Origin of the sequence: Leifsonia sp. EB34, assembly GCF_041260585.1 — a bacterium.
Lineage (GTDB): Bacteria > Actinomycetota > Actinomycetes > Actinomycetales > Microbacteriaceae > Leifsonia.
In genome coordinates this window covers 893,967-1,007,619 of record NZ_JBGCCV010000002.1, presented here as the reverse complement: position 1 = coordinate 1,007,619, position 113,653 = coordinate 893,967, and the positions used below count along the sequence as shown (strand labels likewise).

At 70.6% G+C, this 113,653-nt stretch carries 103 protein-coding genes and 4 tRNA genes (2 of these 107 only partly in view); 41 read left to right on the top strand and 66 right to left on the bottom strand.

What is annotated here, in order from left to right; genetic code table 11:
• The 12 genes from ABIA36_RS14295 to ABIA36_RS14240 all read right to left on the bottom strand — a co-directional run.
• A protein-coding gene (locus tag ABIA36_RS14295) for a type II 3-dehydroquinate dehydratase (protein WP_369963161.1) crosses the window boundary here: on the bottom strand, nt 1–223 show its 5' portion. It extends 215 nt beyond the left edge of the window; only the first 223 of its 438 coding nucleotides appear in the window; its start codon is at nt 221–223; its stop codon lies beyond the left edge, outside the window.
• Nucleotides 224–302: 79 nt separating this feature from the next.
• Complete coding sequence (gene aroB / locus ABIA36_RS14290; protein WP_369963160.1) at nt 303–1,382, bottom strand: 3-dehydroquinate synthase; 1,080 nt, start codon at nt 1,380–1,382, stop codon at nt 303–305.
• Nucleotides 1,379–1,894 (bottom strand): shikimate kinase, encoded by a 516-nt coding sequence (locus tag ABIA36_RS14285; RefSeq protein WP_369963158.1) that lies wholly within the window; start codon nt 1,892–1,894, stop codon nt 1,379–1,381. The genes aroB and ABIA36_RS14285 overlap by 4 nt, the downstream gene beginning before the upstream one ends.
• Before the next feature lie 5 nt (nt 1,895–1,899).
• Complete coding sequence (gene aroC, locus ABIA36_RS14280) at nt 1,900–3,108, bottom strand: chorismate synthase (protein WP_369963157.1); 1,209 nt, start codon at nt 3,106–3,108, stop codon at nt 1,900–1,902.
• A 63-nt stretch (nt 3,109–3,171) separates the two neighbouring features.
• A complete protein-coding gene (locus ABIA36_RS14275; RefSeq protein ID WP_369963156.1) occupies nt 3,172–4,311 on the bottom strand; it encodes a shikimate dehydrogenase in 1,140 nt (379 codons plus the stop codon).
• Complete coding sequence (gene mltG, locus ABIA36_RS14270) at nt 4,304–5,911, bottom strand: endolytic transglycosylase MltG (protein WP_369963155.1); 1,608 nt, start codon at nt 5,909–5,911, stop codon at nt 4,304–4,306. The genes ABIA36_RS14275 and mltG overlap by 8 nt, the downstream gene beginning before the upstream one ends.
• Nucleotide 5,912: 1 nt before the next feature.
• Nucleotides 5,913–6,380, bottom strand: a complete 468-nt coding sequence (ruvX, locus tag ABIA36_RS14265) for a Holliday junction resolvase RuvX (RefSeq protein WP_369963154.1) — start codon at nt 6,378–6,380, stop codon at nt 5,913–5,915.
• Between the two features lie 4 nt (nt 6,381–6,384).
• Entirely contained in the window at nt 6,385–9,042 is a 2,658-nt protein-coding gene (gene alaS, locus ABIA36_RS14260; protein WP_369963153.1) for an alanine--tRNA ligase, read from the bottom strand.
• A gap of 57 nt (nt 9,043–9,099) precedes the next feature.
• On the bottom strand, nt 9,100–9,291 hold the full coding sequence (locus ABIA36_RS14255) for a hypothetical protein (RefSeq protein ID WP_369963152.1): 192 nt from the start codon (nt 9,289–9,291) through the stop codon (nt 9,100–9,102).
• Nucleotides 9,292–9,356: 65 nt separating this feature from the next.
• Nucleotides 9,357–9,734 carry a DUF948 domain-containing protein gene (locus ABIA36_RS14250; protein ID WP_369963151.1) on the bottom strand — a complete coding sequence of 126 codons (378 nt, stop codon included), beginning with the start codon at nt 9,732–9,734 and terminating at the stop codon, nt 9,357–9,359.
• A gap of 144 nt (nt 9,735–9,878) precedes the next feature.
• Nucleotides 9,879–10,505, bottom strand: coding sequence for a 30S ribosomal protein S4 (gene rpsD / locus ABIA36_RS14245; RefSeq protein ID WP_369963762.1), 627 nt, complete (start codon nt 10,503–10,505; stop codon nt 9,879–9,881).
• A gap of 192 nt (nt 10,506–10,697) precedes the next feature.
• Nucleotides 10,698–12,038: a replication-associated recombination protein A gene (locus ABIA36_RS14240; RefSeq protein WP_369963150.1), complete on the bottom strand. Its 1,341-nt coding sequence runs from the start codon at nt 12,036–12,038 to the stop codon at nt 10,698–10,700.
• A 194-nt stretch (nt 12,039–12,232) separates the two neighbouring features.
• Here ABIA36_RS14240 and ABIA36_RS14235 point away from each other — a divergent pair, with 194 nt between their 5' ends.
• The 3 genes from ABIA36_RS14235 (at nt 12,233) to ABIA36_RS14225 (ending at nt 14,982) form a co-directional block, all read left to right on the top strand.
• Nucleotides 12,233–13,015, top strand: coding sequence for a peptidylprolyl isomerase (locus ABIA36_RS14235; protein WP_369963149.1), 783 nt, complete (start codon nt 12,233–12,235; stop codon nt 13,013–13,015).
• 57 nt (nt 13,016–13,072) lie between these two features.
• A complete protein-coding gene (locus ABIA36_RS14230) occupies nt 13,073–14,302 on the top strand; it encodes a DUF349 domain-containing protein (protein WP_369963148.1) in 1,230 nt (409 codons plus the stop codon).
• 110 nt (nt 14,303–14,412) lie between these two features.
• Entirely contained in the window at nt 14,413–14,982 is a 570-nt protein-coding gene (locus ABIA36_RS14225) for a hypothetical protein (RefSeq protein ID WP_369963147.1), read from the top strand.
• Here ABIA36_RS14225 and ABIA36_RS14220 read toward each other — a convergent pair.
• From ABIA36_RS14220 to pdxS, 11 genes are all read right to left on the bottom strand, one after another.
• Entirely contained in the window at nt 14,969–17,218 is a 2,250-nt protein-coding gene (locus ABIA36_RS14220) for a bifunctional (p)ppGpp synthetase/guanosine-3',5'-bis(diphosphate) 3'-pyrophosphohydrolase (protein WP_369963145.1), read from the bottom strand. The two genes, ABIA36_RS14225 and ABIA36_RS14220, sit on opposite strands and share 14 nt — an antisense overlap.
• 72 nt (nt 17,219–17,290) lie before the next feature.
• Nucleotides 17,291–17,698, bottom strand: a complete 408-nt coding sequence (locus tag ABIA36_RS14215) for a rhodanese-like domain-containing protein (RefSeq protein WP_369963143.1) — start codon at nt 17,696–17,698, stop codon at nt 17,291–17,293.
• Nucleotides 17,699–17,707: 9 nt separating this feature from the next.
• Nucleotides 17,708–18,724 (bottom strand): protein translocase subunit SecF, encoded by a 1,017-nt coding sequence (gene secF / locus ABIA36_RS14210; protein WP_369963142.1) that lies wholly within the window; start codon nt 18,722–18,724, stop codon nt 17,708–17,710.
• Nucleotides 18,724–20,466, bottom strand: a complete 1,743-nt coding sequence (gene secD / locus ABIA36_RS14205; RefSeq protein ID WP_369963140.1) for a protein translocase subunit SecD — start codon at nt 20,464–20,466, stop codon at nt 18,724–18,726. The genes secF and secD overlap by 1 nt, the downstream gene beginning before the upstream one ends.
• Nucleotides 20,467–20,531: 65 nt before the next feature.
• Nucleotides 20,532–20,933, bottom strand: a complete 402-nt coding sequence (yajC, locus tag ABIA36_RS14200; protein WP_369963139.1) for a preprotein translocase subunit YajC — start codon at nt 20,931–20,933, stop codon at nt 20,532–20,534.
• A gap of 57 nt (nt 20,934–20,990) precedes the next feature.
• A complete protein-coding gene (gene ruvB / locus ABIA36_RS14195; RefSeq protein ID WP_369963137.1) occupies nt 20,991–22,043 on the bottom strand; it encodes a Holliday junction branch migration DNA helicase RuvB in 1,053 nt (350 codons plus the stop codon).
• Entirely contained in the window at nt 22,040–22,672 is a 633-nt protein-coding gene (gene ruvA / locus ABIA36_RS14190; RefSeq protein WP_369963136.1) for a Holliday junction branch migration protein RuvA, read from the bottom strand. The genes ruvB and ruvA overlap by 4 nt, the downstream gene beginning before the upstream one ends.
• Nucleotides 22,669–23,280, bottom strand: coding sequence for a crossover junction endodeoxyribonuclease RuvC (gene ruvC, locus ABIA36_RS14185; RefSeq protein WP_369963761.1), 612 nt, complete (start codon nt 23,278–23,280; stop codon nt 22,669–22,671). Before ruvC ends, ruvA begins: the two co-directional genes overlap by 4 nt.
• Before the next feature lie 18 nt (nt 23,281–23,298).
• Nucleotides 23,299–24,060 (bottom strand): YebC/PmpR family DNA-binding transcriptional regulator, encoded by a 762-nt coding sequence (locus tag ABIA36_RS14180; protein ID WP_369963135.1) that lies wholly within the window; start codon nt 24,058–24,060, stop codon nt 23,299–23,301.
• Nucleotides 24,061–24,181: 121 nt separating this feature from the next.
• Nucleotides 24,182–24,832, bottom strand: a complete 651-nt coding sequence (pdxT, locus tag ABIA36_RS14175) for a pyridoxal 5'-phosphate synthase glutaminase subunit PdxT (RefSeq protein ID WP_369963134.1) — start codon at nt 24,830–24,832, stop codon at nt 24,182–24,184.
• On the bottom strand, nt 24,822–25,724 hold the full coding sequence (pdxS, locus tag ABIA36_RS14170; protein WP_369963133.1) for a pyridoxal 5'-phosphate synthase lyase subunit PdxS: 903 nt from the start codon (nt 25,722–25,724) through the stop codon (nt 24,822–24,824). Before pdxS ends, pdxT begins: the two co-directional genes overlap by 11 nt.
• Nucleotides 25,725–25,836: 112 nt before the next feature.
• Here pdxS and ABIA36_RS14165 point away from each other — a divergent pair, with 112 nt between their 5' ends.
• Together ABIA36_RS14165 and pdxY are read left to right on the top strand one after the other, a co-directional pair.
• Nucleotides 25,837–27,165, top strand: a complete 1,329-nt coding sequence (locus ABIA36_RS14165) for an aminotransferase class I/II-fold pyridoxal phosphate-dependent enzyme (protein WP_369963132.1) — start codon at nt 25,837–25,839, stop codon at nt 27,163–27,165.
• Between the two features lie 68 nt (nt 27,166–27,233).
• A complete protein-coding gene (pdxY, locus tag ABIA36_RS14160) occupies nt 27,234–28,085 on the top strand; it encodes a pyridoxal kinase PdxY (RefSeq protein ID WP_369963130.1) in 852 nt (283 codons plus the stop codon).
• A 7-nt stretch (nt 28,086–28,092) separates the two neighbouring features.
• On the opposite strand, the gene ABIA36_RS14155 is transcribed toward pdxY, so the two are convergent.
• The 3 genes from ABIA36_RS14155 to ABIA36_RS14145 form a co-directional block, all read right to left on the bottom strand.
• Nucleotides 28,093–28,716: an HIT domain-containing protein gene (locus tag ABIA36_RS14155; RefSeq protein WP_369963129.1), complete on the bottom strand. Its 624-nt coding sequence runs from the start codon at nt 28,714–28,716 to the stop codon at nt 28,093–28,095.
• A complete protein-coding gene (gene thrS / locus ABIA36_RS14150; RefSeq protein WP_369963127.1) occupies nt 28,704–30,692 on the bottom strand; it encodes a threonine--tRNA ligase in 1,989 nt (662 codons plus the stop codon). Before thrS ends, ABIA36_RS14155 begins: the two co-directional genes overlap by 13 nt.
• A 103-nt stretch (nt 30,693–30,795) precedes the next feature.
• Nucleotides 30,796–32,853 (bottom strand): protease pro-enzyme activation domain-containing protein, encoded by a 2,058-nt coding sequence (locus tag ABIA36_RS14145; protein WP_369963126.1) that lies wholly within the window; start codon nt 32,851–32,853, stop codon nt 30,796–30,798.
• A gap of 172 nt (nt 32,854–33,025) precedes the next feature.
• On the opposite strand from ABIA36_RS14145, the gene ABIA36_RS14140 reads away from it, so the two are divergent.
• Genes ABIA36_RS14140 through ABIA36_RS14120 form a run of 5 tightly spaced genes read left to right on the top strand, consistent with a single transcriptional unit; the run spans nt 33,026 to nt 35,519 of the window.
• Nucleotides 33,026–33,466 carry an N-acetyltransferase family protein gene (locus ABIA36_RS14140; RefSeq protein WP_369963125.1) on the top strand — a complete coding sequence of 147 codons (441 nt, stop codon included), beginning with the start codon at nt 33,026–33,028 and terminating at the stop codon, nt 33,464–33,466.
• 46 nt (nt 33,467–33,512) lie between these two features.
• Nucleotides 33,513–33,812, top strand: coding sequence for a hypothetical protein (locus tag ABIA36_RS14135; protein WP_369963124.1), 300 nt, complete (start codon nt 33,513–33,515; stop codon nt 33,810–33,812).
• A gap of 9 nt (nt 33,813–33,821) precedes the next feature.
• A complete protein-coding gene (locus ABIA36_RS14130) occupies nt 33,822–34,268 on the top strand; it encodes an NUDIX domain-containing protein (protein WP_369963123.1) in 447 nt (148 codons plus the stop codon).
• Nucleotides 34,269–34,293: 25 nt separating this feature from the next.
• Nucleotides 34,294–35,049, top strand: a complete 756-nt coding sequence (locus tag ABIA36_RS14125) for a class I SAM-dependent methyltransferase (protein WP_369963122.1) — start codon at nt 34,294–34,296, stop codon at nt 35,047–35,049.
• On the top strand, nt 35,046–35,519 hold the full coding sequence (locus ABIA36_RS14120; RefSeq protein ID WP_369963121.1) for a 2'-5' RNA ligase family protein: 474 nt from the start codon (nt 35,046–35,048) through the stop codon (nt 35,517–35,519). Before ABIA36_RS14125 ends, ABIA36_RS14120 begins: the two co-directional genes overlap by 4 nt.
• Nucleotides 35,520–35,558: 39 nt before the next feature.
• Here ABIA36_RS14120 and ABIA36_RS14115 read toward each other — a convergent pair whose 3' ends face one another.
• From ABIA36_RS14115 to ABIA36_RS14105, 3 genes are read right to left on the bottom strand one after another with little or no spacing between them, the layout of a single operon-like run.
• Nucleotides 35,559–35,963 (bottom strand): hypothetical protein, encoded by a 405-nt coding sequence (locus tag ABIA36_RS14115; protein ID WP_369963120.1) that lies wholly within the window; start codon nt 35,961–35,963, stop codon nt 35,559–35,561.
• Between the two features lie 26 nt (nt 35,964–35,989).
• Entirely contained in the window at nt 35,990–36,508 is a 519-nt protein-coding gene (locus tag ABIA36_RS14110) for an AAA family ATPase (protein WP_369963118.1), read from the bottom strand.
• Nucleotides 36,505–37,020 (bottom strand): AAA family ATPase, encoded by a 516-nt coding sequence (locus tag ABIA36_RS14105; protein WP_369963117.1) that lies wholly within the window; start codon nt 37,018–37,020, stop codon nt 36,505–36,507. Before ABIA36_RS14105 ends, ABIA36_RS14110 begins: the two co-directional genes overlap by 4 nt.
• A 123-nt stretch (nt 37,021–37,143) precedes the next feature.
• On the opposite strand from ABIA36_RS14105, the gene ABIA36_RS14100 reads away from it, so the two are divergent.
• Entirely contained in the window at nt 37,144–37,797 is a 654-nt protein-coding gene (locus ABIA36_RS14100) for a GNAT family N-acetyltransferase (protein WP_369963116.1), read from the top strand.
• Nucleotides 37,798–37,827: 30 nt separating this feature from the next.
• On the opposite strand, the gene ABIA36_RS14095 is transcribed toward ABIA36_RS14100, so the two are convergent.
• From ABIA36_RS14095 to ABIA36_RS14080, 4 genes are all read right to left on the bottom strand, one after another.
• Nucleotides 37,828–39,339: a condensation domain-containing protein gene (locus tag ABIA36_RS14095; RefSeq protein ID WP_369963115.1), complete on the bottom strand. Its 1,512-nt coding sequence runs from the start codon at nt 39,337–39,339 to the stop codon at nt 37,828–37,830.
• A gap of 206 nt (nt 39,340–39,545) precedes the next feature.
• Nucleotides 39,546–39,617, bottom strand: a tRNA-Val gene (locus ABIA36_RS14090).
• 20 nt (nt 39,618–39,637) lie between these two features.
• Nucleotides 39,638–39,711 (bottom strand) — tRNA-Cys (locus ABIA36_RS14085).
• 69 nt (nt 39,712–39,780) lie between these two features.
• Nucleotides 39,781–39,853: transfer RNA gene (locus ABIA36_RS14080), tRNA-Gly, on the bottom strand.
• 188 nt (nt 39,854–40,041) lie between these two features.
• Between ABIA36_RS14080 and ABIA36_RS14075 the strand changes: the two genes are divergently transcribed.
• Nucleotides 40,042–40,114, top strand: a tRNA-Val gene (locus ABIA36_RS14075).
• Between the two features lie 310 nt (nt 40,115–40,424).
• Nucleotides 40,425–41,600 (top strand): MalY/PatB family protein, encoded by a 1,176-nt coding sequence (locus ABIA36_RS14070; RefSeq protein ID WP_369963114.1) that lies wholly within the window; start codon nt 40,425–40,427, stop codon nt 41,598–41,600.
• A gap of 132 nt (nt 41,601–41,732) precedes the next feature.
• Here ABIA36_RS14070 and ABIA36_RS14065 read toward each other — a convergent pair whose 3' ends face one another.
• The 5 genes from ABIA36_RS14065 to zapE all read right to left on the bottom strand — a co-directional run bounded on the left by ABIA36_RS14065 (nt 41,733) and on the right by zapE (nt 47,446).
• Nucleotides 41,733–43,025 carry an O-acetylhomoserine aminocarboxypropyltransferase/cysteine synthase family protein gene (locus ABIA36_RS14065; RefSeq protein ID WP_369963113.1) on the bottom strand — a complete coding sequence of 431 codons (1,293 nt, stop codon included), beginning with the start codon at nt 43,023–43,025 and terminating at the stop codon, nt 41,733–41,735.
• A gap of 66 nt (nt 43,026–43,091) precedes the next feature.
• Entirely contained in the window at nt 43,092–43,625 is a 534-nt protein-coding gene (locus tag ABIA36_RS14060; RefSeq protein WP_369963111.1) for a type II toxin-antitoxin system PemK/MazF family toxin, read from the bottom strand.
• Entirely contained in the window at nt 43,567–44,784 is a 1,218-nt protein-coding gene (locus ABIA36_RS14055; RefSeq protein WP_369963110.1) for an ammonium transporter, read from the bottom strand. The genes ABIA36_RS14060 and ABIA36_RS14055 overlap by 59 nt, the downstream gene beginning before the upstream one ends.
• A gap of 111 nt (nt 44,785–44,895) precedes the next feature.
• A complete protein-coding gene (locus ABIA36_RS14050) occupies nt 44,896–46,170 on the bottom strand; it encodes an ammonium transporter (RefSeq protein ID WP_369963109.1) in 1,275 nt (424 codons plus the stop codon).
• Nucleotides 46,171–46,390: 220 nt separating this feature from the next.
• Entirely contained in the window at nt 46,391–47,446 is a 1,056-nt protein-coding gene (gene zapE, locus ABIA36_RS14045; RefSeq protein WP_369963107.1) for a cell division protein ZapE, read from the bottom strand.
• Between the two features lie 127 nt (nt 47,447–47,573).
• Between zapE and ABIA36_RS14040 the strand changes: the two genes are divergently transcribed.
• Both ABIA36_RS14040 and ABIA36_RS14035 read left to right on the top strand, forming a co-directional pair.
• On the top strand, nt 47,574–48,491 hold the full coding sequence (locus tag ABIA36_RS14040) for a sulfurtransferase (RefSeq protein WP_369963106.1): 918 nt from the start codon (nt 47,574–47,576) through the stop codon (nt 48,489–48,491).
• Nucleotides 48,492–48,525: 34 nt separating this feature from the next.
• Nucleotides 48,526–48,963 (top strand): SufE family protein, encoded by a 438-nt coding sequence (locus ABIA36_RS14035; protein ID WP_369963105.1) that lies wholly within the window; start codon nt 48,526–48,528, stop codon nt 48,961–48,963.
• A gap of 1 nt (nt 48,964) precedes the next feature.
• Here ABIA36_RS14035 and ABIA36_RS14030 read toward each other — a convergent pair whose 3' ends face one another.
• Together ABIA36_RS14030 and ABIA36_RS14025 are read right to left on the bottom strand one after the other, a co-directional pair.
• A complete protein-coding gene (locus tag ABIA36_RS14030; RefSeq protein WP_369963104.1) occupies nt 48,965–50,026 on the bottom strand; it encodes a S66 peptidase family protein in 1,062 nt (353 codons plus the stop codon).
• Nucleotides 50,023–51,216 (bottom strand): alpha/beta hydrolase family protein, encoded by a 1,194-nt coding sequence (locus ABIA36_RS14025; protein WP_369963103.1) that lies wholly within the window; start codon nt 51,214–51,216, stop codon nt 50,023–50,025. Before ABIA36_RS14025 ends, ABIA36_RS14030 begins: the two co-directional genes overlap by 4 nt.
• A gap of 131 nt (nt 51,217–51,347) precedes the next feature.
• Here ABIA36_RS14025 and ABIA36_RS14020 point away from each other — a divergent pair, with 131 nt between their 5' ends.
• The 6 genes from ABIA36_RS14020 (at nt 51,348) to ABIA36_RS13995 (ending at nt 59,500) form a co-directional block, all read left to right on the top strand.
• Nucleotides 51,348–51,953, top strand: coding sequence for a DUF3000 domain-containing protein (locus ABIA36_RS14020; protein WP_369963760.1), 606 nt, complete (start codon nt 51,348–51,350; stop codon nt 51,951–51,953).
• Nucleotides 51,946–53,142, top strand: a complete 1,197-nt coding sequence (locus tag ABIA36_RS14015; protein WP_369963102.1) for an HRDC domain-containing protein — start codon at nt 51,946–51,948, stop codon at nt 53,140–53,142. Before ABIA36_RS14020 ends, ABIA36_RS14015 begins: the two co-directional genes overlap by 8 nt.
• 71 nt (nt 53,143–53,213) lie before the next feature.
• Nucleotides 53,214–54,422 (top strand): acetyl-CoA C-acyltransferase, encoded by a 1,209-nt coding sequence (locus tag ABIA36_RS14010; RefSeq protein WP_369963101.1) that lies wholly within the window; start codon nt 53,214–53,216, stop codon nt 54,420–54,422.
• A 6-nt stretch (nt 54,423–54,428) separates the two neighbouring features.
• Nucleotides 54,429–56,588 carry a 3-hydroxyacyl-CoA dehydrogenase NAD-binding domain-containing protein gene (locus ABIA36_RS14005; protein WP_369963100.1) on the top strand — a complete coding sequence of 720 codons (2,160 nt, stop codon included), beginning with the start codon at nt 54,429–54,431 and terminating at the stop codon, nt 56,586–56,588.
• Between the two features lie 190 nt (nt 56,589–56,778).
• Nucleotides 56,779–58,197: a basic amino acid/polyamine antiporter gene (locus tag ABIA36_RS14000; RefSeq protein WP_369963759.1), complete on the top strand. Its 1,419-nt coding sequence runs from the start codon at nt 56,779–56,781 to the stop codon at nt 58,195–58,197.
• A gap of 58 nt (nt 58,198–58,255) precedes the next feature.
• Complete coding sequence (locus ABIA36_RS13995; protein WP_369963099.1) at nt 58,256–59,500, top strand: arginine deiminase; 1,245 nt, start codon at nt 58,256–58,258, stop codon at nt 59,498–59,500.
• A gap of 42 nt (nt 59,501–59,542) precedes the next feature.
• Here ABIA36_RS13995 and ABIA36_RS13990 read toward each other — a convergent pair whose 3' ends face one another.
• The gene (locus ABIA36_RS13990) at nt 59,543–60,439 is read right to left on the bottom strand and encodes a formylglycine-generating enzyme family protein (protein WP_369963758.1); all 897 of its coding nucleotides are present in this window, start codon (nt 60,437–60,439) and stop codon (nt 59,543–59,545) included.
• Nucleotides 60,440–60,457: 18 nt separating this feature from the next.
• The gene (locus ABIA36_RS13985; protein ID WP_369963098.1) at nt 60,458–61,069 is read right to left on the bottom strand and encodes a TetR/AcrR family transcriptional regulator; all 612 of its coding nucleotides are present in this window, start codon (nt 61,067–61,069) and stop codon (nt 60,458–60,460) included.
• Nucleotides 61,070–61,168: 99 nt separating this feature from the next.
• Between ABIA36_RS13985 and ABIA36_RS13980 the strand changes: the two genes are divergently transcribed.
• On the top strand, nt 61,169–64,123 hold the full coding sequence (locus tag ABIA36_RS13980) for a glycoside hydrolase family 2 TIM barrel-domain containing protein (protein WP_369963096.1): 2,955 nt from the start codon (nt 61,169–61,171) through the stop codon (nt 64,121–64,123).
• Nucleotides 64,124–64,204: 81 nt separating this feature from the next.
• On the opposite strand, the gene ABIA36_RS13975 is transcribed toward ABIA36_RS13980, so the two are convergent.
• The gene (locus ABIA36_RS13975; protein ID WP_369963757.1) at nt 64,205–65,185 is read right to left on the bottom strand and encodes an aldo/keto reductase; all 981 of its coding nucleotides are present in this window, start codon (nt 65,183–65,185) and stop codon (nt 64,205–64,207) included.
• Nucleotides 65,186–65,237: 52 nt separating this feature from the next.
• Between ABIA36_RS13975 and ABIA36_RS13970 the strand changes: the two genes are divergently transcribed.
• Nucleotides 65,238–65,771 carry a dihydrofolate reductase family protein gene (locus ABIA36_RS13970; protein ID WP_369963094.1) on the top strand — a complete coding sequence of 178 codons (534 nt, stop codon included), beginning with the start codon at nt 65,238–65,240 and terminating at the stop codon, nt 65,769–65,771.
• Nucleotides 65,772–65,805: 34 nt separating this feature from the next.
• Here ABIA36_RS13970 and dxs read toward each other — a convergent pair whose 3' ends face one another.
• The 6 genes from dxs to dut all read right to left on the bottom strand — a co-directional run bounded on the left by dxs (nt 65,806) and on the right by dut (nt 75,106).
• Nucleotides 65,806–67,755 carry a 1-deoxy-D-xylulose-5-phosphate synthase gene (dxs, locus tag ABIA36_RS13965; RefSeq protein ID WP_369963093.1) on the bottom strand — a complete coding sequence of 650 codons (1,950 nt, stop codon included), beginning with the start codon at nt 67,753–67,755 and terminating at the stop codon, nt 65,806–65,808.
• Nucleotides 67,756–67,834: 79 nt separating this feature from the next.
• On the bottom strand, nt 67,835–70,708 hold the full coding sequence (gene acnA / locus ABIA36_RS13960; RefSeq protein WP_369963091.1) for an aconitate hydratase AcnA: 2,874 nt from the start codon (nt 70,706–70,708) through the stop codon (nt 67,835–67,837).
• A gap of 92 nt (nt 70,709–70,800) precedes the next feature.
• Nucleotides 70,801–73,173, bottom strand: coding sequence for an HAD-IC family P-type ATPase (locus ABIA36_RS13955; RefSeq protein WP_369963090.1), 2,373 nt, complete (start codon nt 73,171–73,173; stop codon nt 70,801–70,803).
• A gap of 27 nt (nt 73,174–73,200) precedes the next feature.
• The gene (locus tag ABIA36_RS13950; RefSeq protein WP_369963089.1) at nt 73,201–73,995 is read right to left on the bottom strand and encodes a DUF3159 domain-containing protein; all 795 of its coding nucleotides are present in this window, start codon (nt 73,993–73,995) and stop codon (nt 73,201–73,203) included.
• A gap of 14 nt (nt 73,996–74,009) precedes the next feature.
• A complete protein-coding gene (locus tag ABIA36_RS13945) occupies nt 74,010–74,651 on the bottom strand; it encodes a DUF3710 domain-containing protein (RefSeq protein ID WP_369963087.1) in 642 nt (213 codons plus the stop codon).
• Entirely contained in the window at nt 74,648–75,106 is a 459-nt protein-coding gene (dut, locus tag ABIA36_RS13940; RefSeq protein WP_369963086.1) for a dUTP diphosphatase, read from the bottom strand. The genes ABIA36_RS13945 and dut overlap by 4 nt, the downstream gene beginning before the upstream one ends.
• A 39-nt stretch (nt 75,107–75,145) precedes the next feature.
• Here dut and ABIA36_RS13935 point away from each other — a divergent pair, with 39 nt between their 5' ends.
• Nucleotides 75,146–75,592: a DUF3093 domain-containing protein gene (locus ABIA36_RS13935; RefSeq protein WP_369963085.1), complete on the top strand. Its 447-nt coding sequence runs from the start codon at nt 75,146–75,148 to the stop codon at nt 75,590–75,592.
• Nucleotides 75,593–75,636: 44 nt separating this feature from the next.
• On the opposite strand, the gene ABIA36_RS13930 is transcribed toward ABIA36_RS13935, so the two are convergent.
• On the bottom strand, nt 75,637–75,930 hold the full coding sequence (locus ABIA36_RS13930; RefSeq protein WP_369963084.1) for a DUF4193 domain-containing protein: 294 nt from the start codon (nt 75,928–75,930) through the stop codon (nt 75,637–75,639).
• Between the two features lie 204 nt (nt 75,931–76,134).
• On the opposite strand from ABIA36_RS13930, the gene sepH reads away from it, so the two are divergent.
• Complete coding sequence (sepH, locus tag ABIA36_RS13925) at nt 76,135–77,301, top strand: septation protein SepH (protein WP_369963083.1); 1,167 nt, start codon at nt 76,135–76,137, stop codon at nt 77,299–77,301.
• Between the two features lie 18 nt (nt 77,302–77,319).
• On the opposite strand, the gene ABIA36_RS13920 is transcribed toward sepH, so the two are convergent.
• The gene (locus ABIA36_RS13920; protein WP_369963756.1) at nt 77,320–78,444 is read right to left on the bottom strand and encodes an alkaline phosphatase family protein; all 1,125 of its coding nucleotides are present in this window, start codon (nt 78,442–78,444) and stop codon (nt 77,320–77,322) included.
• 90 nt (nt 78,445–78,534) lie between these two features.
• Here ABIA36_RS13920 and ABIA36_RS13915 point away from each other — a divergent pair, with 90 nt between their 5' ends.
• A complete protein-coding gene (locus ABIA36_RS13915; RefSeq protein WP_369963082.1) occupies nt 78,535–81,009 on the top strand; it encodes a DNA topoisomerase (ATP-hydrolyzing) subunit A in 2,475 nt (824 codons plus the stop codon).
• 201 nt (nt 81,010–81,210) lie between these two features.
• On the opposite strand, the gene ABIA36_RS13910 is transcribed toward ABIA36_RS13915, so the two are convergent.
• Entirely contained in the window at nt 81,211–83,295 is a 2,085-nt protein-coding gene (locus ABIA36_RS13910) for a type IIA DNA topoisomerase subunit B (RefSeq protein ID WP_369963081.1), read from the bottom strand.
• 243 nt (nt 83,296–83,538) lie between these two features.
• Between ABIA36_RS13910 and ABIA36_RS13905 the strand changes: the two genes are divergently transcribed.
• The 3 genes from ABIA36_RS13905 to ABIA36_RS13895 are packed head-to-tail and all read left to right on the top strand — an operon-like array spanning nt 83,539 to nt 85,651.
• Nucleotides 83,539–83,775, top strand: coding sequence for a hypothetical protein (locus tag ABIA36_RS13905; RefSeq protein ID WP_055915732.1), 237 nt, complete (start codon nt 83,539–83,541; stop codon nt 83,773–83,775).
• 53 nt (nt 83,776–83,828) lie between these two features.
• The gene (locus ABIA36_RS13900; protein WP_369963080.1) at nt 83,829–84,578 is read left to right on the top strand and encodes an alanine racemase; all 750 of its coding nucleotides are present in this window, start codon (nt 83,829–83,831) and stop codon (nt 84,576–84,578) included.
• Entirely contained in the window at nt 84,575–85,651 is a 1,077-nt protein-coding gene (locus ABIA36_RS13895) for an alanine racemase (RefSeq protein ID WP_369963079.1), read from the top strand. Before ABIA36_RS13900 ends, ABIA36_RS13895 begins: the two co-directional genes overlap by 4 nt.
• Nucleotides 85,652–85,669: 18 nt before the next feature.
• Here ABIA36_RS13895 and ABIA36_RS13890 read toward each other — a convergent pair whose 3' ends face one another.
• The 5 genes from ABIA36_RS13890 to ABIA36_RS13870 form a co-directional block, all read right to left on the bottom strand.
• On the bottom strand, nt 85,670–86,398 hold the full coding sequence (locus tag ABIA36_RS13890) for a type 1 glutamine amidotransferase (protein WP_369963078.1): 729 nt from the start codon (nt 86,396–86,398) through the stop codon (nt 85,670–85,672).
• Entirely contained in the window at nt 86,395–87,669 is a 1,275-nt protein-coding gene (locus ABIA36_RS13885) for a MurT ligase domain-containing protein (protein WP_369963077.1), read from the bottom strand. Before ABIA36_RS13885 ends, ABIA36_RS13890 begins: the two co-directional genes overlap by 4 nt.
• Nucleotide 87,670: 1 nt before the next feature.
• Nucleotides 87,671–89,008 (bottom strand): RNA polymerase sigma factor, encoded by a 1,338-nt coding sequence (locus ABIA36_RS13880; protein WP_369963076.1) that lies wholly within the window; start codon nt 89,006–89,008, stop codon nt 87,671–87,673.
• Nucleotides 89,009–89,191: 183 nt separating this feature from the next.
• Complete coding sequence (locus tag ABIA36_RS13875) at nt 89,192–90,532, bottom strand: nitrate/nitrite transporter (RefSeq protein ID WP_369963075.1); 1,341 nt, start codon at nt 90,530–90,532, stop codon at nt 89,192–89,194.
• A gap of 78 nt (nt 90,533–90,610) precedes the next feature.
• On the bottom strand, nt 90,611–91,567 hold the full coding sequence (locus ABIA36_RS13870; protein ID WP_369963074.1) for a proteasome assembly chaperone family protein: 957 nt from the start codon (nt 91,565–91,567) through the stop codon (nt 90,611–90,613).
• 118 nt (nt 91,568–91,685) lie between these two features.
• On the opposite strand from ABIA36_RS13870, the gene ABIA36_RS13865 reads away from it, so the two are divergent.
• From ABIA36_RS13865 to sucB, 3 genes are all read left to right on the top strand, one after another.
• Nucleotides 91,686–93,167, top strand: a complete 1,482-nt coding sequence (locus tag ABIA36_RS13865) for a leucyl aminopeptidase (RefSeq protein WP_369963072.1) — start codon at nt 91,686–91,688, stop codon at nt 93,165–93,167.
• Nucleotides 93,168–93,270: 103 nt separating this feature from the next.
• Nucleotides 93,271–94,644, top strand: a complete 1,374-nt coding sequence (lpdA, locus tag ABIA36_RS13860; protein ID WP_369963071.1) for a dihydrolipoyl dehydrogenase — start codon at nt 93,271–93,273, stop codon at nt 94,642–94,644.
• Nucleotides 94,645–94,709: 65 nt separating this feature from the next.
• On the top strand, nt 94,710–96,221 hold the full coding sequence (gene sucB / locus ABIA36_RS13855) for a 2-oxoglutarate dehydrogenase, E2 component, dihydrolipoamide succinyltransferase (protein ID WP_369963070.1): 1,512 nt from the start codon (nt 94,710–94,712) through the stop codon (nt 96,219–96,221).
• 68 nt (nt 96,222–96,289) lie between these two features.
• Here sucB and ABIA36_RS13850 read toward each other — a convergent pair whose 3' ends face one another.
• Entirely contained in the window at nt 96,290–97,213 is a 924-nt protein-coding gene (locus ABIA36_RS13850; protein WP_369963069.1) for a hypothetical protein, read from the bottom strand.
• 220 nt (nt 97,214–97,433) lie between these two features.
• On the opposite strand from ABIA36_RS13850, the gene lipB reads away from it, so the two are divergent.
• The 3 genes from lipB (at nt 97,434) to ABIA36_RS13835 (ending at nt 100,000) form a co-directional block, all read left to right on the top strand.
• Nucleotides 97,434–98,150, top strand: a complete 717-nt coding sequence (gene lipB, locus ABIA36_RS13845; RefSeq protein WP_369963068.1) for a lipoyl(octanoyl) transferase LipB — start codon at nt 97,434–97,436, stop codon at nt 98,148–98,150.
• Nucleotides 98,147–99,181: a lipoyl synthase gene (lipA, locus tag ABIA36_RS13840; RefSeq protein WP_369963067.1), complete on the top strand. Its 1,035-nt coding sequence runs from the start codon at nt 98,147–98,149 to the stop codon at nt 99,179–99,181. Before lipB ends, lipA begins: the two co-directional genes overlap by 4 nt.
• A gap of 120 nt (nt 99,182–99,301) precedes the next feature.
• Entirely contained in the window at nt 99,302–100,000 is a 699-nt protein-coding gene (locus ABIA36_RS13835; protein WP_369963066.1) for a DUF4191 domain-containing protein, read from the top strand.
• 38 nt (nt 100,001–100,038) lie between these two features.
• Here the strand turns inward: ABIA36_RS13835 and ABIA36_RS13830 are convergent, their stop codons facing one another.
• Complete coding sequence (locus ABIA36_RS13830) at nt 100,039–100,464, bottom strand: RDD family protein (RefSeq protein ID WP_369963065.1); 426 nt, start codon at nt 100,462–100,464, stop codon at nt 100,039–100,041.
• A gap of 167 nt (nt 100,465–100,631) precedes the next feature.
• On the opposite strand from ABIA36_RS13830, the gene glnA (ABIA36_RS13825) reads away from it, so the two are divergent.
• The 3 genes from glnA (ABIA36_RS13825) (at nt 100,632) to ABIA36_RS13815 (ending at nt 102,988) form a co-directional block, all read left to right on the top strand.
• Complete coding sequence (gene glnA / locus ABIA36_RS13825) at nt 100,632–102,056, top strand: type I glutamate--ammonia ligase (protein WP_369963064.1); 1,425 nt, start codon at nt 100,632–100,634, stop codon at nt 102,054–102,056.
• Between the two features lie 91 nt (nt 102,057–102,147).
• Nucleotides 102,148–102,357 (top strand): hypothetical protein, encoded by a 210-nt coding sequence (locus ABIA36_RS13820; RefSeq protein ID WP_369963063.1) that lies wholly within the window; start codon nt 102,148–102,150, stop codon nt 102,355–102,357.
• 121 nt (nt 102,358–102,478) lie between these two features.
• Nucleotides 102,479–102,988 carry a hypothetical protein gene (locus tag ABIA36_RS13815; RefSeq protein WP_369963062.1) on the top strand — a complete coding sequence of 170 codons (510 nt, stop codon included), beginning with the start codon at nt 102,479–102,481 and terminating at the stop codon, nt 102,986–102,988.
• 3 nt (nt 102,989–102,991) lie between these two features.
• Here the strand turns inward: ABIA36_RS13815 and ABIA36_RS13810 are convergent, their stop codons facing one another.
• Complete coding sequence (locus ABIA36_RS13810; protein WP_369963061.1) at nt 102,992–104,329, bottom strand: LCP family protein; 1,338 nt, start codon at nt 104,327–104,329, stop codon at nt 102,992–102,994.
• 297 nt (nt 104,330–104,626) lie between these two features.
• Here ABIA36_RS13810 and ABIA36_RS13805 point away from each other — a divergent pair, with 297 nt between their 5' ends.
• The gene (locus ABIA36_RS13805; protein WP_369963060.1) at nt 104,627–104,938 is read left to right on the top strand and encodes a hypothetical protein; all 312 of its coding nucleotides are present in this window, start codon (nt 104,627–104,629) and stop codon (nt 104,936–104,938) included.
• Nucleotides 104,939–104,999: 61 nt separating this feature from the next.
• Here ABIA36_RS13805 and ABIA36_RS13800 read toward each other — a convergent pair whose 3' ends face one another.
• Genes ABIA36_RS13800 through glnA (ABIA36_RS13785) form a run of 4 tightly spaced genes read right to left on the bottom strand, consistent with a single transcriptional unit; the run spans nt 105,000 to nt 110,032 of the window.
• Nucleotides 105,000–105,296, bottom strand: a complete 297-nt coding sequence (locus tag ABIA36_RS13800) for a HigA family addiction module antitoxin (RefSeq protein ID WP_369963059.1) — start codon at nt 105,294–105,296, stop codon at nt 105,000–105,002.
• A gap of 25 nt (nt 105,297–105,321) precedes the next feature.
• Nucleotides 105,322–105,603: a type II toxin-antitoxin system RelE/ParE family toxin gene (locus tag ABIA36_RS13795; RefSeq protein ID WP_369963058.1), complete on the bottom strand. Its 282-nt coding sequence runs from the start codon at nt 105,601–105,603 to the stop codon at nt 105,322–105,324.
• 60 nt (nt 105,604–105,663) lie between these two features.
• The gene (locus ABIA36_RS13790) at nt 105,664–108,687 is read right to left on the bottom strand and encodes a bifunctional [glutamine synthetase] adenylyltransferase/[glutamine synthetase]-adenylyl-L-tyrosine phosphorylase (RefSeq protein WP_369963057.1); all 3,024 of its coding nucleotides are present in this window, start codon (nt 108,685–108,687) and stop codon (nt 105,664–105,666) included.
• A gap of 7 nt (nt 108,688–108,694) precedes the next feature.
• On the bottom strand, nt 108,695–110,032 hold the full coding sequence (glnA, locus tag ABIA36_RS13785) for a type I glutamate--ammonia ligase (RefSeq protein ID WP_369963056.1): 1,338 nt from the start codon (nt 110,030–110,032) through the stop codon (nt 108,695–108,697).
• Between the two features lie 103 nt (nt 110,033–110,135).
• On the opposite strand from glnA (ABIA36_RS13785), the gene panB reads away from it, so the two are divergent.
• Nucleotides 110,136–110,987 carry a 3-methyl-2-oxobutanoate hydroxymethyltransferase gene (panB, locus tag ABIA36_RS13780; protein ID WP_369963055.1) on the top strand — a complete coding sequence of 284 codons (852 nt, stop codon included), beginning with the start codon at nt 110,136–110,138 and terminating at the stop codon, nt 110,985–110,987.
• 435 nt (nt 110,988–111,422) lie between these two features.
• Here the strand turns inward: panB and ABIA36_RS13775 are convergent, their stop codons facing one another.
• Together ABIA36_RS13775 and ABIA36_RS13770 are read right to left on the bottom strand one after the other, a co-directional pair.
• Nucleotides 111,423–112,289 carry a hypothetical protein gene (locus ABIA36_RS13775; RefSeq protein WP_369963054.1) on the bottom strand — a complete coding sequence of 289 codons (867 nt, stop codon included), beginning with the start codon at nt 112,287–112,289 and terminating at the stop codon, nt 111,423–111,425.
• A 471-nt stretch (nt 112,290–112,760) separates the two neighbouring features.
• Nucleotides 112,761–112,973 carry an SPOR domain-containing protein gene (locus tag ABIA36_RS13770; RefSeq protein ID WP_369963053.1) on the bottom strand — a complete coding sequence of 71 codons (213 nt, stop codon included), beginning with the start codon at nt 112,971–112,973 and terminating at the stop codon, nt 112,761–112,763.
• A 12-nt stretch (nt 112,974–112,985) separates the two neighbouring features.
• On the opposite strand from ABIA36_RS13770, the gene map reads away from it, so the two are divergent.
• Nucleotides 112,986–113,653, top strand: the 5' portion of a protein-coding gene (gene map / locus ABIA36_RS13765; protein ID WP_369963052.1) for a type I methionyl aminopeptidase. The gene runs 199 nt beyond the window's last position; only the first 668 of its 867 coding nucleotides appear in the window; it begins with the start codon at nt 112,986–112,988; the stop codon falls past the right edge of the window.

Genomic DNA, 113,653 nt, shown 5'->3' with positions numbered 1-113,653 from the left:
CGCCGGCGTTCAGGATGACCGGGCTGCCGGAGTCGGCGGCTTCGTGCAGCCAGCGCAGCAGCTCGCCCTCGACGTCCGTCTGGCGCAGGTCGATGTCCAGCTCCGGTGCGTCCGCGACGAGCTGGGCGCGGAGGTCCTCCAGCGTGCCCGCGCCGTACACGTCCGGCTCGCGGGTGCCGAGCCTGCCGAGGTTGGGGCCGTTCAGGACGAGGACGGAAGTCATGCCGCTCACCCTACCGGCGCCTCGCCGTCGGCGAGCGGACGGACGCGCACCGCGGACCAGACGTCGTCCGTCTTCGCCATCAGGACCCGATCTCCTGGTACGCCGCGAACAGCAGGCTCTGGTCCGGCCCGGCGAGCACGGTCGGCCGGCCGATGTCGTCCAGCACGATGAAGCGCAGCAGGCTGCCGCGCGCCTTCTTGTCGCGCTGCATCGTCGCCAGCAGCGTCTGCCAGCGGCCGGCCGGGTAGCTGACCGGCAGGGTCAGCGACTCCAGGATGCGGCGGTGCCGCTCCACCGCCTCGTCGCTCAGGCGCCCGCTCAGCCGGCCGAGCTCGGCGGCGTAGACCATCCCGACGGAGACCGCAGCGCCGTGCCGCCACTGGTAGCGCTCGGCGTGCTCGATCGCGTGGCCGAGGGTGTGGCCGTAGTTGAGGATCTCGCGGAGGCCCTGCTCGGTGAAGTCCTCGCCCACCACGCGCGCCTTGATGCCGACGGACAGCTCCACCAGCCGGCGGAACTCCGCGGACTCCGGGTCGGTGGCGACGTCGACGTCGCGCTCGATGATGTCGAGGATCTCCGGCTCGGCGATGAACCCGTACTTGACGACCTCGGCGAAGCCCGCGAGCAGCTCGTTGCGGCCGAGGGAGGTCAGCGTGTCGAGGTCGCAGACAACGGCGGCCGGTGCGTAGAAGGCGCCGACCAGGTTCTTGCCCTCGGCGGTGTTGATGCCGGTCTTGCCGCCGACCGCGGCGTCCACCATGCCGAGAACGGTGGTCGGGACCTGCACCAGCCGCACGCCGCGCAGCCAGGTCGCGGCGACGAAGCCGGCCAGGTCGGTGACGGCGCCGCCGCCGAAGCCGACGACCGCGTCCGAGCGGGTGAAGTCGGCCTGGCCCATGATGCCCCACAGGAACGAGGCCACCTCGACGCGCTTGGCGGCCTCCGCGTCCGGGACCTCGGCGAGCAGCACCTCGTAGTGCTCGAGTAGGGACTCACGCAGCTCGGCCGCCGCGGCGCCGAGCGTCGGCGGGTGCACGACGAGCACCTTCTTCACCCCGGCGCCGAGGTACGCGGCGAGGTCGAACCGGAGTCCGCGACCGATGACCACCGGGTACGGGTTCGCCCCGGGGACGAGAATCTCGGCGGGCTGGTCGGTCATGACTCTCCTTGTTCGTGTTCGCTGCTTTGGCCTTCTTCCACCCAGCGCGCGATCTCCTCCACGATGGTCTCGATCGGCCGGGTCGAGGTGTCCGCGGTGTAGTCGGCGAGCGATCGGTAGAGCGGGGTGCGTGCTGCGACGAGCCGTTTCCAGGACTCCAGGTCGGTGACCAGCGGCCGCTTGCGGTTGGTGATCCGGGCGGCGATCGCCTCCGGCCGGACTTCCAGCAGCACGACCCGGGTCGCGGCGAGGTCGGCCTGCGTGTCCGGGTCGAGCACCGCTCCGCCGCCCAGCGACACGACGCCCGGCCGCGCGACGGCCTCCGCGACCGCGGCACGTTCCAGCGCACGGAAATAGGGCTCGCCGTGCTCGGCGAAGATCTCCGCGATGGCTCCGTGGCCGGCGACCACGACCGCGTCGGTGTCCACGAACGGGAGGCCGAGCCGCTTGGCCAGGCGCTTGCCCAGCCGCGTCTTGCCCGCCGCCGGCGGGCCGATCAGGACGATCGTCACGGGGCTCAGGCGTAGGGCGCGCTGACGCGCTCTGTCGCCAGGTTCTGCGGGATGGCGTCGAGGTAGCCGTGGAGGTTGCGCGCCGTCTCGGTGACCGAGTCGCCGCCGAACTTCTCCAGCATCGCGTTCGCGAGCACCAGCGCGACCATCGCCTCCGCGACCACCCCGGCCGCGGGGACGGCGCAGACGTCGGAGCGCTGGTGGTGGGCAGGCGCGGCCTCACTCGTGGCGATGTCGATGGTGCGCAGCGCGTGCGGGACGGTGGCGATCGGCTTCATGCCGGCACGGACGCGCAGCACGCTGCCGGTGCTCATCCCGCCCTCGGTGCCGCCCGCCTTGTCGCTGGTGCGCTGGATGGCGCCCTCCTCGGCCACGAGCTCGTCGTGCGCCTGCGAGCCCCGGCGGGTGGTGGTCAGGAAGCCGTCGCCGACCTCCACGCCCTTGATCGCCTGGATGCCCATCAGGGCGGCGGCGAGCTGCGCATCGAGGCGACGGTCCCAGTGCACGTGCGAGCCGAGCCCCGGCGGGAGGCCGTACGCGAGCACCTCCACGACCCCGCCGAGGGTGTCGCCCTCCTTGTGGGCGTCGTCGACCTCGGCCACCATCCGCTCGGAGGTGGCCGGGTCGAAGCAGCGCAGCGGGTCGGCGTCGAGGGTGGCCACGTCGGCGGGCGTCGGCAGCGGCGCGTCCTCGGGGACACGGACCGGGCCGATGGAAAGCGTGTGGCTGACCAGCGTGACGCCCAGCTCGGCGAGGAACGAGCGGGCGACGGCGCCGAGCGCGACGCGGGCCGCGGTCTCCCGGGCGCTAGCCCGCTCCAGGATCGGGCGGGCCTCGTTGAAGCCGTACTTCTGCATCCCGACCAGGTCGGCGTGGCCGGGACGCGGACGCGTCAGCGCTGCGCCGCGGCCGGTGGCGAGCTTCTCGGGGTCGACCGGCTCTGGGCTCATCACGTCGACCCACTTGGGCCACTCGGTGTTGCCGATGCGCAGCGCGATCGGGCTGCCGAGGCTCAGCCCGTGGCGGACACCGCCGGAGACCTCCAGCGCGTCCTGCTCGAACTTCATCCGCGCGCCGCGGCCGTAGCCCAGCTTGCGGCGGGCGAGATCGGCGCGGACGGCGTCCAGCGAGACGGGCACCCCGGCGGGGAGTCCCTCCAGGACGGCGATGAGTTCGGGGCCGTGGGATTCCCCGGCCGTGAGCCAACGAAGCATGCTTCGATTCTGGCACAGCGGGAGGGGGCCGCCTCCCGGCGTTACGGCCGGCGGGTGGTCCGGCTACTCCGCTTCACCCTCCACGGAGCCGTCGCCCACCGGAGCGCCCTCTGCGTCGATGCCGACCGCGGCGAGCATGGCCTCCAGCACTCCCTCTTCGTCCGGCAGCGGCTGCAGCACGTCGCCGGACACGAAGATGCGCACCTGAAGCAGCGCCTGCTGGGCCAGCATCGCAAGCCCCGAGACGACGCGGCCGCCGACGGCCTGCCAGGACGAGGCGAGCACGCTCGGCCACGGGTCGTACGCGACGTCGAGCAGCACGGCCTTGCGCCGGGTCGAGTCGGTGTAGAGCGCCTCGGTGGAGGCGCCCCCCGGCAGTGTGCTGATCACGAGCTGCGGCACATCCAGCGACCGGTCGGCCTGCGCGAACGAGCGGAGGCGGATCATCAGCCCGAGCCGGTGGGCCAGCGGCTCCAGCCAGACGCTCTTCTGCAGGTCGCGCACGTGCACGTCGACCCGTTCGGCGCCGAGCTCTGCGGCGGCGACCAGCGCGGACGCGGCGGTCGCTCCCCCGCCCAGGACGTGCACGTAGCGCGCCTGCTCCAGGCCGGCGGCGGACAGCGCACGCACGATCCCCGCGACGTCGGTGTTGAACCCGCTGATGTCGTCGCCGTCGAGCAGCACGGTGTTCGCGACGCCGGTCTGCTCCGCGACCCGGTCGGTCTCGGTGAGCAGCGGGATGACGGTCTGCTTCAGCGGCATCGTCAGCGACAGTCCGCGCCACTCCTCGCCCAGGCCGTCGAGGAAGGCGGACAGGCCGTCCTCGCTGACGTCGAGCTGGTCGTACGACCAGTCCAGTCCGAGCGCGGCGTAAGCAGCGCGGTGCAGGGCGGGAGACTTCGAGTGGCCGATCGGCGAGCCGAGGACGGCGAGGCGACGGGATGCGGTGGATGCGGGCGTCGGCTCCTCGTCCTCCAGCGGCTCCTCCTCGTCGGCGGCCTCGGCGGCCTCCGCGATCGCCTCCTCCTCGGCCTCGCGCGCGCGCTCAGCCTCCACCAGGTCGGCGATCAGCTCCTCGGCCGACGCCTCGGAGACCCCGTTCTCGACGGCGTCGAGCGACTCCTCGGCCGGCTCGGCCTTCGCGGGCTTCGGTCGAGGGGCGCGCGCATTCGCGGCGGCCGCGGACGTCGGTTCGTCACTCATAGCCGGGGTTGTCCTTCATCCATTGCTGCCACTTCGCGACTGCCGCGTCGTGCTCCGCCTGCGTGGTCGAGAAGATCGTCTCGCCGGTCTTGAGGTTCCAGGTCACGAAGTACATCCAGGTGCCGTCCGCGGGGTGCGTCACCGCGTTGAGCGCGAGGTCGCCCGGGTTGGAGATCGGACCGACCGGGAGGCCGGGGTGCGCGTATGTGTTGTAGGGGTTGGATGCGTCGGCGCGCTCGGCGTCGGTGGTCGTGACCCGGTCGGTGTGACCGGTTCCGTACGCCACGGTCGCGTCGGACTGGAGGTCCCAGCCCTGCGCCAGCCGGTTGAGGAACACGCGGGCGACCTTCGGGTAGTCGTCCTTCAGCCCTGCCTCGCGCTGCACGACGGAGGCGAGGATCACATCGTTCCAGCGGTCCGCGACCGGCACGCCCGCCTGGTCCATCGCCTGGAACGACCGGTCCACCATGGTCTTGATCGCGTCGTGCGGTGTGATGCCGGGGGCGAAGGTGTAGGTCGCCGGGAACAGGAAGCCCTCCAGCGTCTTGGCCTGGGCCGGCAGCCCGAAGTCGGCCGGGTTGGCGGCGGCCTGCTGCAGCTCGGCGAGCGGGATCTTCGTGGCGGTCGCCACGGTCTGCAGCGCGTCCTTCTCGGCTGTGCCCTCGGGGATCACCGCCGTGTTCTGTAGTCTGCTGGCCGGGTCCTGCAGCGCCGCGAGGGCGGCCTTGGCGCTCATGTGCTTCGCCAGCTTGAAGACACCCGGCTGCCAGACGACCTGCGGCTGCTGGTGCAGCACGAGCGTGTAGAACGCCTGGTAGCTCTTGGTCACGCCCGCCTTCTGCAGGTTGGTGGCGATCGAACTCCCGTCGTCGCCCGACTTGATCGTGAACGTCACCGAGCCGGTGCCGTTGCCCGTGTAGTCGTCGTTCTGCGGCATGACCTTCGCGACGAGGGCGGCGACCTGCGGCTGGAACGCCATGAAGCCGCCGGCCGCGAGGCCGCCGAGGACCAGGATGATGACGAGGGTGATGACGAGCCGCTTCAGCCAGCGCCGCTTGCGGCGGGGCTGCTCATGCGACAGGTAGTTCTGCTGACGCCATGCGAGCGGCGACTCCCCCCGGCCGCCGCCGGACGCGTCGGTGTCGCCGTCCGCGTTCCCAGCGAGCGACGCGAAGATCGCGTGAGCCGAATCGTCGAACCGGCCGTGATCGTGGGCTGCCGCACCGTGGACGGCCTCGTGGCGCGCCGAGGCGCCGACCGACTCGCGCTCGGAGCCGCGGGCGGCGTCGACCGCCACGGGCCCGGTCACCACGGAGTCGAAGTCCAGGCCATCCAGGGTCTCGCGGTTCGCCGGCGTCTCGGCGGGCGGAGGCGTCCACGGGCCCGGGGTCTGCGGGTTGCGGGCGTCGGTGTCCCGGGCCGGCTGGTCCGGAGCGGCCTCCTGTGGAGCAGCTTCCTGAGGGGCTGCTTCCTGACCCCGGCCCCGCTGAGCCTCCTCGGCCTCCCTCGCCTGGCGCGCCTCGCGCCTGGTCATCGGCTGCTGCCGGTTGACGGCCGGGAAGACGGGCGGTTCCGGCTTCTCCTGCGGGTTCTGCGACAAACTAGGGTCCAATGCTCGGTTCGACGGGTTGGCCCGGCGGACGGCCTGAAGCGCGCTCCGCGTCGAGGGCGTGCTGCAAAATTATCGTGGCGGCCACCTGATCCACCACCGGACGCGCGCTTTTCGCGTTCTTGCCCGACGCCCGGAGCGCCGAGTGGGCCGACACGGTCGAGAGCCGTTCGTCCACCAGTCGCACCGGGACATCCACCTCGGCGTCGAGCGCTTCCGCGAAGGCGACGGCGTCCGCCGTCGACGCGGTGTGCGCACCCGAGAGCGCCAGAGGCAACCCGACGATAATCTCGAAAACTCCGAGTTCGGTCACAATTTCCGCGATCCTGCGCCGATCCGCAGCATCCTCGGAGCGTGCGACCGTCTCCACCGGAGTCGCCAGCATCCCGTGGAGGTCGGACCGGCTCACGCCGATCCGCACCTTCCCGACGTCGATGCCGAGCCGCACTCCGGTCCTCACCCGGTCAGCCGATCGCCGAGACCACCGCGGACAGCGCGGCCGGGATCGCCTCGGCGTCCGTGCCTCCGCCCTGCGCCAGGTCGGCCTTGCCGCCGCCGCCGCCGCCCAGCACACCGGAGGCCGTCTTGGCGAGCGCGCCCGCGTTGACGCCGGCGTCGCGCGCGGCCTGGTTGGTCGCGACGATCACGACGGGCTTGCCCGCCGCGCGCGCCGCGAGGGCGACCGTCGCCGCGTCCGAGCCGAGGCGCTCACGGACGGTCGTCGCCAGCAGGCGCAGGTCGTCGGCCGAGTTGAGCGTGCCGGCGTCCTCCGCCACCACGGTGACGGCGCCGCGACGGGTGGCCGACTGCAACAGCGCAGGCACCTTGTCGAGGACCGCGCGGGCCTCGAACGCCTGGATGCGCTTCTCGGCGGCCTTCAGGTTCGCCATCAGGTCCGCGATCTTCTCGGGGAGCTGCTCGCGCGGCGTCTTGAGCGCGCCGGAGAGCTGCGACACGATCGTGCGCTCCACGGCGAGGTCCTGGAACGCCTCCAGGCCGACCAGCGACTCCACGCGGCGGTTCGTCGAGCCGACCGACGACTCGCTGACCAGGTTGATCATGCCGATCTCGGCGCTGGAGGACACATGCGTGCCCGCGCACAGCTCGCGCGACCACGGGCCGCCGATGTCGACCACCCGGACGACGTCGCCGTACTTCTCGCCGAACAGCGCCATCGCGCCGAGCGCCTTGGCCTCCGCCAGCGGCAGCTCGCGCGTCGTCACCTGCAGGTTGTCGCGGATCGCGTTGTTGGAGATCTCCTCGATCTCGCTGCGGGTCTCCGGCGACAGCGCCTGGTTCCAGGAGAAGTCGAGGCGCAGGTAGCCGGCCTTGTTGAACGAGCCGGACTGGTGCGCGTTGGGGCCGAGCACCTGGCGCAGCGCCGCGTGGATGATGTGCGTGCCGGAGTGCGCCTGCTTGGCGCCGCGACGGTACTCCGCGTCCACGAGGCTGGTCGCCGGAGCGCCGACGCCGACCTCGCCGCTGCGGACCAGCACCTTGTGGCTGATCAGACCCTTCACCGGCTTCTGCACGTCGAGGACGTCGAGCTCGTAGCCCGGGCCCACGATGGCGCCGGCGTCGGCGTCCTGACCGCCGGATTCCGCGTAGAGGGAGGTCGCGCCCAGGATGATCTCGGCGACCTGGCCTTCGCGCGCGACGTTCACGGACTGGCCGTCGACGATCAGGCCGAGCACGCTCGACTCCGTCTCGAGGTCGGTGTAGCCGGTGAACACCGTCTCGCCCTGCGCGCGGAACGCGCTGTAGACGGACAGGTCGGCGAGGGCGGTCTTCTTCGCCTTGGCGTCCGCCTTCGCGCGGGCGCGCTGGTCGGCCATCAGCGTGTCGAACGCGGCGCGGTCGACGCTGAGGCCGGCCTCCTCCGCCATCTCGAGGGTGAGGTCGATCGGGAAGCCGTAGGTGTCGTGGAGCAGGAACGCGGTGTCGCCGGCGAGCTCGTCCTTGCCCGCGCCCTTCGTGTTCGCGACGGCCGTGTCGAGGATGGTCGTGCCGGACGCGAGCGTGCGCAGGAAGGTCTCCTCCTCCGCGTAGGCGAGCTGCGACGTGCGCGCGAACTCCGCCTCCACCTCGGGGTAGGCCGCCTTCATGGCGTCGCGGGAGGCCGGGAAGAGCTCAGGGAAGGTCGCCGTCTCGACGCCCAGCAGCCGCATCGCGCGCACCGTGCGGCGCAGCAGGCGGCGCAGCACGTAGCCGCGGCCCTCGTTGGACGGCGTCACGCCGTCGGTCATCAGCATGAGCGCGCTGCGGACGTGGTCGGCCACGACGCGCAGGCGCACGTCGTCCTCGTGCGCCTCGTTGCCGTAGGGCTTGCCGGCCAGCGCCGCGGCGCGGTCGAGCACTGGGCGCACCTGGTCGATCTCGTACATGTTGTCGACGCCCTGCTTGATGAACGCGACGCGCTCCAGGCCGAGGCCGGTGTCGATGTTCTTCTTCGGCAGGTCGCCGAGGATCTCGAAGTCCTTCTTGCCGGTGCCCTCGCCGCGCAGGTACTGCATGAAGACGAGGTTCCAGATCTCGACGTAGCGGTCGTCGTCCGTCGCCGGGCCGCCGTCGATCCCGTAGGCGGGGCCGCGGTCGAAGAAGATCTCCGAGCAGGGGCCGGCCGGGCCGGGCTGGCCGGTCGACCAGTAGTTGGTGTCCTTGCCGAGGCCCTGGATGCGCTCGGCCGGCAGGCCCGCGACGCGCGTCCAGATCTCCCGGGCCTCGTCGTCCTCCTCGTAGACCGTGACCCAGAGGTCCTTCGGGTCGAAGCCGAGGCCGCCCTCGTCCTCGGGGAGGGTGAGGAGGTCCCAGGCGAACGTGATCGCCTGCTCCTTGAAGTAGTCGCCGAACGAGAAGTTGCCGCACATCTGGAAGAACGTGCCGTGACGAGGGGTCTTGCCGACCTCCTCGATGTCCAGGGTGCGGATGCACTTCTGGACGCTGGTCGCGCGCGGGAACGGCGCGGGGACCACGCCCGTCAGATACGGGACAAACGGCACCATCCCGGCCACCGTGAACAGCAGCGACGGGTCGTCGCTGACCAGCGAGGCGGACGGGACGACGGTGTGCCCGCGCGTGGCGAAGAAGTCGAGCCAGCGGCGGTGGATTTCAGCAGTCTGCATGGTTTCCGGTCGATCGAGGGGTGGAGCGGGGAGACGAGAGGCGGAAAAGGCGGGAGGTCAGTCGCCGTCGATGGCCGAGCGGAGCTCGGCCTCGCGCTGACGGTAGCCGTCGGAGACGGCCTCCCCGAAGTCGCGCGCCTTCTTGTCGAGCGTGCCGAAGAACTCGCGACCCCTGGGGGTCTCGTTGACCTTGTGGGCGACGACGAAGCCGAGAGCCACGCCGATCAGGAGCCACAGGAAACTCTTCATTGCCGGATCTTCCCTCCCTGGATGCGCAGTGAGCGCAGCTGCGCGTTCAGCGCACTCGCGCAAGTCTAGTCCGCCTGGCGGCGGGAACGCCGGGAGGCCCCGGGCACCCGGAGGGCGGCGCGGACGGCGGCGCTGAAGCCCGCCAGCTTGATCAGCGGACCGCCGACGGTGGCGGCGAACAGCGCCACCAGCGCGGACACATTGCCGGTCACGTCCGCCACGTTCCGGGTGATCGTGTCGACCCGGGCCAGCTGCTTGTTGGTCTCCTGGATCGTGGTCGCCGTCTCCTCCAGGATCGGCGTGATGCCGTCGCTGGCCTCCTTGATGGCGTCGCGCGTGGAGTCGAGCACGCGGCCGAGCTTCAGCAGCGGAACGGCGATGAATCCGACCAGGACGGCGAACACGGCCGCCGCGATCAGTCCTGCGATGTCGCCTCCGGACATGTCGGCCTCCTCCATTCCGTCACGGGCATACGACCCCCAGCGTACGGGAAACCGGTCCGGGTTGGACCCGGCAAACGAGGGAGAACGAGAAACGGGGCCGCGGCCGAAGCCACGACCCCGTTCTGCGGGAGTCTCTCGCTCGCCTTAGCGGGCGGCGTAGTACTCGACGACGAGCTGGACGTCGCAGGTGACGGGCACCTCGGCGCGCTTCGGGCGACGCACGAGGCGGGCCTGGAGCTTGTCGATCTCGACGTCGAGGTAGGCCGGGACCTTGGGCAGGACGTCGACGTGACCGCCGGCGGCCGCGACCTGGAAGGGCTCGGTGCCCTCGGAGCGGGCCTTGACGTGGATGAGCTGACCCGGCTTCACGCGGAAGGACGGGCGGTCGACGATCTTGCCGTCGACGAGGATGTGGCGGTGCACCACGAACTGGCGGGCCTGCGAGATGGTGCGGGCGAAGCCGGCGCGGAGGACCAGGGCGTCGAGGCGCATCTCGAGGAGCTCGACCAGGTTCTCACCGGTCAGGCCCTGCGTGCGGCGGGCCTCTTCGAACGCGATGCGGATCTGCTTCTCGAGGATGCCGTACTGGGCGCGCAGACGCTGCTTCTCGCGCAGACGGACGGCGTAGTCGGAGTCCTGCTTGCGCTTGGTGCGGCCGTGCTCACCGGGAGCGTAGGGGCGCTTCTCCATGTAGCGGGCCGCCTTCGGGGTGAGGGCGATGCCCAGGGCGCGCGACTCGCGGGTCTTGCTGCGGGAACGTGAAGACACGATTTCCTTTCGGTTTTCTCTCTACGAATGTTGGTCGCAGACACACAGGGGTGCGCTGCGCAGGGTCTTTCACCTGCAAGAGAGAGGGATTGACGCCAGGGACGCCCGGCTACAGGGCCTGTCCCGTCGAGAGCGTGTTCCGGGCAGCCGCACCCTGAACGCGCTTCTAGGCCCGTCGATTCTAGCAGACCCGAGTCAGCGTCCGCGCACGATCCGGCGCAGCTTCGCCAGGCGTGCGGCGACATCGCGCTCGTTGCCGTGCTCGGTCGGCGCGTAGTACGTCGTGTCGGCCAGCTCGTCGGGCAGGTACTGCTGCTGGAGCACCCCGAGGGCGTCGTCGTGCGGGTACTTGTAGCCCTTGCCGTGGCCGAGCCGCTTGGCCCCGGGATAGTGCGCGTCGCGCAGGTGCTTGGGCACCCGGCCGATCTTCCCTGCACGTACGTCGGCGATCGCGGCGTCGAGCGCCATGTACGCCGCATTCGACTTCGGAGCGGTGGCGAGGTGGACGACCGCCTGCGCGAGCGGGATGCGCCCCTCGGGCATCCCGATGTACTGCACCGCGTCGGCGGCGGCGATGGCGACGACGAGGGCCTGCGGGTCGGCCATCCCGATGTCCTCGGACGCCGAGACGATGATTCTGCGGGCGATGAACCGGGGGTCCTCCCCCGCCTCGATCATCCGTGCCAGGTAGTGCAGCGCGGCGTCGACGTCCGAGCCGCGGACCGACTTGATGAAGGCGCTGATGACGTCGTAGTGCTCGTCGCCGTTGCGGTCGTAGCGCAGCAGGGCGCGGTCGACCGCCTGCGCCACCAGCTCGGCGGTGATGACCGGCTTCTTCTTGGAGGTCGCGGGGGTCGCCGAGGCGGCGGAGACGGACGCGGCCTCCAGAGCCGTGAGCGCGCGGCGGGCGTCGCCGGACGCCAGCCGGATGAGCACGGCGCGCGCCTCGTCCTCCACCGTGTACTGGCCGCCCAGCCCGCGGTCGTCGGCGACGGCGCGGTCGATGACCACCCCGAGGTCCTCGTCGCTCAGCGTCTCCAGCGTGAGCAGGAGCGAGCGCGACAGCAGCGGGGAGATGACCGAGAACGACGGGTTCTCCGTGGTGGCGGCGACCAGGATGACCCAGCCGTTCTCGACGCCGGGCAGCAGCGCGTCCTGCTGCGCCTTGGTGAAGCGGTGGATCTCGTCGAGGAAGAGGACGGTCGAGACGCCGTACAGGTCACGGGTCGAGAGCGCCTCGTCCATCACCAGCCGGACGTCCTTCACACCGGCGGTGACGGCCGACAGCTCCACGAACCGCCGACCCGACGAGTGCGCGATGGCCTGCGCCAACGTGGTCTTGCCCGTGCCGGGCGGGCCCCACAGGATCACCGACACGGAGCCGGTCTGGCCCTCCTTGTCGGAGGCCAGCGCGACCAGCGGCGAACCGGGCCGCAGCAGATGGCGCTGCCCGGCCACCTCGTCCAGCGACTTCGGCCGCATGCGCACGGCGAGAGGCGTCGCTCCCGTCTGGAGCCCAGGCTGCACATCGACCACCCGTCAAGAGTAGTCGGCGCCACTGACATCGGGGTCCGTGCGCATCGGGGTCCGTGCGCGCTCCGCCCGCGCCTGGGTTTGGGCGCTCATAGCCGCGCCGGATAGGGTTCGTGCAGCATCCATCCCGTCGTGCGGACCTCCGTCGGCGGCGATGGCTTCCATCCCCCGCTCGACGGCGCCCCCGGAGGACAGACGTGGCACCCAGCAAGCAGAACGACCGCGAAGCGCGACAGGCTCGCGAGCGCCTCCGGGCCTACCAGGCGCGGCAGACGGTGCACGAGGAGAAGGTCAAGCGCCGCAAGCGGGACAACTGGGTCGCCGGGATCGCCGTGCTCGTCATCGTCCTGCTGGCGGTCGGCACGCAGCTCCTGTTCTTCGCCAAGCCGGGCGCCACCAGCGCGTCCGCCTCGCCGTCGGCCTCGCCCTCGCCCACGTCGTCCGCCGCCGCGGGCGTGCCCTCCAAGAGCATCGCCGAGGGCCGCACCTGGACGGGCGACCTCACCATCAACGGCATCAAGCTCGGGGTCTCGCTGGACGGCAAGGCTGCGCCGCAGGCGGTGTCCTCCACCATCTCGCTGACGCAGAAGAAGTTCTACGACGGGCTCACCTGCCACCGCCTCACCAACGGCGGCTTCTACGTGCTGCAGTGCGGCGACCCGAACGGCGACGGCAGCGGCGGCCCCGGCTACTCCTACGGCCCGATCGAGAACGCGCCGAAAGATGACAAGTACCCGGCCGGGACCATCGCCATGGCCCGCCAGAGCGGCAACGCGAGCAGCCAGGGCAGCCAGTTCTTCATCGTCTACAAGGACACCACCATCCCGTCCGACTCCGCCGGCGGCTACACGGTCATCGGAAAGATCACCAGCGGCCTCCCCACCCTCATCTCCGACGTCACGGATAAGGGCGTCCAGGGCGGCAGCACCGACGGCAAGCCGGCCGTGACGACGAAGATCGACAGCTTCACGCTGCAGTGATCCCGGCGTGTGCAATAGGCTGATTCCCAACGTGGCACCGCAAGCAAGGTGAGGCTCTTGGCTACTTCTGAACAGCACCCCTGGGGTCGCGTCGACGAGACCGGCACCGTGTACGTCCGAGACGGCGATGGCGAGCGCGCCGTCGGCGAGTACCCGGACGGCACTCCGGAGGAGGCGATCGCCTACTTCGAGCGCAAGTACACCGACCTCGCCGGCCAGGTCGGCCTCCTGGAGCAGCGCGCCCGCCGCGGCGCCCCGGCGGCCGACGTCGCGAAGTCCGTCGCGAGTCTGCGCGCCTCGGTCGAGGGCGCGAACGCCGTCGGCGACCTGGCGTCGCTCATCACGCGGCTGGACGCCCTCGGCGGAACCGTCGAGGAGCTCACCGAGCAGCAGAGCGCCGAGGCGAAGGCCGCGCTGGAGCAGGCCGTCGCCGAGCGCACCGCGATCGTGGAGCAGGCGGAGGCCCTCGCCGCGCAGGACCCGGCTCGCACGCAGTGGAAGCAGACCACCGCCGAGCTGGACGCCCTCTTCGCGAGCTGGCAGGCCCATCAGCACGACGGTCCGCGCCTGCCCAAGAACGAGGCCAACGAGCTGTGGAAGCGGTTCCGCGCCGCGCGCTCGACCATCGAGCACAACCGCAAGGCCTTCTTCGCGGAGCTGGACAACCAGCACCGCGACGTGCGCGCCCGCAAGAACGCCCTCATCGAGCAGGCCGAGCGCCTCGTGCCGCAGGGCGCGGACGGCGTGCCGGAGTACCGCCGCCTGCTCGATCAGTGGAAGCTGGCCGGCCGCGCGGGCAAGAAGAACGACGACGCGCTGTGGGCGCGGTTCAAGGCGGCGGGCGACGCCATCTACTCGGCCAAGGCCGAGGTCGACGCGCGCGACAACGTCGAGTACGAGGAGAACCTCACGCTCAAGCTCGCGCTGCTCGAGGAGGCGGAGCCGCTCCTGAAGGAGAAGGACCGCGAGACCGCGCGCACCAAGCTGCTCTCCATCCAGGAGCGCTGGGACGCCATCGGCCGCGTGCCGCGCGACCAGGTGCGCCCCATCGAGGACCGCCTGCGCAAGGTCGAGGCGGCCGTGCGCCGGCTGGACGAGGAGCACTGGGAGCGCAACAACCCCGAGAAGAAGGCGCGCTCCGAAGGGCTGGCCAGCCAGCTCAACGCGGCGATCGCCAAGCTGGAGCAGGAGCTCGAGGAGGCCAAGGCGAGCGGCGACTCTGCGAAGGTCAAGGCGGCCCAGGAGGCCCTCGACGCCCGCAAGGTGTGGCTGGACGCGCTCGGCTGACCCGTTCGGCGGCTGCGGGTTTGTTCTCCACAGCCCGCATGATCGGGTGAGTACTCCACGGATTCGCTGACGGCCGTCTCCGGCGGCTGCGACCGGCCCAGGCTGGACGCATGACAACAGCGCTCCCCCTCCTCCTCGACCGAAACGTCCTCCCGCTCGCCGAGCTCCTCTCGCTCGTGCTCGACGGCCAGCTCTACCGGGTCGGCGACGCGTTCGCCGTCACGGACACCCCCGACACCCCGTCACTGCGCGCGCAGGCGTTCGCGGCGCTGCGCCCGGCAAGCACGGTCGCCGATCGCGGCACCGCCGCCTGGATCCACGGCACCCGTTCGGCGCCGCCGGTGCGGCCTCAGGTGTGCGTCGACCGCCGGCGCCGCGGGCGCGTGCCTCCCGAGTTCGACGCACAGCAGCACGCCCTGGGCGCGGGCGACGTGGTCGAGCTGAGCGGCGTCCGGGTGACGGCGCCGCTGCGCACGGCTGCGGACCTGATGCTGACGCTCCCCCGGTTCGGCCCGGCGGAAGCCCTCGAGGTGCGCCACCTGCTCGCGTTGGGGCGCGTGCCACCGGACCGGCTCGGCGCCCAGCTCTCCCGGTCGCGCCGGCACGGAGCGACCAGGGCGCTCACCCGGATGTCCGTCGTCGAGCGGACGGAGCTGCCGGCTCCGGTCAGCCGGCGCTGACCCGATACACGTCGTAGACGCCGTCGATCCGGCGCACGGCGTTGAGCACGCGGTCGAGGTGAGTGGTATCGCCCATCTCGAACACGAAGCGGCTCAGCGCCAGCCGGTTGCTCGACGTCGTCACCGTCGCAGAAAGGATGTTGACATGGTGCTCGGACAGCACGCGCGTGACGTCGGAGAGCAGCCCGGAGCGGTCCAGGGCCTCCACCTGGATCTGCACCAGGAAGACGCTCTTCGAGCTCGGCGCCCACTCGACGTCGATCATCCGGTCGGGCTCCTGCAGCAGCGACTGCACGTTGTGGCAGTTCGCCTGGTGCACGGAGACGCCCTGGCCGCGCGTCACGAAGCCGACGATCGGGTCGCCCGGCACCGGCGTGCAGCACTTGGCGAGCTTCACCAGGATGTCGGGCGCGCCGCGCACGAGCACCCCGGAGTCGCTGTTGCGGAGCTGCTTGGGCCGGCCCTTGACCGGGATGTCCAGCTCGCCGTCGGACTCGACCTCGCTCTGCAGCGAGGCGACGATCTTCTCGATCACCGACTGCGTCGAGATGTGGCCCTCGCCGACGGACGCGTACAGCGACGAGACGTCGGGGTGCTTCAGCGACGACGCGACCTCCACCAGGGCGTCCTGCGTCATCAGCTTCTGCAGCGGCAGGTTCTGCTTGCGCATCGCGCGGGCGATGGCGTCCTTGCCCTGCTCGATCGCCTCGTCGCGGCGCTCTTTGGTGAACCACTGGCGGATCTTGTTGCGGGCGCGCGGGCTCTTGACGAAGTTCAGCCAGTCCTGGCTGGGGCCGGAGTCCGGGTTCTTCGAGGTGAAGATCTCCACCACGTCACCGGTCGAGAGCGTGCTCTCCAACGGCACCAGGCGGCCGTTCACCTTGGCGCCCATCGTGCGGTGGCCGACCTCGGTGTGCACGGCGTACGCGAAGTCGACCGGAGTCGCGCCCGCGGGCAGGCCGATCACGCGACCCTTCGGTGTGAAGACGTAGACCTCCTTCGCGCCGATCTCGAACCGGAGCGAGTCGAGGAACTCCGACGGGTCGGCCGTCTCGGCCTGCCAGTCGGAGATGTGCGCGAGCCAGGCCAGGTCGGTGTCCACCTTGCCCGGGCCGCCTGCGCTCTTGCCGGTGGTCTGCTCCTTGTACTTCCAGTGCGCCGCGACACCGAACTCGGCGCGCTGGTGCATCTCCTCGGTGCGGATCTGGATCTCGACCGGGCGGCCCTGCGGACCGATCACCGTGGTGTGCAGCGACTGGTACAGGTTGAACTTCGGGGTCGCGATGTAGTCCTTGAAGCGGCCGGGCATCGGCGTCCAGCGCGCGTGGATCGAGCCGAGCACGGCGTAGCAGTCGCGCACCGTGTTGACGAGCACGCGGATGCCGACCAGGTCGTAGATGTCGTCGAACTCGCGGCCGCGCACCACCATCTTCTGGTAGATCGAGTAGTACTGCTTCGGCCGGCCGACGACCTTGCCGCGGATCTTCGCGGTCTTGAGGTCGTCGTTGATCGCGTCGATCACCTGCTGCACGAGGCGCTCGCGCTCGGGCGTGCGCTGCTTCACCAGGCTCTCGATCTCGGCGTAGAGCTTGGGATAGAGCACGGCGAACGAGAGGTCTTCGAGCTCCCACTTGATCGTCTGGATACCGAGCCGGTGTGCGAGCGGCGCGTAGATCTCGAGCGTCTCGGTGGCTTTGCGCGTGGCGTTGGCCGCGGGGACGAAGCCCCAGGTTCGCGCGTTGTGCAGGCGGTCCGCCAGCTTGATGATCAGCACGCGGATGTCCTTCGACATCGCGACGATCATCTTGCGGACCGTCTCGGCCTGCGCGCTGTCGCCGTACTTGACCTTGTCGAGCTTCGTGACGCCGTCGACCAGCATCGCGATCTCGTCGCCGAACTGGTCACGCAGCTCGTCCAGCGTGTAGGCGGTGTCCTCCACTGTGTCGTGCAGCAGCGCGGCGGCGATGGTCTTGGCGCCGATCCCGAGGTCCGCGATGATCTGGGCCACCGCGACCGGGTGCGTGATGTACGGCTCGCCGGAGCGGCGCTTCTGCCCGTCGTGGGCGCGCTCCGCCACGGCGTAGGCGCGCTCGATCAGCGAGAGGTCAGCCTTCGGGTGGTGCATGCGCACCGTGCGGATCAGCGTGTCCACGGCGCCGGCGGGCTGCGCGCGGGAGAAGATCCGCGGCACGAGACGGCGCAGCGAGGCGGACTGCGGTGTCGTCGTGTCAACCATCTGCTCGCCTCCTGTCCTCCATTATCGCCGCTGTTCGCGCGCTCCCGTTCACGGGGGCGGCGCGACCGGCGCTCAGGCGGACGCTCCCGGGGGCCGACCGTGGTCCGAGGGCGCTGCGGAGGGCGCTTCCGCGGGCGCCTCCGGCGGTTCGACCGGCTCGGTGACGGGGCCTCCCGCGGCCTGCCAGGCCAGCATCCCGCCCGCGACGTTCGCGGCGGGGTAGTCGGCCTGCAGCAGCGCGTCGGTCACCATCCGCGACCGCCCTCCGCTGTGGCAGATCACCAGGATCTGGGCGTCCTCCGGCAGCTCGTGCTGACGTTCCCCGAGCTCGCCGAGCGGGATGTGGTGCGCGGCCGGCGCGTGGCCGGACTCCCACTCGTAGGCCTCGCGGACGTCGAGCAGCCAGGCGGCGCCGGCGTCGACCAGCTCGCGCGCACGCGCGGCACTCACCTCATCCTCCGACAGGTAGCGACCGCTCATGCGCCGACGCTACTCCGCCGGGACCGGCTCGGTCGCGGCGACCGTGGCCTTGGGCCGGATCGAGCGGACCTTCTGGTCGTGCTTCTTGATCGCGGCCTCGCCCTCGCGGAACTGCGAGTACATCGGTGCGGCCAGGAAGATCGTCGAGTACGTGCCCACGATGATGCCGATCAGCAGCGCGAGCGAGATGTCCCGCAGCGTGGCGGCGCCGAACGCGTAGGCGCCGATGAAGAGGATCGACGCGACCGGCAGCACGGCGACCACGGCCGTGTTGATCGAGCGGACGAGGGTCTGATTCACCGCCAGGTTCACCGCCTCCGGGAAGGTGCGCCGGGTGAGCTCCAGCTCCTCGCGGGTGTTCTCGCGGATCTTGTCGAACACCACGACCGTGTCGTACAGCGAGTAGCCGAGGATCGTCAGGAAGCCGATCATCGTCGCGGGCGACACCTCGAAGCCGACGAGGGCGTAGATCCCCGCGGTGATGATGAGGTCGTGGAAGAGCGAGATGATCGCCGACGCCGACATCTTCCAGGTGCGGAAGTACAGCGCCATCGCGATGAAGGCCAGCAGCAGGAACACAACCAGGCCCTGGATGGACTGCTGCGTCACGTCCGCGCCCCACGAGGGGCCGATGAAGGTCGAGGAGACCTCCGACGACGGGACGCCATAGGCCGAGGCCAGCGCGTCGGCGACGGCCTTGGTCTGGGTGTCGGAGAGCTGGTCGGTCTGCACCTGGATGGCGTTGTTGCCGACGACGCTGACGTGCGAGATCGCGTTGGGCACGACGCTCGCGACGGCGTTCTGCGCCTTGGTGGTGTCGGTGCTCTGCACCTGGCTGATCTGGAACTGCGATCCGCCGCGGAACTCGATCGAGAAGTTGAACCCGCCCTTGACGATCGGGATCAGGATCGAGAGCGCGACCATCACGATCGCGATGGCGTACCAGATCTTGCGCTTGCCGACGAAGTCGAACGAGCGCGCGCCCGTGTAGAGGTCGTTGCCGAACTTGGTGAGGCGGCTGGCCATCAGTTGTCCTTCCCCTCGGACGATCGATCGGAGGACGACGAGGAGGTCGAGGCGGAGGCGAGCTCCGCCGCCTTGCGCTCGGCGATCGTCTGGCGGCGGGCCGCCTCGCCGCTGCTGCGCGCGGCCTTGGCGGTGCCCACCAGCTCGGGCTTCGGCGCGCGGAACCGGGCGGCGCCGCGGTACACCGCGCCCAGCGCGTCCGGGTCGAGGCCGGAGAGCTTGTGGCCGCTGCTGAAGAAGCGCGTCGTGGCCAGGAGCTGGAGCGTCGGGTGAGTGAACAGCAGCACCACGATCACGTCGATGATGGTCGTCAGCCCCAGCGTAAACGCGAAGCCGCGCACGTTGGCCGCGGCCAGCACGTACAGCACGACGGCCGCGAGGAGGTTGGTCGCCTTGGACGCGTAGATCGTGCGGCGCGCACGGCCCCAGCCGGCCTCCACGGCGGATTCGAGACTGCGCCCGTCGCGCAGCTCGTCTCGTATTCGCTCGAAGTAGACGATGAACGAGTCCGCTGTGAAGCCGATCGCGACGATCAGACCTGCGACGCCCGCGAGGGAGAGCCGGTAGTCGTAGTGCCACGACATCAGCGAGATGGTGAGCCAGGTGAGCGTGCCGGCCACGACGAGCGAGACGATCGTCACCAGGCCGAGCAGACGGTACTGGAAGAAGGTGTAGATCGCGACCAGGATCAGGCCGATCAGACCGGCGATCAGGCCGCTGACGAGCTGCGAAGTTCCGAGCGTGGCCGAGATGTCGTCCTGGCTCTGCACCTTGAAGCTGAACGGCAGCGCGCCGAACTTGAGCTGGTCGGCGAGCGTCTTGGCGCTCTGCTCGGTGAAGTTGCCCGAGATCTGCGGCTTGCCGTCCGTGATGACCGCGTTCGTGGTCGGCGCCGAGATGACCCGGCCGTCGAGGACGATCGCGAACTGGTTCTGCGCGCCCTGGAGGGCGTTCAGCCGGGTCGTGACCGCGGCGAACTGCTTGGTGCCGGTCGAATCGAAGACGATGTTGACCGCCCACTGGCCGGTCGTCACGCCCTGCGAGCTCTGCATCAGGCCGGCGCTGGCGTCGGAGATGTTCTGGCCCTTCACCTCGACCGGGCCGAGCAGATACTTGACCGTGTTGTTGTCGTCGCAGGTGATCAGCGGCTTGTCGGTCGGCGCCGAGCTGAGGTCCTTGTTCTTGTTCGCGTCGCACGAGAAGGCGTTGAACTCCGCCTGCAGCGCGGGCGTCACCCAGGCCAGGTCACTGCCGTTCGTCGGCTTGGTCGACGGCGTGGACTGCAGACCGGGCGCCGGGCTCGGCGCCGGGGTCGACTTGCCGTCGGCGCCCACGACCTGGTTGGTCGGGCCGCTGGTCAGCAGCACGGGGCGGAAGTCGAGCCGCGCGCTGGCCTTGACGCGGTCGAGCGTCTGCTGGTCGGGCTTGCCCGGCAGCGACACCACGATGTTGCGCGAGCCCTCGGTGGAGATCTGCGCCTCGGAGACACCCGACGCGTCGATGCGCTGCCGGATGATCGAGACCGCCTGGTCGAGCTGCTGCTGCTGCACCGACTGACCGTTCTCGACCTGCGGGGCGAGGATGATCTGGGTGCCGCCCTCGAGGTCGAGGGCGAGCTTGGGCAGCCACGTCGCATTGCTGAACAGGACCCCGGCCGTGAGGGTCCCGAGCAGGACCACCACGAGTACTCCGAGCCACGTCAACGAACGCCAGGCTTTTTTGACCGGGGTCGACTTTGCCACCTAGGAACTCAGCTTTCTACGAGCGATCCGCGCACCCTCTCGGCGCGCGGAGCACAGGGATGCTATCAGTCGTCGCTCTTCGCGCCGGGCTTCTTCGGCGCGTCGTCGATCCGCTCACCGAACTCCGGAGCGGAGGACTCGGCCGGGATGGCGTGGTCCGTGTTGAGCTCCGGGGTCGCGACAGCCGTGTCGTCGAGCTCGGGGGTCTTCGGCTCCACCACGCGGGCGAGCACCTGGCGGTGCACCTTCACGACGTGGCCGGGGCTGGTCTCGATGACGGCGGTGTTGTCGTCCTCGTCGACGGACAGCAGGGTGCCGTACAGGCCGAAGTTGGTCATGACCTCGGCTCCTGGCACCATCTTCGAACGCGTCTCATCCTGCTCCTTGCGCCGCTTGCGGCTGTTGCGGAACATGAAGAAGACGAGGGCCGCCAAAATGACGACCATCACAATGGTCAACGGATCCATGGAGAAAGCCGAACCTTCCGGTGAAGTCAAGGGGGTGTGGCGAGTGGCCAGCTTGAATTATAGGTCATCCATCAGGGACGGTTGCTGTGAGTGCCCTAGTCGTTCGCCGCCAAGTCCAGGCCCGGACAGGCCGAAGTGCCGCCACGCCGCCGGCGTGGCGACCCGTCCGCGGGGCGTTCTGGACAGCAGTCCGATGCGGACCAGGAACGGCTCGACCACCGACTCGATGGTCTCCGCCTCCTCGCCGACCGACACCGCAAGCGTGTTGAGGCCGACCGGGCCGCCCTCGAACCGTTCCAGGATCGCGTGCAGCACGGCGCGGTCGAGGCGGTCGAGGCCGAGCGCGTCGACGTCGTAGAGCTCGAGGGCGGCGCGCACCGCCTCCAGGTCGGCACGGCGGCCGTGGACGAGCGCGTAGTCCCGCACCCGGCGCAGCAGCCGGTTCGCGATGCGCGGGGTCCCTCGGCAGCGCCCGGCGATCTCCGCCAGAGCGGAACGGTCGATCTCGAAGTCGAGCATCACGGCCGCGCGGGACAGCACCTGCGTCAGCTCGGTCTCGTCGTAGAACTCCAGGTGAGCGGTGAATCCGAAGCGGTCGCGCAGCGGGTTCGGAAGCAGGCCGGAGCGGGTGGTCGCCCCGACGAGCGTGAACGGCGCGAGGTCGAGCGGGATGGACGTGGCGCCCGCGCCTTTGCCGACCATGATGTCGATGCGGAAGTCCTCCATGGCGAGGTACAGCATCTCCTCCGCGGAACGCGCCATGCGGTGGATCTCGTCGATGAAGAGCACCTCCCCCGGCGTCAGCGACGACAGCAGCGCGGCGAGGTCGCCGGCGTGCTGGATGGCGGGGCCGCTGGAGAGCCGGAGCGGCCGCTCGCTCTCGTGGGCGACGATCATCGCGAGCGTGGTCTTGCCGAGCCCGGGAGGACCGGCCAGAAGGATGTGGTCAGCAGTGCGCTCCTGCATCTTCGCGGCCGTCAGCAGGAGCTGGAGCTGGCCGCGGACCTTCGCCTGCCCGACGAACTCGGACAGCGTGCGCGGTCGCAGCGCGCCCTCGAAGGCGAGCTCCGACTCCGACTCGAGCTCCGGCGCGGTGAGGTCGTCGCTCATCGCGCCGCCCCGCTCGCCGCACCGGCCGGACCGAGGCGCGCGAGGGAGAGCCGCAGCAGCGCCTGGACGGAGTCGCGCGCGCTCTCGTCCGTCTCGGCCACGACGTCGGACACCGCCTCCGCCGCGATCTTCTCCGGCCAGCCCAGGCCGACCAGCGCCACGATCACGCTGTCCGGGACGGCGGAAGGCGCTCCCGTGGCCTTCACCGCGCGGGCGGGTGCGCGCCGCGCGGCGGCGAGCTTGCCGGTCAGCGAGACGACGATGAGCTTGGCGGTCTTGGGACCGATTCCCGAGACCTTGCGGAACGGCGCGTCGTCGTCGGCCGCGACGGCGTCGGCGACCTGGTCGGGGCTGAGCACCGACAGCACCCCGATCGCGGACTTGGGGCCGACTCCGGACACGCCGGTGAGCAGCTCGAAGACCTGGAGTTGCTCGAGGTCGGCGAAGCCGAAGAGCTGCAGGGCGTCCTCCCGGACGATGAGCGACGTGAACACGAACGCCTCGTCGCCCACGCGCAGCGAGAGCACATGGTCGGGGGTGAGCTGCACGGCGAAGCCGACGCCGCCCACCTCGATCACGGCGTTGCCGCCGCTGGCAGAGAGGACGGTGCCGCGGAGGGAGGAGATCACCTGGCCAGCCTACGGGGAACGCCTGACGTCCGGGCGGACCGCTCGGCGGCGAGCCACGCGGCCTGCGCCGGGGTCTGCGCGGTGGTCTGGGCACCGGTCGGCGACACCGAGCCTGCGGCTCCGCTGTCCGCCGCGGGCGCCCCGCGCCACGCATGGCAGATCGCGATGGCGAGGGCGTCGGCGGCGTCCGCCGGCTTCGGCGCCTCGGCGAGCCCGAGGATGCGCGCGACCATGGCCTGGACCTGCTTCTTGTCCGCAGAGCCGTACCCGGTGATCGCCGCCTTGACCTCGCTCGGTGTGTGCAGGGCGACGCGGAGGCCGCGGCGCGCGGCCGCGTGCAGGGCGACTCCGCTCACCTGGGCGACGCCCATCACCGTGCGGAGGTTGTGCTGCGCGAACACGCGCTCGATCGCCACGACGTCCGGACGGTGGGCGTCCAGCAGCTCGTCGATCCCGGTGCCGACCGCCAGCAGCCGCTGCTCCAACGGCAGGTCCGGCGGCGTGCGGATGACCGTGACCTCCACGAGGGCGGCCTTCCGGTCGGGACGGACGTCGACGACGCCGACGCCGCAGCGCGTGAGACCCGGGTCGATGCCGAGCACCCGGATCGTCATGCGGCGCGCGCCTTACTCGTCGTCTTCGAGCTGCGCCTGCACCTCGGGGGTGAGGTCGAGGTTCGTGTAGACGTTCTGCACGTCGTCCGAGTCCTCCAGGGCGTCGATGAGGCGGAAGACCTTGCGCGCCAGCTCGGCGTCGGCCTCCACGTTGACCGTCGCGACGAACTCGGCGTCGGCCGAGTCGTAGTCGATGCCGGCCTCCTGCAGCGCGGTGCGCGCGGCGACCAGGTCGGTGGCCTCGGTCAGGACCTCGAAGCTCTCGCCGCGGTCGGTGACCTCCTCAGCGCCCGCGTCGAGCACGGCGGTGAGGACCGTGTCCTCGTCCACGCCGTCGGCGTGCGGGACCACGATGACGCCCTTGCGGTGGAAGTTGTACGCCACGCTGCCCGGGTCGGCCATCGTGCCGCCGTTGCGGGTCATCGCGGTGCGCACCTCGGCGGCCGCGCGGTTCCTGTTCTCGGTGAGGCACTCGATCAGGAGGGCGACGCCGCCGGGGCCGTAGCCCTCGTACATGATCGTCGCGTAGTCGACGGTCTCACCGGTGAGGCCCGCGCCGCGCTTGATCGCGCGGTCGATGTTGTCGTTGGGGACCGAGGTCTTCTTGGCCTTCTGGACCGCGTCGACCAGGGTCGGGTTGCCGGACATGTCCGCGCCGCCGGTCTTCGCCGCGACCTCGATGTTCTTGATGAGCTTGGCGAACGACTTGGCGCGACGGGCGTCGATGACGGCCTTCTTGTGCTTGGTCGTTGCCCACTTGGAATGCCCGGACACTGGTGCTCCCTCGAATTGCGGTTGAACCTGTCCATAATAATGCCTCGGCCGGGAGCGGCCCGAAGGCACGGCAGACGACCACGCCGCGATCGCAGGCGACCGCGGCGTGACCGCTCCGTCGTCAGACCGCGGCGTCCACCCGCGCGCCCACCCGGGCGCGCACCTTGTCCAGGAAGTACTCGTGGAACCGAGTGTCCCCGGTGATCTCCGGGTGGAACGACGTGCCGAGGAGGTCGCCCTGCTCGACGGCCACCACGCGGCCGTCCGGCACGCGGGCGAGCACGGTCGCCTTCTCCCCCACGCTCTCCACGATCGGCGCGCGGATGAACACCGCGTGCACCGGCTCCTCGCCGAGCTGCGGGATGTCGAGGTCGGTCTCGAACGAGTCCACCTGCGAGCCGAACGCGTTGCGGCGCACCGCGACGTCCAGGCCGCCGAGGCTCTGCTGCCCGGCGATCCCGTCGACGATGGCGTCCGCGAGCATGATCAGCCCCGCGCAGGTGCCGTAGACCGGCAGTCCGGCCGCAATGGCGGCCTTCAGCGGCTCGGCGACACCGAACGCACGCGACAGCTTGTCCATGACGCTGGACTCGCCGCCCGGGATCACCAGGCCGTCGATCCGCTCCAGCTCCTCCGCCCGGCGCACCGGGACCGCGTCGGCGCCGAGGCCCCGGAGGACCGCGAGGTGCTCGCGGAAGTCCCCCTGCAGGGCCAGGACGCCGACGCGCGGGCCGGAGACCGTCGCCGGCGCTGCCGTCGCGTTACCAGCCACGCTCGGCGAGGCGGTGCGGTGCAGCGAGGTCGGAGACGTTGATGCCGACCATCGCCTCGCCCAGGCCACGGGAGACCTCGGCGATGACCTGCGGGTCGTCGTAGAACGTGGTCGCCTTGACGATCGCGGCCGCGCGCTGCTCCGGGTTGCCCGACTTGAAGATGCCGGAGCCGACGAACACGCCGTCCGCGCCGAGCTGCATCATCATCGCCGCGTCGGCCGGGGTGGCCACGCCGCCCGCGGTGAAGAGCACGACGGGGAGCTTGCCGGTCTCGGCGATCTCCGCCACCAGCTCGTACGGAGCCTGGAGGTCCTTGGCCGCGACGTACAGCTCGTCCTTGGTCATCGACTTCAGCGCGTTGATCTCCGAGGTGATCTTGCGGATGTGCTTGGTGGCCTCCGAGACGTCGCCGGTGCCGGCCTCGCCCTTGGAGCGGATCATCGCCGCGCCCTCGTTGATGCGGCGCAGGGCCTCACCGAGGTTGGTGGCGCCGCAGACGAACGGGACGGTGAACTGCCACTTGTCGATGTGGTTGACGTAGTCGGCGGGCGAGAGCACCTCGGACTCGTCGATGTAGTCGACGTCGAGCGCCTGCAGCACCTGGGCCTCGACGAAGTGGCCGATGCGGGCCTTCGCCATGACCGGGATGGACACCTCGGCGATGATCGCCTCGATCAGGTCCGGGTCGCTCATCCGGGCGACGCCGCCCTGCGCGCGGATGTCAGCGGGGACGCGCTCCAGCGCCATGACGGCGACGGCGCCGGCGTCCTCGGCGATGCGGGCCTGCTCCGGCGTGACGACGTCCATGATGACGCCGCCCTTCAGCATCTCGGCCAGGCCGCGCTTGACCCGGCTCGACCCCGTTGCGGTGCCCTGTTCTGTGACTGTCATGATCGCCCTCTCGTGCGGAACAAAAACTGTTTTGGCCTATGCCGAAGATATCATCCTCGCGCGGGCTGGTTAGACTCGACGCCGGGGAGCGGACACGGCCCGGGGAGCGGATATGGACGAACAGGTCATCACGGGCACGACCGCGGCGGAGATCGCGGCGAGCGTGCGCGCGCTGCACGAGCGCGGGGCGCTGAGGCGCGGCGACGCCCTCCCCCCGGTGCGCGAGCTCGCCGCCCAGCTCCAGGTCAACCGCAACACGGCCGTCGCCGCCTACCGGCTGCTCGCGCAGGCCGGCGTGGTCGTCGCGCGCGGACGGGCCGGCACGGTCATCGCGGGTGTGGAGGCCGTGGCGCAGGAGGGCTACGCGGCCGACAGCGTGCTCCGCGACATCGGGACCGGCAACCCGGACCCCGCGCGCATCCCCGACCTGTCCTCGGCCCTGGCGCGCGCGACCGGGCGCCCGGTGCTCTACGGCGAGCCGGTGATCGACCCGGCGCTGGAGGCCATCGCACTTGCCTGGGTGCGGGAGGACCTCCCGGAACCCGACCTCCGGATCACCGTGACGAACGGCGCCGTCGACGCGGTCGAGCGCCTGCTCGCCCAGGCCCTGCTGCGCGACGACGCGGTGGCGCTGGAGGACCCGTGCTTCCTGGCCAGCATCCACACGGTGCGGCACGGCGGCTACCGCGCGGTTCCCGTGCCGGTGGACGCCGAGGGGATGACCGTCGACGGCCTCCGCGCGGCGCTCGACGCCGGCGTGCGCGCGATCATCTGCACGCCGCGTGCGCAGAACCCCACCGGGGCGACCCTCTCCCCCGCGCGCGCCGCCGCCCTGCGCGCGCTGCTGGCCGACCACCCGTACGTGCTCGTCATCGAGGACGACCACTTCTCCATGCTGTCGCAGCGCCCGTACGAGACGCTGATCGGCCCCGGCCACCGCCGCTTCGCGCTGGTCCGCTCGGTCTCGAAGTTCCTCGGGCCGGACATGTGCCTCGCCATCGCCGCGACCGACGCCGAGACCGCCGACCGGCTCGCCTTCCGACTGAGCCCGGGCACCACCTGGGTGAGCCACATCCTCCAGCGGCTCGTGCTCGCGCAGCTCACCGACGACACGGTGCTGCGGGAGGTCGCGGAGGCCGGGCGGCACTACGCCGCACAGAACGCGGCGTTCGCGGCGCGGCTGACGGCGCGGGGCCTGCCTGCCGAGGCCGGCGACGGGCTCAACCTGTGGGTGGAGCTGCCGGTCGAGGCGCGGGTCGTCGCCGAGCGGCTGATGCGGCGCGGCTGGCTGGCGCGCACCGGCGACGAGTTCGTGCTGGGCGGGCGGCCGGCGCCGTCGCACCATCTGCGGTTGACGGTGCACGACCTCGGCGAGGACGAGGCGGCCCGGCTGGTCGACGACCTCGTGGAGGCGGCCGAGCGGTCAGCGCCGCGCCCGTGATCTGCCCGCCCCTCTGATCTGCCCGCCGCTCTGGTCTGCCCGCGTTTCCGGTCTGGCAGGCTCGAAGGATGCGTATCCTCTCCATCCAGTCCGCCGTCGCCTACGGACACGTGGGCAACTCCGCCGCCGTGTTCCCACTTCAGCGCATCGGCGTGGAGGTGCTGCCCGTCTACACGGTGAACTTCTCCAACCACACCGGCTACGGCGCGTGGCGCGGGCCGCTGATCGCGCCTGAGGATGTGCGCGCGGTGATCACCGGGATCGAGGAGCGCGGCGTGCTCGGGACGATCGACGCCGTCCTCTCCGGATATCAGGGCGGCGAGGGCATCGGCGACGTGATCGTGGACGCCGTGGCGCGCGTCAAGGCGGCCAATCCGAACGCCGTGTACGCCTGCGACCCGGTGATGGGCAACGCGAAGTCCGGCTGCTTCGTCGCGCCGGCCATCCCGGAGCTGCTGCGCGACAAGGTCGTGCCGGTGGCCGACATCATCACGCCGAACCAGTTCGAGCTCGGCTACCTCACCGGCACGGAGCCGGGCGACCTGGAGTCCACGCTCGCCTCGGTCGACGCCGCGCGCGCGATGGGGCCGCGCACCGTCCTCGTCACGAGCGTGGAGCGCCCCGACCAGCCGGAGGACACCATCGAGATGCTGGCGGTGGACGACGCCGGCGCGTGGATCGTGCAGACCCCGCGGCTGCCGCTGAAGGCGAACGGCTCGGGCGACGTCACGGCGGCGCTGTTCACGGCGCACTACGTCGCCTCCGGTGACGCCGCGTCCGCGCTCAGCAAGACCGTGTCCAGCGTGTACGACCTGCTCGCGAACACCCTCGCTTCGGGCGAGCGCGAGCTCCAGCTCGTGGAGTCGCAGGAGTCCTACGCCCACCCCCGCGAGCAGTTCACGGTCACGCAGGTGCGCTGACCGCGCGTCAGGCCTTCGGCCAGGCGACTGCGAGGGCCTGCCGCACCTCGCCGAGGAGCTGCGGCAGCGCCTTGGTCTTGGCGATGATCGGGAAGAAGTTCGCGTCCTGCGCCCAGCGCGGCACGATGTGCTGGTGGAGGTGCGCCGCGATCCCGGCGCCGGCGACCACCCCCTGATTCATCCCGATGTTGAAGCCGTCGTTGCGGGAGACCTCGCGGATGACGCGCATCGCCGTCTGGGTGATGCTGCCGATCTCCGCGACCTCCTCCGGCGTCGCCTCGTCGTAGTTCGCGATGTGACGGTACGGGCAGACCAGCAGGTGGCCGCTGTTGTACGGGAAGAGGTTGAGCAGTGCGTAAGCGTGCTCGCCGCGCGCGACGATCAGCGCGTCCTCGTCGCTCAGACTGGGGGCGACGCAGAACGGGCAGTCGTCCTTGCCCGGCTGTTGCCCGTGCTGGATGTAGACCATCCGGTGCGGGGTCCACAGCCGCTGGAACTCGTCCGGCACCCCGGCGAGGTGCGACGGGTCGTCGATGCGGATGCTCTCCGCACCGGCGACCGCGTCGCCGTGCTCGCCACCGTGCTCGCCACCGCCGTGGTCGGCGTAGTCGTCCAGGCTCAGGCGGGCCATGCCGTGTCGACCAGCTCGTGGCTCTCGATGCTCGCGACGATCCGCTCGATCGCCTCGTCCACGGTCACGCCGTTGCGCTGCGTGCCGTCGCGGAAGCGGAAGCTGACCGTGCTCGCCGTGGCGTCCTCCTCGCCCACGATGAGCTGGAAGGGCACCTTGGCCTTGGTGTGCGTGCGGATCTTCTTCTGCATGCGGTCGTCGGAGTGGTCCACCTCGGCGCGCACTCCCCTGGCCTTCAGCCGCGCGATCACGTCGTCGAGGAACGGCGCGTAGTTGTCGGCGACCGGGATGCCCACGACCTGGACCGGCGACAGCCAGACAGGGAAGGCGCCCGCGTAGTGCTCCAGCAGGATCGCGAAGAACCGCTCGATCGAACCGAGCAGGGCCCGGTGGATCATCGCCGGCTGCTTGCGCGTGCCGTCGGCCGCGTTGTACTCCAGCTCGAACAGCTCCGGCTGGTTGAAGTCGAGCTGGACCGTGGAGAGCTGCCAGGTGCGCCCGATCGCGTCGCGCGCCTGCACCGAGATCTTCGGGCCGTAGAAGGCCGCTCCGCCCGGGTCGTCCACGAGCTCAAGCCCGGACTCGATCGCCACCTCGCGGAGGGTGTCGGTCGCGGTCTCCCAGCTCTCGTCGCTGCCGACGTACTTCTCCGGGTCCTTGGTGGAGAGCTCCAGGTAGAAGTCGGTGAGGCCGTAGCCGCGCAGAGTCTCCAGCACGAACTCGAGCTGGCGGGCGACCTCGTCCTTGATCTGGTCGTCGGCCACGTAGATGTGCGCGTCGTCCTGGGTGAGGCCGCGCACGCGGGTGAGGCCCGAGAGCGTGCCGGACTTCTCGTACCGGTAGACGGTGCCGAACTCCGCCAGCCGCAGCGGCAGCTCGCGGTAGCTGCGTCCGCGCGCCCGGAAGATCAGGTTGTGCATCGGGCAGTTCATGGGCTTCAGGTAGTAGTCCTGCCCCTGCCGGGTGATGTTGCCCTCGGCGTCGCGCTCCTCATCCAGGTGCATCGGCGGGAACATGCCGTCCTTGTACCAGTTGAGGTGCTGGCTGGTCTCGAAGAGGTGCGCCTTGGTGATGTGCGGCGTGTTCACGACCTCGTAGCCGTTCGCGATCAGCCGATCGCGCATGTAGTCCTCGATCTCCTTGCGGATGATCCCGCCCTTGGGGTGGAACACCGCCAGGCCCGAGCCGATCTCGTCGGGGAAGCTGAACAGGTCGAGCTCCGCGCCGAGCTTGCGGTGGTCGCGCTTGGCGGCCTCCTCCATGCGGGTCTGGTACGCGCGCAGCTCGTCCTTGCTGGGCCACGCGGTTCCGTAGATGCGCTGGAGCTGCGGGTTCTTCTCCGAGCCGCGCCAGTAGGCGGCCGCGACGCGGGTGAGCGCCCAGCCGTTGCCGATCATGCGCGTGTTCGGGAGGTGCGGGCCGCGGCAGAGGTCCTTCCAGACCGTCTCGCCAGTCTTCGGGTCGACGTTGTCGTAGATGGTCAGCTCGCCGGAGCCGACCTCCACTGCCGCGTCGCCCTCCACTGTCTCGTCTCCGCCGCTCGACTCCGCACCGGAGCCCTTGAGCCCGATCAGTTCGAGCTTGTACGGCTCGCCGGCGAGCTCGGCGCGCGCCTCGTCGTCGGTCACGACGCGGCGCACGAAGCGCTGGCCCGCTCGGACGATGCGCGCCATCTCCTTGTCGAGGGCCTTGAGGTCCTCGGGGGTGAACGGCTCGGCGACGTCGAAGTCGTAGTAGAACCCGTCGGTGATGGGCGGCCCGATGCCGAGCTTGGCCTCCGGGTTGATCGCCTGCACTGCCTGCGCGAGGACGTGCGCCGTGGAGTGGCGGAGGATGTTCAGACCGTCGGGCGAGTCGATGGTGACCGGCTCGACCGTGTCGGTGGTCGTGACGGTCGTCGCGAGGTCCTTCAGCTCACCGTTGACGCGCATCGCGACAACGGAACGGTCGGTGAAGAGCTCGAAGCCGTCGGCCACCTGTCCACTCCTAGAGTCGTATTCCAATGGGATGCGTCAACTCTAGTCGGCGCGAGCGCCCCCTCCATTCCGGGAGGGGGCACTCGGCACTGCGATGGACGCGCTACTTCGTGATCGCCGCGAAGAAGGAGGCGCCGTTCGGCGTCCCCACTCCGGTGGCGGTGTCGTAGCCCTTGGTGCTGTGGAGCGTCTGGTTCGGCGTCTCCTGGGTCCGCAGGCTGTAGCTGAGACCGCCCGCCGCGCTCTCGCTGTCGACGTAGTTGACCCGGAGGACGCTCGGCAGCGCCGAGCCGAACAGGTCGGCCTGGTCGACGTCGTAGTAGGCGGAGCCTCCCGCCGAGTACGCCCCGTAGATGCGCGGGTTCAGGAACCCGAGCGGGGAGCCGGCGACCTGGTTGGCGACGGCGGCGATGCCCGCGGTCAGCGGCGCGGCGACGGAGGTGCCGCCGATGCGGTACTCGTCGTAGTACGTGCCGTTGCTGAACGTCTGCGTCTGCCCGACGAGCAGGCCCGTGTTCGGGTCGGCCAGCGCGCTGATGTCGGGCACCAGCCGCCCTGAGGCCGAGCCGACCGCCGCAGCCTGGTACGACGGCTGCGCGAAGATGGTGCTCACGCCTCCGCCGCCACCGCCGTTGAAGCCGCCCGGCAGGGCCGTCTTGAATGTGCCGTCCAGCTCGTACGGGGCTCCGGACATGTGGTCGGTCGCCGTCGGGGTCACCGCGTCGAGCCCGGTCTGCCAGCCCACCTCGAACGACCGCTTCCAGCCGCTCTTGTTCAGCGCGGAAGTCGGGTCGTCGACCGAGGCGTAGCTCAGACCGGTCGGCGCGGCCGCGGTCGGCACGACCGAGGCCGAGCTGCCGCCGACGGCGGTCACCCACGGGCTGTCCGCGTAGAAGTCGACCGCCGGCTTGCCGAACGTGCCGACCTCGTCGCCGCCGTCACCGCTGGAGACGAACACGCCGATGCCGGTCGCCGCGGCCTGGATGAAGGTGTTGTTGAGGCTGTTGATGAAGCCCTGCGGCAGGGCCTCGCCCTGGAAGCCGTAGCTGATCGACAGGATGCTCGCCAGGTGCTTGTCGACGATGTGGTTGACCGACGCGTCGAAGTCCTGACGCGCGTTCGAGGAGCCGACGTAGAGCAGAGCGGCGTCCGGCGCGGTGGTGTGGATGGCCTCCGCGTCGAGCGTCTCCTCGCCGTAGAAGTCGCCTGGCGTCTGCTTCGGCGTGTCGGGGTGCTTGTACACGCCCGGCGCCACAACCTGCGTGATCTTCGGGGCCGGGAGGCCGTGCAGGCTGCTGTACTTCGTCACGTCCTGCACCAGCGTCGGGCTGGCGGTCGCGCCGACGAAGGCGACCGTCTGGCCGGCTCCCGTCGCGGCCACCGAGTCGAGTCCGTAGAGGCCGCGCACCTGGGCCGGCGTGTACCCGCACGGGGCGATCGGCTTGCTGCTGGTGCCGTACGCCGGTGCGTTGGGCATCGCGACCGTCTTCTCGCCATACCAGAGCGAGCACGGCTGACCGGCGCGGAAGCCCGCGGACGGGGCGCCGTGGACCTGGTTCGGGCCGTTGCCGTTCGTGTTGGTCGGCGCGATGAGGTCGGCTCCCTGGTCGAGGCCCGCCACGCTCTCGACGATGCCGTTGAGGGAGGCCGGGATGGTGACCGCAGACTCCGGAGCGCGCAGCGTGGTGCCGTACGCGTCGTACTCGCCGAGAGTGACGCCGAACGCGCTCTGCGCCTGGGCCACTGTGCCTTCAGCGGAGACGTACCGGTTGTTCGACGGCGTGTCCACGATCGAGAAGCCGGCGTTGCGCAGGAACTGCTGCACCGCGACCACGCTGGACTGCGCCGGCGCGAACTGCTTGCGGAACTGCTGCGGCGTCAGGTACTGCCGGTAGCTCGCCGAGCCGGGCGTGGACACGGCGAGCGCCGTCGCCGCGGCCTGCGCCTGGTTCTGCCACGGCAGGTACACCCGCAGGTCGACCGTGTCGGTCGCGGGGGCCGCGGAGCGGAGTGCCTTGGCGTTCGCCCACGCCGGCTGGCTGCCGGGCAGGGCGCTCCTTCCTGGAGCCGCGACGGCGGGCGACGCCGCCACCGCGGCAAAGAGAAGGGCCGCGCCGGTGGTGACGGCTGCGGCCCTGAGGGTTCTGGTTGTGTTGCGCATGGATGTCCTTTCACCAATGCGATGGATGCGCCGGTAAGCGCACGGCTATCCAACCCCTGTGAACGGGGGTAGACCAAGCATGGATTCCTGAGAAATCTCTCAGGAATAGGGGATGGTATCCGGGATGCTCTCACCCCGGCGCGCGCACAACTCCGTTGTTACGGTGGAACGCATGACCACGATCGAGATCGACATCCCGACCGCCCTCGACAGCACCGACCTGGACGCGATCCGCCGGCTGCTGCCGCAACTCTCCCGCTCGTCCACGTTCGACGAGGAGCGGCTGCTGGCGATGCTGGGCCACCCCGGCACCGACCTGCTCGTCGCCCGCGTGGACGGCGAGGTGGCCGGGATGGCGACTCTGGCGTCGTTCCCGCTCGCGACCGGCTGGCGCGGACACGTGGACGATGTGGTGGTGGACGACGCGCATCGCGGCCAGGGCATCGCCCGCAGGCTGTTGGAGGCGATCATCCAGCTCGCCGAGACGCGCGGCCTCCGGACGCTCGACCTGACCTCGCGCCCCAGCCGCCGGGCCGCGATCGCCCTGTACGAGTCGGTGGGGTTCGTTCGGCGGGAGTCGACGCTGATGCGGTACGCGGAGGTGCAGGACTGAGCCGCGTCTTCCTGCGTGGTTATACTCCTCCGCAAGGAGGGCGGACATGTACTTCACGATCCACACCCTGGACGGGAATCCGGACGAACTGCTCGCCGCCAAGCGGGAGCACTTCGACCCCGTGGTCGCCGAGCATGCCCCGCGTTTCGGCGCGATATCGACGGTGACCCTGCGCACGGACACAGGACTCACCGTCTACAACCTCTGGCTCGACGCGGACGGGGCTCGAAGCTTCACCGCCCTCCCGGAGATCCAGAACGCGCAGCGCGTCTCGCGCCTCCCGGCGCCGAGCAGCTTCGTCCGGCACGACGACGCGGACGGGACGGACTTCTCCGCCGTTCCGTAGGCTGCAGGCATGCCGATGTCCGAGTACGTCCGGTCGATCCGCGAGCGGATCGGCAACGACCTCCTGCTGCTTCCCGCTGTCACGGCGGTGATCCGGGACGGCGAGCGCTTCCTGCTGGCACGTGGCGTGGACTCCGCCGAGTGGAGCCTCATCGGCGGCGGGGTCGAGCCGGGCGAGCAGCCGGCAGAGGCGCTCGCGCGCGAGGTGTACGAGGAGACCGGCGCCGCGCTGCGGATCACGGCGATCGTCGGCGTCTACGGCGGCGAGCCGCTGATGGTCGACTACCCGAACGGCGACCGGGCCGGCTACGTCACGACGGCGTACGAGTGCCACGTCGTCGGACATCCCGAACCGGACGGGCAGGAGATCGCCGAGCTGGGATGGTTCGGCCGTGAGGAGATCGCCGCGTTGCCGCGGCAGGGCTGGATCGACCAGGTGATCGCGGATGCGCGGTGAGCGGTCCGTCTGGAACGATGCCGGTATGACCCGACCACTCCACGCAGGCCGTGACGACACGCAGCGCACGGTTCCCTACGACGCGATCGCCGCAGGCTACACGGAGCTCAACGCGACCAGCCTCCTGAACGAGTACTACAACCGGCCCGCCCTCGTGGAGCTGGCGGGGGATGTCACCGGCCGCCGCATCCTGGACGTCGGGTGCGGTTCGGGTCCGATCCTGGCCGACCTCCGCGACCGCGATGCGACCGTCACCGGTGTCGACTCCAGCGCCGGGATGCTCGAACAGGCCAGAGCCCGGCTCGGGAGCACAGTGGACCTGCGCGTCGTCGACCTGGCGGCGCGGCTGCCGTTCGACGACGACGCCTTCGACGACGTCATCGCCTCCCAGGTCCTGCACTACCTGAAGGACTGGGCGCCGACCCTCGCGGAACTCCATCGCGTCCTCAAGCCCGGCGGCCGGCTGATCGTCTCGGAGGAGCACCCGACCGCCCTCTTCCTGTCGGACCGGCTCTCGGGCGGCGACCGGGAGTATTTCGGGGTCCACGAACGAGTCGAGGAGTGGACGCTGGGCGGCGGGACCGCCGTGCTCACCTTCTGGGACCGGCCGCTGCACGCGATGACCGATGCGTTCGCGGCCGCCGGCTTCCGCATCTCGGCGATCAGCGAGCCCGCCCCCGCCCCGGCGGCGTTCGACCGCTTCCCGGAACTGCGGAGTCGCGAGAGCGGACGGTTCCTCGCGTTCCTGCTCTTCGTGCTGGTGGCGGAGCCCTCCGCGTGACGGCGGTCCGGTTCGCCGTCGTCGCGCTCTTCGCACCGCTGGACGTCGGCACGTCCATCGCGCGTTCGGCGTGGCCCGCGCATCTGACACTGGTCTCGAACTTCACCGCCGAAGCTCCACCGGAACGGGTCGTCGGAGTCGTCCGCGACGCGCTGATCGACCCACCCGTGGCGGCACGGCTGGCCGGGCGGGCGATGTTCGGCCCCCGCGGCGATGTCCCGGTCCAGCTCGTGGAGCCCGGCCCGTTCCCCGGCGTGCACGAAGCGCTCGCGGCCGCCGTCGAGGGCCTCCCCGGCTTCGTCGCCGACGAGCCCGAGTACTGGCACGACGAGTACCGACCGCACATCACCCTCGGTTCCGCCGAGACGCTGCGGGAGGGCGACCTGTGGCCGGTCCGCTGCGTCGCGACGGCGCAGCTCACCGAGGCGCACGGCACGATCATCGACCTCGTGGAGGTGGCGGCGGGGTGAGCGCCGCCGCCGAGGGCACTCTCGCGATCAGGCTGCCCGTCATCCCGCCCGCCCTGGCTCGATGAGGAACGTCCCCCCACCGAGCTCGATCACGACTTCCCGCTCCCGGGACGTTCGCGCCGACCGGACGATGTCACCCTGCAGCGACACGATCGCCTGGCGGAAGCCCGCGTCGCCGTAGCGGAGCACACGGGTCCCCACCACGACGGTCGGCCACTCGGGAATGGTGACGATCGCCTGTCGCTCGCCGACGAACACCAGTTGCGGATCCTCCACGTCGAACGTGACACGTTCGAAGGTCGCGCCGTGCAGTTGCTCGATGAGCCGGGTGCTGCCGACCGACCAGCCTCGCGCGCGTGCATCCTGGACGGCATCGCGTCGATCGAAGCGACGCCCGACCAGCACACGACCGGCGATCAGAGCCGAGCAGGCGAGGAAGATCACCGCGCCCCAGACCCCGTACCCCACGGTCAGAGGCTAGCGCGAATCGCATCCAGCACGAGGTCGGCGGCCGCCCGCGCACTGACCGACGCGTCGAGCCGGGTCTCCGTCACGAAGTCCAGCGGCTGCCAGCCGTGGTACCAGCCGCTCATCTCGTCCGCGGTGAACACCTCGGCCTTCGCCCGCGTCGCGTGCCGTCTGACCGTCTCCTCGAGCGGGAGGTCCCACGCGAAGAACCGCGGACCCGGCGCGGCCGCGGCGAGCCGTTCGAGGGCGCGCTGGTAGCGGCCGGCGTTCAGGATGCCTTCGACCACCACCACGAGTCCTCGGGCGAGCCCCCACGAGGCGATCGTCTCGATCAGGTCGACGTTCGCCGTGTCGGCGCTGTCGGCGTCGTCCAGGAGCTGCCGCCGCACGACGTCCTGAGCCACGACGAGGCACTCGCCGGGCCCGAACTCCCCCTGCACCAGGCGTGCCACGGTGGACTTCCCCGAGCCGGAGTTGCCGCGGAGGACGACGAGCGCCCCCGCGCGACGCTCCCCCGTCATGCGCGCTCCCCGGCCGCGACCACCCGCAGCACACGGTCCGCCACCGCCGCCGCGTCGTCGGCGCTCGTGTCCACCACCTCACCCTCGATGCCGGCGGCGTCGAGGATCGCCGTCAGCTCCGCCGAGCGGGCGAGGTGCCAGGCCAGGCCGTCCGGATCGTCCCGGTGCCGGCCCCGCAGCCGTCGCTCGATGACCGCGGCGTCGGCGACCAGCCGCACCACGGTCGCGGAACCGCCGGCCGCACGCCGGAATCGCTCCGCGTCCGCCCGGGACTCGATCACCCCCGCGACGACCACGAGTTCGGCGCCGGCCGCGGCGAAGTTCGCCGAGAGCGCCGCGACGTTCGCGAGCTGGAGCTCCAGGTTGAACGGGTCGCCGTCCGGGGCGGGACGGAAGCGGCGCACCTCGTCGAGGTCGATGACGGCGTGCGGCCGCGCCTCCAGCTCGCTGATGGCGTCGGCGACGGAGGTCTTGCCGACCCCGACCGTGCCGTTCAGGAACACTGCGTGCATCCCGCGATTCTCGCAGGCCGTTGTGTCGCGCCGTGCACGCATCGCGTTGCGCGAGCCGGCCGACGAACCTACGATCGCTGCGTACCTACACCGACCGAGCGCGCGGACGAGTACTGGTCGGCGGTGTTCCGGGTCGACCAGGAGGCGCTGCGGGCTCCCGGGGTCCACGCCACGTTCGTCGACGATCCGAGTGCGGGCATCTACGTGCTGCGGATCGGGGACACCGTGCGCGTGCGCGCCCGCGTTACGCTTCGGGCCCGGGTCGACAGCCTCCTCCGCGATCTCCGGGTCGACGATGCCCTCGACCCGGCGCCGTGGGGGTCCGCCCTCCAGGACCTCGATCCGGTCATCCTGGGGCCGGCGGCTCATTTCGTGTCGGGGAGCGTTCCGGTCGCGTCGGTCGAGGAGGCGCGGCCGACTCTCGCGGACGTGCGGCGAATGGCCGAGCGGATCCCGGCCGCCGAGGTCGAGGAGTCCGGGGTGCTGGAGGAGGACGTCGAGCGCTTCGGGTCGTGGTCGGACGGCACCCTCGTGGCCGTCTCCGCGCTGAGCCCCTGGGTCGGCGGACACACCGACGTGGGCCTGCTCGTCGCCCCCGCCTTCCGTGGACGCGGCCTCGGCGCACAGGTGGCAGCGGTCGCTGTCGGCGTCGCCACACGGCGCGCCGGGATCGTGCGCTGGCGGTGCCGCGAGGACAACGCCGCCTCGCTGCGGCTCGCGTCGCGTTTCGGGCTGACCCCGTACGGGAGAAATCTCGGCGTCCGCGTCGCCCTCTGACGGTCCGCGCGGTACTGGCGGCGTGGGACGTCAGCGAACGGGTTGGCCAGCCATCTGGTGTTCGGTCTCCACGTCGCGGCGGCTTCCGCACAACGCTGGATGGGAGTGCAGTCTTGTCCAGCCGACAGCGTCGGAGCCCGCGGGCTGGGTGCCGCCGCGCAGTTCGTGCAGCAGAATGTCCGTGATTCGCTGGGTGTAGTCGTCCAGAACCCCAATGGCCGACGGTGTCAGGGGGTGTCGGACGCTGATGTGCACTCCGTCATGCTGCCGCGAAATCCACACGTGGCTGTCGTCTGCTTCGGTTACCCGACCCATGGTGCTTGCGTTCCATTCGGAATGACGGTCACCGCCTGGCATGCTGCGGTAGTCGGTGTAGGACACCATCGAGAAGAAGTCCCGGCGGTTGACGCGGAAGTCCTCCCCGAGCAGTTCCACGATCCGAAGGGCGGGGAAGCTTGCCAGCCGGAGCGCTCTTTGGGTGCTCAGTTGAGCCCGTCGCAGGACGTCGGTGAAGCTGGTGGCGCCGCCGAGTGAGAACTCGACGGGGGTGCACGTGACGAACCAGCCCATTGCGTGCTTCCACGTTGGTCGGCGTCGGGTTTGAGCGGGAGTGATCGTGCGGAACACCTCGTTCCCTGTCATCGAATGAATGGAGATCGCCATCGCGGCGAGGATGCCGGCGAAGATTCCGCCGCTGCCTTCTTCGCACAGCTCCTCGAAAAGGCCGGCTTCGGAAACGGTGAGGATCCTCTGGTTGTAGACGCTCTGGGGCCACGACTGGCCCACAGTGACGCCGAGATCCAAGGGGAAGGCGGGCGCCGTTCCTCCGCTGGCGCGGACGAACTCTCGCCATTCGGCTACGGGCTGATCATCCGCGCTGATCGCTGCACCACGGGTCCTCTCGGCAGCGCAGAGTTCCAGAAAACTTCCCGTCTCCGGCAGAGCCGGCGCGCGGCCGGCCAGGAATGCCTCGTAGCTCGTGGCCAGCTCCCACACGGCAAGGGCAAGCGAGTAGCCATCGCCTGCGGTGTGGTCCAGCCCAACGAACACTGTCGAACTGCTCTCCCGGATGACCACGCCGAGCACCAACGGAGGCCACGAGAACGGGTCGGTCCCGGCAGCGAAGCGTTCGTCGAGGTAGTCGTGCAAAGTGTCCGCAGACTCGAAAAGGACCCCGGGTCCCCTGACGAGTTCTATCGCGTCGGGTGCCAGGGTGAACCGCTCGATGCGCTCGGCCGGGACGTTGAGGCGGAAACCGCTGCGCAGCGCCTCGTGTCGTTCCATCCAGGCCCGGAACGCGTGACCGAGCGCGTCGAGGTCGGCCGCGCCGTCCAGCTCGAACGACGTTCCGATCCACGGATTGCCTGGCAGACCGGTACGCTCGGCCGCCAGCGACGCGTTCAGGTGCAATTCCTGGTTGTACGACAACGGAACAGGGTCGACGGGCGCGAGCTGAACGCTGGCCGCCGTCTCTCGGCCCACCGTCCACTCGAAAACGGTCCCCGGGGCGGGACGAAAATCCAGAAACGAAATCGGCTTCATGCGAGCAACAACCCCCAGCAGTTAGGTAGGACACCTTGTCTACTCAGACGCTATGTTCCACGCGTGAACACGCCGTTACGCTCGCTTGAACCGTGAACCCGCAACACGAGGCGGCTGCCCCAGATCCACCCCACGAGCGCGACATCGAGCGGGAGAGATCTCCCCGGAAACGACGAAACCCCCGGAAATCCGGGGGTCTCTTTCTGTGGGCGATACTGGGATCGAACCAGTGACCTCTTCCGTGTCAGGGAAGCGCGCTACCGCTGCGCCAATCGCCCAGAGCCTGAGTTGTTCAGGATGGAGGTGGATACGGGATTCGAACCCGTGTATACGGCTTTGCAGGCCGCTGCCTCGCCTCTCGGCCAATCCACCGAAGCCACAACACGGAAGAACCGTACCGTATTCGAGAGGCCCGGATTCCGAGGAAACCAGGCCGACTCGAGCGGATGACGAGACTCGAACTCGCGACCCTCACCTTGGCAAGGTGATGCGCTACCAACTGCGCTACATCCGCATTTCGCGCCCCGGTCTCCCGCGGCACTTGAATGACTTTAGCCGATCGGCGGGCCGATGACAAAACCGGACGCGCCGGCCGGGTGTGTCGCACGACGCAACGCCCGGCGCGCGGGGCCGATGTGCATTCCGGGGCCGGCGTCGGATAGTATCGAGTCTCGCAGCCGGAATCCCCGGCCGCGCACGCACGGGCGATTGGCGCAGTTGGTAGCGCGCTTCCTTCACACGGAAGAGGTCATCAGTTCGAGTCTGGTATCGCCCACCGCAACAAGGAACCCCGGTCTGTGGCCGGGGTTCTCGTGTTAACGGGACGACCAGGCCGTCAGGCTCCCTGGCTCGGGTGCGGCAGGTCCCCCACCCGCGCCTGCTCGCTCCGCATCGCCGCCGTCAGCGCATCCCGCACCGCGGCGTACTCCGGACGCGTGGGACGCGTGGTCGTCGGTGAGGATCATCGCGACGTTCGGCCGGCGTTCGCTCATGCTTTCCCCTCCACGGGACCGTTCTACGCCCTTACCTTACGTTCCGTGACACGCCCGGATGCGCTCGGCGCCGCCGTGCCGCATCCTTGCTCAATGAGCTTCGCACCGGCCCGCCCCCTGGAGCAGCTCTTCGCGTCCCGCTCCAGCATCAAGTGGCGCCGCTACCCGGCGGACGTCCTGCCGGTCTTCGTAGCCGAGATGGACTTCGACGTCGAGCCGGCCATCCTCGACCGCGTCGCCGAGACGCTCCGGAACTCGGACACCGGGTACCTCGACTCCGCCGGTCCGCTCGCGCCCGCCTTCGCCGACTTCGCGTGGAGCTCGTGGTCGTGGGGCGTCGACCCGGAGTGGGTGCACCTGGCCACCGACGTGACGGTGGGCGTGGTCGAGACGCTGCGGCTGGTGCTGCCGGAGGCCGGCGGCCGCGTGGTCCTGACGCCCCCGGTCTATCCGCCGTTCTTCGAGATGATCGAGGAGGCCGACGCCGTGGCGATCACGGTTCCGCTGCGCGAGGACGCCGGCTGGACGCTCGACCTCGACGGTCTGGAGGCCGCCTTCGCCGCGGGAGCCGACGCGATGCTGCTCTGCAACCCGCAGAACCCGACCGGGCGATGTCACAGCCGCCGCACCCTGGAGGCGCTCGCCCGCCTCGCCGCACGCTACGGGGTGTTCGTCGTCAGCGACGAGGTGCACGCCCCGCTCGCCCACCCGGGCGCCCGCTTCACGCCGTTCGCGCCCGTCGCCCGCGCGGCCGGCGCCCGTGCCGTCACGGTGACCTCCGCCAGCAAGGCGTGGAACCTCGCCGGGCTCAAGTGCGCGGTCATCGTCGCCGCGGAGCCGACCACCGCCGACCTGCTGACCCGGCTCCCGGAGGAGCTCGCCGCGCGCACCAGCATCCTCGGCCTCCACGCCAACGTCGCTGCGCTCTCGTGCCTGCGCTGGCGGGACGGGCTGCTGGAGCAGCTCGTGACCAACCTCCGGCTGCTGGAGGCCGAGCTCGCCGTGCACGCGCCGACGGTGCGGGTGGTCCGGCCCGACGCCGGCTACCTCGCCTGGCTGGACTTCCGCGGCACCGGGCTCGGGGACGACCCCGCCCGTGTGCTGATCGACACCGGCCGGGTCGCGCTGAACTCCGGTCTCGCGTTCGGAGAGCAGGGCCGCGGCTTCGCCCGCATCAACCTCGCCTGCGACCCGAGCACCGTCGTGGAGGCCGTCCGCCGCATCGCCGCGACCGTCGCCGCGGCGGCCCCCGCGCTCGCCCCCGCGTAGCCCGCGACATTCGTCACGAATCGCGCGAATGGCGCCCACCCCTCGCACGCGATCCGGCACGAATGGCGTGAATGGCGCGGGCATTCGCGACATTCGGCACGAATGTCCGCGAGTCTCGGCCGCGCGAGCGCGCTACGCCTGCAGGGCCTGCCGCAGGTCCGCGATGATGTCGCGCGCGCTCTCGATGCCGATCGACAGCCGCACCAGGCCGGGCGTGATCCCGGCCGCCAGCCGCTCCTCCTCGGTGAGCTTCGCGTGGATGGTGCTGCCCAGATGGATGGCCAGCGTGCGCACGTCGCCGATGTGCGTCATCGGGCTGACCAGCCGCAGCGCGTCGAGGAACCGTCGCGCGGCCTCCCGCCCACCCGCCAGGTCGATCGAGACGATGGAGCCCGCCCCGCGGGGCAGGTAGCGCGCTGCCAGCGCGTGATACGGGTCGTCCGGCAGCCCCGGATAGTACACGCGCGACACCTCCGGCCGACCGGCCAGGAACTCCGCAACCTCCTGCGCGTTGGCGACGTGCCGATCCATCCGCACCGACAGCGTCTCGATGCCGTGCAGGAGCAGGAAGGTGCTGAACGGCGGCACCGTGGGCCCGTACTCCAGCACGATCACCGTGCGCAGGTAGGCGAGGTACGCGCCGGCGCCGAACCGCTCCACGAAGGAGGCCGTGCCCGGCCGGGGCGGCTCGGTGAGCTGCGGGAAGCGGTCCGCATTCGCCGCCCAGTCGAACCTGCCGCCGTCGACCACCGCGCCGCCGATCACCGAGCCGTGCCCGGACAGCCACTTGGAGGTCGAGTGCACGACGATGTCGGCGCCGTCCTCGATGGGCCGCCACAGGTACGGCGTCGGGACGGTGTTGTCCACCACGAGCGGGACGCCGGCCGCGTGCGCGACCCCGGCCAGCCGTGCGATGTCGACCACCTGGCCGAGCGGGTTCGGCAGCGTCTCGGTGTAGACGGCCTTCGTGTTGGGCCGGAACCGCGCCGCCCACTCCGCGTCCGACGCGTCGTCGTCCACGTACTCGAAGGCGATCCCCTGGCGTTTGAGGATGCCGCGGAACATCTCGCGCGTCCCCTCGTACAGCGACCGGGTGGCGAGGATGTGGTCGCCCGCCTCCGCGAGCGCGTTGATCGCGGCGGCGATGGCGGCCTGGCCGCTGGAGACCACGATCCCGTCGACGCCGCCCTCCAGGTCGGCGATGCGCCGCCCGGCGACGGCGTTCGTCGGGTTGTCGTTGCGCGAGTACGCGCGGAACCCGCTGCGACCGGCGAAGCGCTCCTCGCCGTCGTCGAAGTCGTCGAAGACGTAGCCGGCGGTCTGGTAGATCGGGGTGACGCGGGCGCGGGTCTCGGCGTCGACCACCGCTCCGGCGTGGATCTGCCGGGTCTCGAAGTCGAGCGGGCGCGAACAGTCGTCAGGCATGCCGACACTGTAGTGACGTGGGCGGCGAGCCGTGCAATCCCCGTTCACCGTTCGTCACGCACGCCCTCAGCTCCAGCCGTACAGCCCCCGCAGTGCGGTGCGGACCGTCGCGAACCGGCGTGCGTCCAGGGCCGCGGCCTCCCGGCGCATCCCGGTGCGGTGCACGCGGAACACCCGGTCGAGCCGGACGAAGCTCGGCCTCCCCCGCCCGTCCCAGCCGCCCGCGCCGATGGCCAGGTACTCGGGACGCCCGGGGTGCGCCTGGCTGGTCAGTGCGACCGCGATCACGCTCCCGGACCGCTCCACTGCCACCACGAGCACCGGCCGGTCCTTGCCGCGGCCGTCGTTCTCCTCGTAGGGCACCCAGGTCCAGACGATCTCGCCGGGGTCGGGCTCGCCGTCGGTCTTCGGGTTGTACGAGGTGCGGAGGCCCTTCAGCCGCCGCGGGTCGACTTGGACGGTCGCGTCGACGCCCCCGCGCCCGGGCTCGACCCCGGCGACGCGTCCGGTCCGGGCGGCCGCGGATCGGGACGGCTGGCGTTCAGCCTTCCGCGCCGCGGGCCGGAACAGTCGCGCGATCGCGTCGAGGAGTCGGCTCACTCGTGGCACGATAGCGGATCCGGGTGAGGCCCAGCGTCCAGCGCAGCGTGAACGCCACGAGCAGGGACACCAGGAACGAGCCGATCAGCACCGAGAATCCCGCGATCGCCTGGGCGGTGAACAGGTCGAAGTTGCCGCTGTCCACCATCCCGCCGCCCGCCCCGAACAACCCGACGTAGAGCAAGCCGACCATGCTGGCGACCGTCACGATGACGATCAGCGCCATCGAGGCGCCGAACCGCGCCCGGGCGGCCAGGTCGACCATCGTCGCGCACGCGAGCGCGGCGACCGCACCGAGCAGCAGCGCCCAGCCGGGGGTCAGCACCCCGGCCGCGGGGGTGATCGCGACGAGCCCGGAGAAGGCGCCGCACAGCGCGCTCACCGTGGTGGGCCGGCGCAGCAGCACCCGGTCCACGACCAGCCAGGCCAGGCAGCCTCCGGAGGAGGCGACGAACGCGTTGGTCGCGATCAGGCCGGTGTAGGAGTCCACTGCGCCCTCCGACCCGACGACCAGCCCGAGCCAGCCGACCCAGACCAGGGTGCCGCCGATGGCGATGGCCGGGAAGCTGCGCTGCTCGGGAGGCCGGTGCTCTCCGCGGCCGCACGCCAGGATGACCCCGGCGGCCGCCGCTCCTGCCGCCACGCCGATGGGCAGCGCTCCCCCGAAGTCGATCACCCCGAGCACGCCGGTCGCCCAGCCGTCGTCGAGCGCGAACACCGCGTAGCCCGCCGGGTACAGCACGAGCACCGACCAGAGCACCGTGAACACCAGCCAGGCGCGCAGCGTGATCCGCGACGCGACCGCGACGCCCACGATCGCGACCGACACGGTGGCTGCCGCGAGGATCGCCCCCGCCTTGGCCAGGGCGTACAGGTCGGCCCGGTGCGACGCGGCGCCGAAGCCGGTGGCGAGGTCGAACGACGGAGCGCCGACGACGTGCGCCAGCCACGGCCGTCCGGCGAGCATCCCGTAGCCGCCGGCCACGCCGAGCAGGACGGTCGCCGCCGTGCCGGTGAGGGCGAACTTCAGTGCCCGGGAGGTCGTGGATCGGCCTCCGAGGCCGCCGACGAAGAACGCGAGCCCGAACGGGACGAGCAGCGTCAGCGCGGCGCAGACGAACAGCAGCAGGGTGTCGACCTGCTCGCCCGTCGCGGCCATCCCGCTCCCTTCCGCCAAATGCAAGCATTACCCTAGCGGCCACGCGGACGCGGAACGGGGCGCCGCCTGCAGGCGGCACCCCGTTCACGGATGCTCGATGGTGCGTCGGGCTCACACCGGCTCGAGCGAGTAGCCCTCCTCGCCGTGCACCACGGTGTCGACGCCGGCCAGCTCGTCCTCGTTCTTGATCCGGAAGCCCATCGTCTTCTGGATGATCCAGCCGATCGCGTAGGCCAGGACGAAGGAGTAGATCAGGACGCTGAAGGCGCCGATCGCCTGCGCTCCGAGCTGGACCAGGCTGCCGCCGTACCAGAGGCTGGAGAACGGCTTGGTGGCGTCGCCGCCGATGTGGGTGAAGCCGAAAATGCCGATCCACAGCGTTCCGACGAGGCCGCCGATGAGGTGGATGCCGACCACGTCGAGCGAGTCGTCGAAGCCGAGCTTGAACTTCAGGTCGATCGCGACGGCGCAGATGGCGCCGGCGACCAGGCCGAGCAGGATCGCGAAGCCCGGGGTCAGGATGTTACAGGCCGGGGTGATCGCGACCAGGCCGGCCACGGCACCCGACGCCGCACCGATCGAGGTGGGTTTGCCGTCCTTGATCTTCTCGACGATCAGCCAGCCGATGGTCGCGGCGGCCGGGGCGGCGAGGGTGTTGATCCAGGCGATCGCGGCGACGCCGTCGACCGCGGCCTCCGAGCCGGCGTTGAAGCCGAACCAGCCGAACCACAGCAGCGCGGCGCCGAGCAGGGTCAGCGGCACGTTGTGCGGCTTGTTCATGCCCTTCTGGAAGCCGACGCGCTTGCCGAGCACCAGGGCGAGGGCGAGGCCTGCCGCACCGGCGTTGATGTGGACCGCGGTGCCACCGGCGAAGTCGTTCACGTGCAGGATGGAGGAGATCCAGCCGTCCTGCAGGTTGAACACCCAGTAGGCGACCGGGAAGTAGACGACCGTCACCCAGATGCCGGCGAACACCATCCAGGCGCCGAACTTGGCGCGGTCAGCGATAGCGCCCGAGATCAGGGCGACGGTGATGATGGCGAATGTGGCCTGGAAGCCGGCGAACGCGAGGCCGCCGAGGTCGGGCGTCATCCCGTCCTTGCCCATCAGGCTGCTGAGGAACAGGTCGGGCGTGCCGAGCACGTGCGGGATGAGCGGCTTGCCGAACGAGAGCCCGTAGCCGTAGACGACCCAGAGCACGCCGACGATGGCCATCGCGCCGAAGCTCATCATCATCATGGAGACGACGCTCTTCGCGCGGACCATGCCGCCGTAGAAGAAGGCGACGCCGGGCGTCATCAGCAGGACGAGCGCTGCGGCGACGAGCAGCCACAGGGCGTTGACCGTCCCTGTCGTTGCGTAGTCCGCTGCTGTGTGCAAAACCATGCGAGTCTCCACCTCTCTTTGCGACGCCCTGGGGATGGGTTCGGACTCATCGGAGCCGAGCCGGGCGCTTCGGGGTGGAGCCAGTCTTGTCGCGGGAGGTTTCGGCGGCGGGATGCTCGTGTTTCGCGGGTGTTACGTATCCCTGCACTGTGTAAACAGTCTGTTTCGGGGCCGTGCGAATCCCCGGGGCGGGTGCCGAGCGGTCGCCCGGAGACGTCCGCTACTCGTCGTGCGGCGGCAGTTCGCCCGCGGTGAGGGCGATCATGCGGGACATCGAGCGGAGGTACTTCTTGCGGTAGCCACCGCCCAGCATCTCGTCGTCGAACACCTCGCTGAGCGGGGTGCCGGTCTGCACGACCGGGATCTCCGCGTCGTACACGCGGTCGATGAACGCCACCAGCCGGAGGGCCGCCATCTGGTCGTGCAGCACGTGCACGTCGGCCAGGCCGATGACGTCGACGCCCTCCAGCATCTTGATGTAGCGCGAGGGGTGCACCGTCGCGAGGTGGGAGATGAGGCCGTCGAACGTGTCGCTGGTCGCCGTCTCGCCGCGAGCGGTCAGCGCGGCCAGCACCCGGTCGTACTCCCCCGCGTCGACGCTGATCGCGGAGCCGGTGGTGTCGCGGCGGCGGTAGTCGAGGCCGTCGATGCGCAGGGTCTGGAAGTTGGCGGAGAGCGATTGGATCTCGCGCAGGAAGTCGCTGGCGGCGAACCGGCCCTCGCCGAGGGCGTTCGGCGGGGTGTTGCTGGTGGCCGCGATCCGGGTCCCCGAGGCGACGAGCTCGCCCAGCATCCGGGTCATCATCATGGTGTCGCCCGGGTCGTCCAGCTCGAACTCGTCGATGCAGATCAGGGTCGAGCCGCGCAGGAGGTCGACCGCGCCCGCGTAACCGAGCGCGCCGACCAGCGCGGTGTACTCGATGAAGGTGCCGAAGTACTTGGGGCCGGGCGCCTCGTGCCAGAGCGCGGCCAGGAGGTGGGTCTTGCCGACGCCGAAGCCGCCGTCGAGGTAGACGCCCGGCTTCATGGCCTCCACCTTGCGGCGGCTGCGGCTGAACAGGCCGGCGGGGCGCTGCGGCTCCCACGACTTGGCGAACAGCTTCAGCGTGGCGACGGCCTCCGACTGCGACGGGTAGTCGTGGTCGGGCCGGTACGACTCGAAGGTGGCGTGCTCGAACTGCGACGGCGGCACCAGGCTCGCCGCGATCTCGGCGCCGGTGATCGCCGGCGAGCGGTCCGCGAGGCGGGGCAGGGCTCCGGTCGTCTCGATCGTCATGTCTGGATGCGCACCTTTAGTGTGAAGAAGTGTTGACGGAAGCGTCGTCACCCGCTGCGGGCCGCGTAGCCTGGACTCCTGGCCCGCGATTTCGCAGGCTCCCAGCCTAACCCGGAGGATCAGCAGCATGGCCATCGCCCCCGACCCGTCGACCGACTTCGCCGGCTACGCGCACCCCGAACGGCTGGTGAGCACGGGCTGGCTGGCCGAGCACCTGGGTGAGCCCGGGCTGGTCGTGGTGGAGTCCGACGAGGACGTGCTGCTCTACAACACCGGACACATCCCCGGCGCAGTCAAGATCGACTGGCACACCGACCTCAACGACCCGGTCGTGCGCGACTATGTCGGCCCGGAGGCGTTCGCCGAGCTGCTCGGCTCCAAGGGCATCGCCCGCGACACCACCGTCGTCATCTACGGCGACAAGAACAACTGGTGGGCGGCCTACGCGCTCTGGGTGTTCACGCTGTTCGGCCACGAGGACGTCCGCCTGCTGGACGGCGGCCGGGACAAGTGGATCGCGGAGGGCCGTGAGTTCACCCGCGAGGTGCCGACTCCCGCGCCGGTCGAGTACCCGGTGGTGGAGCGCGACGACCACACCATCCGCGCCTTCAAGGACGACGTGCTCGCCCACCTCGGGCTCGTCCGTTCGGGTGAAGGGGCTTTGATCGACGTCCGCTCGCCCGAGGAGTACAGCGGCGAGCGCACCGAGATCCCCGGCTACCCGACCGAGGGCGCCCTGCGCGCCGGCCACATCCCGTCGGCGGCGTCGGTGCCGTGGGCGCGCGCCGCCGCCCCGGACGCGACTTTCAAGCGCCGCGCCGACCTGGAGGCCGTCTACCTCGGCGACGCCGGCCTGAAGCCCGGCGACGACGTGGTGGCGTACTGCCGCATCGGCGAGCGCTCCAGCCACACCTGGTTCGTGCTCACCCACCTGCTCGGCTTCGAGAACGTCCGCAACTACGACGGCTCGTGGACGGAGTGGGGCTCGGCCGTGCGCGTGCCGATCGCGACGGGGGCGGAGCCGGGCGAGGTCCCGGCTCGCTGACCTCCCACACAGCACGCGAAGGTAGCCTTTAAGGATGACCGCCCTCACCGGCACGCTCGCCGAGATCCGCGACGACTTCCAGGCGTTGGAGCAGAACGACCGCCTGCAGTTGCTGCTGGAGTTCTCCGACGAGCTGCCCGACCTCCCGGAGCGCTACCGCGACCACCCCGACCTGCTGGAGCGGGTCGAGGAGTGCCAGGCGCCGGTCTACATCTTCGTGGAGGTGGACGAGCACGACATCGTCCACCTCTACGCCACGGCCCCCCAGGAGGCCCCCACCACCCGCGGCTTCGCGTCGATCCTCGTCCAGGGGCTCGCCGGGCTCACTGCCGACCAGGTGCTGGCCGTGCCGGACGACTTCCCGAACACGCTCGGCCTCACCCAGGCGGTGTCGCCGCTGCGCCTCCGCGGGATGTCGGCGCTGCTCGGCCGCGCGAAGCGCCAGGTGCGGGCGAAGCTGGCGGCGGCGTAGCTCAGCCGCGGCTGTAGTCGGCGAAGACCCGCCGGCTCGCGCCGTCGAGGGTGATCCGCCCGCCGTACGGCACGATCCACTGCGGCGAGGTGTGCCCGAACGGCACGCCCACGCACACCACCGCGTCCGGGTTGTACTCGGCGACCGTCTCGATCACGGCGTCGCGCTGCGCCTGGCGCAGCCGCTGCCGCTCGGCCGCTTCCGGCCGGTGCTCGAACGTGCTCACCGGGGGCCGGGCTGCGAGCACGCCCGCGAGCGGCGCGAGCAGCCCGCGCTCGCCCAGCGCGCGCAGCGTGTAGCGCACCCAGTGCGCCGGCGGCGTCAGCTCGCTGGTCTCCAGCAGCAGCACCGCGCCCTCCAGCGCCGACGGCGGGAACGGGAAGCGGTCGGCGAGCAGGATCCAGTCCACGACCTCGAGGCAGCCGCCCCACGTCGTCCCGGTGACGCTGCGCGCCGGACCTGCCCAGGCGAATCCCTCGGTCGGCTCGCGCTCCCCTGTCTCGCTCAGCGCGCGTGGATCGCCCCAGTCGGTCCCGAAGTCCTCCGACTCCCCCGGGTCGGTCAGCTCGATCGCATCGCCGCCGAGCAGCGCGGCGCGCAGCGACCGCGCGTGGATGTCGTGCACGCGCGGACCGGGCCCCAGGTTCACCTGTGTGCTGCCGCCGTAGAAGCCGGCGACGCCCGCGGTCCAGAGCCAGTTGAGGAGGTTCGTGTTGTCGCTGTAGCCGAGGAACGGCTTCGGGTCGGCGCGTACAGCCTCCCGGGCGAGGTGCGGGATCACCCGGACCTGGTCGTCGCCGCCGATGGTCGCCAGGACCGCTCGGATGCCGGGGTCCGCGAACGCCGCGTTCAGGTCCCGCGCCCGCTCCTCCGGCGTCGCGCCGAGCTGGCGGGTGGTCGGGTACTCGACCGGCACCAAACCGGTCAGCTCCTCCAGCCTCCGCAGCGCCTGTTCGTGCACGGCCGGCCAGCGCGCGGGCGCCGCGAACGACGGCGAGAGCACGGCCACCCGGTCCCCCGGTCGGGCCGCGGGCGGCACGACGGGACGGTGCGCCCCGCTCACGCGCGCTCGTCCAGCCACTCCCGGACGGCCGCCGACCACTTCGCCTCGTCGTAGTTCCAGAGCTTGGTGTGCAGCGCGACCGTGAAGGGCACGAACGTGACGATGTCGCTGCGCGCCGCGGCGAGCGCGCGGGAGGCGGTGTCGGGCACGAAGCCGTCGTCCTGGCTGTGCAGGATGAGCATCGGGAGGCTGAGGTCGGCCGCCCGCGCCACGAAGTCCATGCTGCGCAGGTCGATCGGCGCGCCGAGGCCGGTGATCGGCCCGCTCCACTCGGAGGCGATCAGGCGCATCGCGCCCTGGGCGATCGCGTCGGGCAGACGCAGCATGTTCGCCTGGAACTCGAGCGTGTCGATCCAGTCGACGACCGGCGACTCCAGCACCACGCCTGTCACCAGCTCCAGGTTCTGCGACCGGGTGACCGTCTGCAGCACGACCGCGCCGCCCATCGACCAGCCCATCAGCACGATCGAGCGCGCACCGTGGTCCGCGGCGTACCGGATGGCCGCGTCGATATCCCGCCACTCCGTCCCCCCGAGGCCGTAGCGGCGATCGGCGCTCTCGGGGGCGTCGCCGTCGTTGCGGTACGAGGCGAGGAGGCAGGTGTACCCGGCGGCGTGGAACGTCGGCACCGCACGCAGACCCTCCTGCCGCGTCGCGCCCCAGCCGTGCACCTGGATCACCCAGCGGTCGCCGGAGGCCGCCTCGTCGGCCGGGAACACCCACGCCGGCGCCTGCCCCAGGTCGGTCTCGATCTCCACGCTCTCCACCGGCAGGCCGAGCTCCTCCGGCTCCAGGTAGTAGTACCCGCTGATCCGCGCCCGCCCGGGCCCGAGCTCGCCGAAGTGGATGCGCTCCAGCTCGCGGACGACGCTGCCGTCCGTGGTCTCCAGGAGGCCGCCGAGTTTCGCATAGCCCGACTCCGAGCCGAACCACAGCCCGAACCGGCCGGGCATGGCCGAGTCCGGCGTGCGTTTGAGCGTGATGGTGCCGAGCGCCTCGTCCACGCCGCGCACCAGCTCGCGGTGCGGCCGCCGGCGCACCGGCGTGATCACCGTCCGCGCCACCCGCGCCACCGCATAGGCGGCGGACGCCGCCGCGACCAGCGCGAGCCCCCCGGCCACGGCCGCTCCGACGCCGACCGCCCTCCCGAGTGCCCCGTTCCCGCCCGATCCGCTGCCCGTGCTCGCCATGCCCGACAGCGTAGCCGTGCCAACGGGCCGCCGCCTCCAGGAGTTCGCCAGGCGGCGTGCCTTACTGTCGCCGGCCCCCGAACCCTTCTAGTGTTCGTAGCGTGTCGACACCCACTTCGACCCCGCCGCATCTGCCCGGGGATCCGCACCCGCCAGGGGAGCCCCACCTGCCCCGGGAATTCGCGGCGGCGCTGGAGTCCATCCGCGCTGCGAAGGCACGGCCCGAGCTCGTGATCACGGAGATCCCCGCTCCCGCCCAACTCGCGCCCTACTCCATCGCCCTCGCCGCCGACGTGCGGCCGGCCCGGCACGGCGACGACTCGGACCTCGGCACCGGACGCTTCATCCTGCTCTACGACCCCGACGAGCCGGAGGCCTGGGGCGGCCCGTTCCGCATCGTCTGCTTCGCACAGGCGCCGCTGGAGACCGACATCGGGCTGGACCCGTTCCTCGCCGACGTCGCCTGGTCCTGGCTGGTCGACGCGCTCGACGCGCGCCACGCCAAGTACACCGCGGCCAGCGGCACCGCGACCAAGATCATCTCCACCGGCTTCGGCGAGCTCGCCGCCCAGGGCGACGGCGCCCAGATCGAGCTGCGCGCCTCCTGGAGCCCGCTCGAGACCGACATCGCCGCCCACGTCGAGGGCTGGGGCGAGCTGCTCTGCATGCTGGCCGGCCTGCCGCCGACGGGCGAAGGGGTGAGCCTGCTGAGCACGAGACGGACACCGCGTGGCTGAACACACCGTCATCACCACCCGCGACAGCTACTACCAGGCGCTCGAACAGATCGTGGCGGGCGAGGGCCCCATCGCGGTCGACGCCGAGCGGGCCAGCGGCTTCCGCTACTCCCAGCGCGCGTACCTCATCCAGATGTTCCGGCGCGGCTCCGGCACCTTCCTGTTCGACCCGCCGGCGATCGGCCGGTTCGACGAGCTCAACGAGGCGATCTCCGGGGACGAGTGGGTGCTGCACGCCGCCACGCAGGACCTCACCTGCCTGCGCGAGGTCGGCCTCGACCCGGTCAGCATCTTCGACACCGAGCTGGCCGCGCGCCTGCTCGGGATGCCGCGCGTCGGCCTCGGCACCGTGGTGGAGGAGCTGCTCGGCATCCACCTCGCCAAGGAGCACAGCGCGGCCGACTGGTCGACCCGTCCGCTGCCCGAGCCGTGGCTGGACTACGCCGCCCTCGACGTCGAACTGCTGCCGGACCTCCGCGACGCGATCGACGGGCTGCTCACGGAGGCCGGCAAGAGCGACATCGCCCGGCAGGAGTTCGCCGACGAGCTCACCCGCGAGCTCGTCGTTCCACGGCACGAGCCGTGGCGGCGGCTGTCCGGCATCCACTCGGTGCGGGGACTGCGCAACCTGGCGGTCGCACGCGAGCTGTGGCTGAGCCGCGACGCGCTCGCCCAGCAGCTCGACGTCGCGCCCGGCCGGCTCGTCCCCGACGCCGCCCTGACCGCCGCCGCCAAGGCCATGCCCGATTCCAAGCGCGCCCTCGCCGCCATGCGCGAGTTCACCGGCCGCGCCAGCCGCACCGAGCTCGACCGCTGGTGGGCCGCGATCGAGGCCGGACGGACGACCGACGACCTGCCCGTCCTGCGCGGCACCGGCGACAGCCTCCCGCCGCCCCGGGCCTGGGCCGACCGCAACCCGGACGCCGACGCCCGGCTGAAGGCCGCGCGCGCGGCTCTGACGACCGTCGCCGAGGGGCTCTCGCTGCCGCTGGAGAACCTGCTCACCCCCGACACGCTGCGCCGCGTCGCGTGGGCGCCGCCGGCCGACATCACGCCGTCGACGGTCGCCGACGCGCTCGCGCAGCACGGCGCGCGGCGCTGGCAGATTGAGGCAACCTCACAGCCGATCGCCCAGGCCTTTGTGGAAAGCAGCCAAACGCCCGGCGACGCGTCCGAAGCCGCTTCGTAGAAAGAATCAAACGATTCCACCCCCGGGTTCGACCCTCTTTAGGATCGATGGCGACCTGATTGGGAGGCACTGTGGCCGAAAGAACGGAAGTCGTGTTCGTCGACGGAGTTCGCACTCCGTTTGGACGTGCGGGCGAAAAAGGGCAGTACTGGAACACCCGCGCGGATGACCTGGTCGTCAAGGCCATCATCGGCCTGCTGGAGCGGAATCCGAACGTGCCCAAGGAGCGCATCGACGACGTCGCCATCGCTGCGACGACGCAGCAGGGTGACCAGGGCCTGACCCTGGGCCGCACCGCGGCGCTCCTCGCCGGGCTGCCGAAGTCGGTGCCCGGTTTCGCGATCGACCGGATGTGCGCCGGCGCGATGACCAGCGTCACCACGCTCGGCTCCGGTATCGCGTTCGGCAGCTACGACCTGGTGATCGCCGGCGGCGTGGAGCACATGGGCCGGCACCCGATGGGCTTCGGCGCCGACCCGAACCCGCGTTTCCTGTCGGAGCGCATGGTCGGCGAGGACGCCCTCAACATGGGCATGACCGCCGAGCGCATCCACGACCGGTTCCCCGCGCTCACCAAGGAGCGCTCCGACCGGTTCGCCCTTGCCAGCCAGCAGAAGACCGCCGCCGCGTACGCCGCGGGCAAGCTGCAGCCGGACCTGGTGCCGGTCGCCATCCGCTCCGAGCAGGGCTGGGGCCTCGCCACGCAGGACGAGGGCATGCGCCCGGAGACCACGATGGCGGGCCTGGCCACGCTGAAGACGCCGTTCCGCCCGCACGGCCGGGTGACGGCGGGCAACGCGTCGCCGCTCACCGACGGCGCCACCGCGAGCCTGCTGGCCTCCTCCGACGCGGTCAAGGAATTCGGCCTGACGCCGAAGATGCGCATGGTCAGCTTCGCCTTCGCCGGCGTGGAGCCGGAGATCATGGGCATCGGCCCGGTGCCCTCCACCGAGAAGGCGCTCCGCAAGGCCGGCCTCACGATCGAGGACATCGGCCTGTTCGAGCTGAACGAGGCATTCGCCATCCAGGTGCTGTCGTTCCTCGACCACTTCGGCATCGACGACCAGGACCCGCGGGTCAACAAGTGGGGCGGCGCGATCGCGGTCGGCCACCCGCTCGCCGCGAGCGGCGTCCGCCTGATGATCCAGCTCGCGCGCCAGTTCGAGGAGCACCCGGAGGTCCGCTACGGCCTCACCGCGATGTGCGTCGGCCTCGGCCAGGGCGGGACCGTGATCTGGGAGAACCCCCACTACAGCAAGCGCGCGGCGAAGAAGGGCTGAGCACCAGTGACCGACTACAGCACCATCGACTTCTCCCCCCTCGTCGAACTCACCTCCGACGAGGTCGTCACCCACTCCTACGTGAAGGACGTGCCGCTGCCCAGCGGCAAGACCCTCGCGCTGGTCACCCTCGACAACGGCCGCGACCACACCCGGCCGAACACGATGGGTCCGGCCACGCTCCTGGAGCTCGGGAAGACTTTCGACGCGCTGACCGAGCGGGCCGCCCGCGGCGAGATCGACGCGGTCGCCGTCACCGGCAAGCCGTTCATCCTCGCCGCGGGCGCCGACCTCAGCCGGGTCGGCGACATCCCGAGCGTGGAGGTCGCCAGGCTGCTCCCCCAGCTCGGCCACTACGTGCTCGGCAAGCAGGCGACCTTCGGCGTCCCGTCGTTCGTGTTCACGAACGGCCTCGCGCTGGGCGGCGGCGTGGAGATCGGCCTCAACGCCGACTACCGCACCATCGACCGCAACGCGGCGGCGTTCGCGCTCCCCGAGGTCTTCCTCGGCCTGATCCCGGGCTGGGGCGGCGCGACCATCCTGCCGAACCTGATCGGTATCGAGAACGCCCTCAAGGTCGTCGTCGAGAACCCGCTCAAGCAGAACCGGATGCTGAAGCCGCAGGAGGTCTTCGAACTCGGGATCGCCGACGCGATCTTCGACTCGGCGAACTTCCTCGAGGACTCGCTGCTCTGGGCCGACAAGGTGCTCACCGGCGCCGTCGAGGTCAAGCGCCCGAACGTGCCGGGCAAGGTCGAGCGCCTGGTCAAGTGGGACGCCGCGATCGGCATCGCCCGCAAGATGCTCGAGAGCCGCATCGGCACCGTCCCGAAGTCGCCGTACAAGGCGCTGGAGCTGCTGAAGGCCGCCAAGTCGAACGACCGCGCGGCGGGCTTCGAGCTGGAGGACGAGGCGCTCGCCGAGCTCATCTCCGGCGACCAGTTCCAGGCCAGCATCTACGCCTTCAACCTCGTGCAGAAGCGGGCCAAGCGCCCGGCCGGCGCCCCGGACAAGGCGCTGGCCAAGAAGGTCACCAAGATCGGCGTGATCGGCGCCGGCTACATGGCCAGCCAGTTCGCACTGCTGTTCGTCCGCCGGCTGCGCGTGCCCGTCGTCATCACCGACCTGGACCAGGCGCACGTCGACAAGGGCGTGGCGTACATCCACGACGAGATCGGCAAGCTCCAGGAGAAGGGCCGCATCTCCCCCGACGAGGCGAACCGTCTCCGCGCGCTGGTGACCGGCACGACCGACAAGGCCGACTTCGCCGACTGCGACTGGGTCATCGAGGCCGTCTTCGAGGAGCTGACCGTCAAGCAGGACGTCTTCGCGGAGGTCGAGCAGTACCTCTCCGACGAGGCCGTGCTGGCGACCAACACCTCCTCGCTGTCGGTGGAGCAGATCGGCGCCAAGCTGAAGCGCCCCGAGCGCCTGGTCGGCTTCCACTTCTTCACCCCGGTCGCGGTGATGCCGCTGATCGAGGTCGTGAAGACCCCGCTCACCGACGACGCCACGCTCTCCACCGCGATGGTCACCGCGGCGGCGCTCAAGAAGAACGCGGTCATCACCGCCGACACCCCCGGCTTCGTCGTGAACCGGGTGCTCGCGAAGATCCTCGGCGAGGCGATGCACGCCGTGGACGACGGCACCCCGTTCGAGACCGTGGACAAGGCGTTCGCGCCGCTCGGCCTCCCGATGGCGCCCTCCGTGCTGCTCGACCTGGTCGGCCTCAAGGTCGGCGCGCACGTGCTCGACACGCACCACGCGGCCTTCCCCGACCGGTTCTACCGCAGCGAGAACCTGCACCGCCTGGCGGAGTACGGCACGCTGCTGGAGAAGGACGGCAAGGGCAAGGTGAAGGGCCTCGACAAGGGCGCGGCCAAGATCCTCGCCGGCGGCAAGAACCCGTGGACGGAGCAGGAGATCCTGCGCCGGCTCGAGGACGGCCTCGCCGACGAGATCCACCGCATGCTCGTGGACGACCACGTGGTCGAGGCGCCGGAGGACATCGACCTCTGCATGATCCTTGGCGCAGGCTTCCCGTTCCAGATGGGCGGCATCACGCCGTACCTCGACCGGGTCGGGGCCTCCGAGCGCGTCTTCGGCGACACCTTCCAGCACCCGCCCGTGCGCGGCGTCCTCACCCCCGCGGAGGCTGTCGCCTAACCCGCGAGTACGCGAAAAATACGCCTGAAACCGCCGAGTACGCAGATTTTCTGCGGACTCGGCGGTTTCGGTTTTTCACCCGCGACGGGTCTTGACCGGCGCGAACGGGGCTGGTTAGCGTTCATATATCTCACTGGTGTGCGACGTTGGGGGCTCCGTGACGGATCAGAAGGCAGTGCCGCAGACAGGGATGTCCGCTCCGGTGAAGCTCTCGATGCTCACCATGACCGGCATGGTCGTCGGCAGCATGGTCGGCGCCGGGGTGTTCTCGCTCCCCCGCCGGTTCGCGCAGGAGACCGGCGTCGCGGGCGCGCTCATCGCGTGGACGATCGCGGGCGTCGGCATGCTGATGCTCGCGTTCGTCTTCCAGCTCCTGGCCAACCGCAAGCCGAACCTCGACGCCGGCGTCTACGCGTACGCCAAGGCCGGGTTCGGCGAGTATCTCGGCTTCTTCTCCGCGTTCGGCTACTGGGCAAGCGCCTCCGTCGGCCTGGTCTTCTACTGGGTCTTCATCATGTCCACGATCGGCGCAGCGGTACCGGCGTTCGGCAACGGCGACACGATCCTCGCCATCGGGATCTCCTCGGCGGCGCTGTGGGGCTTCTTCCTCCTCATCCGCCGAGGCATCAAGGAGGCCGCGGCGATCAACCGCATCGTCACGGTCGCCAAGGTCGTGCCGATCATCGTGTTCATCCTGCTGGCGCTCTTCGTGCTCAAGCCCGACGTGTTCGCGGCGAACTGGGGCGGCGCCGACTACGCCGGCTCGCTGTTCAACCAGGTCCGCAACACGATGCTGGTCACCGTCTTCGTGTTCCTGGGCGTGGAGGGCGCGAGCACCTACTCCCGGCACGCGAAACGCCGCCAGGATGTGGGCCGCGCCACCATTCTCGGCTTCGTCAGTGTCTTCGCGGTGTTCGCCTCGGTCACCATCGTCTCCTACGGCGTGCTGCCGATGGGCGAGATCGCGAAGCTCCGGCAGCCGTCGATGGCCGGGGTACTGGAGGCCGCGGTCGGCCCGTGGGGCGCCTGGTTCGTCAGCATCGGCCTCATCGTGTCCGTGCTCGGCGCCTACCTGGCCTGGTCGCTGATGGCGGCCGAGGTGCTGTTCGTAGCCGCCAAGGACCACGACATGCCGCGCTTCCTCGCCCGCTCGAACAGCCAGGACGTGCCCACCGCGGCACTCCTGCTGACGGCGCTGTTCGTGCAGGCCGTGCTGGTCATCATCTACTTCGCCAACGACGCGCTGAACCTGGCCCTCGACCTGACCAGCGCGCTCACCCTCATCCCCTTCTTCCTCGCCGCGCTGTATGCGCTCAAACTCGTGACGACACGGGAGACCTATGTGCAGGAGCCGCACGGCTGGGGCCGCGACCTGGTCGTGACGGTGCTGGCGACGATCTACACCGCCTTCCTGCTCTTCGCCGCCGGCCTCACCTTCGTGCTCCTGTCGTTCATCATCTACGCGCCGGCGACCATCCTGTTCGTCATGGTCCGGCGCGAGCAGGGCAGGAAGGTCTTCAGCGGCCGCGAGCTCATCATCTTCGCCGTCTCGGTGCTCGGGGCGATCCTGGGCATCGTGGCGCTCTCGGTCGGCTGGATCAGCCTGTGACGACGCCCGAACGCTTTCCGTCGAACAACCATCACGCACGACACGTAAGGGGAACACTGTGACCGACACGACATTCGGCGTCCACTCGGAGGTCGGGCAGCTCCGGCGCGTGCTCGTCGCCTCGCCCGGGCTCGCGCACCACCGGCTCACGCCGACGAACGCCGACGACCTCCTCTTCGACGACGTGATGTGGGTCGAGAACGCCAAGCGCGACCACGCCGCATTCGTCGCCGACCTGCGCTCCAACGGGGTCGAGGTGCTCGAACTGCACGCGGTGTTGGCCGAGACGGTCGCGCAGCCGGAGGCTCGGGCCTGGCTGCTCGACCGCAAGGTCGTCCCGAACGAGGTCGGCCTCGGCCTCATGGAGGGCACCCGGGCATTCCTGGAGTCGCTGCCCGCCGACCGGCTGGCCCAGTTCCTCATCGGCGGCCTCGCGACGGCCGACCTCCCCGAGGACTACCGCACCGGCTATATCGCGCTCGCCCGCGAGTCGACCGGCGTCCGCGAGTACCTGATGCCGCCGCTGCCGAACACGCTCTACACGCGCGACACCACGTCGTGGATCTACGGCGGCGTCACCCTCAACCCGCTCTACTGGCCGGCGCGCCACGACGAGACCCTGCTGATGAAGGCGATCTACCTGTTCCACCCGGCGTTCGCGGGCGCGCGCGTCTGGTGGGGCGACCCCGAGCTCGACTGGGGCCAGGCGACCCTGGAGGGCGGCGACGTCATGCCCGCGGGGAACGGGGCGGTGCTCATCGGCATGAGCGAGCGCAGCTCGCGGCAGGCGATCACGCAGACCGCGGCGGCGCTCTTCGAGGCCGGCGCGGCCGAGCAAGTCATCGTCGCCGGAATGCCCAAGCTCCGTTCGGCCATGCACCTCGACACCGTGTTCACCTTCGCCGACCGCGACCTGGTCACGCTGTACCCGGCGATCATGGACCGCGTGCACACGTTCACGCTGCGCCCCGGCAGCGGCACGAACCCCGTCGACGTCATCGACGAGGACGGCCGCGCGTTCGTGGACGTCGTCGCCGGTGCGCTCGGCCTCCCCCGGCTGCGCGTGATCGAGACCGCGGGCGACAACTACGAGACCGAGCGGCAGCAGTGGGACAGCGGCAACAACGCCGTCGCCCTGCGTCCGGGCGTCGTCTACGCCTACGACCGCAACACGGCCACCAACGACGCCCTCCGCCGTGCGGGGGTGGAGGTCATCCCGATCGTCGGAGCGGAGCTCGGCCGAGGACGCGGCGGCGGCCACTGTATGACCTGCCCGCTGCTGCGCGACCCGGTGGACTTCTAGGCGCTGCCTGCTGCGGTGATCCCGCTGGGCCGCCGGCTTCTCTCAGATGTCGGCGGCGCAGCGGAAGCCGATGTGGGTGGTCGCGGTGTCGTCGGCTTGCGGCGAGCGCGCGGCGGGGCGAAAGCGCAGGCAGTAGTCGGGCGAGCACAGGTACGAGCCGCCCTTCAGCACGCGCCGCGGGATGCGCGAGCCGGGCTCGGCACTCGCCGACGCGAGCAGATTAACGCGCGGTCCGGCCTCCACGGACTCCTGCCCGGGCACGACGTGGCGGGGCGCGTAGTAGTCGCTGGTCCACTCCCAGGTGTTGCCGATGAGGTCGTAGAGCCCGTAGCCGTTCGCCGGGTAGGAACCGACCGGCGCCGTGGTCGCGCCGAACCGGCCGCGGTTGTCGTAGGGGAAGCTCCCGATCCAGGTGTTCGCCTGCGCCTCGCCGGCCGGGTAGGGCTCCTCTCCCCAGGCGAAGCGCGCCCCGTCGACGCCGCCCCGCGCCGCGTACTCGTGCTCGGCCTCGGTGGGGAGCCGCTTTCCCGCCCACGCGGCATAGGCGGAGGCGTCCTCGAACGCGACCTGGACGACGGGGTGGTCCATCCGGTCCCCGATACTCGAGTCGGGTCCCTCCGGATGTCTCCACTGGGCGCCCGGCTCCCAGCGCCACCACTGCCGCCAGTCGCGCAGGTCGACCGGCCCGGAGCTCGCGGTGAACACCATCGCCCCCGGCACCAGGTCCGCCGGGGCGACCCCCGGGTAGTCGGCCGGGTCCATCGGCCGCTCGGCCACGGTCACATAGCCGGTCGCCTCAACGAACCGGGCGAAGTCCGCGTTGGTGACCGCATACCGGTCGAGGAGGAAGCCGCCGACGGTGCGCTCGTGGACGGGCTGCTCGTCGGGGTAGAACTCGTCGCTCCCCATCCGGAAGGTCCCGCCGTCGATGCGCACCATGTCGTCCACACGGCCACGCTACCGCTCGGCGGGCGTCCCGCCGATGAGGACCAGGTCCAGGTAGCCGCGCAGGGCCGCGGCCGCGTCGATCCGCTCGGGGGTGTAGAGCCACTGGAGCTGGATGCCCTCCCACAGCGCCACCACCGTGGCCGCGGCGAGCGCGGGGTCGACGCCGTCGCGAAGCCGGCCCGTCGCGGCGAGCGTGGCGAACTCGCGCTCGTAGGACGCCTGCATCCCGGCATACCGGCCGAGGAAGTACTCGTGGCCAGGGTGCTCGGGACTGGTGGCCTCCGCGGCGAGGATGCTGTAGAGCGCGATGAGCCCGGGGATGCCCTCGTTCCGGCGCGCCTGCGCGACGATGGCGTCGGGGAACGGGAGGTCGTCGACCGCTCTCCCTCCCCACTCATCACGGCGCGCGAGCACCGCCAGGAGCAGCTCCTCCTTGCCGCCGAAGTGGTGCTGGAGCGTGCTCAACCCGATGCCGGCCGCCGCGGCGATCTCGCGCAGCGAACTGCCGTGGTAGCCGCGGGTGGCGAACACGCGGTACGCCTCGTCCACGATCTGCTGCCGCCGCTCGGCCGACTTGGCGTACGGCCCACGGCGTCGCGCGGGTTCCTCGGCCTCCGCCACGCCCACCTCCAAATTAGGTCAGCCGAACCATTTTCGGCTACGGTCGATGCTAGCGCCTCCACGCCGCCGTGACGATCCGTGTCGATCCAAGGAGCATCCGTGCCGTCTCCCGCCCTTCTCTCCGACACCGCGCCCTTCGCCGGCGCCCTCCGCACGCCCCGGTCCTGGCTGCACTCCGACGCCCCGTCGCTCTCGCTGAACGGCGACTGGCGGTTCCGGTTCTCCCCCACCGCCGACCTCCCGGAGGACGTCGCGCGCGCCGACCTGGACGACGCCGGCTGGGACACCCTCCCCGTCCCGGCGCACTGGGTCCTGCACGGCGACGGCCGCTACGGCCGCCCGAGCTACACCAACGTGCAGTACCCGTTCCCGATCGAGCCGCCATTCGTGCCCGACGAGAACCCGACCGGCGACTACCGGCGCCGGTTCGACCTCCCGGCCGGGTGGCCCGCCGACGCTCGCGTCGTGCTGCGCTTCGACGGCGTCGAGTCGCTCTACCGGGTGTGGCTGAACGGCGTGGAGGTCGGCTCCGCGAGCGGCAGCCGACTCGCCCACGAGTTCGATGTGACCGAGCAGGTGCGGCCGGAGGGCAACCTGCTCGCCGTGCGCGTGCACCAGTGGTCGGCGGCGAGCTACCTGGAGGACCAGGACCAGTGGTGGCTGCCCGGGATCTTCCGCGACGTGACCCTCGCGGCGCGTCCCGCCGACGGCCTGGAGGACGTGTGGCTGCGCACGGCGTTCGCGAACGGCGCCGGCGAGGTCGTCCCGGAGGTCACGGCCGCCGCGTCCGCCTTCCCCGTCACCCTCCGCATCCCCGAGCTCGATGTGGAGCTGACGTGGCCGGCCCGCGCCGACATCGCCCCGGTCGCTGTCGGCCGCGTCGAGCCGTGGACCGCGGAGACCCCGCGCCTCTACGACGCCACGGTCGCCGCCCACGGCGAGACGGTCGCCCTGCGGCTCGGCTTCCGCACCGTGGAGATCCGGGGCGACCGGTTCCTCGTCAACGGGCGCCGCGTGGTCTTCCACGGCATGAACCGGCACGAGACGCACCCCGAGCGCGGACGCGTGTTCGACGAGGAGCACGCCCGCGCCGACCTGATCCGGATGAAGCAGTTCAACGTCAACGCCATCCGCACCAGCCACTACCCGCCGCACCCGCGCCTGCTCGACCTCGCCGACGAGCTGGGCTTCTGGGTGATCCTGGAGTGCGACCTGGAGACGCACGCTTTCGAGAAAGCCGGCTGGCGGGGCAACCCGAGCGACGACCCGCGCTGGCGCGACGCCTACCTCGACCGCATCCGGCGCACCGTGGAGCGCGACAAGAACCACCCCGCGATCGTGCTGTGGTCGCTCGGCAACGAGTCCGGCACCGGCGCGAACCTGGCGGCGATGTCGGCCTGGGTGCACGACCGCGATCCCGGCCGTCCGGTGCACTACGAGGGCGACTACACGGGCGAGTACACCGACGTCTACTCGCGGATGTACTCCTCCGTCCCGGAGACCGAGCAGATCGGCACGGACGGCTCGCTCGCCCCGCTGCTCGGCTGCACGCCCGCGCAGGGCGCGCGGCAGCGGACCAAGCCGTTCCTCCTGTGCGAGTACGCCCACGCGATGGGAAACGGCCCCGGCGGGCTCGACCACTACGAGGCCCTGGTGGACGCGCACCCGCGCCTGCACGGCGGGTTCGTGTGGGAGTGGCGCGACCACGGCATCCTCACCCGGACCGCCGACGGCACGCCGTACTACGCGTACGGCGGGGACTTCGGGGAGGTCGTCCACGACGGCAACTTCGTGATGGACGGCATGGTGCTGTCGAACGACGTCCCCACACCCGGCCTCCACGAGTTCAAAGCGGTGGCCCAGCCGGTCGCGCTCGTCTTCGACGGCGACGAGTTGGTCGTGACGAACCGGCGGCACAGCGCGAACACGGCCGACCTCGCGCTGCGCTGGACGGTCGAGCACGACGGACGCGAGGCGGCCTCCGGGACGCTCGACCTGCCGACGGTGGAGGCCGGCGACTCGGCCCGGGTGCCGCTGCCCGCCGTCACGGTCGCGGAGGACGCCGAGACCTGGCTCACGGTGACCGCGGTCCTCGCGGACGACACGGCCTGGGCTCCGGCCGGTCACGTCGTCGCCCGTGCGCAGCAGGACCGGTCGGTCCGCCGGCGTCACCGTCCTTCCCGCCGCGCGCTCGAATGGCGGGAGGGCGACGGCACGTTGACCCTCGGCCCCGCGACCTTCGAGCGCGGCCGCCTTATCGCCCTCTTCGGCCGCGCCGTCGCCGGCCCGCGGCCGGAGCTGTTCCGCGCGCCCACAGACAACGACGAGGGCGCCTCGCCCGTCGACCCGGCACACAGCGACGCGAGTCTCCTCGGCGTCTCCACCGCGAGCCGGTGGCGGGAGCAGGGCCTCGACCGGCTGACCCAGCGGCTGGTGGCGGTCCACGAAGCCGAGGACGCCCTCCGCACGATCACGCGGGTGTCCGCGGCGAACTCGGTGCACTCCGTCACCGTAGAGACCGTGTGGACGCTGACCGACGGCGTGCTCGACCTGCGGGTGGAGTTCGAGCCGTCCTCCGGCTGGCCCAGCGTGTGGCCGCGGATCGGCGTGCGGTTCGACCTCCCCGACGGCGACGGCGCCGTGGACGGTGCCGAGTGGTTCGGGACCGGTCCGCTGGAGTCCTACGCCGACAGCACCCGCGCCGCGTACGTCGGCCGGTTCCGCGCCACCGTGGCCGAGCTGAACGTGGAGTACGCCCGACCCCAGGAGACCGGCCACCGCTCGGCGGTGCGGGAGGTCGACCTGGGCGCGTTCGCCTTCACCGCGCTCCCGGACGGCAGAGGCCGCCTGCCGGGCTTCTCGCTCTCCCGGCACACGCCGCAGCAGGTCGCCGCAGCGGCCCACCCGCACGAGCTGCCGCCGTCGGACACCACCTACCTGTTCGTTGACGCCGCTCAGCACGGCCTCGGCTCCCGCGCCTGCGGCCCCGACGTCTGGCCGGAGTTCGCCCTCCGCCCCGAGGCCCGCACCCTCCGCCTCCGCTTCCGCGTCTGACACACCATCGCTTCCTCACTTTCTCCCGCGACACACCGGTCCGGAGCGGGAGAAAGTGAGGAAGCGTTGGCTGCGGGGTGGCTACTTGTTGAGGGGGGTCATGTCGGCGTAGCGGTCGCCGACGGGGGCGGCGACGGCGTCGAGGCGCGCGAGCTGCTCGGGGGTGAGGTCGAGCTCGGCGGCGGCGACGTTCTCCTCCAGGTTCTCGACGCGGCGCGTGCCGGGGATGGGCGCGAGGTCGTCGCCGCGGGAGAGCAGCCAGGCGAGCGCGACCTGGCCGGGCTTGGCGCCCGCTTCGCGCGCGACCTCGTCGACCTGCTCCACGATGCGGATGTTGGCCTCCAGGTTGTCGCCCTCGAAGCGCGGATTGAAGCGGCGGAAGTCGTCCGGGGCGAGCTGGTCGAGCGAGCGGATCGAGCCGGTGAGGAAGCCGCGGCCGAGCGGCGAGTACGGCACGAAGCCGATCCCGAGCTCGCGCACGGTCGGCAGCACCTCCGCCTCGGGGTCGCGCGTCCACAGCGAGTACTCGGTCTGTACCGCGGTCACCGGGTGCACCGCGTTGGCGCGCACGATGGTCTCCGGCGCGGCCTCCGACAGCCCGTAGTGCCGGATCTTGCCCTCCTCGATCAGCTCCTTGAGTGCGCCGACGGTCTCCTCGATCGGCGTGTGCGGGTCCATCCGGTGCTGGTAGTAGAGGTCGATGTGGTCGGTCTGCAGCCGCTTCAGCGACCCCTCGACCGAGAGCCGGACGTTCTCTGGCGACCCGTCGAGGCCGCGCTCGTCCTTCGACCGGTGCAGGATGGTGCCGAACTTGGTGGCGATGACCACCTTGTCGCGGCGGCCGCCGGCAAAGGCGCGGGCCAGCAGCTCCTCGTTCGTGTACGGGCCGTAGATCTCGGCGGTGTCGAAGAAGGTGACCCCGAGGTCCATCGCCCGGTGGATGGTCCGGATCGAACCGGCGTCGTCGTCGCCGGCTCCGGTGTAGAACGCGCTCATGCCCATGCAGCCGAGACCCAGTCGCGAGACCTCGAGCTTCTCCGTACCCAGTGTGATCGTCATCAGTGCCATGCCTTCACGATATCCCCGTGCCCGCGGCTGCTGGTACGGTCGCCGCATGGCCCTCATGAAGTACTACGTCGCCTCCTCCATCGACGGCTTCATCGCCGACCTGCACGACCGCATCGAGTGGCTCATGCAGTTCGGTTTCGAGGAGTTCGACGAGCACTACCAGCAGTTCATCTCCGGCGTCGGCGCACTCGTGATGGGCGCGACGACGTACGAGTTCGTCCTCGGCGAGCAGGGGCCGTGGCCGTACCAGGACCTCCCCACCTGGGTGGTCACCCACCGCACGCTGCCGGTCCCGGAGGGCGCGACCGTCACGTTCTTCTCCGGCGACATCGCCCAGCTCGACACCGAGCTGCGCGACGCCGCCGACGACCGCGACGTGTGGATGGTCGGCGGCGGGGCGCTGGCGGCCCAGTTCGCCGACCGCGGCCTGATCGACGAGCTGCACATCACCTACGTGCCCGTGCTGGTCGGCTCGGGCAAGCCGCTGCTCCCGGTGGCCGAGGCCAGCCGCCCGCTCGTGCTGTCGGGCACCAAGACGTTCCCGTCCGGCGCCGTCGAGCACATCTACCGCTTCGCCTGAGCCTCGCGGTCGCCAGCGCGACGCGGGGAAGAAGTCAGGCGCGGCGCTTCTTGGCGTCGACGTCCTCGGCCGGCTCGTCCGCCGGCAGCGGGCGGGCGATCGGGATGCGGCTGCCCAGCACCTGAGCGACCAGGTCGCGCGCGATCTTCTGCGGGGTGAGGCCCGCGTCATCGAGGATCTGGCTGCGCGTGGCGTGGTCGATGAACGCGTCCGGCAGGCCGAGCTCGTCCACCGCGGTGTCGATCCCGGCCTCGCGGAGGTCCTGGCGCACGCGCGTGCCGATCCCGCCGACCCGGATACCGTCCTCGATCGTCACGACGATGCGGTGCTCGGCGGCCAGGCTCAGGATGCTGCGCGGCACCGGGACGACCCAGCGCGGGTCCACGACGGTCGCGCCGATCCCCTGCGCCGCGAGCCGGTCGGCCACCTTGAGCCCGAGGTCGGCCATCGGGCCGACCGTCACCAGCAGGACGTCCTTGCTGTCCGACTCGCGCAGCACGTCCACGCCGTCGTCCAGGCGCCGCACGGCCGGGATGTCCGCCTGCACGTCGCCCTTCGGGAACCGCAGCACAGTGGGCGCGTCGTCCACGGTCACGGCCTCGGCCAGCTCCTCGCGGAACCGGGAGCCGTCGCGCGGGGCTGCGAGCCGGATGTTCGGGACCACTTGCAGGATCGCCAGATCCCAGATGCCGTGGTGGCTCGGCCCGTCCGGACCGGTGACCCCGGCGCGGTCGAGCACGAACGTGACACCGGCCTTGTGCAGCGCGACGTCCATCAGCACCTGGTCGAACGCCCGGTTGATGAAGGTCGCGTAGATCGCGACCACCGGATGGAGGCCGCCGAACGCGAGCCCGGCGGCACTCGTGGCCGCGTGCTGCTCGGCGATGCCGACGTCGTGCACACGGTCGGGGAACCGCTCGGCGAACGTGTGAAGGCCGGTCGGCCGCAGCATCGCGGCGGTGATGCCGACCAGCTTCGGGTTCTTCTCCGCGAGCTTCACGATCTCGTCGGAGAAGACGCTCGTCCAGCTCTGCCCGGTCGAGCTCTCCAGGGCCTCGCCGGTCTCCGGGTCGATCTGGCCGACCGCGTGGAACTGGTCGGCGGCGTCGCGCAGCGCCGGCTCGTAGCCGCGGCCCTTCTGGGTGATGGCGTGCACGATGACCGGGGCGCCGTAGTTCTTCGCCTGGCGCAGCGCCTCCTCCATCGCCTCGATGTCGTGGCCGTGCACCGGCCCGATGTACTTGATGTCGAGGTTCGAGTACAGCGACTCGTTGTTGGAGAACCGGCTGAGGAAGCCGTGCAGGCCGCCGCGGACGCCGCGGTAGAGCGACTGACCGGGGGCGCCCAGCTTGTCGAACGCCTTGCGACTGGTGAGGTAGAGGTTGCGGTAGCCGCGGCGCGTGCGCACCGTGTTGAGGAACCGCGCCATGCCGCCGATCGTCGGGGCGTACGAGCGCCCGTTGTCGTTGACGATGATGATCAGCCGGCGGTTGTTGTCGTCGGAGATGTTGTTGAGCGCCTCCCACGTCATCCCGCCGGTGAGCGCTCCGTCGCCGACGACGGCGACCACGTGCCGGTCGTTCTGACCCGTCATCTCGAAGGCGCGCGAGATGCCGTCCGCCCAGCTCAGCGACGACGACGCGTGCGAGCTCTCGACGATGTCGTGCTCGGACTCGGAGCGCTGCGGGTAGCCCGCGAGGCCGCCGCGCTGGCGCAGCCGGGAGAAGTCCTGGCGCCCGGTGAGCAGCTTGTGGACGTACGACTGGTGACCGGTGTCGAAGACGATGGCGTCCCGCGGCGAGTCGAACACGCGGTGGATGGCGATCGTCGTCTCGACCACGCCGAGGTTCGGACCCAGGTGCCCGCCGGTCTTGGCGACGTTGGCGACCAGGAAGGCCCGCACTTCGGCAGCGAGCTGATCGAGCTCCCGCTCCGTGAGCCGGTCCAGATCACGCGGCCCGTGGATGGTTTCGAGGATGCTCATGGATTTCAGTGTAGAACCCTGTGAATCGGAGGAGGCTCGGAACCATGCGATCCCGAGCCTCCCCTTGACAACGGTCTGGTTACACCAGGCTCCGCAGCACATACTGCAGGATGCCGCCGTTGCGGTAGTAGTCCGCCTCACCGGGCGTGTCGATCCGCACCACGGCGTCGAACTCGACCGGCTGCTTGCCTTCCGGCGAGTGCTCGGTGGGCTCGGCGACGACGTGCACGGTCTTCGGAGTGCGGCCCTCGTTGAGCTCCTCCAGGCCCGTGATCGAGAAGGACTCCGTGCCGTCCAGCCCCAGCGAGTCGGCGTTCTCGCCGGCCGGGAACTGCAGCGGGACGACGCCCATGCCGATCAGGTTCGAGCGGTGGATGCGCTCGAAGCTCTCGGTGATGACCGCGCGGACGCCGAGGAGGCTGGTGCCCTTCGCCGCCCAGTCGCGCGACGAGCCGGAGCCGTACTCCTTGCCGCCGAGCACGACGAGCGGAGTGCCCTGCGCCTGGTAGTTCTGCGACGCGTCGTAGATGAACGACTGCGGGCCGTCGGCCTGGGTGAAGTCGCGGGTGTAGCCGCCCTCCACACCGTCCAGGAGCTGGTTGCGCAGCCGGATGTTCGCGAACGTGCCGCGGATCATCACCTCGTGGTTGCCGCGGCGCGAGCCGTAGGAGTTGAAGTCCTTGCGGTCGATGCCGTGCTCGTTGAGGTACTTGCCGGCCGGGCTGTCCGCCTTGATGGAGCCGGCGGGCGAGATGTGGTCGGTGGTGACCGAGTCGCCGAGCTTGGCGAGCACGCGGGCGCCGGTGATGTCGGCGACCGGGGTGGTCTCCAGCGTCATGCCCTCGAAGTACGGGGGCTTGCGCACGTAGGTGGACTTCTCGTCCCACTCGAAGACCGAGCCGGTCGGGGTGGCCAGCGACTTCCAGCGCTCGTCGCCCTCGAAGACCGACGCGTACTGGTGGACGAACATGCCCTCGTTGATGGAGGAGTCGATCGTCTGCTGCACCTCGGCGGCGTCCGGCCAGATGTCCTTGAGGAACACGTCGTTGCCGTCGGCGTCGGTGCCCAGCGGGTCCACCTCGAAGTCGAAGTTCATCGACCCGGCGAGCGCGTAGGCGATGACCAGCGGCGGGCTCGCCAGGTAGTTCATCTTGACGTCGGGGTTGATGCGGCCCTCGAAGTTGCGGTTGCCCGAGAGGACGGCCGTCACAGCGAGGTCGCTGTCGTTGACCGCCTGCGAGATCTCGTCGAGCAGCGGGCCCGAGTTGCCGATGCAGGTGGTGCAGCCGTAGCCGACCGTGTAGAAGCCGAGGGCCTCCAGGTCCTTGGTGAGACCGGCCTTCTCGTAGTAGTCGGTGACGACTTTGGAGCCCGGCGCCAGCGTGGTCTTGACCCACGGCTTGGCCTTGAGGCCCTTCGCGGCCGCGTTGCGGGCCAGGAGGCCGGCGGCCAGCATGACCGACGGGTTCGAGGTGTTCGTGCACGAGGTGATCGCCGCGATGGCGACCGCGCCGTGGTCGATCACGAAGTCCGTGCCGTCCTCCAGCTTCACCGGGGTGGGCGCGGAGGCCGTCTTCGGCGCGTGGCTGTGGTGCGTGTGCACGTGGTGGCTGTGGCCGTCCTCCGGCTGCAGCTCGCCCGGGTCGGAGGCCGGGAAGGACTCCGAGATGGTCAGGTCGACCAGGTCGTGCGAGATGTCCGCGTAGTCCACCAGGTCCTTCTCGAACTGGGTCTTCGCGTGGCTCAGCTCGATGCGGTCCTGGGGACGCTTCGGGCCGGCGATGGACGGGACGACCGTCGAGAGGTCGAGCTCGAGGTACTCGGAGAACACCGGCTCGCTGGCCGGGTCGTGCCACAGGCTCTGCGCCTTCGAGTACGCCTCGACCAGGGCGACCTGCTCCTCGCTGCGGCCGGTGAGGCGCAGGTAGTCGAGGGTGACGTCGTCGATCGGGAACATCGCGGCCGTGGAGCCGAACTCCGGGCTCATGTTGCCGATGGTGGCGCGGTTCGCGAGCGGGACCTCCGCGACGCCGGCGCCGTAGAACTCGACGAACTTGCCGACCACGCCGTGCTTGCGCAGCATCTGCGTGATGGTGAGCACGACGTCGGTCGCGGTCACGCCGGTCGGGATCGTGCCGGTGAGCTTGAAGCCGACGACCTTGGGGATGAGCATGGAGACCGGCTGGCCGAGCATGGCCGCCTCCGCCTCGATGCCGCCGACGCCCCAGCCGAGCACGCCGAGGCCGTTGACCATGGTGGTGTGCGAGTCGGTGCCGACGCAGGTGTCCGGGTAGGCCAGCAGCTCGCCGCCGACCTCGCGGGTCATGGTGGCGCGGGCCAGGTACTCGATGTTCACCTGGTGGACGATGCCGGTTCCCGGCGGGACGACCTTGAAGTCGTCGAACGCGGTCTGGCCCCAGCGCAGGAACTGGTAGCGCTCACCGTTGCGCTCGTACTCGATGTCGGTGTTGCGCTCCAGCGCGTCCTCCGTGCCGAACAGGTCGGCAATGACGGAGTGGTCGATGACCATCTCGGCCGGGGCGAGCGGGTTGATCTTGTCCGGGTCGCCGCCGAGCGACGACACGGCCTCGCGCATGGTGGCGAGGTCGACGATGCAGGGGACGCCCGTGAAGTCCTGCATGATGACGCGGGCCGGGGTGAACTGGATCTCGGTGTCCGGCTCCGCCTCCGGGTCCCAGCCGCCGAGGGCCTTGATGTGGTCGGCGGTGATGTTGGCGCCGTCCTCGGTGCGCAGCAGGTTCTCCAGCAGCACCTTGAGGCTGAACGGGAGCTTCTGGTAGCCGTCGACCGTGTCGATCTTGAAGATCGTGTAGTCCTTCGACCCCACGGTCAGGGTGCTTTTCGCACCGAAACTGCCGAACTCTGAATCAGTCGTAGCTGACACTGTGCCTTCTCCTTCGTCGGCAGGCGAGATCCCGCGCGCCGTGTCCATCCTTGTCGTGCGTCGAAGCCTGTTTCCAGCAAGGTAATCCTAAGTGGCCGCACCAGGAAAGTATCTTGACGTCGAGATAAAATCTAGCACGTTCAAACCCGGTCGAACACCAGGCCACGCCGCCGGGCGAACCGGTAGAAGAGCTCGATGCCGGCCGATCCGACGGCGCCTACCGCGATCCCCCAGAGCAGCGCCGTGTCGAGCGACAAATGCATCTCGAAGAAGGTCGCAGTGCCCGGGATGACGCACACAAGCACGAACACCGCCGCCACCCCGATGAGCAGGAACCACCGCCAGGTCGTCAGCGGCCGGGTGAGCACGCACAGGATCCAGAGCGACACGCAGAACAGCGCCAGCGTGGTCACGCTGCGCGCCTCGTGCAACGGGATGGAGCTGTGCAGCGGCGCGTACGCCACGACCGCGGTCAGCCCGGCGATGACGCCGGTCGGGATGGAGTAGCGCAGGATCCGCGACAGCACGCCCGGCGTATAGATGCGCTTGTTCGGCGCGAGCGCCAGGAAGAAGGAGGGGATGCCGATGGCGAGCGTCGAGACCAGGGTGAGCTGGCGCGGCAGGAACGGGAACGGCCAGAGCACCACGGCGCTGAACAGCGCGAGCAGGATGCCGTAGACCGTCTTCGCCAGGAAGATGTTCGAGACCCGTTCTACGTTGGCGATCACCCGGCGGCCGGAGGCCAGCACGTCCGGCAGCCGGTCGAACCGGTTGTCGAGCAGCACCAGCCGGGACACGGCCTTGGTCGCCGCGGTCGCGGTGCCCATCGCGATGCCGAGGTTGGCGTCCTTGATCGCCATCGCGTCGTTGACGCCGTCGCCGGTCATCGCCACGGTGCGGCCTTGGCGCTGCAGGAGGCCGACGGCGGTGCGCTTCTGTTCCGGGCTGACCCGGCCGAAGATGCTGGAGCGCTCCAGCGCGGCGGCCAGGTCGTCGTCGGTGTGCAGGGTGGAGGCGTCGACCGCCGCGCCCTCCATGTTCAGCGCCCGGGCGACGGCCTCCACGGTGACCGGGTTGTCGCCGGACATCACGATCACGCGGACGGCCTGCTCGCCGAAGTAGCCGAGCGTCTCCGGCGCCTCCGGCCGCAGCGTCTCGGTCAGCACGACCAGCGACGCGGGCTCGACCCGCACGTCGTCGAGCGGGACGTGCGTGCCGTGCGGGAGCGGGTCGAGCGCGCGGGCGAGCGCGAGCGTCCTGCGTCCCGTCGACGCGACCGCGGTCGCCCGCCGAAGCGCGGCCTCGTGACCGGCGAGCACCCGCTCGGGAGCCCCGAGCACCCAGGAGCTCTCCTCGCCGTCCACCCGCATCACCAGTCCGCTGTACTTGGTGGCCGAACTGAACGGGATGCGCCGCTCCACGCGGAACCGGTCGCTCTGGAAGCCGGTCGAGAGGATGCCGGAGGTCGCGTTCCCGGTCTCGTCGGCGCCGAACGCGGCGAGCGCGACCTCCGCGAGCTCGGTGGGCACCTCCCCGAGCGGCTCGGCGCCCTCCAGCACCAGCTCACCGCTGGTCAGCGTCCCGGTCTTGTCGAGGCAGAGCACGTCGACGCGCGCGAGCACCTCCACGGCCGCGAGCTCCTGCACGAGCACCTTCCGCGCGGCGAGCTGGATGGCGGCGACGCCGAACGCGAGGCTGGTCAGCAGCACGAGGCCTTCGGGGATCATCCCGACCACGGCCGCCACCGCGTCCAGCAGCGCACGCCGCCAGCGCGAGTCCGTGAAGAGCTCGTTGAAGCCGCCGTACGCGAGCACCCGGCCGATGATCGTCACCAGGATGACCGGGCCGAGGATCCAGGAGAGGTAGACGAGGATGCGGTTGGTCGCGTCCCGCAGCTCGGAGTGCACGAGCGAGTGCCGGCGAATCTCGCTGGTCAGCTTGCTCGCGTAGGAGTCGGCGCCCACCGCCGTGACGACGGCGTAGCCGGTGCCGGTGGCGACGTGCGAGCCGGAGAGGAGTTGGGCGCCCTCGTCCTTGAACACCGGGTCGGACTCCCCCGTCAGCAGCGACTCGTCCAGCGAGAGCCCCGTGCTCTCGGCCACGACCGCGTCGGCCGGGATCTGGTCGCCGGGGCGCAGCACCAGGAGGTCGTCGAGCACGACATCCTCCAGGGCGATCGCGACGACGTGCCCGTCCCGGCGGACCCGGCTCTCCGGCGCCGCCAGCAGCGCCGCGCGGTCGAGCACACGCTTGGCGCGCAGCTCCTGCACGATGCCGATCAGGGCGTTGACGACGACGACGCCGTAGAAGAAGCCGTCCCGCAGGTCGCCGAGCAGCAGCACCGCGATGAAGCAGCCGGTGAGGATGCCGTTGAACAGCGTGAGGATGTTCTCTCGCAGGATGTCGGAGATGGATCGCGAACCGGGCTGACGTTGGATGTTCACCCGGCCGTCCGCCCGGCGCTCCGCGACCTGCGCGGCGCTCAGCCCCTCCCTGGTGCGCGCGTCGAGCATCCTCCCCCTCCTGGCCGGTGTGCGCGCCTAACCGGCGCTGTTGCCTTGCGGCTTCGTGGACGGAGACTGCGGCTTCTGCGGGAACTGCCCCTTCACCACGAACCAGGTGATCAGCAGCAGCGGAGCATAGAGCGGCACGCCCATCAGGAGCTTGGTGAGGGCGAGCGCACTCGTGGCTGCGTCGGTGTGCGCCAGGTAGAGCGGCACCTGCACGAGCAGCCGCGCGGCGAAGAGCAGGAACCAGAGGAAGGTCAGCGCCTGCATCACCCGGAATTTCGACTTCACCGAGCGCCAGGCGAGGCCGTCGCCCATCAGGTAGCCCGCCGCCAGGCCGATCAGCGGCCAGCGGACCAGCACCGAGATCAGGAGGGCGGCGGCATAGGCGGCGTTCGTCCAGATCCCGAGGATGAAGTTGTCCTCGCCGCGGCCGGTGATGAGCGCGAAGATCGCCGAGAGCCCGACGCCGATCAGACCGGCGAGCGCCTGTGTGACCGGCGTCTTGCCGACGATGCGCACCACGGTGAACACGACGGCGACGGCGACCGAGATGCCGATCGAGAGCGGAACGTTCTGGCTGAACGTGAAGACGATGAGGAAGACCAGGCCGGGGAGGATGGTCTCCAGCAGCCCGCGGACACCGCCGAGGGCGGAGAGCAGCGCCGTGCCGGTCGGCGTCTCGCCGTCGACGAGCTGGCCCATGCCCGACTTGCGCGCGGCTTTCGCCAGGCTCTCGCCGAGCGTGGAGGCGACCGGGTCCTGCTCCCGCTCGCCCTGCTGCGCAGCGGCGTCCGCCGGCTCGGGCTCGTGGTGCTGATCGGTCACGTCACGGCCACCGCTCACAGCGAGCTGTATCCACCGTCATTGCCGGTGCTGGGAGCGGCCGGCATGCGCAGCGGGATGAGGTCGCGCGGTGGCATGGGGGTGTTGCCGCGCACGACGACGATGCTGCGGAAGAGGTCCTCGACCAGGGCGGCGGCCTCCGGCTTCACGGCCGCGTCTCCGGCGATCACGCCGCGCAGGAACCAGCGCGGGCCGTCGACGCCGACGAAGCGCGCGACCCGGGTCTCGCCCGGGGCGCCCTGCGGCGGGGCGACCGGGATCTCGGCGACCAGCTCCGGGCCGAAGACACCGTCGCGCTCGCTCACGCGGCCGCCCTGGCGCTGCACCTGCTCGGCGATCTGCACGCGGATCTCGTGCCAGAGGCCGGTGGAACGCGGTGCGGCGAACGGCTGCACCTGCAGCGTCGAGTTGGCGTAGTCGAGGCCGACCGCCACGACGCGCTGCGACTCCTCCTCGACCTCCAGGCGGAGGTGGAGGCCCTCGCGCGGCAGGATCTTCACGCCGCCGAGGTCGACGTAGGGGCGGACCGGGTTCGCCTCGCTGTCGTCGAGGGGACCTTCCGTCTCCCGATCCTCCGGTGCGGACTTCTCCACGTCCTGAGGCTCGGCCTCACCGGGGGTGTCGATGCTGTCGGTCAAGCGTGCTCTCCTGCCTGGGTGACGGTGTAGCCGGACGAGCCGAAGCCCGCGGTGCCGCGGTGGCTGTCCGGGAGGGTGTCGACGAGGACGAACCGGGCCTGTGCGACCGGCATGACGATCAACTGCGCGATCCTGTCGCCGACGGCGATATCGTACGACATCGACCTGTCCGTGTTCAGGACGGTCACCTTGATCTCGCCGCGATAGCCGGCGTCCACCGTGCCCGGCGCGTTGACGATGGTGATGCCGTGGCGCATGGCCAGGCCGCTGCGCGGCACCACGAAGCCGAGGTAGCCCTCCGGCAGCGCGATCGAGACCCCGGTCGGCACGGTGTGCCGCTCCCCCGGGGCCAGCGTGACGGCCTGCGCCGCGCACAGGTCCGCGCCCGCGTCACCGGGGTGGGCGTACACGGGGATGCGGTCGGCGACGATCGGGACGTCCACGGTTTCGGTCACGTGTCGAGGGTAGTGCACGAAGGATGATCGAATAGTCCTATGGACCTCTACCGCGAACGGCTCTGGGCGACCCCCTGGCTCTTCATCTCCACCATCCTGGTCGTGCCGGCTGTGATGCTCGTCTTCGCGCCGATCAACTTCGCCGTCGGCGTCGTGCTCGCGATCGTCTTCTACGCCGCGATCGTGGTCGCGCTGCTCGTCACCGCCCCCGTGATCCGGGTGACCGCGGCCGAGTTCACCGCGGGCAATGCGCGCATCCCGCTGGAGTTCATCGGTGAGCCGCGGTCGTTCACCGGCGAGGAGGCGACCCTGGAGCGCGGCCAGCGTCTCGACGCCCGTGCGTGGCTGCTCATCCGCGGCTGGATCAAGCCGGTCGTCAAAGTGCCGGTGCTCGACGTGGACGACCCGGCGCCCTACTGGCTGATCTCAACAAGAAACCCGGACCAGTTGGTCCGGGTTCTCGATGAGGCCCGACGTCCTCTGTAGTTCCTTTCAGGAGCTACCCGGCGTCGTGCGGTGCGATGCGTCGCTCAGGCGGCGCACTCCATGCAGATCGGTCCGAGCTTGGTCTCGTGGTCGATCTGCGAGCGGTGCTTCACCAGGAAGCAGTTCACGCAGGTGAACTCGTCCGCCTGGGGAGGCAATACCACGACGTCGAGGTCGAGGTCCGACAGGTCGGCACCGGGGAGCTCGTAGCCGCCGGGGTTGTCGGCGTCTTCGACGTCGACGACACCAGACATCTTGTCCGGAACTCGCTCCTTGAGGGCCTCGATCGACTCGGAGTCGTCCTCGGTCTTCCGCGGTGCGTCGTAATCCGTTGCCATGCCCATCCACTTCTCGTCTAACGGCCGATTCTCGCAATCGGCGGCCATAGTTTGCATCAATCCCCTGCGAATAGCAAAAGCGCGCAGGGCCCTCTCAGCGTTTGCTCGGTGTTCAACTTCCGGCACGCCCGCGGTATTCCCCGGAAGTCCCCCATTCCCGTGGCATTCTGAGCCCGAACGAACGCGAGCTCGGAAGGCATCACAATGCAGGATTTGAAGGTCATCGGGGTCGAGAACGGTGCCATCGTCGCCGTCGGCGACGACGGTGAACGCTTCCGCATAGCCGTCGACGACACGCTGCAGTCGAAGATCCGGCAGGTGCGGCAGCAGGTCTCCGCCGAAGTCCCCAAACTGTCGCCACGGGAGATCCAGGCCCACATCCGCTCGGGGATGTCCGCCGACGATGTCGCCTCGGTCACGGGCGCGCCCCTGGACTACGTCCAGCGCTTCGAGGGCCCGATCGTGGCCGAGCGCGAGCACGTCGTGGTGAGCGCCCTCAGCGTCCCCGTGCGCACCGCCGCCGAGGTCGACCCACTGGGCGAGCCCGACACGTTCGGCTCCGTCATCCGCGACCGCCTCGCCTCGCTCGGCGTCGCCGGCGAGCGCTGGGCGAGCTGGAAGGACCCCGAGGCCGGCTGGATCGTGAAGCTCGAGTTCACCGCGGACGAGATCGACCACGACGCCCGCTGGAGCTACGACCTGCGCAAGCACGCCCTGGCCCCGCTGAACTCGGAGGCGACCACGCTCTCCCAGGCCGGCGAGCTGCGCGGCGGCGCGCTCATCCCGCGCCTGCGCGCCGTCCTCCCGCACGAGGGCGAGCCGGACAGCTCCCGCTTCGACAGCGGAGCGTTCACCTTCCCCGCCCCCGGCGTCGACCTGCTCGGCCCCGAGGTGACCCAGCCGCTCGAGCCGCTGGAGCCGCACGCTCCCGGCCGCGCCAGCAACTCCATCGCGATCTCCGCGATCAAGCGCGCCGACGAGACCCCGCGCGACCTGCACCAGACGGCCGACCTCCTGGAGGCGCTGCGCCGCCGCCGCGGGGAGCGCGAGGCCGCGGGCGGCTATGACGAGCCGGCCCCGCGGAACGACCGCACGGACCGCAGCGGCCGCCACGAGCAGGTCGAGCAGCCGACGCTCCTCGACCCGATCACGCCGTTCCGGGTCGTCGAAGAGACCATCACGGTCATCGAAGAGTTCGGTCCGCCGCCGGCGGCCCCCACTGCGAGCACCCCCACTCCTCCTCCGCCCGCACCCCAGTCCTCCACGCAGGAGCAGACGCCGGTCGCGACCGGGCGGCGCAAGGGCCGCGCCGCGATGCCGAGCTGGGACGAGATCGTCTTCGGCGCGCGTACGGACGACGACCTGGCGTAACGGCGCCTTTTCCCTGAGCTAGGTCGCCGCCCCGAACCGCAGCAGCGGCACCCGGGTCTCCTCGGCCGTGAGCGAGCCGTGCTGGCCGATCATGCTGCGCCCGGTGCGCTGCGGGTCGCGGGAGTCGTAGTAGGCGATGCGCTTACGCGCGGCGACGAGCACGTCGCCGATGCGGGGCGCGACCTCCGGCGCCACGACCGGGCCGAACCAGCCCGCCGCGATGGCCTCTTCCCTGGTCGCGATCCAGGACCGGCCGCCCTCCACCTCGCGCCAGCGTCCGGCAACCGCGTCGGCGCTCGAAGCGTCCTCTGTATAGAGGTGCAGCAGCCGCGGCTCGCCGGCGACCTCCGCCACACCCTCCAGCAGCTCGGGCGCCGTGTCGTAGAGCACGTGCCCGCTCTCCGGGATGTCGACGATGCCGTGGTCGGCGGTGAGCAGCACACCCTTGCCGGGGCCCAGGGAGGCCGCGAGCCGCGCCACCAGCGCGTCCAGCGTCTCCAGCTCGGCCGTCCAGCGCGGCGACTCCCAGCCGCGCGCGTGCGCGGCCTGGTCGAGCTCGGCGATATAGAGGTAGGTGAGCGCGGGGCCGGAGGTGCGGAGCACGTCCTGCGCGGCCTCGAAGCGGTCGGCCATGGTGCGGCCGCCGATGAACTGCGCGCCGCGCAGCACCGCGTGGGTGAAGCCGGAGTCCGCGTAGGCGGGGACGCCGAGCGCATACGAGGCGACACCATCGGCCGCCGCGCGCTCGAAGACCGTTTGGGCGCGCTGCCAGGTCGTTGGGTCCATCCGGTCGTCCCAGCCGTTGAGCTGGTTGGTGAGCCGGCCCGCGTCGTCGCGGACGCGGTAGCCCACCAGGCCGTGCTCCCCCGGCGTCGTGCCGGTCGTCAGCGTCGCGAGTGCGGCGGCCGTCGTGGTGGGGAAGCCGGCGTCGATCGTCGTCGTCTTGCCGAGCCGGGAGGCGAGCGTCCTGGCGTGCCCCTCGCGGGCGCGGAGCGCCGCGGCGCCGAGACCGTCGACCACGACGACGACCGCGTGCTCCAGCGGCGGCAGCCCGAGGTCGTTGCCCTCCCCGCGCAGCGCCCCCAGACAACTCGGCATTACCGTGGCGAGGCTCGCTCGGGTCGTGAACGCGGCCGGTAGCATGGGGGGCATCCGGCCCAGTCTTTCACAGGTGGGACGGACGGAAGCCGTCGAACCGGCGCGCCTCCTGCCGCCCCATCACCGAATGCACGAATGACACCAGCAGACGACCAGGCCCCGACCACCGAACGCATCGAAGACGTCGACGTCACGACCGAGATGCAGGGCTCGTTCCTCGAGTACGCGTACTCGGTCATCTACTCCCGGGCGCTCCCCGACGCCCGCGACGGCCTGAAGCCCGTGCAGCGGCGCATCCTCTACATGATGACCGAGATGGGACTGCGGCCGGACCGCGGCCACGTCAAGTCCGCCCGCGTCACCGGCGAGGTGATGGGAAAGCTGCACCCGCACGGCGACAGCGCCATCTACGACGCGCTGGTGCGCATGGCCCAGGACTTCACCCTGCGCGTCCCGCTGGTCGACGGGCACGGCAACTTCGGCTCGCTGGACGACGGTCCCGCCGCAGCCCGCTACACCGAAGCGCGCCTCGCCGCCGCCGCGCTCGCCCTCACCGAGGACCTCGACGAGGACGTCGTCGACTTCGTCCCCAACTACGACAACCAGCTCCTCCAGCCGGACGTGCTGCCCGCCGCGTTCCCGAACCTCCTGGTCAACGGCGCCAGCGGCATCGCGGTCGGCATGGCCACCAACATGGCCCCGCACAACCTGGTGGAGGTCGTCGGCGCCGCCCGCCACCTCCTCGCCAACCCGGACGCCACCCTCGACGAGCTGATGGACTACGTCCCCGGCCCCGACCTCCCGAGCGGCGGCACCATCGCCGGCCTCTCCGGCGTGCGCGACGCCTACGCGACCGGCCGCGGCAGCTTCCGGATGCGCGCCAAGGTCGGCGTCGAGTCGATCACCGCGCGCAAGAGCGGCCTCGTCGTCACCGAGCTGCCCTACGGCGTCGGCCCGGAGCGCGTGATCGAGAAGATCAAGGACGGCGTCAACGCGAAGAAGCTGAACGGCATCTCCGACGTCACCGACCTCTCCGACCGCCAGCACGGCCTCCGCCTCGTCATCGGCATCAAGACCGGGTTCAGCCCGGACGCCGTGCTCGAGCAGCTCTACCGGCACACGCCGCTGGAGGAGGGCTTCTCGATCAACAACGTCGCCCTCGTCGCCGGCGGCCCGCAGACCCTCGGGCTGCGCGAGCTGCTGCGCGTCTACCTCGACCACCGGATCAGCGTCGTCACGCGCCGCTCGCAGTTCCGGCTCGCGCGCCGCAAAGAACGGCTGCACCTGGTCGAGGGCCTCCTCATCGCGATCCTCGACATCGACGAGGTCATCCAGGTCATCCGCACCTCCGACGACACCGACCAGGCGCGCACGCGGCTGCAGCAGGTGTTCGACCTCAGCACGCTGCAGGCCGACTACATCCTCGAGCTGCGGCTGCGCCGGCTCACCAAGTTCTCCCGCATCGAGCTGGAGACCGAGCGCGACCAGCTCCGGGCCGAGATCGCCGAGCTGGAGGAGATCCTCGCCAGCAAGGCACGCATCCACGGGCTCGTCTCGGATGAGCTGGAGCAGGTCGCCCTGAAGTTCGGAACGCCGCGCCGCACGCTCCTCACCGAGGCCAAGCCGTCCATCGCCGGGGCGGGCTCCCGCAGCAAGGCGATGACGGTGCAGCTCGAAGTGGCGGACGTCCCCTGCCGCGTCTACCTGTCGACCACCGGCCGCATCCTGCGCGTCGACGCGGGCGCCGGGGAGGGCGAGGGCCTCGACCGCATCCAGCCGCCGGCGCGCCGCAGCAAGCACGACGCCATCCTGTCGCGGCTCGACACGTCGAGCCGGAGCGAGATCGGCGCGGTCACCGACCGCGGCCGCCTCATCCGGTTCTCCCCCGTCGACCTCCCGGCCGCCCCGCTGAACTCGGTGCAGCTCGGCGCGGGCGTGAAGGTGGGCGACTACCTGGCGCTGGCCGACCGCAAGGAGCGCGTGCTCGCGCTGGTCTCCCTCGACGCCCCGCAGGCGATCGCCCTCGGCACCCGCCAGGGCGTGGTCAAGCGGGTGACGCCGGGCGACTGGGCCAACAAGCCCGAGTTCGAGGTCATCAGCCTGAAGGCCGGCGACGCGGTCGTCGGCGCCGTGCAGTCGGCGGACGACGCCGAGCTCGTCTTCGTCTCCAGCGACTCCCAGCTCCTGCGGTTCTCGGCCGGCTCGGTGCGCCCGCAGGGCCGCGCCGCCGGCGGCATGGCCGGCATCAACCTGGCCGCGGACGCCCGCGTGGTGTTCTTCGGCGCGGTGGAGGCCGCCGAGCGAGAGGAGGCGGTCGTCGTCACCATCGCGGTCAGCGACCAGACCCTCCCCGGCGCCGACCCCGGCAGCGGCAAGGTGAGCGACTTCGCCGAGTTCCCGGCCAAGGGCCGTGCGACCGGCGGCGTCCGCTCGCAGCGCTTCCTCAAGGGCGAGACCGAGCTCGCGCTCGCCTGGGTCGGCCCCGCCCCCGCTCTGGCGGTGGGCCCCGACGGCGCCCACCGCGTCCTCCCCGAGGGCGGCGCCCGCCGCGACGGCTCCGGCACCCCGCTCGACATGGTCGTCACCACCATCGGCCGCCGCCTCGCCTGACGTCGCCAACTCCGGAGTCGCGGAGCGACACGCCGCCGCACACTCCGTAACTCCGGAGACCCCGCCTCGTCCAGTGCGGATCTCCGGAGTTACGCACGCGGTAACCAACTCCGGAGTCCCCGGCCCGACCAGGCCGGATCTCCGGAATTACGGAGACGACACGCAGTGCGTGCGCCGGATCTCCGGAGTTACGGACGGACGCTACGCGTCGATGCGGGCGCGGGACAGGTCGTCGGCCCCCGCGATGATGAACTCCTTGCGGGGCGCCACGTCGTTGCCCATCAGCAGCTCGAACACGCGGTTCGCCGCCTCGGCGTCGGAGACGCGCACGCGGCGCAGGGTCCGGTGGGCGCGGTCCATCGTCGTGGTCGCGAGCTGGTCGGCGTCCATCTCGCCGAGGCCCTTGTAGCGCTGGATGGGCTCCTGGTACTTGCGGCCGCGCTTCTTCAGGTCGGCGAGCACGGCCTGCAGCTCCGCCTCGGAGTACGTGTAGATCGTCTCGTTCGGCTTCGAGCCGGGGTTGATCGCGACCACCCGGTGCAGCGGAGGCACGGCCGCGAACACCCGGCCCTCCTCGATCATCGGTCGCATATAGCGGAAGAACAGCGTGAGCAGCAGGGTGCGGATGTGGGCGCCGTCCACGTCCGCGTCGGACATGATGATGACCTTGCCGTACCGCGCCGAGCCCAGCTCGAACGACCTTCCGGAGCCCGCGCCGATGACCTGGATGATGGCCGCGCACTCCGCGTTGGAGAGCATGTCGGAGACCGACGCCTTCTGCACGTTGAGGATCTTGCCGCGGATCGGCAGCAGCGCCTGGTACTCGCTGTCTCGCGCACGCCGGGCGGTGCCGAGCGCCGAGTCGCCCTCCACGATGAACAGCTCGCTGTTCGCCACGTCGCTCGACCGGCAGTCCACCAGCTTCGCGGGCAGCGAGGAGGTCTCCAGCGCGTTCTTGCGGCGCTGCGTCTCCTTGTGCGCGCGAGCCGAGATGCGGGACTTCATCTCCGCGACGACCTTGTCGAGCACGAGCGCCGACTGCGTCTTGTCGTCGCGTTTGGTCGACGCGAACCGCTCGGCGAGGGTCTTCTGGATGACGTTGGCGACGATCGCGCGCACGGCCGGCGTCCCGAGGACCTCTTTGGTCTGGCCCTCGAACTGCGGCTCGGGGAGACGCACCGTCAGTACGGCCGTGAGCCCGGCCATGACGTCGTCCTTCTCCAGCTTGTCCGTGCCCGCCTTGAGCCGGCGGGCGTTCAACTCCACCTGCTGGCGCAGGAACTTCAGCAGCCCCTGGTCGAAGCCGGCCTGGTGGCTGCCGCCCTTCGGCGTCGCGATGATGTTGACGAACGAGCGCATCACCGTGTCGTAGCCGGTCCCCCAGCGCAGCGCGATGTCGACCTGGCATTCGCGCTTGAGCTCGGTCGGCACCATCGCGCCGCTGTCGGAGAGCACCGGCACCGTCTCGGTGAAGTGGCCCTCCCCGGTGAGCCGCCAGGTCTCGGTGATCGGGCCGTCCGGGGCGAGGAAGTCCACGAACTCCGAGATGCCGCCGTCGTAGCTGAAGGTGGTCCGCTCGCCCTCGGCCGAGCGCTGGTCGTCGATCGTGATCGCGAGGCCAGGGACGAGGAACGCCGTCTGCCGGGCACGCCCGATCAGGTCGTCCACCGAGAACTCGGCGCCAGCGGTGAACACCTGGCGGTCGGCCCAGTACCGGATGCGCGTGCCGGTGACGCCCTTGCGCACCTTGCCGGCGATCCGCAGCTCGCTGCCACTGACGAACGGCGAGAACTTCGCGTCGGGGCTCGGCGCGCCCGCGCCGTCGTCGAACACGCCCGGCTCGCCGCGGTGGAAGGACATCGCCCAGGTCTTGCCGTCGCGGTCGACCTCGACGTCGAGGCGCTCGGAGAGCGCGTTGACGACCGACGCGCCGACGCCGTGCAGGCCGCCGGAGGCCGCGTAGGAGCCGGTGCCGAACTTGCCGCCGGCGTGCAGCTTGGTGAAGACGACCTCCACACCGGTCAGCCCGGTCTTGGGCTCCACGTCGACCGGGATGCCGCGCGCCGTGTCGCGCACCTCCACGCTGTCGTCGGGGTGCAGGATGACCTCGATCGCGGTGCCGTGCCCGGCGAGCGCCTCGTCCACGGAGTTGTCGATGATCTCCCACAGGCAGTGCATGAGGCCGCGGGAGTCGGTGGAGCCGATGTACATGCCGGGGCGCTTGCGCACCGCCTCCAGGCCCTCCAGCACCGAGAGGTGCCTCGCCGAATAGTCCGAGCTCGCCACGAGCGCTCCTTGTGTTCCTGCAGTGTTCCGGGTGTTCCTGCGGTGTTCCGGGTCGCGGCGCGCGAGACCGTGCGCCGTGCATCCTCCAGGTTACGTGCTGCTCAGGGCGATCCCGGCCCCGACACCCACGGGCCGCGAGGCTACGCGTTGAGCGAAATAGCAGCCGATACGCGCCTGGTCTCAGGGATTACGTGGTTCTATAGACGTACCGAGTTCACCGGTTGCGACGGAAAGGAGCATCACATGTCTACTATCACCTCGGAGAATGGTGCGGTTGACGAGCTCGAGTCGGGGCCGCAACTCACGGCCGCGGACCGCTGCGACAGCTGTGGCGCTCAGGCGTACATCCGCGTCGTGGTCAACAACGGCGAACTCCTCTTCTGCGCCCACCACGGCAAGAAGCACCAGGAGAAGCTCTCGCAGATCGCGCACAGCTGGCACGACGAGACGGCTCGTCTCTTCGAAGAGCAGCGCGCCTAGGTCACCGCGACCCACGCGAACGGGCTGACCGAGCGATGGCAGGAGCCACCGGCGTGCGCAGGCGCGCATTCGTCGACCTCGATGTCATCCGCTCGAACGCCACCACCGCGGCCACCGCGTCGCTCCCCGACTGCACCGCCGATCTCCGCGCGGACGCGTACGGGCACGGGCTCATCCCCGTCGCCCGGGCGCTGACCGACGCGGGGGTCGGCGGTCTTCTCGTCTCCCGGGTGGAGGACGCCGCAGACGTCGCGGACGCGGGCATCCCACTGCCGGTGACCGTCGGCTTCCCGGCCGGCCGCCACGCCCGCGGCCCCGCCCATCTGCTCGGCCCCGAACTGTTCGGCCTGACCGACGCGCCCGGCGTCGTCCCCGCGCTGCGCCTCACGGCCGAGATCATCGCCGTCAAACGCGTGGGCGCCGACCGCGGCGTCTCCTACGGCTACACCTACCGCACCGACCGCCCCAGCACGCTCGTACTGGTCGCGCTCGGCTACGCCGACGGCATCCTCCGGGTCGCCTCCAACAAGGCGCCCGTGCTGGTCGGCGAGACCACCGGCCGGATCACCGGCCGCATCGCGATGGACCAGTTCGTCGTCGACATCGGCGACGCGCACGCACAGCCGGGCGACCCGGTGGTGCTGTTCGGCGACCCGGCCCGCGGCGAGCCGTCGGCGCTCGGCTGGGAGGCCGCGCTCGGAGTCGCCGCCCCGGTCATCACGAGCCGGCTGGGCCGCCGCATCGAGCGACTGTACGGGCACTGGACCCGGAAGACACCAGCAGCGGACGGGAGCACACAGTGACCATCGTGGACGCGATCGCGGAGCCGCTCCCCCGCGCGGTCATCGACCTGGCCGCGCTGCGCCGGAACGTCGCGCACCTCACCGAGCTGATCGCCCCCGCCGAGACCATGCTCGCGGTCAAGGCCGACGCCTACGGCCACGGCCTGCTGCCGATCGCGGAGGCCGGGCTGGAGGCGGGCGCGACCTCCCTCGCCGTGCTGGAGGTGCCCGCCGGGCTCGTCCTGCGCTCCGCGGGCATCACCGTCCCACTGCTGGCCTGGCTGCACGGCGAGGACACCGACTGGCGCGAGGCGATCGAGGCCGACATCGAGCTCGGCATCTCGGCGGTCTGGCAGCTCGAGGCCATCGCGGCCGCGGGCGCCGACCGTCCGGCCGTCGTGCATCTCAAGGTCGACACCGGCCTCAGCCGCAACGGCGCCACCCGCGAACAGTGGCCGCACCTCATCGACGCCGCCCTCGAACTGGAGCGGCAGGGCGTCGTCCGCATCCGCGCGGCCTGGTCGCACCTGGCCGACGCCTCGATCGCGGACGACGAGGCCTCGCTCGCGGAGTTCCGCAGCGCGGTCGCCGAGGCCGAGGAGCGCGGCGCCCGGTTCGAGATCCTGCACCTCGCGGCGAGTTCGGCCGGCATCCGGATGCCGGAGGCCCGGTTCGACCTCGTGCGCTTCGGCATCGCCGCTTACGGCTACTCCCCGTTCGACGACTGCACCGGCGCAGACCTGGGGCTGGAGCCCGTGATGCGGCTGGAGGCCCCGGTCGTGGAGATCCACGTCGGCGGCACCACGCGCGCCCGGCTCGGGATCGGCTACGGCGACGGCGTGCCGGTGCTCGGCATCGCCAAGACCTCCGTCCTCCTCGCCGGGCAGCGCTGCCGCGTCCTCGCGGTCGACGTGGACACGATGCTCGTGGACCCCGGCCCGGCGCGCGTCGCCGTCGGCGACACCGCGGTGCTCTTCGGCTCCGGACGCGACGGGACGGTCACCGCCGAGAAGTACGCCGACTGGGCAGAGACCATCGCGGACGAGATGGTCACGGGACTGACCGTCCGCGTGCCCCGCGTCTACGAGAACTAGCCTCCGAGCAGCCCGTCGTCAGAGCGCGACGCCGAGGCGCGATGCGATGGCACGCCGCGCGTTGGTGGCGTAGCGGTCGACGCGCTCGGTCTGCGCGACCGGGGGCACCTCGCCGCGCAGCGCGGTCTGCAGCATCCGGTCGGCCAGCACCGGGTTCATCGGGAGGACCGGTCCGTGCAGGTGGGTGCCGATGGCGCTGCCGAGCACGACGCCCTCCGTCTTGTCGCCGTTGCCGAAGCCGCTCACGACTTCGCCGAGCGGGGTCGCACCTGCTGCGTCCGCGCTGAAGGTCGTGGTGGCCGAGTGGTTCTCGAAGCCCGCGAGCGTGACGCCGTCGGCCATGCGCACGACGACCTCCGCGACGTGCCGCCGCGATCCCAGCACGGCGCGGGTCGGGAACACCCCGGCGCCGGTGAGCGTCTCGCCGTCCGGCGTCACGATCTCCTCGCCGAGAAGCTGCCAGCCGCCCGCGATGGCGAGGATCGGCACTCCGGCGTCGCGCCACTGCCGCAGCCGCGGCGCGATCCGCGCGACGTCGGCGGCGACGGCGCGCTGCGACGACAGCGGGCCGGAGCCGATGTGCACGATGTCGGCGGTTGCGGGCAGCTCGGCGCCCGGTGCGTGCGTCACGACGTCGACGTCCACGCCGCGCCAGTGCGCACGCTCGGTCAGGGCGAGCACGTTGCCGGCGTCGCCGTTGATCCCGAGTTCGCGCGGGTAGAGGTGCAGGATGCGGAGGACGGTCACTTCTCGCCGCCTTCCAGGTCGAGGAACCCGAGCTGCTTGCGGATGGCCATCATCTGCTCGTAGTTGACGATCATCGTCTTGGTGCCCCGCGACGGCTTCGGCAGCGCCAGGAACGCCTGCAGTGCGGGCTTGAGCTCCGGCATCACCTGGTCGACCTCGATACCGGCGTACGCGAACCGCGTCGCGAACTGCCAAGCTTTGGTGCCGGACACGATGTCCACGTGCTCCAGCTTGGAGAGGTCGATGTCGTAGACCCAGGACGGGTCGGGCGTGCCCTCGTCCACCGCGACGAAGACCTGCTCCGGGCTGTGGCTCAGATAGTCGAGGTTGAGCTGGAGACTCGGCGGGTTCTTCATCATGATGATCTCGATGTCCTCGTCGCCGACCTTGAGGGTCTCGCCGCGGCCGTAGACCGTCCGCAGCGAGCTCATCGCCGCGACCACGCGGTCCGCCTGGAACCGGTCGCCCAGCACCCGCCGGGCCATCGCGGTCGCGCCGGCGGCGTCCACCGCGTAGTGCAGGCCGCGCGCGGGCAGCCCGATCCGGATGGACTCGCCGCCCATCGTGAGCTGCGCGCTCTGAGTCTCCAGCTTGCTGACGAACACCGCGGGCACCGGGAGGGCGCCGGCGGCGACGCCGGAGAGGTCCGCGACGTTGGCGAGGCCGTTCGGCGACGACTCGATGATGGCCGGGGCCACCGCGAACGTCGTCACGTCGCGGCCCGCGGCGGCGAGCTCGGCGCCCACGCGGGACAGGCTGTCGTCGTCGGCGTTCACCACGACGAACTCGCTCGAGCGCTCCGCGATGGTGCGCAGCATCCCGATCACGCGGGTGGGCTCGAAGAAGCGGTTGAGCTGGTCGATCTGCACGTTGAGCAGCAGCGAGCCGCGCGGCTTCAGGACGTTCGCCAGGTCGACGCCGTACGCCTCGTCCACCTCGATCACCCCGACGTCGCCGCGCACGTAGCCGTCGAGCGGAACGTCCGCGAGCAGCGCGGAGGCGATGCCCTGCGGCAGGTTGCCGCCGGACGGGTTCGTGAAGACGTTCAGTCCGTGCTCGCGCAGGATCGCGGTGAGCATGTTCGTGGTCGTCGACTTGCCGTTCGATCCGGAGACGAACACCACGCCGAGCGGGAGGCGGCTGACCGCGCGCTCGAGGAACTTCGGCGCGATCGCGAGCGCGACCCGCCCCGGCACCGCGGAGCCGCCTCCCCGCAGGCGCAGAAGCCGGCGGGCGAGGCGGCCGGCGATGACCGCCAGTCGGTAGCGCACCTTACTCGAGGTAGTCGCGCAGCGACTGCGAGCGGGACGGGTGGCGCAGCTTGGCCATCGTCTTCGACTCGATCTGCCGGATGCGCTCTCGCGTCACGCCGAAGGTGTCGCCGATCTGGTCGAGCGTCTTCGGCATGCCGTCGCCCAGGCCGAAGCGCATGCGGATCACGCCCGCCTCGCGCTCGGACAGGGAGTCGAGGAGGCTCTCGAGCTGCTTCTGCAGCATCGTGAAGCCGACCGCGTCGGCCGGCACGACCGCCTCGGTGTCCTCGATCAGGTCGCCGAACTCGCTGTCGCCGTCCTCACCCAGGGGGGTGTGCAGCGAGATGGGCTCGCGACCGTACTTCTGCACCTCGACGACCTTCTCAGGGGTCATGTCGAGCTCCTTGGAGAGCTCTTCCGGGGTGGGCTCGCGGCCGAGGTCCTGCAGCATCTGCCGCTGGACGCGGGCGAGCTTGTTGATGACCTCCACCATGTGCACCGGGATGCGGATGGTGCGGGCCTGGTCGGCCATCGCGCGGGTGATCGCCTGACGGATCCACCAGGTGGCGTAGGTCGAGAACTTGAAGCCCTTGGTGTAGTCGAACTTCTCCACCGCGCGGATCAGACCGAGGTTGCCCTCCTGGATCAGGTCCAGGAACTGCATGCCGCGGCCGGTGTAGCGCTTGGCGAGGCTGACCACGAGGCGCAGGTTGGCGCCGAGCAGGTGGCTCTTCGCGCGCTGGCCGTCGCGGGCGACCCAGCGCAGCTCGCGCTCGAGCTCCTTGGGCATGTTCGGAGTGTTCGCGAGCTTGTCCTCCGCGAACAGGCCGGCCTCGATGCGCATCGCGAGCTCGACCTCCTCCGCGGCGTTCAGCAGCGGGACCTTGCCGATCTGCTTGAGGTAGTCCTTGACGGGGTCGGCGGTCGCGCCGGTGATCGTCGTGGAGTACACGGGGATGTCGTCGTCCTCGTCCACGGCGCGCAGCACGAGGGCGTCGGTCGGCAGCGGAGCGTCCGCGGCGGCCTGCACGGCCGCAGCCTCGCCCTTGGGGCCGGAGCCCTCGACGTCGTCCGCCTCCGCGTCGTCGCCCTCGGTCTCCTCGGCGTCGTCGCCGGCGACGGAGTCGTCGACCACCACGTCGGGCGTGTCATCCTCGTCGATCTCGACCACGGCGTCCTCGTCGACCTCCGCGTCGTCGTCGCCCTTGGCCTTGGTGGCGGCCTTTTTGGGCGCAGCCTTCTTCGCCGGCGCCTTGGCCGTCGTCTTCTTCGCCGCGGGCTTGGTGGCCGCAGCGCTCTCCTCGGTCTCCTCGACCGCCTCGGCCTCGCGGGCCTTGGTTGCTGCACGGGTTGCCATGTGCCTACCTTCCATACAAGCGAGGGCTTTCAAACTGGGCGGGAGGGCGCTGGTGCATCCCCCCGTAGCACCTGCCTGAGGTCGCGTGCGGACATTACTAAGACCCATGTCAAGCCTTGGGCTGTTGCGCCGGGCACCATCAAGTGCTCCGACCCCAAGAACATGAACGGGTCCAGTCATCTATTATTGCACGTTCTCGCCGGGCTCCCGACCATCCCGCCTGCGCCAAACGTCTACCAGTGCAACCCACAATGGGGCCACTTCTATTCCCTCCTCCTCCGCGAGGAGGCGGCGGGTGCGCCTGCGGGCGCGGACGAGGAAGACGACGCCGAGGCCGATGATCACGTACTGGACGCCGAACGCCCAGCGGAAGGAGTCCAGGGCGTAGAGTCCGGCGACCGTGTGCGCGGTGTTCTGGGCGTCCAGGGCGAGCCCGATGAGGAACATCATCACGAAGCTCGCGAGGAAGCCGCCGACGTTGACGATGCCGTTGGCGGAGCCGAGGCTGTGCAGCGGGTTGGAGGTGCGGGCGAAGTCGAACCCGATCAGCGAGCCGGGGCCGCCGATCCCGATGGCCACCAGCACGAGGATCAGCAGCCAGAGCGGCGGCGTCCCCGGCCAGAGCAGCAGCAGCGCCCAGACGATCCCCATCATCCCGACGATCGCGAGCACCAGGTTGCTGCGCCGCAGCGGGAAGCGCGCGGTCAGCAGACCGAGGATCGGGCCGGCGATCAGTCCCGCGACGACGGAGACGATCAGCAGGCCGCTGGCCTCCGCCGGGGCGATCCCGAGAGCGAACACCATGAACGGCAGGCCCCACATCAGGCTGAACACGGTGCCGGAGGACTGCGTGGTGAAGTGCGACCAGAAGCCGAGCTGGGTCCCCGGCCGGGCGAGGCTGATCCGGAGCTGACGCAGCGACTCGCCCCAGGTCGCCGGGCGCGGTCCCTCGCTCGAACCGGCGGGCCGGTCGCGGATCGTGGCGACGATCCCGATCAGCGCGACGACCGACAGCGACGCCGCACTCAGGAACGCGGTCGTCCAGCCGGTCTGGTGGAGCAGCAGGGCGAACGGGATGGCCGAGAGCACCTGGCCGAGCTGGCCGATGTTGCCGATCCACTGCGAGAGCTGCGGCACGATCCGGCCGCGGAACCAGGAGTTGACCAGACGCATGAGCGAGGTGAACACGGTCGCGTCGCCCGCTCCGACGAGGATGCGGCCGACGATGGCCAGCGCGATGGTCGGCGCGAACGCGACCGTCACCTGCCCGACGACCATCAGGGCCGTCCCCGCGATCATCAGCGCCCGCGAGCCGACCCGGTCGATCAGGACGCCGACCGGAACCTGCATCCCCGCGTAGACGATGAGCTGGACGACGGCCATCGAGGAGAGGACGGCGGCCGAGACGTGGAAGCGGTCGGTCGCTGCGACGCCCGCGACGCCGATGCTCGTGCGCTGCATGACGGCGACGAGGTAGGCGAAGACCCCGATCCCGAAGATGACCCAGGACCGACGCGAATTCACCAGACGATCCTACGCCCGGCGCACAGGCCGCCAGGTCACAGCAGCCGCCCCGTCACAGCACGGGGGCCGCGCCCGGGGTCAGCGGTCGGTGCGCGGGTCGTCATCGTCGCCGCGACCGTCGCCACGACGGTCGTCGCCGTGCCGGCGGAAGGCCAGGAAGTTCTCCAGCTCGGCCGCGATCTCGTCGGCGCTGGGCAGTTCGCCGTCGCTGTCGGTCAGCGGCGAACGGAGCTGCGTGTCCTCCATGTATGTGTCGTGCCGCTCCTCCAGCGTGCCGACCAGCTTGCCGAGCTCGACGTTGCCCGCGACCTGCTCGTCGATGTTCGCGACGAACTCGCGGTCCTCCTCGCGCAGGCGGTCGGTCGGGAAGATGAGGCCGGTCGCAGCGCTGATGCTCTCCAGCCCCGCGATGGCGGCGGCCGGGTACTCGGTGTCGGCCAGGTAGTGCGGGATGAGCAGGACGAAGCCGGCGATCGGGTACGAGAGCTGCTGCAGCCGGTACTCGAGCAGGTGCAGGGCGTTGCCGGGCACCTGGGTCTGCGGCTTCCAGATCGACATCCCCTCGATCAGGTCGCGGCGGTTGCCGCTGACCGTGACGCCGATGGGCCGGGTGTGCGGCACCGGCATCGGGATGGAGTGCACCCACGTGACGCTCTTGACGTTGTAGCGCTCGATGAGCCCGAGCACGGCCTCGGTGAAGGCCTCCCAGCGGAAGTCGGGCTCGAACCCGGAGAGGAAGAGGAACGGCTGGCGCAGCTCGTCGTAGACCAGGTGCAGCTTAAGCGTCGACGGCTGGTAGTCGGCCAGGTGGTCCTGGTCGAAGTAGATGATCGGCCGGCGGGCGCGGTAGTCGAGCAGGATGTCGGCGTCGAAGGTCGCGACGACCTCGCTGTCGAGAGTTCCGAGCAAATAGGTGCCGAGCTGGCTGACGCCCGAGCCGGCGTCGGCGAACCCGGTGAGCCCCGCGATCAGCGGCAGGCCCTCCGGCACCGTCAGTGCCGGGTTGAGCTCGTACAGTTCGCCGGGGTCTCGCATAGATCAACTCTAGGCCGCGCACCGGAGTGGGGCGTGGCACGCGAGCCCGCTCGCAGCACGCCCACAGCGAACAGGCGGCCTCCGCTGCCGCAGGTCGTTCAGCGGTTAGGGTCGAGACATGACGCCTCCCGCCCTCAGCCTCTCGCCCGCTCCCTCCTCCTCCGCCGACGTCCTGGTGCTCGCCGCGCGCTCCGGCGCCGACGGCGTCACCGTGCTGTCGGCCTCGGCCCCGGACGGGCTGGACCGGGAGCTCGCGGCGGTCGGCTTCGGCGGCGGCAAGGACGAGCTGGTCCGCCTCCCCGGCGCCGCGGGCGGCCCCGGGCTCGCCGTGGTCGGCCTCCCGGAGCCGGTGGACGAGGACGCGCTGCGGTACGCCGCGGGCACCGCGATCCGGCAGCTCGCCGGGGTCGGCTCCGTCGCGCTCGACCTGCCGGCCGAGGACGACGCCCGTCTCGGCGCGGTGCTCGAAGGAGCGGCGCTCGGCGCGTACGCCTTCACCGACTACCGCTCCGCGAGCCGCGCGGCGGTCAAGGCCCCGGTCGAGACGATCGCGGTCATCGGCGAGTCCGCTGCGGCGGACGCCCTCGTGGCGCGCGCCGCTGCCGTCTCCGCCGCGGCCGCACTGGTCAAGGACCTGGTCAACACTCCCCCGCTCGACCTCTACCCCGCGTCGTTCACCTCGCGGGTCGAGGAGGCCGTCGAGGGCCTGCCCGTCACCGTCGAGGTGTGGGACGAGCGCCGGCTGGAGTCCGAGGGCTTCGGCGGCATCCTCGGCGTCGGGCAGGGCTCGGTGCGCCCGCCGCGGCTGGTGAAGGTCGACTACGCGCCCGCGGGAGCTGCGAAGCACCTCGCCCTGGTCGGCAAGGGCATCACGTTCGACTCCGGCGGCCTCTCGCTCAAGCCGGCCTCCGGAATGGTGGGGATGAAGTACGACATGACCGGCGCGGCGACCGTGCTCGCCGTGGCCCTGGCCGCCGCCCGGCTCGCGCTGCCGGTGCGCGTGACAGCGTGGCTGTGCCTGGCCGAGAACATGCCGTCCGGCTCCGCCATCCGCCCGAACGACGTGCTCCGCATGCGCGGCGGCCGCACGGTGGAGGTGCTCAACACCGACGCCGAGGGCCGGCTCGTGCTCGCGGACGGCCTGGTCGCCGCCGGCGAAGAGCACCCGGACGCCATCGTCGACGTCGCCACGCTGACCGGCGCCGCGATGGTCGCCCTCGGCACCCGCTACGCCGCCGTCATGGGCTCCGACGACCTGGTCGGCGACGTCCTCGCCGCCGCGAAGGCCTCCGGCGAGCTGCTCTGGCCGATGCCGCTGGCGAGCGAGCTGCGCGCGACGATCAACTCCGACGTCGCCGACATCGCCAACGCCAACCCGGGGGTGACCGCGGGCGGGATGCTGCTGGCCGGCGTCTTCCTGCAGGAGTTCATCGGGCGCACCGGCGACGAGGACGATGCACCGCGCATCCCGTGGGCGCACCTCGACATCGCAGGTCCCGCCAAGGGGCCGTCCGCTCCGTACGGCTTCACCGGCAAGGGACCGTCCGCCGTCAGCGTACGGGCGCTTATCCGTTTGGCCGAGGACTTTTCCCAGAGGTAGTAGGGTCGTATGGGCAGGAAAATCCTGCCCATGCAACGCCTGCCCCACGTCATCCCCCGGGGCAGGATCGTGTCACGAATCCTGATGCGCGAGGAGTAGCTGGGTGTCTGAGCAGAACTTTGACATTGTGGTGCTCGGCGGTGGGAGTGGAGGCTACGCAGCAGCGCTGCGTGCGGCCGAGCTCGGTTTCACCGTCGGCATGATCGAGAAGGACAAGGTCGGCGGCACCTGCCTGCACCGCGGCTGTATCCCGACCAAGGCGCTGCTGCACGCGGCCGAGGTCGCGGACTACTCGCGGGAGTCGGCCAAGTACGGCATCGTCACCGAGCTCAAGGGCGTCGACATCAACGGCGTGACCGAGTACCGCCAGAGCATCATCGCCAAGAAGTACAAGGGCCTCCAGGGCCTGGTGAAGGCCCGCGGCATCACCGTGATCGAGGGCGAGGGCAAGCTGACCTCCCCGACGACGGTGCAGGTCGGCGACGACACCATCACCGGCAAGAACGTCATCCTCGCCACCGGCTCCTACTCGCGCAGCCTCCCGGGCCTCGAGATCGGCGGCCGCGTGATCACCAGCGAGCAGGCCCTCGAACTCGACTTCGTCCCGAAGAAGGTCGCGGTCCTCGGCGGCGGCGTCATCGGCGTCGAGTTCGCCAGCGTCTGGAAGTCCTTCGGCGCCGAGGTGACCATCATCGAGGCCCTCCCGCACCTCGTCCCCAACGAGGACGAGTCCATCAGCAAGGGCCTCGAGCGCGCCTTCCGCCGCCGCGGCATCGACTACCGCCTCGGCGTCCGGTTCTCCGGCGTCAGCCAGAACGAGAACGGCGTCGTCGTCTCGCTCGAGGACGGCAGCACGGTCGAGGCGGAGCTGCTGCTCGTCGCGGTCGGCCGCGGCCCGCTCACGGCCGGCATGGGCTACGACGAGGTCGGCATCACGCTCGACCGCGGCTTCGTCATCACCGACGAGCGCCTCCAGACCAACATCCCGGGCGTCTACGCCGTCGGCGACATCGTCCCCGGCCTGCAGCTCGCGCACCGCGGCTTCCAGCAGGGCATCTTCGTGGCCGAGGAGATCGCGGGCCTGAACCCGATCATCGTCCCCGACGTCAACATCCCGAAGGTCACCTACTGCGACCCCGAGGTCGCCTCGATCGGCCTCAGCGAGGCCAAGGCGGCGGAGCAGTACGGCGCCGACGCGATCACGAGCTACGACTACAGCCTGGCCGGCAACGGCAAAAGCGAGATCATCGGCACCAGCGGCACCGTCAAGGTCGTCCGCGTCAACGACGGCCCCGTCGTCGGCGTGCACATGATCGGCGCGCGCGTGGGCGAGCTCATCAGCGAGGCGCAGCTCGTCGTCAACTGGGAGGCGTACCCGGAGGACATCGCGCCCTTCGTTCACGCGCACCCGACGCAGAGCGAGTCGCTCGGCGAGGCCTTCCTGTACCTCGCGGGCAAGCCGCTGCACACCCTCTAAACGCGTCCGCCGCGCGAGCGGCTGCAATAAGCTACTGAACGATCAGGTTTGAAGGAGAAAAGCTCATGAGCGAATCCGTCAGCCTCCCGGCACTCGGCGAGAGTGTCACGGAAGGCACGGTCACCCGCTGGCTGAAGAACGTTGGCGACCGTGTCGAGGTGGACGAGCCCTTGCTCGAAGTCTCGACCGACAAGGTCGACACCGAGATCCCCTCGCCCGTCGCGGGCGTCATCGAGGCGATCCTGGTGCAGGAGGACGAGACGGTCGAGGTGGGCACTGCGCTCGTGACGATCGGCGACGGCTCCGGTGCGGGCGAGGCTCCGGCCGCCGCGCCGGAGGCGGAGGCCGCCCCGGCCGAGGCCGCGCCGGCTCCGGCCGCTGAGGCTGCGCCGGCTCCGGCCGCCGAGGCCGCGCCGGCCCCTGCCGCCGAGGCCGCGCCGGCTCAGGAGGCTCCGGCCCCCGCTGCCGAGCCGGCCCCGGCCGCACCCGCACAGGAGGCGCCTGCCGCTGCTCCCGCCCCCGCTGCGGAGCCGGCCCCGGCCGCTCCCGCACAGGAGGCTCCCGCCGCTGCTCCGGCCCCGGCCGCTGCCCCGGCTCCCGCTGCTGCCCCGGCTCCGGCCCCGGCTGCTGCGCCGGCCCCGGCCGCCGAGGCTCCCGCCACGTCGGGCGGCGCTCACGCCGGCACCTCCGGATACGTGACCCCGATCGTCCGCAAGCTCGCCAACGAGCACGGCGTCGACCTGGCGAACGTGACCGGCACCGGCGTCGGCGGACGCATCCGCAAGGAGGACATCCTCGCGGCAGCCGCTCCGGCCGCTGCCGCCGCTGCTCCGGCCGCCGCGCCTGTGGTCGAGGTGTCCCCGCTCCGCGGAACCACGCAGAAGATGTCCCGTCTGCGCAAGGTCGTCGCCGAGCGCGCCGTCGTCTCGATGCAGTCGACCGCGCAGCTCACCACGGTGGTCGAGGTCGACGTGACCAAGGTCGCCGCGCTGCGCGACAAGGTGAAGGGCGACTTCCTCGCCAAGACCGGCACGAAGCTCTCCTTCCTGCCGTTCTTCGCGCTCGCGGCCGCCGAGGCGCTGAAGGCCTACCCGGTCATCAACGCCACGGTCGACGGCGACAGCATCGTCTACCCGGACCACGAGAACATGTCGATCGCGGTCGACACCGAGCGCGGCCTGCTGACCCCGGTCATCCGCAACGCCTCGGACCTCGACATCGCGGGCCTCGCCCGTGAGATCGCAGACCTCGCCGAGCGCACCCGCGACAACCGCCTCAAGCCGGACGAGCTGGCCGGCGGCACGTTCACGCTGACCAACACCGGTTCGCGCGGCGCGCTGTTCGACACCCCGGTCGTCTTCCTCCCGCAGGTCGCCATCCTGGGCACGGGCATCGTCACCAAGAAGCCGGTCGTCATCACGGCCGACGGCTCGGACTCCATCGCGATCCGCTCGACGGTGTACCTCGCCCTGTCGTACGACCACCGCATCGTCGACGGCGCCGACGCCGCGCGCTTCCTCGTCGCGGTGAAGAACCGCCTCGAGGGCGGCGCGTTCGAGGGCAGCCTCGGCATCTGAACCACCTGACGGAACGGCCCGGCCCCGCGAGGAGCCGGGCCGTTCCGCGTTTCCGGGGAGGCTCAGCGTCAGCGCGAGCCGTCCTGACCGGGCACGACCATCAGCAGCACGGTGACGGCCACCAGCGGCGAGCAGGCGACGGCGACCAGTCTCGGTCGTGCGACGATCCAGCCGCGCACCACCTCCATCCCGCGCGCGACGGGACGGTCGCCCAGCAGATCGAGCGCCCGCTCCAGGAGGCCGAGGACGTCCCGGCCCCGTGCTCCCCTCGCGCCGCCGCGTTCTCGGCGATCGGCCCTGCGACCGTCGTCCGCAGCCGGATCGCCGCGCGCGGACGCGTGCAAGACGCCGGGCGGACCGTTCCGCGCCGGGCGCACCGCGGTCGGGTCGGCAGCCCGCAGAAGGCCGGCGACGACGTCCTCCCAGCTCCCGTGCCGCCGGTCGGTGGCCGCGGCCTGGACGGTGGCGCCCCGTCCCTGCGTCACGGCGCGGCACAGCGTGCCGGCCAGCTCCGCGAAGCCGGCGACGTCCTCCCCCATCGTCCGTTGATCGAGCTCCCGGAGGCGGTCGATCCCGGTCAGGACCGGGCAGCCGTCGTCGCGGAGGCCGACGTGCGCCGGCCCGAGCACGACTCCGCCACGCCCGGCCCGATGCAGGCCGGAGAGCCCCCGTGCCGTCGCTACGAGCACCGTGACGGCCTCGCCCGCGGTCAGCCCACCGTCGGCGGCGAGGAGGTCGTCGAGCGTGCCACCAGCCGGATGCTCCCGCAGCCGGACCATCACGTCGCCCCGGCTCGCCAGGCGATCTCGCGGCGGCGGCACCGCGCGCGGCAGGTGCGATGACGCGACGCCGTCCCACGCCATCCCGACGCCGGCCCCCTTCGCGCTGGCCACCGTGAGCACTGCCTCCCCCCGCAACTCACCACCCGCGACGACGACCGACACCTCGTCTTCAACGCCCGTCGCATCCCGGGGCGCGCGTCGCTCGACCACCTGCCACCCTTCTGCCGCCGCGATTCCCGCCGCGCACCTCACGACGTCCACCGGTCTCCGTCTCCGCACCATGCCCTCAGTACACGCCACCCGGAACCACCCCGACCCCGCCGTCCGAGGATCGGTGCACAACTCGCTCGCGCCTCCGACCTGTGCAGGACTTCAGCCGCATCCGAGCGCGATGGACATTTTCTGTACTCAGTCCATTTAGGATGCCTGTATGACGATCTTCGATGTCTCCGGACTCGGCGGGCAGCGCGTCCCGTACGACGACGGTCTCCGCCAGCAGCGCAGCACCCACGCCGACGTGGCCGCGGGCCGCACGGCCGACACGGTCCTCCTGCTCGAGCACGCCCCGGTTTTCACCGCGGGCAAGCGCACCTCCCCCGACGAACGACCCACCGACGGCACCCCCGTGATCGACGTGGACCGCGGCGGGAAGATCACCTGGCACGGGCCCGGCCAGCTCGTCGGCTATCCGATCCTGCGCCTGGCCGAGCCGATCGACGTCGTCGGCTATGTCCGCTGGCTCGAAGGCATCCTGATCGAGGTGCTCGCGGAGCTCGGCGTGCCGGGCGAGCGCGTGGAGGGCCGCTCCGGCGTGTGGCTGCCGGGGCACGGCACGACGCCCGACGGGAGCCCGGCGGACGAGAAGATCGCCGCCATCGGCATCCGCGTCGCCGAAGGCGTCACGATGCACGGCTTCGCCCTCAACTGCTCCAACAGCCTGGACCCCTACGAGAAGATCGTCGCGTGCGGCATCCGCGACGCGGGCGTGACCACGATCTCCCGCGTCCTCGGCCGCACCGTGACGCCCCAGGACGTCGCTCCCCTCATCCAGGCCGCACTCGACCGGGCGCTGGCCGACGCGTCCTCCAGCCCCATCGCAGCCGCGCACACGACGACCCCCACGACCGCGACGGAGGTCGCCGCATGACCGCCGAACCCCAGGCCGCTGGAACGCAGGCCGCCGCACCCCACGCCACCGAACCCCAGGGCCGCCGAATGCTCCGCCTGGAGGTGCGCAACGCGCAGACGCCGATCGAGCGCAAGCCCGCGTGGATCAAGACCAAGGCCAAGATGGGCCCCGAGTATCGCCAGCTCCAGAACCTGGTCAAGTCCGAGGAGCTGCACACGGTCTGCCAGGAGGCCGGCTGCCCGAACATCTACGAGTGCTGGGAGGACCGCGAGGCGACCTTCCTCATCGGCGGCTCGCAGTGCACCCGGCGCTGCGACTTCTGCCAGATCGACACCGGCAAGCCCGCCGACTTCGACCGGGACGAGCCGCGCCGCGTCGGCGAGTCGGTGGCGAAGATGGGCCTGCGCTACTCGACGGTCACCGGCGTGGCCCGCGACGACCTCCCGGACGAGGGCTCGTGGCTCTACGCCGAGACGATCCGCGAGATCCACCGGCAGAGCCCGGGCACCGGCGTGGAGATCCTGGTGCCCGACTTCTCCGGCAACCCCGAGTACCTCGGCGAGGTGTTCTCGGCCCGGCCGGAGGTGTTCGCGCACAACGTCGAGACCGTGCCGCGCATCTTCAAGCGCATCCGGCCGGCGTTCCGCTACGAGCGCTCCCTCGACGTGATCACCCAGGGCCGCGCGGCCGGCCTGATCACCAAGTCGAACCTCATCCTCGGGATGGGCGAGGAACGCGAGGAGATCAGCCAGGCGCTCCGCGACCTCCACGACGCGGGCACGGACATCATCACGATCACCCAGTACCTGCGGCCGAGCCCGCGCCACCTCCCGGTCGCGCGCTGGGTGCACCCGGACGAGTTCGTCGAGCTGAAGCAGGAGGCCGAGGAGATCGGCTTCCTCGGTGTCCTCTCGGGCCCGCTGGTGCGCTCGTCGTACCGCGCGGGGCGGCTGTGGGCGCAGTCGATGGCGGCCAAGGGACGCGAGGTCCCGGCCGAGCTGCAGCACCTCGCGGACGCGTCGGCGGGCTTCGCGCAGGCCGTCTCCTGAGGCCGCTCCCTGCACCGATCGGGGAGGCCGCGCGACCCGCTGAGCGCGGCCTCCCGATCGCCGCTACGCCCGCCGTGAACAGGTCATCAGGGAGCCGGGCGAGCCGGTATCCTTGTCTCTATGGCACGTAAGGACAAGTCCACCAAGGAGCCCGGTCGGCTGAAGCAGATGTGGCAGGTCTTCCAGATGACCCGCCGCTACGACGACCGCGCGCTGCTCTACATCGTGGGCGGAATCGTGCTGCCGACGCTGGCGGGCATCGCGATGGCGGTGTTCCTCTCGGGCGGCAACGTCTTCTCGATGGTGGTCTGGATCCTCGCGGGCGTGCTCGCCGGTGTGCTCGTCGGCCTCATCATCCTGGGCCGCCGCGCCGAGCGCGCCGCGTACTCGCAAATCGAGGGCCAGCCGGGCGCCGTGGGCGCGGTGCTGCGCAGCTCGCTCAAGCGGAGCTGGCGCGGCTCGGAGATGCCGATCGCCGTCAACGGCAAGACGCAGGACGCGGTCTACCGCGCCACCGGCCGCGGCGGCGTCGTGCTCATCAGCGAGGGCCCCAAGACCCGCACCCAGCGCATGGTCGACGAGGAGCGCCGCAAGATCAACCGCGTGCTGCCCAACGTCCCCGTGACCGTCATCTCGGTCGGCCCGGACGCCGACTCGGTGGCCCTGCACAAGGTCCCGCGTACGCTGTCCAAGATCAAGCCGACCCTCACCAAGGCCGAGGTCATCGCGATCAGCAACCGCCTGGCGTCGCTCGAGAACGCGATGCCGATCCCCAAGGGCGTCGACCCGATGAAGGTGCGCGCGCAGCGAGCGCGCTGAGTAGTCCCGGCATCACACCGCCGGGCCCCTCGCCGCGATTACGCGCGGATGAGGACGGTACCGGCGACCTTGTCGTGGAAGCCGCGCTGGTCGGAGTCCCACACCAGCGCGGGGATCACGAGGCAGAGCAGCACGGTGCGGACCACCGGCCGCCACACGCCCACCCAGCCGCCGGCGAGCGCGACCACGCGCAGCCCGAAGATCCGGTGGCCGATGCTGCCGCCGATCGTGGGGATGAACACGACCTGCATCAGGGCGAAAATGCCGATGTTCGCCCACGAGTCGTAGTGGAAGAACGCCAGCGAGATCAACGAGGCGAGCGCCCAGTCGACCACGATCGCTCCGAGACGGCGGCCGAGCCGCCCCACCGAACGCGGGCCCGCCTCCGGGAGGCCGAGCCGCTCGCCCGGGTAACGGCTGGGGGCGAGGTCGCCGAAGCGGGAGGGCGGGGTGTTCTGCGGCACTCAACGAGTTTACCGACCCGGCCTGACCACTCGCCGGGCCGCACCAGGCAGCGCACGGCGTAACATGCCGGAAACATTTGCGTCACCGGAGGGAAACGGCCTCCCCCTAGCGTGTAGCTTGGGCTGCACGTGCAGTCCGTCACCGCAAGCCATTGGGAGTCCTCCGTATGTTCCGTGATTCTTCCGAGGTGCTCAAGTTCATCAAGGACACCGACGTCAAGTTCCTTGATATCCGCTTCACCGATCTGCCCGGTGTTCAGCAGCACTTCAACATCCCCGCCGCGACCGTCGACGAGGAGTTCTTCTCCGTCGGCCAGCTCTTCGACGGTTCTTCGATCCGCGGCTTCGCGTCGATCCACGAGTCGGACATGCAGCTCATCCCGGATGTCTCGACCGCGTACATCGACCCGTTCCGCGTCGAGCGCACGCTGATCATGGTCTTCGACATCTACAACCCCCGCAACGGCGAGATCTACGCGAAGGACCCGCGTCAGGTTGCCAAGAAGGCGGAGAAGTACCTCGCCTCCACGGGCATCGCGGACACCGCGTTCTTCGCTCCCGAGGCCGAGTTCTACATCTTCGACGACGTCCGCTACGAGGTGAAGCAGAACGCGAGCTTCTACGCGGTGGACTCCGAGGAGGGCGCTTGGAACTCGGGCCGCGTCGAAGAGGGCGGCAACCTCGGCAACAAGACCCCGTACAAGGGCGGCTACTTCCCGGTCAGCCCGGTCGACAAGCAGGCCGACCTGCGCGACGACATCTCCCTGAAGCTGATCGACGCCGGCCTCGTCCTGGAGCGCGCGCACCACGAGGTGGGCACCGGCGGCCAGGCCGAGATCAACTACCGCTTCGACACGATGGTCCACGCGGCGGACGACCTTCTGAAGTTCAAGTACATCGTGAAGAACACGGCCGAGCTGTGGGGCAAGACCGCCACGTTCATGCCGAAGCCGCTCTTCGGCGACAACGGCTCTGGCATGCACACCCACCAGTCGCTGTGGAACGACGGCAAGCCGCTGTTCTACGACGAGGCCGGCTACGGCGGCCTGTCCGACATCGCCCGCTGGTACATCGGCGGCCTCCTCAAGCACGCCCCGGCGGTGCTGGCGTTCACGAACCCGACGGTGAACTCGTTCCACCGCCTGGTCCCCGGCTTCGAGGCCCCGGTCAACCTGGTCTACTCGGCCGGCAACCGCTCGGCGTCCATCCGTATCCCGATCACGGGCACCAACCCGAAGGCCAAGCGCATCGAGTTCCGCGCGCCGGACGCCTCGGGCAACCCGTACCTCGCGTTCGCCGCCCAGCTCATGGCCGGCCTCGACGGCATCAAGAACCGCATCGAGCCGCACGAGCCGGTCGACAAGGACCTCTACGAGCTCCCGCCCGAGGAGGCCCGCAACATCCCGCAGGTCCCGGCGACCCTCAGCGAGGCGCTCGACGCGCTCGAGGCCGACCACGACTTCCTCGTCGCAGGCGGCGTGTTCACCCCGGAGCTCATCGAGACCTGGATCGAGTACAAGCGCGAGAAGGAGATCAAGCCCCTCGCGCAGCGCCCGCACCCGTTCGAGTACGAGCTGTACTACGGGGTGTAAGCAGAAACCCGCGTCATCACGATAAGAGCCCGCCCGTAGCTTACGGGCGGGCTCTTATCGTCTCGTCACCTCGGACCGTATCGTTGGGTCTATGGCGCTTCGAGACGAGATCGACAAGCTGTTCTACGACGCCGAGCAGAGTGTGGCGGCCAGCATGTCGCTGCCTGGTGTTGCGCCCGGACCCGGTTCTGTTGACCCGTTCACAAGGCAAGTGAACGCGCGGTTCGTTGCCATCCGTAGCTCGCTTGTTCTTCTGGCGGATCGAATCGACGCCCTCGAAGCGCGTGCGGGCCGAGGGTAGGACCTGCCCCTACGACGGCGGCGAGTGACGGCCGCACACCCCCGACGTGCGCCCGCCCAGCCGCACGGCTACGGTTGTCCAGGGAGTCCGCATCCGTAAGCGGGACGGGCGAGGAGGAGCCATGGCGCACAGAGACCTGACCGAGGTGCTCGAGGAGGTCGGCCGGTCCCTCACGGGAGAGGCCTGGCTGCGGTTGCGCAGCGACGACCGCGCCGAGTGGTTCGGGCACTTCGTCAGCGGCATCGCGCTCGCCGTCGGGCTCCGGCCCATCGAGCACGTGGACTCCGGGGTGCGCGTCGACGACGTCGGCGTGTTCTCGGCCAAGGTGGTGGTCTTCACCGACAACACGATCGTGTTCGCCGACGCCATCGGGCGGAGCGCCGATCCGTACGACGTGGCGACGACCGTCGTGGCGCGGCCCCGCTCCGGGCTGGCCCAGCTCACGATCTCGGATGCCAACTCGGCCTTCCGGCGCGACCTGTTCGACCCGTGGCCGGGCGACTTCAAGGTCACGGCCGAGTGGTCGTACGGCGCCAAGGTGACGTTCCCGTTGAGCCCGATCGAGACGGACGACCATCGCGCGCGGTTCAGCGCGCTCTACGCGGCGCTGATCGACGCGCTGGGCGAGTAGGCCCTACTTCACGCAGGGCACTCCCCCCGACGGCAGCGGCGCCGTCGGGTCTGTGTACGTCCCGTTCGGGCCGGGCGGCGTCGATGCGGTCGGCGACGGGGAGGGTGCCGCCGCTGTGGTCGTCGGCGGCGGCCCGGCCGGCGTCGTCGCCCCGGGGGCGGCCGTCGGCGTCGCCGTCGCCGTGCCGGGGTTCAGGAGCTGCTGTACCTCCGCGTGGATCTGGTCCGGGTCGACGAGGTTGACGTCCTTGCCGTCCTTCACCCCGTAGCCGGTGATCGGGAGGGTCGTGAAGGTGATGTTGCCGCCCGCCAGGTGCTGCGCCTCCGACGCGAAGCTGAGCAGGTCGAATCCCGAGTCGAGGGCGATGTTCTGCTTGGCAGCCGAGATCAGGGACTCCAGGGTCGCCGGATTCGCGAAGGTGTCCGCCTTCTTCAGCTTGGTCGCGAGCGAGACGATGAACGCCTGCTGGCGCCGTTCGCGGTCGAGGTCGGTGAAGTTCAGCGACGTGTTGCTCTCGTCGCGGCGCTGCCGGACGAAGCTCACCGCCTGGGACGCCGTGAGCTGCTGGACGCCCGCCTTGAAGTCGGCTCCGGAGTACGGGTCCTTGGTGTCCTCGGCGACGCACACGGTGACGGGCTGGACCGCTTGGGCCACCTGGTAGAACGCGGCCATCGTCACTTCGATGAAGTGGTCGATCCGCACGCCGCCGAGAAAGTCCGACACGGTCTGCAGCTCGGTCTGGCGCGCGAACGTGCGCGCCTGCTGGTAGGCGTCGCTCCGAGCAACCCCCGCCTTCGTCAGCTCGGTCAGCTTCTGGTCGAGGGCGAGCCCGTAGGCCTCCTTGATCTTGGAGGCGGACACGCCGTCCGGGCTGCCGGACAGCGGTGCGTAGTCGTCGCGCGGGATCGAGATGCCCACCGCCTTCTTGCCGCCCGCCGGGATGTGGATCAGCATCAGCACGTTGGCGTTGTAGCCGCCGTCGCCCTGGCTCCCGGCGTGCAGGGCGTTGTAGACGTCGGCGGGCAGAGCGTTGCCGTTCTCGTCCAGCCGGCTGTCGAGGCCCATGACGAGGATGTTGCTCTCGGCGACGTTCTTCTTGCCGGCGCCGGGCAGGGTGATGTTCGAGCGGTGGAGGCCGTTCGAGAGGTCCACGTAGGAGTAGGCGGCGAATGCCCCGACGGCGAGCGCGACGGCTGCGACGGCACCCACCACCGAGAGCAGGACGGTCCTGGCGAGGGAGGTGCGGGGGCGGCGGGCGTGCGCGACGTTCCGGCGGTCGGGCTCGGCGGCGCCGCTGTCGCCGGCCGGGAAGGCCGGGTCGGGTCGGCGGGGCGGGGTCATGGTCGGGTCTCCTCGAGTATTCGGGGGTTCGGGGCTGCTCGACACCGCCGAGAGGGCGCTTCGGGAGGCGCCGCGGGTGGGGTGCACGGGTCGAGCATGGTGAGGGCCTCCCGATCGTCCCACCGAATCCGGCCCCCGTCAGCGGACGCCCGATGAACTCCCAGAATCCGGTGGTGAACGTCCGGATGAAATGGGCCCGCGCCTGCCGTCCCGCTGTTCCCTCCCCGCGCGCACAGCACTAGATTCGGTGACGCCCGGGCCAGTACCGGTCCGTGCGCGAAACGGAAGGAACCGAACATGGCCCGTTACCTCCTCCTCTACCGCGCCGACCCCGAGGCGATGGCCTCGATGCCGGAGCCCACCGCCGAGCAGGCCGAGCAGATGAACGCCGCCTGGAACGCCTGGGCCCAGCAGGTCGGCGCCGGCCTGATCGACTTCGGCGCGCCGACAGCCGCCGTCTCCGAAGGCGCCGACCGCAGCGTCGGCGGCTACAGCCTCATCGAGGCCGACGGTGCGGACGCCGTCGAGGGCCTCCTCACCGGGCACCCGCACCGCGCGATGGGCGGCACCATCGACGTGTACGAGCTGACGCCGGTCCCCGGGATGTGATCGCGAGCCGTCCGGGCCTGCGTGCCGGGTGCGGTGCGCGCGGCCCGGATGGCGCGGGCGGTCAACCGGCAAGCGGGGCGATGTCGTCGAACTCGGCGCGGTGCGTGGCGAGGGCGACCTCGATGTCGTGGTGGGCCTGCAGGTTGAGCCAGAACTCGGCCGTCGTCCCGAAGGCCCGTGCGAACCGGAGCGCGGTGTCCGGGGTGATCGCACGCTTTCCGTTCACGATGTCCCCGATGCGCTGCGCCGGGACGTGCACGGCCTTCGCGAGCGCGTACTTCGTGAGCCCGAGCGGAGCCATGAACTCTTCGGAGAGGATCTCCCCTGGGGTGATCGGATCGGTGATCGGGTCGGTCATGGTGCTACCTCCTTGCGTCTCGTGGTCAGTGATAGTCGACGATCTCGACATCCGCCGGACCTCCGTCCGTCCACATGAAGCAGATTCGGAACTGGTCGTTGATGCGGATGCTGTATCGGCCGTTCCGGTCGCCGCGGAGCTTCTCGAGCCGGTTGCCTGGCGGTACCCGGCAGTCTTCGAGCACCGCTGCCGCGTTGAGCATCGCCAGCTTCCTTCGCGCGATCCGGTGGATATCGGGGTGGATTCGCCGGGACGGCAGACCGAGCCAGACTGCCTCGGCGTCGCGGTCGACGAACGATTGGAGCATGATCCATAGTAACGCATTGCGTTATTAACGCAAGGCGTTATTAATGCTCGGCGTTGTCGTTCACCCGGTCGGCGTCGGCCGCTGCGGGAGCCCGTAGAACCCGCGCTCGAACACCGCCCGCGCGCGCCGGGTGACCGCCAGATAGTCCTCCTCCAGCCGGCTCGCCGACCCGGGCGGGTACTCCAGGAGACGGGCCACGCCCTCCAGGGCGACCCGGTCGGCCGGGAGGACGTCGGCGGTCTTGTCGGTCCAGAGCGTCATCGCCGAGCGGGCCCGGGAGGCCAGCAGCCAGGCGTCGCGGAGTTTCGACGCGTCGTCCTCCGCCACCAGGTCGTGGTCGACGGCGACCGCGAGCGCGTCCAGGGTCGACGTCGTGCGCAGCGCCGGGATGGCCGCCGCGTGCTGGAGCTGGATGAGTTGGACGAACCACTCCACGTCGCTGAGCGAGCCGCGGCCGAGCTTGAGGTGGCGGGCCGGGTCGGCGCCCTGCGGGAGGCGCTCGTTCTCGACGCGGGCCTTGATGCGCTTGACCTCGCGGACCTCCTGCTCGCCGATCGCCGCCGGGTAGCGCACCTCGTCGGCCACCGCCTCGAAGTCGGCGAGCAGCGCGGCATCCCCCGCGACACCGCGGGCGCGCAGCAGCGCCTGGGCCTCCCAGGTCAGCGACCAGCGCTTGTAGTACGCGCGGTAGGCCTCCAGCGAGCGGACCGGCGGGCCGTTCTTGCCCTCGGGGCGCAGGCCGATGTCGAGGTCGAGCGGGAGGCGGTTGTCCTCGGTCAGCCGGTTGAGGTCGGCCACGATCGCCAGTGCGGCCTTGTGCGCGGTGTCCTGGTCGGCGGCGAGCGGGCGGAAGACGTACATCACGTCGAGGTCGGAGCCGAAGCCGAGCTCGCGGCCGCCGAACCTGCCCATCCCGATGATCGCGAACTCCAGGTCGGCCGCGTCGCCACGCTCGGCGCGGATCGCGGACAGCACGCCCTCGATCACGTTCTCGTTGACGGCGGTCAGCCCGCGGGCCAGCTCGTCGATCGTGGCGAAGCCGAGGATGGCCGAAAACGCCAGGCGAAGCACTTCGCGGCGGCGCACGGCCCGCAGCGACGCGGCCGCGGTCGCGGCGGACTGGTGTCGGCCGAGGATGGCGGCGGTCTCCTCGCGCAGCACCTCGGCGCTGCGCGGGCGCAGCTCCTCCTCCGACTCCAGCCAGGCGACGGACTCCGGGATGCGGCCGAGCAGCTCGCCGGCGAACCGCGACCCGGACAGCACCCGGGTGAGCCGCTCGGCGGCGCCGGTGGAGTCCCGCAGCATCTTCAGGTACCAGTGCGTGGTGCCGAGGTCTTCGCTCAGGCGGCGGAAAGTCAGGAGACCGTAGTCGGGGTCCGGTCCGGCGGCGAACCACTGCAGCAGCACCGGCAGCAGGTGACGTTGGATGGTCGCCCGCCGCGACACGCCCGCGGTGAGCGCGGCGATGTGGGCGAGGGCGCCCCGCGGGTCGCGGAAGCCGATCGCGGCGAGCCGGGCCTCGGCCTGCTCGCTGGTCAGCCCGGCTCCCCCGGTCAGCCCGCTGTCGTCGCTGGGCATGGCGGCGACCGCGCTAAGCAGCGGCCGGTAGAACAGCCGCTCGTGGAGGCCGCGCACCCGGTGCTTGATCGCGTTCCAGCGCACCAGGAGCTGCTCGGCGCTCGGCGCCAGCCCGGTGGCGCGGGCCAGGATGCGCACGTCGCCCTCGTCGCGCGGCATGAGGTGCGTGCGGCTGAGGTGGCGGAGCTGGAGGCGGTGCTCCATCAGGCGCAGCGTGCGGTAGTCCTGCGAGAAGGCGGCGGCCTCGTCCCGGCCGATGTAGCCCTGCGCGGCCAGCGCGGCGAGGGCGGAGAGCGTGTCGCGCTGCCGCACCCGCTCGTCGGTCTGGCCGTGGACGAGCTGGAGGAGCTGCACGGTAAACTCGACGTCGCGCAGGCCGCCCGGCCCGAGCTTGAGCTGGTAGTGGGTCTCGTCGTCGGGGATGTTGTCGGTGACCCGCTCGCGCATCCGCTGCACGGACTCCACGAAGTTCTCGCGGGACGCGCTGCTCCACACCTTCGGCGCGAGCGCGGCGACGTAGCGCTCCCCCAGCTCGAGGTCGCCCGCGAGCGGGCGCGCCTTGAGCAGCGCCTGGAACTCCCAGCCCTTCGCCCAGCGATCGTAGTAGGCGATGTGCGACTCCAGGGTGCGCACCAGCGCGCCGTCCTTGCCCTCCGGGCGCAGGTTGGGGTCGACTTCCCAGAGGCCCGGCTCGATGGCGGGCTCGTGGATGCCGCGCTGCGTGAGCATCGCCAGGCGGGTCGCGATGTCGACGGCGCGGCCCGAGCTGAGGCCGGCCTCCTCGTCGCCCTCGGTGACGTAGATGACGTCGACGTCGCTGACGTAGTTGAGCTCGCGCGCTCCGGCCTTGCCCATGCCGATGATGGCGAAGCGGGTGGCGCGCACCTCGGCCTCGGGGAAGCGGCCGGGGCCGGTGCCGATGGTCTGCCGGCGGGCGACGGCGAGAGAGGCCTCCAGCGCGGCGGCGGCGAGGTCGGACAATGCGGCGGCGACGGCGTCCAGCCCGGCGACCGGGTCCTCCTGCTCGAGGTCGAAGCTGGCGATCTGCACGAGGCGTCGGCGGTAGCGCACGCGGAGGGCGATGCGCGCGGCGTCGTCCTCCAGGGCGGCGACACCGTCGACGGCCCCGACCGCGTCGAGCAGGTCGGCGCGCAGTTCGTCCGCGGTCGGCAGGGCGATGATCGGGTCGTCCAGCGCGCTCAGCTCGGCCGGCTGCCGGAGGAAGAACTCGGCGGCGCCCTCGGACGCACCGATCACCCGGAAGACGCGGCGCGCGTCGTTCCGCGACGGCACGTAGCGCGCGGTCTGCACCGGCGCGTGCCGCAGCAGCCGCAGGGCCAGCGCGAGCGCGGTGTCCGGATCGGCGGCCGCCGACAGTGCGGGTAGCAGCTCGTCCACGCCGAAGCCGGTCAGCTCGACGAGCTCGTCCAGCTCGCCACGGACCGAGCTCAGCCCCACGAATCCGGCGCGAGCCAGCGTCGTGAGGGAGAGCTGCTCGCGGGTCACGTGCGGGTCAGAGGATCTCGAGGTTGGATCGCAGCTCGAACGGCGTGACCTGCGCCCGGTACTCCGCCCACTCGCGCCGCTTGTTCAGCAGCACGTAGTTGAAGACCGACTCGCCGAGGGTCTCGGCGACCAGCTCGGAGTCCTCCATCAGCGCGATGGCGTGGTCGAGGCTGGCCGGGAGCTGGTTGTACCCGAGGGCGCGGCGCTCGGCGTCGGACAGCGCCCAGACGTTGTCCTCGGCCTCCGGCGGCAGCTCGTATTGGCCTTCGATGCCCTTGAGGCCCGCGGCCAGCATCAGCGAGAAGGACAGGTAGGGGTTCGCGGCGGAGTCGATCGCGCGGTACTCGACGCGCGAGCTCTGACCCTTGTTGGGCTTGTAGAGCGGGACGCGCACCAGCGCGGAGCGGTTGTTGTGGCCCCAGCAGACGAAGCTCGGCGCCTCGTCGCCGCCCCACAGCCGCTTGTAGGAGTTGACGAACTGGTTCGTGACGGCGGTGATCTCCGGCGCGTGCTTGAGCAGGCCCGCGATGAACTGGCGGCCCGTCTTGGAGAGCTGGTACTGCGCGCCCGCCTCGAAGAACGCGTTGGTGTCGCCCTCGAACAGCGACATGTGCGTGTGCATGCCGGAGCCCGGGTGACCGGAGAGCGGCTTCGGCATGAAGGTGGCGTAGACGCCCTGCTCGATCGCCACCTCCTTGATGACCGTGCGGAACGTCATGATGTTGTCCGCCGTGGTCAGCGCGTCGGCGTAGCGGAGGTCGATCTCGTTCTGGCCGGGGCCGGCCTCGTGGTGGCTGAACTCCACCGAGATGCCGAGGTCTTCGAGCATCCGCACCGAGCGGCGGCGGAAGTCGTGCGCCGTGCCGCCGGGGACGTTGTCGAAGTAGCCGGCCGAGTCCACGGGCTCCGGGCCCTCGTCGCCGAAGGTGGAGGACTTGAGCAGGTAGAACTCGATCTCCGGGTGCGTGTAGAAGCTGAAACCGCGGTCCGCCGCCTTCTCCAGCGTGCGCTTGAGCACGTTGCGCGGGTCGGAGACCGAGGGCTGGCCGTCGGGCGTGGTGATGTCGCAGAACATGCGGGCGGTCGGGTCGACCTCCCCGCGCCACGGCAGGATCTGGAACGTCGTGGGGTCCGGATGCGCCAGCAGGTCGGACTCGAACGCACGGGTCAGTCCCTCGATGGCGGAGCCGTCGAAGCCGAGTCCTTCGGAGAACGCGCCTTCGACCTCGGCGGGGGCGATCGCCACGGATTTCAGCGTGCCGACCACGTCGGTGAACCACAGCCTCACGAACTTGACGCCGCGCTCCTCGATGGTGCGAAGAACGAAGTCGCGCTGCTTGTCCATCCTGCCCCTTTCGTCGGCCCCTCCAGACTAGTGGTTCCGCAGCGGGAAACCGGTCGGACGCCCGCCGGGGCCGCGTCACCAGCGCGTCACTAGACTGAGGCGCATGAGCGAGCAGTCCCCTGTCCCCTCCGTCCACCCCTCAACCCCGTCGATGGAGTCGCTGAAGCGGGTGCGGACGCGCCACTTCCAGGCGGCGAAGGAGGCGGGCGAGCCGTTCACCGGCCTGACCAGCTACGACATGCTGACCGCCCAGATCTTCGATGAGGCGGGCATCGACTTCCTGCTGGTCGGCGACTCCGCAGGCAACAACGTCCTCGGCTACGACACCACGCTGCCGGTCACGGTGGACGAACTGATCCCGCTGACCCGCGCGGTGGCCAAGGCGGTCAAGCGCGCGTTCGTCGTCGCCGACATGCCCTTCGGCTCGTACGAGACCGGACCGCAGGAGGCGCTGCACACCGCAGTCCGCTTCATGAAGGAGACCGGGTCGCACGCCGTCAAGCTGGAGGGCGGGCAGCGCAGCGCCAAGCAGATCCGGCGCATCGTGGACGCCGGCATCCCGGTCATGGCGCACATCGGCTTCACGCCGCAGAGCGAGCACGGCCTCGGCGGCCACCTCGTGCAGGGCCGCGGCGCTGGCGGCGAGCAGATCCTCGCTGACGCGCAGGCGGTCCAGGAGGCCGGAGCGTTCGCCGTCGTGATGGAGATGGTGCCGGCGGACGTGGCTCAGCGGGTCACCCACGAACTGCGCATCCCGACGATCGGCGTCGGCGCGGGACCCCACGTGGACGGTCAGCTGCTGGTCTGGACGGACTGGGCCGGGTTCACGACCGGCCGCATCCCCCGCTTCGTGAAGCAGTACGCCGACCTCCGGGGCGCGCTGTCGGAGGCCGCGCGCACGTACAAGTCGGAGGTCCAGTCCGGCGTCTTCCCCGCCCCGGAGCACAGCTTCTAGGCGTGCACGCCTTAAGCCACCCGCGGAGGGCGACGAGAATCGCCCCGGCGCACTGCACCGGGGCGATTCTCGCGGCAGCATTTCATGCTCCCATCAACAGTGAGGAAACACGGCGTGAAGGATCGAAAGTGGACCATTCGCCTCGTGTTGCAGCGAACCATTGCCTCGGTCGGTAAATTCATCTCCGGAGTCATCGAGACGCTGATTCGTTAGCGTCTGCGGCGGCGAGGTCTTTGTCGGCCCACCGGCGACCGAGAAACGCCAAGCCGACAAAGGCACCGACATAGGCAGCAGTCCAGCCCCACCAAGGGAGCAAACCCGACCACAACCAGCTGACAACGATCAATCCGAGGATTACTCCCCAAGACGCCACATTCCTGAACGGGGTAGATCCCAGAGCAACCCTCGACTGATTACTGAAGAGGTGCCTCAGCTTCATCGGCAGTAGCTGTCCTTATACGGGATGGTCCCAATGACGCCCGGACCGATCAAGAGACGTGCGCACTGTCCGGAGTTGTAGGCATTGGTCGCGTTGTACATGATCGAAACGATATTGATCGCGCAGAGCCCGGCCGCAGCGATTCCTGCCGGCCCCGCAACTTTAAGTAGAGCGCCACAAGCTTTTGCGGCTCCTCCGGGCCCGCTCGGGCCGCCACCGAGTCCCATCAGCTCACGCGTTTCAGCGCGCGTGGTCTTGACAGTGGGAATGGCCATGTACCACTCGAACTGAGGGTCTGTGACGACGGGGAAGGCCGTGGCCTCGGTGAAATCGATCACCTGGACAAGGGTGTCGCCTTCGACTTCGTAGTGGGTCGGTACAGGGTTGCCCTTGGCGTCCTTCGCCCACGGGGCGGCCACGAACGCAGAGAGTGTCCCGTCGGCACCGGCAGCAATCACCGAGCCGTCAGGGTTGAGTTGCAGGCTCTGCCCGCCCGCCAGGTCCATCGGGTAGGCGTAGCGTTTCGGGGCGTTGGCGTTGTCAATGACCGTGTTGATCTGTACGCCGCTGTCGCGGATCACAGGCACAGTCGAAGAGCCGTTGTGGTTGTCGTAAACGACCACGCCCGGCACCTGGGATTCGGTCGCGTCGGAGGCCTTGTCCCCGAACGGGAGTCCGATCGTCAAGGCGGGCGCGCCGCCTGCGGCGAGCGTGATGCCGTCAGCCGCGTCCGTCGGCACCGCCACTTTCAGCCCGTCCTTTTCGACGGCCGAAGCCGTCTCCGCATCAGTTCGCACCGCCGTACCGGTCGAACCGGCGACCGCCTCGGGTGCGATCTGCTGAATCACAGCGACCGAATCCACAGCGTTCACCGTGTCCGCATCAGCGGGCACGAACCCGGTAAGTAGAGCCCCTACCGTACCCACCGTTGCAACTGCTGCGGCCGTCGCGAACGACCTTTTCCAACGCCCCATAGCGTCCTCACTCTCCATCGAGCGGTCCAAAATCTTACATCGAGGACCTGACGCATAGAACAATAACCAAACCGGATGACATAACAATCCGTGCTAGCACGGATACGCCACACGTCTGGCAGTCAACCTGGTTCCTCGCGTCGAGCGGGCAAGCTACGCGGGCACGCCGCGGCCGGCGTGGCGGCGCTCGATCGGCGTCGGCGCGAGACCGCATGTTGACGGCCCGCTCCTGGTCTGGACGGACCGGGTCGGCTTCAGGACCGGCCGCATCCCGCTTCGTGAAGCAGTGCGCCGACTTCGAGTACGCGAATAATCAGCCGAAAACGGCCGAGTACGCGGATTATCTGCGTGCTCGGCGGTTTACCGGTTCTCTTCGGCGTCCTCTTCGGCCCACTTCGCGCTGTTCTCGCGGAGCTTCTCGAGGGCGTGCTCCGCCTCGGTGCGGGTGTCGAAGGGGCCGACGCGGTCGGGGGCGGGCGAGAGGAAGCCTTGCTCGACCTGGCCCGTCTTCATGTTGTACCAGTACTTGTGCTCGGCATCCTGCTCGATGCCGTAGTCGTTCTCGCCGGTCATAAGCTTGATCCTATGCCCAAGGATTCCGCCGGTCACCTGGTCCCGGGACGCGTCACCGCGATGCGCTCCGTCCCGTCGCGGATTCCGCGGCCGGAGTACGTCGGCAAGCCGGGACCGACCCCGTCGGACCGCGGCGACGTGTACTCCCCGGAGGAGGTCCGCCTGATCCGGGAGTCCGGCCGGATCGCCGCGCGGGCCATCGAGCGGGTCGGCCAGGCGGTCCGCCCCGGCATCACCACCGAGGAGCTGGACGCGATCGGCCACGAGTTCCTGATCGAGCACGACGCTTACCCGTCGACGCTCGGCTACCGCGGCTACCCCAAGTCGATCTGCAGCTCGGTCAACGAGGTGGTCTGCCACGGCATCCCGGACGACACCGTGCTCGCGGACGGCGACATCGTCAACATCGACATCACCGCCTACAAGAACAGCTTCCACGGCGACAGCAACCAGACCTTCATCGTCGGCACCGCGTCGCAGGAGGTGACCCTGCTGGTGGAGCGGACCAGGGAGGCGCTGAACCGCGGCATCAAAGCGGTCGCGCCCGGCCGCGAGGTCAACGTGATCGGCCGCGCCATCGAGTCGTACGCCAAGCGCTTCGGCTACGGGGTGGTGCGCGACTTCACCGGGCACGGCGTCGGCGCCACCTTCCACTCGGGGCTGATCATCCCGCACTACGA

Excerpts from the sequence above, each read along its gene's own strand:
- ABIA36_RS14255 (WP_369963152.1), bottom strand. The coding sequence starts at position 9,291 with ATGAAGAGTTTCCTGTGGCTCCTGATCGGCGTGGCTCTCGGCTTCGTC.
- pdxS (WP_369963133.1), bottom strand. The coding sequence starts at position 25,724 with ATGACAGTCACAGAACAGGGCACCGCAACGGGGTCGAGCCGGGTCAAG.
- ABIA36_RS14110 (WP_369963118.1), bottom strand. The coding sequence starts at position 36,508 with ATGACGGGGGAGCGTCGCGCGGGGGCGCTCGTCGTCCTCCGCGGCAAC.
- glnA (WP_369963064.1), top strand. The coding sequence starts at position 100,632 with ATGTTCCGTGATTCTTCCGAGGTGCTCAAGTTCATCAAGGACACCGAC.
- ABIA36_RS13880 (WP_369963076.1), bottom strand. The coding sequence starts at position 89,008 with ATGGCAACCCGTGCAGCAACCAAGGCCCGCGAGGCCGAGGCGGTCGAG.
- ABIA36_RS14165 (WP_369963132.1), top strand. The coding sequence starts at position 25,837 with ATGGACGAACAGGTCATCACGGGCACGACCGCGGCGGAGATCGCGGCG.
- ABIA36_RS14125 (WP_369963122.1), top strand. The coding sequence starts at position 34,294 with ATGACCCGACCACTCCACGCAGGCCGTGACGACACGCAGCGCACGGTT.
- acnA (WP_369963091.1), bottom strand. The coding sequence starts at position 70,708 with ATGGACACGGCGCGCGGGATCTCGCCTGCCGACGAAGGAGAAGGCACA.
- ABIA36_RS14140 (WP_369963125.1), top strand. The coding sequence starts at position 33,026 with ATGACCACGATCGAGATCGACATCCCGACCGCCCTCGACAGCACCGAC.
- dxs (WP_369963093.1), bottom strand. The coding sequence starts at position 67,755 with ATGAGCATCCTCGAAACCATCCACGGGCCGCGTGATCTGGACCGGCTC.
- sucB (WP_369963070.1), top strand. The coding sequence starts at position 94,710 with ATGAGCGAATCCGTCAGCCTCCCGGCACTCGGCGAGAGTGTCACGGAA.
- ABIA36_RS13955 (WP_369963090.1), bottom strand. The coding sequence starts at position 73,173 with ATGCTCGACGCGCGCACCAGGGAGGGGCTGAGCGCCGCGCAGGTCGCG.
- ABIA36_RS13815 (WP_369963062.1), top strand. The coding sequence starts at position 102,479 with ATGGCGCACAGAGACCTGACCGAGGTGCTCGAGGAGGTCGGCCGGTCC.
- ABIA36_RS14065 (WP_369963113.1), bottom strand. The coding sequence starts at position 43,025 with ATGCCTGACGACTGTTCGCGCCCGCTCGACTTCGAGACCCGGCAGATC.
- ABIA36_RS14040 (WP_369963106.1), top strand. The coding sequence starts at position 47,574 with ATGGCCATCGCCCCCGACCCGTCGACCGACTTCGCCGGCTACGCGCAC.
- ABIA36_RS13930 (WP_369963084.1), bottom strand. The coding sequence starts at position 75,930 with ATGGCAACGGATTACGACGCACCGCGGAAGACCGAGGACGACTCCGAG.
- ABIA36_RS13805 (WP_369963060.1), top strand. The coding sequence starts at position 104,627 with ATGGCCCGTTACCTCCTCCTCTACCGCGCCGACCCCGAGGCGATGGCC.
- ABIA36_RS13810 (WP_369963061.1), bottom strand. The coding sequence starts at position 104,329 with ATGACCCCGCCCCGCCGACCCGACCCGGCCTTCCCGGCCGGCGACAGC.
- ABIA36_RS14050 (WP_369963109.1), bottom strand. The coding sequence starts at position 46,170 with ATGGTTTTGCACACAGCAGCGGACTACGCAACGACAGGGACGGTCAAC.
- alaS (WP_369963153.1), bottom strand. The coding sequence starts at position 9,042 with ATGCAGACTGCTGAAATCCACCGCCGCTGGCTCGACTTCTTCGCCACG.
- ABIA36_RS14155 (WP_369963129.1), bottom strand. The coding sequence starts at position 28,716 with ATGGCCCGCCTGAGCCTGGACGACTACGCCGACCACGGCGGTGGCGAG.
- ABIA36_RS14220 (WP_369963145.1), bottom strand. The coding sequence starts at position 17,218 with ATGGTTGACACGACGACACCGCAGTCCGCCTCGCTGCGCCGTCTCGTG.
- ABIA36_RS13770 (WP_369963053.1), bottom strand. The coding sequence starts at position 112,973 with ATGACCGGCGAGAACGACTACGGCATCGAGCAGGATGCCGAGCACAAG.
- ABIA36_RS14275 (WP_369963156.1), bottom strand. The coding sequence starts at position 4,311 with ATGAGTGACGAACCGACGTCCGCGGCCGCCGCGAATGCGCGCGCCCCT.
- ABIA36_RS13835 (WP_369963066.1), top strand. The coding sequence starts at position 99,302 with ATGGCACGTAAGGACAAGTCCACCAAGGAGCCCGGTCGGCTGAAGCAG.
- ABIA36_RS14000 (WP_369963759.1), top strand. The coding sequence starts at position 56,779 with ATGTCCGCTCCGGTGAAGCTCTCGATGCTCACCATGACCGGCATGGTC.
- aroC (WP_369963157.1), bottom strand. The coding sequence starts at position 3,108 with ATGCTTCGTTGGCTCACGGCCGGGGAATCCCACGGCCCCGAACTCATC.
- ABIA36_RS14250 (WP_369963151.1), bottom strand. The coding sequence starts at position 9,734 with ATGTCCGGAGGCGACATCGCAGGACTGATCGCGGCGGCCGTGTTCGCC.
- pdxY (WP_369963130.1), top strand. The coding sequence starts at position 27,234 with ATGCGTATCCTCTCCATCCAGTCCGCCGTCGCCTACGGACACGTGGGC.
- ABIA36_RS14225 (WP_369963147.1), top strand. The coding sequence starts at position 14,413 with ATGACAACAGCGCTCCCCCTCCTCCTCGACCGAAACGTCCTCCCGCTC.
- ABIA36_RS13990 (WP_369963758.1), bottom strand. The coding sequence starts at position 60,439 with ATGGTGCGCATCGACGGCGGGACCTTCCGGATGGGGAGCGACGAGTTC.
- panB (WP_369963055.1), top strand. The coding sequence starts at position 110,136 with ATGAGCGAGCAGTCCCCTGTCCCCTCCGTCCACCCCTCAACCCCGTCG.
- ABIA36_RS14215 (WP_369963143.1), bottom strand. The coding sequence starts at position 17,698 with ATGAGCGGTCGCTACCTGTCGGAGGATGAGGTGAGTGCCGCGCGTGCG.
- ABIA36_RS14095 (WP_369963115.1), bottom strand. The coding sequence starts at position 39,339 with ATGAAGCCGATTTCGTTTCTGGATTTTCGTCCCGCCCCGGGGACCGTT.
- ABIA36_RS13935 (WP_369963085.1), top strand. The coding sequence starts at position 75,146 with ATGGACCTCTACCGCGAACGGCTCTGGGCGACCCCCTGGCTCTTCATC.
- ABIA36_RS13800 (WP_369963059.1), bottom strand. The coding sequence starts at position 105,296 with ATGACCGACCCGATCACCGATCCGATCACCCCAGGGGAGATCCTCTCC.
- ABIA36_RS14105 (WP_369963117.1), bottom strand. The coding sequence starts at position 37,020 with ATGCACGCAGTGTTCCTGAACGGCACGGTCGGGGTCGGCAAGACCTCC.
- aroB (WP_369963160.1), bottom strand. The coding sequence starts at position 1,382 with ATGACCGACCAGCCCGCCGAGATTCTCGTCCCCGGGGCGAACCCGTAC.
- ruvB (WP_369963137.1), bottom strand. The coding sequence starts at position 22,043 with ATGAGCGACGACCTCACCGCGCCGGAGCTCGAGTCGGAGTCGGAGCTC.
- ABIA36_RS14130 (WP_369963123.1), top strand. The coding sequence starts at position 33,822 with ATGCCGATGTCCGAGTACGTCCGGTCGATCCGCGAGCGGATCGGCAAC.
- yajC (WP_369963139.1), bottom strand. The coding sequence starts at position 20,933 with ATGGATCCGTTGACCATTGTGATGGTCGTCATTTTGGCGGCCCTCGTC.
- zapE (WP_369963107.1), bottom strand. The coding sequence starts at position 47,446 with ATGACGATCGAGACGACCGGAGCCCTGCCCCGCCTCGCGGACCGCTCG.
- ABIA36_RS13905 (WP_055915732.1), top strand. The coding sequence starts at position 83,539 with ATGTCTACTATCACCTCGGAGAATGGTGCGGTTGACGAGCTCGAGTCG.
- lipA (WP_369963067.1), top strand. The coding sequence starts at position 98,147 with ATGACCGCCGAACCCCAGGCCGCTGGAACGCAGGCCGCCGCACCCCAC.
- ABIA36_RS13920 (WP_369963756.1), bottom strand. The coding sequence starts at position 78,444 with ATGCTACCGGCCGCGTTCACGACCCGAGCGAGCCTCGCCACGGTAATG.
- sepH (WP_369963083.1), top strand. The coding sequence starts at position 76,135 with ATGCAGGATTTGAAGGTCATCGGGGTCGAGAACGGTGCCATCGTCGCC.
- ABIA36_RS14025 (WP_369963103.1), bottom strand. The coding sequence starts at position 51,216 with ATGGCGAGCACGGGCAGCGGATCGGGCGGGAACGGGGCACTCGGGAGG.
- ABIA36_RS13915 (WP_369963082.1), top strand. The coding sequence starts at position 78,535 with ATGACACCAGCAGACGACCAGGCCCCGACCACCGAACGCATCGAAGAC.
- ABIA36_RS14035 (WP_369963105.1), top strand. The coding sequence starts at position 48,526 with ATGACCGCCCTCACCGGCACGCTCGCCGAGATCCGCGACGACTTCCAG.
- ABIA36_RS13795 (WP_369963058.1), bottom strand. The coding sequence starts at position 105,603 with ATGCTCCAATCGTTCGTCGACCGCGACGCCGAGGCAGTCTGGCTCGGT.
- ABIA36_RS13820 (WP_369963063.1), top strand. The coding sequence starts at position 102,148 with ATGGCGCTTCGAGACGAGATCGACAAGCTGTTCTACGACGCCGAGCAG.
- ABIA36_RS14145 (WP_369963126.1), bottom strand. The coding sequence starts at position 32,853 with ATGCGCAACACAACCAGAACCCTCAGGGCCGCAGCCGTCACCACCGGC.
- ABIA36_RS13970 (WP_369963094.1), top strand. The coding sequence starts at position 65,238 with ATGGCCCTCATGAAGTACTACGTCGCCTCCTCCATCGACGGCTTCATC.
- lipB (WP_369963068.1), top strand. The coding sequence starts at position 97,434 with ATGACGATCTTCGATGTCTCCGGACTCGGCGGGCAGCGCGTCCCGTAC.
- ABIA36_RS14135 (WP_369963124.1), top strand. The coding sequence starts at position 33,513 with ATGTACTTCACGATCCACACCCTGGACGGGAATCCGGACGAACTGCTC.
- glnA (WP_369963056.1), bottom strand. The coding sequence starts at position 110,032 with ATGGACAAGCAGCGCGACTTCGTTCTTCGCACCATCGAGGAGCGCGGC.
- ABIA36_RS14070 (WP_369963114.1), top strand. The coding sequence starts at position 40,425 with ATGAGCTTCGCACCGGCCCGCCCCCTGGAGCAGCTCTTCGCGTCCCGC.
- secF (WP_369963142.1), bottom strand. The coding sequence starts at position 18,724 with ATGGCCAGCCGCCTCACCAAGTTCGGCAACGACCTCTACACGGGCGCG.
- ABIA36_RS13870 (WP_369963074.1), bottom strand. The coding sequence starts at position 91,567 with ATGCGAGACCCCGGCGAACTGTACGAGCTCAACCCGGCACTGACGGTG.
- ABIA36_RS14055 (WP_369963110.1), bottom strand. The coding sequence starts at position 44,784 with ATGGCCGCGACGGGCGAGCAGGTCGACACCCTGCTGCTGTTCGTCTGC.
- ABIA36_RS13865 (WP_369963072.1), top strand. The coding sequence starts at position 91,686 with ATGACGCCTCCCGCCCTCAGCCTCTCGCCCGCTCCCTCCTCCTCCGCC.